This is a genomic window from Asticcacaulis sp. P4_H10 (genome assembly GCF_056400965.1).
The window spans coordinates 52,880-162,330 of the sequence record NZ_JBFUKH010000006.1 but is presented as its reverse complement, the minus strand read 5'-3'; the positions used below and the strand labels follow the sequence as shown (position 1 = coordinate 162,330).

At 61.3% G+C, this 109,451-nt stretch carries 118 protein-coding genes, 1 tRNA gene and 2 riboswitches (2 of these 121 running past the window's edge); of the genes, 69 read left to right on the top strand and 50 right to left on the bottom strand.

The annotated features are described in order from the left end of the window. Positions 1 to 740, top strand: partial view of an MFS transporter gene (locus tag AC1DON_RS12540; RefSeq protein WP_476935136.1) — the 3' portion only. Its footprint begins 640 nt before the window's first position; 740 of the gene's 1,380 nt are visible here — the last part of the coding sequence; its start codon lies beyond the left edge, outside the window; the stop codon is at positions 738 to 740. Then, a complete protein-coding gene (locus AC1DON_RS12535) occupies positions 740 to 3,091 on the top strand; it encodes a GH36-type glycosyl hydrolase domain-containing protein (protein ID WP_476935135.1) in 2,352 nt (783 codons plus the stop codon). The genes AC1DON_RS12540 and AC1DON_RS12535 overlap by 1 nt, the downstream gene beginning before the upstream one ends. On the opposite strand, the gene AC1DON_RS12530 is transcribed toward AC1DON_RS12535, so the two are convergent. Next, positions 3,088 to 4,230: a lactonase family protein gene (locus tag AC1DON_RS12530; protein WP_476935134.1), complete on the bottom strand. Its 1,143-nt coding sequence runs from the start codon at positions 4,228 to 4,230 to the stop codon at positions 3,088 to 3,090. The genes AC1DON_RS12535 and AC1DON_RS12530 overlap by 4 nt on opposite strands. Positions 4,231 to 4,441: 211 nt before the next feature. After that, a complete protein-coding gene (locus AC1DON_RS12525) occupies positions 4,442 to 5,905 on the bottom strand; it encodes a sigma-54-dependent transcriptional regulator (RefSeq protein ID WP_476935133.1) in 1,464 nt (487 codons plus the stop codon). Positions 5,906 to 6,148: 243 nt separating this feature from the next. Between AC1DON_RS12525 and AC1DON_RS12520 the strand changes: the two genes are divergently transcribed. The 7 genes from AC1DON_RS12520 (at position 6,149) to AC1DON_RS12490 (ending at position 13,084) form a co-directional block, all read left to right on the top strand. Beyond that, the gene (locus AC1DON_RS12520; protein WP_476935132.1) at positions 6,149 to 7,945 is read left to right on the top strand and encodes a M3 family oligoendopeptidase; all 1,797 of its coding nucleotides are present in this window, start codon (positions 6,149 to 6,151) and stop codon (positions 7,943 to 7,945) included. Between the two features lie 93 nt (positions 7,946 to 8,038). Next, positions 8,039 to 8,287 (top strand): aa3-type cytochrome c oxidase subunit IV, encoded by a 249-nt coding sequence (locus AC1DON_RS12515; RefSeq protein WP_476935131.1) that lies wholly within the window; start codon positions 8,039 to 8,041, stop codon positions 8,285 to 8,287. A 339-nt stretch (positions 8,288 to 8,626) separates the two neighbouring features. Continuing rightward, positions 8,627 to 9,760, top strand: coding sequence for a Re/Si-specific NAD(P)(+) transhydrogenase subunit alpha (locus AC1DON_RS12510; RefSeq protein ID WP_476935130.1), 1,134 nt, complete (start codon positions 8,627 to 8,629; stop codon positions 9,758 to 9,760). 10 nt (positions 9,761 to 9,770) lie between these two features. After that, positions 9,771 to 10,100, top strand: coding sequence for an NAD(P) transhydrogenase subunit alpha part 2 (locus tag AC1DON_RS12505; RefSeq protein ID WP_476935129.1), 330 nt, complete (start codon positions 9,771 to 9,773; stop codon positions 10,098 to 10,100). Next, a complete protein-coding gene (locus AC1DON_RS12500; RefSeq protein WP_476935128.1) occupies positions 10,100 to 11,515 on the top strand; it encodes an NAD(P)(+) transhydrogenase (Re/Si-specific) subunit beta in 1,416 nt (471 codons plus the stop codon). Before AC1DON_RS12505 ends, AC1DON_RS12500 begins: the two co-directional genes overlap by 1 nt. A gap of 181 nt (positions 11,516 to 11,696) precedes the next feature. Then, positions 11,697 to 12,410, top strand: coding sequence for a hypothetical protein (locus AC1DON_RS12495; RefSeq protein ID WP_476935127.1), 714 nt, complete (start codon positions 11,697 to 11,699; stop codon positions 12,408 to 12,410). A gap of 8 nt (positions 12,411 to 12,418) precedes the next feature. Next, the gene (locus AC1DON_RS12490; protein ID WP_476935126.1) at positions 12,419 to 13,084 is read left to right on the top strand and encodes a hypothetical protein; all 666 of its coding nucleotides are present in this window, start codon (positions 12,419 to 12,421) and stop codon (positions 13,082 to 13,084) included. On the opposite strand, the gene AC1DON_RS12485 is transcribed toward AC1DON_RS12490, so the two are convergent. The 3 genes from AC1DON_RS12485 to rpsU form a co-directional block, all read right to left on the bottom strand. Further along, positions 13,071 to 13,604 (bottom strand): hypothetical protein, encoded by a 534-nt coding sequence (locus AC1DON_RS12485; protein WP_476935125.1) that lies wholly within the window; start codon positions 13,602 to 13,604, stop codon positions 13,071 to 13,073. The two genes, AC1DON_RS12490 and AC1DON_RS12485, sit on opposite strands and share 14 nt — an antisense overlap. Positions 13,605 to 13,705: 101 nt before the next feature. Continuing rightward, on the bottom strand, positions 13,706 to 14,038 hold the full coding sequence (locus tag AC1DON_RS12480) for an acyl-CoA thioesterase (RefSeq protein ID WP_476935331.1): 333 nt from the start codon (positions 14,036 to 14,038) through the stop codon (positions 13,706 to 13,708). A 182-nt stretch (positions 14,039 to 14,220) separates the two neighbouring features. Further along, positions 14,221 to 14,499, bottom strand: a complete 279-nt coding sequence (gene rpsU / locus AC1DON_RS12475; RefSeq protein WP_476935330.1) for a 30S ribosomal protein S21 — start codon at positions 14,497 to 14,499, stop codon at positions 14,221 to 14,223. 238 nt (positions 14,500 to 14,737) lie between these two features. Between rpsU and AC1DON_RS12470 the strand changes: the two genes are divergently transcribed. The 3 genes from AC1DON_RS12470 to AC1DON_RS12460 are packed head-to-tail and all read left to right on the top strand — an operon-like array spanning position 14,738 to position 16,983. Next, positions 14,738 to 15,418 (top strand): COQ9 family protein, encoded by a 681-nt coding sequence (locus tag AC1DON_RS12470; RefSeq protein WP_476935124.1) that lies wholly within the window; start codon positions 14,738 to 14,740, stop codon positions 15,416 to 15,418. Beyond that, positions 15,415 to 15,729 (top strand): hypothetical protein, encoded by a 315-nt coding sequence (locus AC1DON_RS12465; RefSeq protein ID WP_476935123.1) that lies wholly within the window; start codon positions 15,415 to 15,417, stop codon positions 15,727 to 15,729. The genes AC1DON_RS12470 and AC1DON_RS12465 overlap by 4 nt, the downstream gene beginning before the upstream one ends. A 39-nt stretch (positions 15,730 to 15,768) precedes the next feature. Then, positions 15,769 to 16,983 (top strand): hypothetical protein, encoded by a 1,215-nt coding sequence (locus tag AC1DON_RS12460; protein WP_476935122.1) that lies wholly within the window; start codon positions 15,769 to 15,771, stop codon positions 16,981 to 16,983. Here AC1DON_RS12460 and AC1DON_RS12455 read toward each other — a convergent pair. The 3 genes from AC1DON_RS12455 to purE are packed head-to-tail and all read right to left on the bottom strand — an operon-like array spanning position 16,980 to position 18,828. Then, complete coding sequence (locus tag AC1DON_RS12455; protein WP_476935121.1) at positions 16,980 to 17,264, bottom strand: YciI family protein; 285 nt, start codon at positions 17,262 to 17,264, stop codon at positions 16,980 to 16,982. The genes AC1DON_RS12460 and AC1DON_RS12455 overlap by 4 nt on opposite strands. Next, positions 17,264 to 18,337 (bottom strand): 5-(carboxyamino)imidazole ribonucleotide synthase, encoded by a 1,074-nt coding sequence (locus AC1DON_RS12450; RefSeq protein ID WP_476935120.1) that lies wholly within the window; start codon positions 18,335 to 18,337, stop codon positions 17,264 to 17,266. Before AC1DON_RS12450 ends, AC1DON_RS12455 begins: the two co-directional genes overlap by 1 nt. Next, positions 18,337 to 18,828 carry a 5-(carboxyamino)imidazole ribonucleotide mutase gene (gene purE, locus AC1DON_RS12445; RefSeq protein ID WP_476935119.1) on the bottom strand — a complete coding sequence of 164 codons (492 nt, stop codon included), beginning with the start codon at positions 18,826 to 18,828 and terminating at the stop codon, positions 18,337 to 18,339. The genes AC1DON_RS12450 and purE overlap by 1 nt, the downstream gene beginning before the upstream one ends. A 336-nt stretch (positions 18,829 to 19,164) precedes the next feature. On the opposite strand from purE, the gene AC1DON_RS12440 reads away from it, so the two are divergent. Both AC1DON_RS12440 and AC1DON_RS12435 read left to right on the top strand, forming a co-directional pair. After that, the gene (locus AC1DON_RS12440) at positions 19,165 to 19,896 is read left to right on the top strand and encodes a GGDEF domain-containing protein (RefSeq protein ID WP_476935118.1); all 732 of its coding nucleotides are present in this window, start codon (positions 19,165 to 19,167) and stop codon (positions 19,894 to 19,896) included. Further along, a complete protein-coding gene (locus AC1DON_RS12435) occupies positions 19,893 to 20,279 on the top strand; it encodes a VOC family protein (protein WP_476935117.1) in 387 nt (128 codons plus the stop codon). Before AC1DON_RS12440 ends, AC1DON_RS12435 begins: the two co-directional genes overlap by 4 nt. A gap of 105 nt (positions 20,280 to 20,384) precedes the next feature. On the opposite strand, the gene AC1DON_RS12430 is transcribed toward AC1DON_RS12435, so the two are convergent. Together AC1DON_RS12430 and AC1DON_RS12425 are read right to left on the bottom strand one after the other, a co-directional pair. Next, on the bottom strand, positions 20,385 to 20,516 hold the full coding sequence (locus tag AC1DON_RS12430; protein WP_476935116.1) for a hypothetical protein: 132 nt from the start codon (positions 20,514 to 20,516) through the stop codon (positions 20,385 to 20,387). Between the two features lie 152 nt (positions 20,517 to 20,668). After that, positions 20,669 to 21,832, bottom strand: coding sequence for a deoxyguanosinetriphosphate triphosphohydrolase (locus tag AC1DON_RS12425; protein WP_476935115.1), 1,164 nt, complete (start codon positions 21,830 to 21,832; stop codon positions 20,669 to 20,671). A 126-nt stretch (positions 21,833 to 21,958) separates the two neighbouring features. Here AC1DON_RS12425 and AC1DON_RS12420 point away from each other — a divergent pair, with 126 nt between their 5' ends. The 6 genes from AC1DON_RS12420 (at position 21,959) to AC1DON_RS12395 (ending at position 25,801) form a co-directional block, all read left to right on the top strand. Beyond that, positions 21,959 to 22,288, top strand: coding sequence for a HesB/IscA family protein (locus tag AC1DON_RS12420; protein WP_476935114.1), 330 nt, complete (start codon positions 21,959 to 21,961; stop codon positions 22,286 to 22,288). Between the two features lie 39 nt (positions 22,289 to 22,327). Further along, positions 22,328 to 23,125, top strand: a complete 798-nt coding sequence (locus AC1DON_RS12415; protein ID WP_476935113.1) for an exodeoxyribonuclease III — start codon at positions 22,328 to 22,330, stop codon at positions 23,123 to 23,125. 55 nt (positions 23,126 to 23,180) lie between these two features. Further along, positions 23,181 to 23,888: a hypothetical protein gene (locus tag AC1DON_RS12410; RefSeq protein ID WP_476935112.1), complete on the top strand. Its 708-nt coding sequence runs from the start codon at positions 23,181 to 23,183 to the stop codon at positions 23,886 to 23,888. A gap of 179 nt (positions 23,889 to 24,067) precedes the next feature. After that, the gene (locus tag AC1DON_RS12405) at positions 24,068 to 24,793 is read left to right on the top strand and encodes a hypothetical protein (protein ID WP_476935111.1); all 726 of its coding nucleotides are present in this window, start codon (positions 24,068 to 24,070) and stop codon (positions 24,791 to 24,793) included. A 7-nt stretch (positions 24,794 to 24,800) separates the two neighbouring features. Beyond that, positions 24,801 to 25,493 carry an NnrU family protein gene (locus tag AC1DON_RS12400; protein WP_476935110.1) on the top strand — a complete coding sequence of 231 codons (693 nt, stop codon included), beginning with the start codon at positions 24,801 to 24,803 and terminating at the stop codon, positions 25,491 to 25,493. A 131-nt stretch (positions 25,494 to 25,624) separates the two neighbouring features. Then, complete coding sequence (locus tag AC1DON_RS12395; RefSeq protein WP_476935109.1) at positions 25,625 to 25,801, top strand: hypothetical protein; 177 nt, start codon at positions 25,625 to 25,627, stop codon at positions 25,799 to 25,801. A 124-nt stretch (positions 25,802 to 25,925) separates the two neighbouring features. On the opposite strand, the gene AC1DON_RS12390 is transcribed toward AC1DON_RS12395, so the two are convergent. Beyond that, a complete protein-coding gene (locus AC1DON_RS12390) occupies positions 25,926 to 26,891 on the bottom strand; it encodes a Gfo/Idh/MocA family protein (protein ID WP_476935108.1) in 966 nt (321 codons plus the stop codon). 223 nt (positions 26,892 to 27,114) lie between these two features. On the opposite strand from AC1DON_RS12390, the gene AC1DON_RS12385 reads away from it, so the two are divergent. Beyond that, positions 27,115 to 28,023: a cobalamin biosynthesis protein CbiG gene (locus AC1DON_RS12385; protein ID WP_476935107.1), complete on the top strand. Its 909-nt coding sequence runs from the start codon at positions 27,115 to 27,117 to the stop codon at positions 28,021 to 28,023. 18 nt (positions 28,024 to 28,041) lie between these two features. Further along, positions 28,042 to 28,374 carry a YnfA family protein gene (locus AC1DON_RS12380; RefSeq protein WP_476935106.1) on the top strand — a complete coding sequence of 111 codons (333 nt, stop codon included), beginning with the start codon at positions 28,042 to 28,044 and terminating at the stop codon, positions 28,372 to 28,374. A 10-nt stretch (positions 28,375 to 28,384) separates the two neighbouring features. Here the strand turns inward: AC1DON_RS12380 and AC1DON_RS12375 are convergent, their stop codons facing one another. The 6 genes from AC1DON_RS12375 to glmU all read right to left on the bottom strand — a co-directional run bounded on the left by AC1DON_RS12375 (position 28,385) and on the right by glmU (position 36,139). Further along, a complete protein-coding gene (locus AC1DON_RS12375; RefSeq protein WP_476935105.1) occupies positions 28,385 to 29,779 on the bottom strand; it encodes an MATE family efflux transporter in 1,395 nt (464 codons plus the stop codon). 65 nt (positions 29,780 to 29,844) lie between these two features. After that, on the bottom strand, positions 29,845 to 31,215 hold the full coding sequence (locus AC1DON_RS12370; protein ID WP_476935104.1) for a class II 3-deoxy-7-phosphoheptulonate synthase: 1,371 nt from the start codon (positions 31,213 to 31,215) through the stop codon (positions 29,845 to 29,847). Positions 31,216 to 31,307: 92 nt separating this feature from the next. Further along, entirely contained in the window at positions 31,308 to 32,660 is a 1,353-nt protein-coding gene (locus tag AC1DON_RS12365; RefSeq protein WP_476935329.1) for an O-antigen ligase family protein, read from the bottom strand. 2 nt (positions 32,661 to 32,662) lie between these two features. Next, positions 32,663 to 34,036: a glutathione-disulfide reductase gene (gorA, locus tag AC1DON_RS12360; protein WP_476935103.1), complete on the bottom strand. Its 1,374-nt coding sequence runs from the start codon at positions 34,034 to 34,036 to the stop codon at positions 32,663 to 32,665. A gap of 40 nt (positions 34,037 to 34,076) precedes the next feature. Next, the gene (gene rpiA, locus AC1DON_RS12355; protein WP_476935102.1) at positions 34,077 to 34,769 is read right to left on the bottom strand and encodes a ribose-5-phosphate isomerase RpiA; all 693 of its coding nucleotides are present in this window, start codon (positions 34,767 to 34,769) and stop codon (positions 34,077 to 34,079) included. Then, entirely contained in the window at positions 34,766 to 36,139 is a 1,374-nt protein-coding gene (gene glmU / locus AC1DON_RS12350) for a bifunctional UDP-N-acetylglucosamine diphosphorylase/glucosamine-1-phosphate N-acetyltransferase GlmU (protein WP_476935101.1), read from the bottom strand. The genes rpiA and glmU overlap by 4 nt, the downstream gene beginning before the upstream one ends. A gap of 87 nt (positions 36,140 to 36,226) precedes the next feature. Between glmU and gph the strand changes: the two genes are divergently transcribed. The 3 genes from gph to AC1DON_RS12335 all read left to right on the top strand — a co-directional run bounded on the left by gph (position 36,227) and on the right by AC1DON_RS12335 (position 38,068). Continuing rightward, positions 36,227 to 36,901, top strand: a complete 675-nt coding sequence (gph, locus tag AC1DON_RS12345; protein ID WP_476935100.1) for a phosphoglycolate phosphatase — start codon at positions 36,227 to 36,229, stop codon at positions 36,899 to 36,901. Positions 36,902 to 36,960: 59 nt separating this feature from the next. Beyond that, a tRNA-Val gene (locus AC1DON_RS12340) sits at positions 36,961 to 37,035 on the top strand. Positions 37,036 to 37,417: 382 nt separating this feature from the next. Beyond that, positions 37,418 to 38,068: a YoaK family protein gene (locus AC1DON_RS12335; protein ID WP_476935099.1), complete on the top strand. Its 651-nt coding sequence runs from the start codon at positions 37,418 to 37,420 to the stop codon at positions 38,066 to 38,068. A gap of 88 nt (positions 38,069 to 38,156) precedes the next feature. Here AC1DON_RS12335 and AC1DON_RS12330 read toward each other — a convergent pair whose 3' ends face one another. Then, the gene (locus AC1DON_RS12330; RefSeq protein ID WP_476935098.1) at positions 38,157 to 39,980 is read right to left on the bottom strand and encodes a monovalent cation:proton antiporter-2 (CPA2) family protein; all 1,824 of its coding nucleotides are present in this window, start codon (positions 39,978 to 39,980) and stop codon (positions 38,157 to 38,159) included. Between the two features lie 78 nt (positions 39,981 to 40,058). Here AC1DON_RS12330 and AC1DON_RS12325 point away from each other — a divergent pair, with 78 nt between their 5' ends. From AC1DON_RS12325 to AC1DON_RS12300, 6 genes are all read left to right on the top strand, one after another. Then, complete coding sequence (locus AC1DON_RS12325; RefSeq protein ID WP_476935097.1) at positions 40,059 to 40,931, top strand: glycoside hydrolase family 16 protein; 873 nt, start codon at positions 40,059 to 40,061, stop codon at positions 40,929 to 40,931. Positions 40,932 to 40,958: 27 nt separating this feature from the next. Further along, entirely contained in the window at positions 40,959 to 41,789 is an 831-nt protein-coding gene (gene hutG, locus AC1DON_RS12320; protein ID WP_476935096.1) for an N-formylglutamate deformylase, read from the top strand. Between the two features lie 13 nt (positions 41,790 to 41,802). After that, on the top strand, positions 41,803 to 42,738 hold the full coding sequence (locus AC1DON_RS12315) for a bifunctional 5,10-methylenetetrahydrofolate dehydrogenase/5,10-methenyltetrahydrofolate cyclohydrolase (RefSeq protein WP_476935095.1): 936 nt from the start codon (positions 41,803 to 41,805) through the stop codon (positions 42,736 to 42,738). A gap of 1 nt (position 42,739) precedes the next feature. After that, positions 42,740 to 43,963 (top strand): NAD(P)/FAD-dependent oxidoreductase, encoded by a 1,224-nt coding sequence (locus AC1DON_RS12310; RefSeq protein ID WP_476935094.1) that lies wholly within the window; start codon positions 42,740 to 42,742, stop codon positions 43,961 to 43,963. A 183-nt stretch (positions 43,964 to 44,146) separates the two neighbouring features. Further along, positions 44,147 to 44,872 carry a CoA transferase subunit A gene (locus AC1DON_RS12305; protein WP_476935093.1) on the top strand — a complete coding sequence of 242 codons (726 nt, stop codon included), beginning with the start codon at positions 44,147 to 44,149 and terminating at the stop codon, positions 44,870 to 44,872. A 3-nt stretch (positions 44,873 to 44,875) separates the two neighbouring features. Continuing rightward, entirely contained in the window at positions 44,876 to 45,517 is a 642-nt protein-coding gene (locus AC1DON_RS12300) for a 3-oxoacid CoA-transferase subunit B (RefSeq protein ID WP_476935092.1), read from the top strand. On the opposite strand, the gene AC1DON_RS12295 is transcribed toward AC1DON_RS12300, so the two are convergent. The 5 genes from AC1DON_RS12295 to AC1DON_RS12275 all read right to left on the bottom strand — a co-directional run bounded on the left by AC1DON_RS12295 (position 45,507) and on the right by AC1DON_RS12275 (position 49,506). After that, positions 45,507 to 46,169 (bottom strand): ABC-type transport auxiliary lipoprotein family protein, encoded by a 663-nt coding sequence (locus AC1DON_RS12295; protein WP_476935091.1) that lies wholly within the window; start codon positions 46,167 to 46,169, stop codon positions 45,507 to 45,509. The genes AC1DON_RS12300 and AC1DON_RS12295 overlap by 11 nt on opposite strands. Then, the gene (locus AC1DON_RS12290) at positions 46,169 to 47,104 is read right to left on the bottom strand and encodes an MlaD family protein (protein ID WP_476935090.1); all 936 of its coding nucleotides are present in this window, start codon (positions 47,102 to 47,104) and stop codon (positions 46,169 to 46,171) included. The genes AC1DON_RS12295 and AC1DON_RS12290 overlap by 1 nt, the downstream gene beginning before the upstream one ends. A gap of 12 nt (positions 47,105 to 47,116) precedes the next feature. Continuing rightward, positions 47,117 to 47,929 carry an ABC transporter ATP-binding protein gene (locus AC1DON_RS12285; RefSeq protein WP_476935089.1) on the bottom strand — a complete coding sequence of 271 codons (813 nt, stop codon included), beginning with the start codon at positions 47,927 to 47,929 and terminating at the stop codon, positions 47,117 to 47,119. A gap of 13 nt (positions 47,930 to 47,942) precedes the next feature. Continuing rightward, a complete protein-coding gene (locus tag AC1DON_RS12280) occupies positions 47,943 to 49,037 on the bottom strand; it encodes an MlaE family ABC transporter permease (protein ID WP_476935088.1) in 1,095 nt (364 codons plus the stop codon). 220 nt (positions 49,038 to 49,257) lie between these two features. Continuing rightward, positions 49,258 to 49,506 (bottom strand): DUF3253 domain-containing protein, encoded by a 249-nt coding sequence (locus AC1DON_RS12275; protein WP_476935087.1) that lies wholly within the window; start codon positions 49,504 to 49,506, stop codon positions 49,258 to 49,260. 27 nt (positions 49,507 to 49,533) lie between these two features. Between AC1DON_RS12275 and AC1DON_RS12270 the strand changes: the two genes are divergently transcribed. Continuing rightward, positions 49,534 to 49,989, top strand: a complete 456-nt coding sequence (locus AC1DON_RS12270; RefSeq protein ID WP_476935086.1) for a PaaI family thioesterase — start codon at positions 49,534 to 49,536, stop codon at positions 49,987 to 49,989. A gap of 9 nt (positions 49,990 to 49,998) precedes the next feature. On the opposite strand, the gene AC1DON_RS12265 is transcribed toward AC1DON_RS12270, so the two are convergent. Further along, a complete protein-coding gene (locus tag AC1DON_RS12265) occupies positions 49,999 to 51,288 on the bottom strand; it encodes a NupC/NupG family nucleoside CNT transporter (protein ID WP_476935085.1) in 1,290 nt (429 codons plus the stop codon). A 164-nt stretch (positions 51,289 to 51,452) separates the two neighbouring features. Beyond that, positions 51,453 to 53,549: a PAS domain-containing hybrid sensor histidine kinase/response regulator gene (locus AC1DON_RS12260; RefSeq protein ID WP_476935084.1), complete on the bottom strand. Its 2,097-nt coding sequence runs from the start codon at positions 53,547 to 53,549 to the stop codon at positions 51,453 to 51,455. Between the two features lie 205 nt (positions 53,550 to 53,754). On the opposite strand from AC1DON_RS12260, the gene AC1DON_RS12255 reads away from it, so the two are divergent. The 3 genes from AC1DON_RS12255 to AC1DON_RS12245 all read left to right on the top strand — a co-directional run bounded on the left by AC1DON_RS12255 (position 53,755) and on the right by AC1DON_RS12245 (position 56,998). Further along, positions 53,755 to 54,447, top strand: coding sequence for a response regulator (locus AC1DON_RS12255; RefSeq protein WP_476935083.1), 693 nt, complete (start codon positions 53,755 to 53,757; stop codon positions 54,445 to 54,447). Positions 54,448 to 54,533: 86 nt separating this feature from the next. Next, entirely contained in the window at positions 54,534 to 55,829 is a 1,296-nt protein-coding gene (locus AC1DON_RS12250; RefSeq protein ID WP_476935328.1) for an ATP-binding protein, read from the top strand. Between the two features lie 83 nt (positions 55,830 to 55,912). Next, positions 55,913 to 56,998: a phytase gene (locus tag AC1DON_RS12245; protein ID WP_476935082.1), complete on the top strand. Its 1,086-nt coding sequence runs from the start codon at positions 55,913 to 55,915 to the stop codon at positions 56,996 to 56,998. Positions 56,999 to 57,031: 33 nt separating this feature from the next. On the opposite strand, the gene proC is transcribed toward AC1DON_RS12245, so the two are convergent. From proC to AC1DON_RS12230, 3 genes are read right to left on the bottom strand one after another with little or no spacing between them, the layout of a single operon-like run. Beyond that, the gene (proC, locus tag AC1DON_RS12240) at positions 57,032 to 57,832 is read right to left on the bottom strand and encodes a pyrroline-5-carboxylate reductase (RefSeq protein ID WP_476935081.1); all 801 of its coding nucleotides are present in this window, start codon (positions 57,830 to 57,832) and stop codon (positions 57,032 to 57,034) included. Between the two features lie 2 nt (positions 57,833 to 57,834). Next, positions 57,835 to 58,401, bottom strand: coding sequence for a type III secretion system chaperone family protein (locus AC1DON_RS12235; protein WP_476935080.1), 567 nt, complete (start codon positions 58,399 to 58,401; stop codon positions 57,835 to 57,837). 14 nt (positions 58,402 to 58,415) lie between these two features. Then, entirely contained in the window at positions 58,416 to 58,670 is a 255-nt protein-coding gene (locus AC1DON_RS12230; protein ID WP_476935079.1) for an accessory factor UbiK family protein, read from the bottom strand. 171 nt (positions 58,671 to 58,841) lie between these two features. On the opposite strand from AC1DON_RS12230, the gene lgt reads away from it, so the two are divergent. The 8 genes from lgt to ychF all read left to right on the top strand — a co-directional run bounded on the left by lgt (position 58,842) and on the right by ychF (position 66,906). Beyond that, positions 58,842 to 59,762, top strand: a complete 921-nt coding sequence (gene lgt, locus AC1DON_RS12225; RefSeq protein WP_476935327.1) for a prolipoprotein diacylglyceryl transferase — start codon at positions 58,842 to 58,844, stop codon at positions 59,760 to 59,762. A gap of 2 nt (positions 59,763 to 59,764) precedes the next feature. Then, on the top strand, positions 59,765 to 60,817 hold the full coding sequence (locus AC1DON_RS12220; protein WP_476935078.1) for a class I SAM-dependent methyltransferase: 1,053 nt from the start codon (positions 59,765 to 59,767) through the stop codon (positions 60,815 to 60,817). A gap of 45 nt (positions 60,818 to 60,862) precedes the next feature. Next, complete coding sequence (gene pgeF, locus AC1DON_RS12215; protein ID WP_476935077.1) at positions 60,863 to 61,642, top strand: peptidoglycan editing factor PgeF; 780 nt, start codon at positions 60,863 to 60,865, stop codon at positions 61,640 to 61,642. Positions 61,643 to 61,745: 103 nt separating this feature from the next. After that, positions 61,746 to 62,681 (top strand): ribose-phosphate pyrophosphokinase, encoded by a 936-nt coding sequence (locus AC1DON_RS12210; RefSeq protein ID WP_476935076.1) that lies wholly within the window; start codon positions 61,746 to 61,748, stop codon positions 62,679 to 62,681. Positions 62,682 to 62,921: 240 nt separating this feature from the next. After that, positions 62,922 to 64,181 (top strand): hypothetical protein, encoded by a 1,260-nt coding sequence (locus tag AC1DON_RS12205; protein ID WP_476935075.1) that lies wholly within the window; start codon positions 62,922 to 62,924, stop codon positions 64,179 to 64,181. 163 nt (positions 64,182 to 64,344) lie between these two features. After that, positions 64,345 to 64,944: a 50S ribosomal protein L25/general stress protein Ctc gene (locus AC1DON_RS12200; protein ID WP_476935074.1), complete on the top strand. Its 600-nt coding sequence runs from the start codon at positions 64,345 to 64,347 to the stop codon at positions 64,942 to 64,944. A 137-nt stretch (positions 64,945 to 65,081) separates the two neighbouring features. After that, positions 65,082 to 65,720, top strand: coding sequence for an aminoacyl-tRNA hydrolase (gene pth / locus AC1DON_RS12195; RefSeq protein WP_476935073.1), 639 nt, complete (start codon positions 65,082 to 65,084; stop codon positions 65,718 to 65,720). Positions 65,721 to 65,793: 73 nt separating this feature from the next. Then, entirely contained in the window at positions 65,794 to 66,906 is a 1,113-nt protein-coding gene (gene ychF, locus AC1DON_RS12190; RefSeq protein WP_476935072.1) for a redox-regulated ATPase YchF, read from the top strand. Positions 66,907 to 67,156: 250 nt separating this feature from the next. Here ychF and AC1DON_RS12185 read toward each other — a convergent pair whose 3' ends face one another. Genes AC1DON_RS12185 through petA form a run of 3 tightly spaced genes read right to left on the bottom strand, consistent with a single transcriptional unit; the run spans position 67,157 to position 69,872 of the window. Beyond that, a complete protein-coding gene (locus tag AC1DON_RS12185) occupies positions 67,157 to 68,023 on the bottom strand; it encodes a cytochrome c1 (protein WP_476935071.1) in 867 nt (288 codons plus the stop codon). A 5-nt stretch (positions 68,024 to 68,028) separates the two neighbouring features. Further along, positions 68,029 to 69,318, bottom strand: coding sequence for a cytochrome b (locus tag AC1DON_RS12180; RefSeq protein ID WP_476935070.1), 1,290 nt, complete (start codon positions 69,316 to 69,318; stop codon positions 68,029 to 68,031). Positions 69,319 to 69,329: 11 nt separating this feature from the next. Then, entirely contained in the window at positions 69,330 to 69,872 is a 543-nt protein-coding gene (gene petA / locus AC1DON_RS12175) for a ubiquinol-cytochrome c reductase iron-sulfur subunit (protein ID WP_476935069.1), read from the bottom strand. 365 nt (positions 69,873 to 70,237) lie between these two features. Here petA and AC1DON_RS12170 point away from each other — a divergent pair, with 365 nt between their 5' ends. Both AC1DON_RS12170 and hemF read left to right on the top strand, forming a co-directional pair. After that, positions 70,238 to 70,699, top strand: a complete 462-nt coding sequence (locus tag AC1DON_RS12170) for a tRNA (cytidine(34)-2'-O)-methyltransferase (protein ID WP_476935068.1) — start codon at positions 70,238 to 70,240, stop codon at positions 70,697 to 70,699. Positions 70,700 to 70,716: 17 nt separating this feature from the next. Next, complete coding sequence (hemF, locus tag AC1DON_RS12165) at positions 70,717 to 71,595, top strand: oxygen-dependent coproporphyrinogen oxidase (protein ID WP_476935067.1); 879 nt, start codon at positions 70,717 to 70,719, stop codon at positions 71,593 to 71,595. On the opposite strand, the gene AC1DON_RS12160 is transcribed toward hemF, so the two are convergent. The 4 genes from AC1DON_RS12160 to AC1DON_RS12145 all read right to left on the bottom strand — a co-directional run bounded on the left by AC1DON_RS12160 (position 71,596) and on the right by AC1DON_RS12145 (position 74,964). Then, positions 71,596 to 72,321, bottom strand: coding sequence for a type 1 glutamine amidotransferase (locus tag AC1DON_RS12160; RefSeq protein WP_476935066.1), 726 nt, complete (start codon positions 72,319 to 72,321; stop codon positions 71,596 to 71,598). It lies immediately after the preceding gene. A gap of 29 nt (positions 72,322 to 72,350) precedes the next feature. Then, entirely contained in the window at positions 72,351 to 73,574 is a 1,224-nt protein-coding gene (locus AC1DON_RS12155) for a CCA tRNA nucleotidyltransferase (protein WP_476935065.1), read from the bottom strand. A 31-nt stretch (positions 73,575 to 73,605) separates the two neighbouring features. Further along, positions 73,606 to 74,136, bottom strand: a complete 531-nt coding sequence (locus AC1DON_RS12150) for a GNAT family N-acetyltransferase (protein WP_476935064.1) — start codon at positions 74,134 to 74,136, stop codon at positions 73,606 to 73,608. Positions 74,137 to 74,214: 78 nt separating this feature from the next. Beyond that, positions 74,215 to 74,964 (bottom strand): enoyl-CoA hydratase, encoded by a 750-nt coding sequence (locus AC1DON_RS12145; RefSeq protein WP_476935063.1) that lies wholly within the window; start codon positions 74,962 to 74,964, stop codon positions 74,215 to 74,217. A 241-nt stretch (positions 74,965 to 75,205) separates the two neighbouring features. Here AC1DON_RS12145 and AC1DON_RS12140 point away from each other — a divergent pair, with 241 nt between their 5' ends. Next, entirely contained in the window at positions 75,206 to 76,681 is a 1,476-nt protein-coding gene (locus AC1DON_RS12140) for a hypothetical protein (RefSeq protein ID WP_476935062.1), read from the top strand. Between the two features lie 68 nt (positions 76,682 to 76,749). Next, a complete protein-coding gene (locus AC1DON_RS12135; RefSeq protein WP_476935061.1) occupies positions 76,750 to 77,562 on the top strand; it encodes a hypothetical protein in 813 nt (270 codons plus the stop codon). Here the strand turns inward: AC1DON_RS12135 and AC1DON_RS12130 are convergent. Continuing rightward, a complete protein-coding gene (locus AC1DON_RS12130; RefSeq protein ID WP_476935060.1) occupies positions 77,557 to 78,885 on the bottom strand; it encodes a dihydroorotase in 1,329 nt (442 codons plus the stop codon). The genes AC1DON_RS12135 and AC1DON_RS12130 overlap by 6 nt on opposite strands. Positions 78,886 to 78,959: 74 nt before the next feature. Then, a complete protein-coding gene (locus AC1DON_RS12125; protein WP_476935059.1) occupies positions 78,960 to 79,961 on the bottom strand; it encodes a glycosyltransferase family 9 protein in 1,002 nt (333 codons plus the stop codon). Positions 79,962 to 80,034: 73 nt separating this feature from the next. On the opposite strand from AC1DON_RS12125, the gene ygfZ reads away from it, so the two are divergent. The 6 genes from ygfZ (at position 80,035) to AC1DON_RS12095 (ending at position 85,165) form a co-directional block, all read left to right on the top strand. Next, a complete protein-coding gene (ygfZ, locus tag AC1DON_RS12120) occupies positions 80,035 to 80,871 on the top strand; it encodes a CAF17-like 4Fe-4S cluster assembly/insertion protein YgfZ (RefSeq protein WP_476935058.1) in 837 nt (278 codons plus the stop codon). 212 nt (positions 80,872 to 81,083) lie between these two features. Then, entirely contained in the window at positions 81,084 to 81,638 is a 555-nt protein-coding gene (locus tag AC1DON_RS12115) for a DUF805 domain-containing protein (RefSeq protein ID WP_476935057.1), read from the top strand. Between the two features lie 28 nt (positions 81,639 to 81,666). After that, positions 81,667 to 82,257, top strand: a complete 591-nt coding sequence (locus AC1DON_RS12110; protein ID WP_476935056.1) for a DUF805 domain-containing protein — start codon at positions 81,667 to 81,669, stop codon at positions 82,255 to 82,257. Between the two features lie 168 nt (positions 82,258 to 82,425). Further along, entirely contained in the window at positions 82,426 to 83,142 is a 717-nt protein-coding gene (locus AC1DON_RS12105; RefSeq protein ID WP_476935055.1) for a DUF805 domain-containing protein, read from the top strand. A 102-nt stretch (positions 83,143 to 83,244) separates the two neighbouring features. Beyond that, positions 83,245 to 83,841, top strand: a complete 597-nt coding sequence (locus AC1DON_RS12100) for a ribonuclease HII (RefSeq protein ID WP_476935054.1) — start codon at positions 83,245 to 83,247, stop codon at positions 83,839 to 83,841. A 196-nt stretch (positions 83,842 to 84,037) separates the two neighbouring features. Then, positions 84,038 to 85,165 carry a DNA methyltransferase gene (locus tag AC1DON_RS12095; RefSeq protein ID WP_476935053.1) on the top strand — a complete coding sequence of 376 codons (1,128 nt, stop codon included), beginning with the start codon at positions 84,038 to 84,040 and terminating at the stop codon, positions 85,163 to 85,165. Here the strand turns inward: AC1DON_RS12095 and AC1DON_RS12090 are convergent. After that, positions 85,162 to 85,689 (bottom strand): hypothetical protein, encoded by a 528-nt coding sequence (locus AC1DON_RS12090; protein WP_476935052.1) that lies wholly within the window; start codon positions 85,687 to 85,689, stop codon positions 85,162 to 85,164. The two genes, AC1DON_RS12095 and AC1DON_RS12090, sit on opposite strands and share 4 nt — an antisense overlap. Positions 85,690 to 85,816: 127 nt before the next feature. Then, entirely contained in the window at positions 85,817 to 86,887 is a 1,071-nt protein-coding gene (gene mutY / locus AC1DON_RS12085; protein ID WP_476935051.1) for an A/G-specific adenine glycosylase, read from the bottom strand. Between mutY and AC1DON_RS12080 the strand changes: the two genes are divergently transcribed. The 10 genes from AC1DON_RS12080 (at position 86,886) to AC1DON_RS12035 (ending at position 95,993) form a co-directional block, all read left to right on the top strand. Further along, positions 86,886 to 87,458, top strand: coding sequence for a DUF721 domain-containing protein (locus AC1DON_RS12080; protein WP_476935050.1), 573 nt, complete (start codon positions 86,886 to 86,888; stop codon positions 87,456 to 87,458). The genes mutY and AC1DON_RS12080 overlap by 2 nt on opposite strands. Before the next feature lie 71 nt (positions 87,459 to 87,529). Then, complete coding sequence (locus AC1DON_RS12075) at positions 87,530 to 88,183, top strand: thioredoxin domain-containing protein (protein WP_476935049.1); 654 nt, start codon at positions 87,530 to 87,532, stop codon at positions 88,181 to 88,183. 8 nt (positions 88,184 to 88,191) lie between these two features. Further along, entirely contained in the window at positions 88,192 to 88,827 is a 636-nt protein-coding gene (locus tag AC1DON_RS12070; protein ID WP_476935048.1) for a DsbA family protein, read from the top strand. Between the two features lie 88 nt (positions 88,828 to 88,915). Beyond that, positions 88,916 to 89,533, top strand: a complete 618-nt coding sequence (locus AC1DON_RS12065; protein WP_476935047.1) for a thioredoxin domain-containing protein — start codon at positions 88,916 to 88,918, stop codon at positions 89,531 to 89,533. Positions 89,534 to 89,706: 173 nt separating this feature from the next. Continuing rightward, a complete protein-coding gene (gene smc / locus AC1DON_RS12060; RefSeq protein WP_476935046.1) occupies positions 89,707 to 93,183 on the top strand; it encodes a chromosome segregation protein SMC in 3,477 nt (1,158 codons plus the stop codon). Positions 93,184 to 93,357: 174 nt separating this feature from the next. Next, the gene (locus AC1DON_RS12055) at positions 93,358 to 93,654 is read left to right on the top strand and encodes an AtpZ/AtpI family protein (protein ID WP_476935045.1); all 297 of its coding nucleotides are present in this window, start codon (positions 93,358 to 93,360) and stop codon (positions 93,652 to 93,654) included. Positions 93,655 to 93,772: 118 nt separating this feature from the next. Beyond that, entirely contained in the window at positions 93,773 to 94,534 is a 762-nt protein-coding gene (locus AC1DON_RS12050; RefSeq protein WP_476935044.1) for a F0F1 ATP synthase subunit A, read from the top strand. A gap of 32 nt (positions 94,535 to 94,566) precedes the next feature. Then, on the top strand, positions 94,567 to 94,818 hold the full coding sequence (locus AC1DON_RS12045) for a F0F1 ATP synthase subunit C (protein ID WP_209718130.1): 252 nt from the start codon (positions 94,567 to 94,569) through the stop codon (positions 94,816 to 94,818). 25 nt (positions 94,819 to 94,843) lie between these two features. Beyond that, positions 94,844 to 95,497 carry a F0F1 ATP synthase subunit B family protein gene (locus AC1DON_RS12040; protein WP_476935043.1) on the top strand — a complete coding sequence of 218 codons (654 nt, stop codon included), beginning with the start codon at positions 94,844 to 94,846 and terminating at the stop codon, positions 95,495 to 95,497. A gap of 4 nt (positions 95,498 to 95,501) precedes the next feature. Next, on the top strand, positions 95,502 to 95,993 hold the full coding sequence (locus AC1DON_RS12035; protein ID WP_476935042.1) for a F0F1 ATP synthase subunit B family protein: 492 nt from the start codon (positions 95,502 to 95,504) through the stop codon (positions 95,991 to 95,993). Between the two features lie 54 nt (positions 95,994 to 96,047). Here AC1DON_RS12035 and AC1DON_RS12030 read toward each other — a convergent pair whose 3' ends face one another. From AC1DON_RS12030 to AC1DON_RS11995, 8 genes are all read right to left on the bottom strand, one after another. Further along, positions 96,048 to 96,431 carry a hypothetical protein gene (locus AC1DON_RS12030; protein ID WP_476935041.1) on the bottom strand — a complete coding sequence of 128 codons (384 nt, stop codon included), beginning with the start codon at positions 96,429 to 96,431 and terminating at the stop codon, positions 96,048 to 96,050. A 93-nt stretch (positions 96,432 to 96,524) separates the two neighbouring features. After that, positions 96,525 to 96,875, bottom strand: coding sequence for a hypothetical protein (locus AC1DON_RS12025; RefSeq protein WP_476935040.1), 351 nt, complete (start codon positions 96,873 to 96,875; stop codon positions 96,525 to 96,527). Positions 96,876 to 96,953: 78 nt separating this feature from the next. Then, positions 96,954 to 98,498 carry an aminomethyl-transferring glycine dehydrogenase subunit GcvPB gene (gene gcvPB / locus AC1DON_RS12020; protein WP_476935326.1) on the bottom strand — a complete coding sequence of 515 codons (1,545 nt, stop codon included), beginning with the start codon at positions 98,496 to 98,498 and terminating at the stop codon, positions 96,954 to 96,956. Between the two features lie 17 nt (positions 98,499 to 98,515). Continuing rightward, positions 98,516 to 99,853 carry an aminomethyl-transferring glycine dehydrogenase subunit GcvPA gene (gcvPA, locus tag AC1DON_RS12015; RefSeq protein WP_476935039.1) on the bottom strand — a complete coding sequence of 446 codons (1,338 nt, stop codon included), beginning with the start codon at positions 99,851 to 99,853 and terminating at the stop codon, positions 98,516 to 98,518. Positions 99,854 to 99,862: 9 nt separating this feature from the next. Then, entirely contained in the window at positions 99,863 to 100,228 is a 366-nt protein-coding gene (gene gcvH, locus AC1DON_RS12010; RefSeq protein WP_476935038.1) for a glycine cleavage system protein GcvH, read from the bottom strand. A 13-nt stretch (positions 100,229 to 100,241) separates the two neighbouring features. Beyond that, complete coding sequence (gene gcvT / locus AC1DON_RS12005) at positions 100,242 to 101,363, bottom strand: glycine cleavage system aminomethyltransferase GcvT (RefSeq protein ID WP_476935037.1); 1,122 nt, start codon at positions 101,361 to 101,363, stop codon at positions 100,242 to 100,244. 27 nt (positions 101,364 to 101,390) lie between these two features. Further along, positions 101,391 to 101,489, bottom strand: a riboswitch (glycine riboswitch). Position 101,490: 1 nt separating this feature from the next. Further along, a riboswitch (glycine riboswitch) is annotated at positions 101,491 to 101,586 on the bottom strand. 28 nt (positions 101,587 to 101,614) lie between these two features. Next, positions 101,615 to 102,076 carry a hypothetical protein gene (locus AC1DON_RS12000; RefSeq protein ID WP_476935036.1) on the bottom strand — a complete coding sequence of 154 codons (462 nt, stop codon included), beginning with the start codon at positions 102,074 to 102,076 and terminating at the stop codon, positions 101,615 to 101,617. Continuing rightward, entirely contained in the window at positions 102,069 to 102,818 is a 750-nt protein-coding gene (locus tag AC1DON_RS11995; protein WP_476935035.1) for an NYN domain-containing protein, read from the bottom strand. Before AC1DON_RS11995 ends, AC1DON_RS12000 begins: the two co-directional genes overlap by 8 nt. Positions 102,819 to 102,973: 155 nt before the next feature. Here AC1DON_RS11995 and AC1DON_RS11990 point away from each other — a divergent pair, with 155 nt between their 5' ends. Next, on the top strand, positions 102,974 to 103,288 hold the full coding sequence (locus tag AC1DON_RS11990; protein ID WP_476935034.1) for a TFIIB-type zinc ribbon-containing protein: 315 nt from the start codon (positions 102,974 to 102,976) through the stop codon (positions 103,286 to 103,288). A gap of 28 nt (positions 103,289 to 103,316) precedes the next feature. Here AC1DON_RS11990 and argS read toward each other — a convergent pair whose 3' ends face one another. After that, entirely contained in the window at positions 103,317 to 105,140 is a 1,824-nt protein-coding gene (gene argS / locus AC1DON_RS11985) for an arginine--tRNA ligase (RefSeq protein ID WP_476935033.1), read from the bottom strand. A 65-nt stretch (positions 105,141 to 105,205) separates the two neighbouring features. Beyond that, the gene (locus tag AC1DON_RS11980) at positions 105,206 to 105,865 is read right to left on the bottom strand and encodes a Tat pathway signal sequence domain protein (RefSeq protein ID WP_476935032.1); all 660 of its coding nucleotides are present in this window, start codon (positions 105,863 to 105,865) and stop codon (positions 105,206 to 105,208) included. 216 nt (positions 105,866 to 106,081) lie between these two features. Between AC1DON_RS11980 and ispH the strand changes: the two genes are divergently transcribed. The 5 genes from ispH to AC1DON_RS11955 all read left to right on the top strand — a co-directional run bounded on the left by ispH (position 106,082) and on the right by AC1DON_RS11955 (position 109,089). Then, positions 106,082 to 107,026 (top strand): 4-hydroxy-3-methylbut-2-enyl diphosphate reductase, encoded by a 945-nt coding sequence (ispH, locus tag AC1DON_RS11975; protein ID WP_476935031.1) that lies wholly within the window; start codon positions 106,082 to 106,084, stop codon positions 107,024 to 107,026. 2 nt (positions 107,027 to 107,028) lie between these two features. Then, positions 107,029 to 107,472 (top strand): ribonuclease HI, encoded by a 444-nt coding sequence (gene rnhA / locus AC1DON_RS11970; RefSeq protein ID WP_476935030.1) that lies wholly within the window; start codon positions 107,029 to 107,031, stop codon positions 107,470 to 107,472. A gap of 127 nt (positions 107,473 to 107,599) precedes the next feature. Then, positions 107,600 to 107,992, top strand: coding sequence for a hypothetical protein (locus AC1DON_RS11965; protein WP_476935029.1), 393 nt, complete (start codon positions 107,600 to 107,602; stop codon positions 107,990 to 107,992). Beyond that, on the top strand, positions 107,989 to 108,189 hold the full coding sequence (locus AC1DON_RS11960) for a helix-turn-helix transcriptional regulator (RefSeq protein WP_476935028.1): 201 nt from the start codon (positions 107,989 to 107,991) through the stop codon (positions 108,187 to 108,189). The genes AC1DON_RS11965 and AC1DON_RS11960 overlap by 4 nt, the downstream gene beginning before the upstream one ends. Before the next feature lie 24 nt (positions 108,190 to 108,213). Then, positions 108,214 to 109,089: an alpha/beta fold hydrolase gene (locus AC1DON_RS11955; RefSeq protein ID WP_476935027.1), complete on the top strand. Its 876-nt coding sequence runs from the start codon at positions 108,214 to 108,216 to the stop codon at positions 109,087 to 109,089. On the opposite strand, the gene AC1DON_RS11950 is transcribed toward AC1DON_RS11955, so the two are convergent. Beyond that, positions 109,082 to 109,451, bottom strand: the 3' portion of a protein-coding gene (locus AC1DON_RS11950) for a gamma carbonic anhydrase family protein (RefSeq protein WP_476935026.1). It continues 152 nt past the right edge of the window; 370 of the gene's 522 nt are visible here — the last part of the coding sequence; the start codon falls outside the window, past its right edge; its stop codon occupies positions 109,082 to 109,084. The two genes, AC1DON_RS11955 and AC1DON_RS11950, sit on opposite strands and share 8 nt — an antisense overlap.

The following is a 109,451-nucleotide window of genomic DNA, read 5'->3' as shown; positions in this document are numbered from 1 at the left end:
GGGAACGCGTCCTGCCTGTGCAGGAACAGAAGGTCAGCCCGTGGCGCGACATCGCCGACCTGTCGCAGAACCGCCCGTGGATGGTGCTGTTCGTCCTGTCGCTCGTCATCATGGTGACGATTTCAACGCGGATGGGCGCCGCCCCCTACTACATGAAGTACTATATCGGTGAGCCTGAAAAGGTGAAGGAGTTCCTGACCATCTATGGTGTTGCGCTCGCTACCGGCGCCCTGCTCACCCCATTTGTCACGCGCTTTGTCGACAAGAAGTCGCTGCTGATGATCCTGATGGTCCTGGTCGGCGTCTTCTCGATCGGCTTTTACTTCATTCCCAAGGATCAGCTGTGGCTGGCCTACGCCATGCAGGTCGTGATCGGCCTGTGCCTGGGGCCGAAATCCCCCCTCACCTTCTCGATGTACGCCGACACGGCCGACTATACCGAATACAAGACGAACCGCCGCGCCACCGCCATGACCTTCTCGGCAGCCATCTTCGCCCAAAAGCTGGGTGGGGCGCTGGCCTCAGCCGTCATCGGCTGGACGCTCGCCAGCCTCGGCTATGTCGCCAATCAGGCCCAGGGTGGCGCCTCTCAGGAAGGCATATTGCTGCTGATGAGCGTCGTCCCCGGCGCCCTGGCCCTGCTGTCGGCCGTCATTATGGCCGCCTACGACCTCAACGACAAACGCCTCGCCGAAGTGCAGGCCGAACTGACCTCCCGCAAAGCCCAAAAAGACTCCTGATGCCCCTTATAGATTTTGACTCGACCACCTGCCGCCTGCACAGCGCGACAGCCCTTCCCCTTGCCGCCGGCTTCCTGTGGAACCCGCGCATGATGATCCACATGACGGCGCGCGGCTTTGCGACCGCCCAGTTCATGCAGCCCGAGCCGGCCAAATACGCCCGCGCCCAGATCATGGAAGCCAAGCATTTCATGCTGCCGGAACAGGGCACTTACGCGCATCACCCGGGTCGTTTTTTTTACATCAAGAACCGTAACAATAACGGTATCTTTTCAGCGCCTTACGAGCCTGTGCGTAAGCCTGTTGATAAGTTTGAATTCCGCCTGACACCTACAGATATTTCCTGGCAAATTCAGCAGGATAATCTGTGGATAGAGCTTATCCTCACCCTGCCGGTCGATGAGGCCTGCGAGTTGTGGGAAGTGCGTCTGCGCAATGCCAGCGACACGCCGCAGAACATCAGCCTGTATCCTGCCTTCCCGCTTGGCCTGATGAGCTGGATGAACCAGTCGGCCGACTTCCACGCCGGCCTGGGCGGCATTGTCGGCGATTGCGTGACGCCCTACCAGAAGGTCGCCGACTACTTCAAGAACAAGGACCTGAAGGACAAGGTCTTCCTGCTCAGCGAACAGACGCCCGTGGCCTTTGAAACGCGCCAGACGCGCTTCGAAGGTGAAGGCGGCCTGCACAATCCGGACGGCCTGCAAGGCGCGCGTCTGGCCGGTGGCGTGGCGCGCTACGAGAACCCGATCTGCGCCATGCAGTTCGACCACGATCTCGCCCCCGGTGAGACGACGACGCATCACTTCCTCTTTGGTCCGGCTTTCGACGAAGCGGAAATTTCACGCCTCAAATCGCGATTTTTGTCGGCCAAAGGGTTCAAGCAGGCGCGCCAGGACTATGCCCAATACATGGCGCGCGGACGCGGATCAATCAATGTTGATTTCAAAGATCCGCACCTTACGTCCTTCGTCAATTCATGGATGCCGCGCCAGGTCTATTATCACGGCGACACCAACCGCCTTAGCACTGATCCGCAGACGCGTAACTTCCTCCAGGACGCCATGGGCAGCGTTTACGTTCAGCCGCAAACGGCTCGCGCCGTCCTGCTCAAAGCCTTGTCACAACAGGAGGAGAGCGGCGCCATGCCCGATGGCATTACGCTGTATGAAGGCGCCGAACTGAAATATATCAACCAGGTTCCGCATACGGATCACGCCGTCTGGCTGGCCATTTTCCTCGAATCCTACCTGTCGGAGACCGACGATTACTCCCTCCTCGATGTGCCGGTTTTAAATACGCACACCAACGAAACGCTTAGTGTCCGAGAGCGCGTTTCGAAGGCAAATCAATGGTTGATCAAATCTGTCGACCACCGCAATCTGAACTTCATCGAACAGGGCGACTGGAATGACCCGATGAACATGGTCGGCTGGAAAGGCCGCGGCGTTTCGGGTTGGCTGAGCATGGCGACCGCCTATTCGCTGCGCCTGTGGGCGGGCATACTGAGGGCGGACGGCCACGACGGTTCGGCGTTCGCGACAGCCTCTGCCCGCTTCAACGACGCTGTCAACACCCACCTCTGGGATGGCGACTGGTACGGGCGCGGCATCACCGACGACGACGTCGTGTTTGGCATCAAAAAGGACGTCGAGGGCCGCATCTATCTCAATGCGCAAAGCTGGGCCCTTATGTCGGGCGCCGCCGACGCCGCAAAGGCCTCTTTGATGCTAAGAGCCGTCGAGGAACAGCTTGAGACGCCCTACGGCGTTGAAATGATCGGTCCGGCCTACACCCATATGCGCGAGGATGTCGGCCGTCTGACGCAGAAATTTCCCGGCGTGGCCGAAAACGGCTCGGTCTATAACCACGCCGCCGCCTTCTATATCCATAGCCTCTACGAGATTGGCCAGGCTGACAAGGCGTTTGCGCTGCTCCGCCGCATGCTGACCGGGCCTGACGAAGAAGATCTGCTGCGCCGTGGCCAGTTGCCGATCTTCCTGCCCAACTACTACCGTGGCGCCCACAGGCAGTTCCCGGACGCCTCCGGGCGCTCGTCGCACCTGTTCAATACCGGCACGGCGTCGTGGATCTACCGCAGCCTGATCGAGGGCCTGCTGGGCCTCAAGGGCTGCCGTGACGGCCTTGCTATCCAACCGCAACTGCCATCGGACTGGAGCGAAGCCAGGGCCACGCGCTGGTTCCGCGGCGCGGAGTTCCGCGTCCACATTCAACGCGACTCAACGATTGATTCGACCCGGGTGATCTGCAATGAAAAGCCCCTGAACGACAATGTCGTCAGGGGCATAAGTAGCGGATCTGTTTACGAAATTTCCGTAAAAATTCCTTAGGCGACAGGCCCCAGGAAGACCGGCGCCGTCACAGTGAACTTGGCATTGTGGGCGCGCAGGGTGCCATTGGTGTACTGCGCCATGACCGTCACGTCGTTACTCTTCTGGTGGGTGACGATCAGGCGGTCAAAACCTGGAATGATGTAGAAGTAGCGCGGCCAGTCGCCACCGGTCGGGATGATCTGCAGCAGCGCCAGGCGGCCCGTCGTATCGAGGCCAAAGACCGCGATCGAGTTATGGCCACGGTTGGAGACGTACAGGATATTACCCAGGTCGTTCATGGCGATGTGACCGGCGAAGCTGGTGCCAGTAAAGTCGGCCGGCAGGGTCTTGATGTACTGCACGTCCTCGAACGTGCCGTCGCCCTTGGGACGCAGGGTAATCAGGGCGTTTTCCAGCTCACCCAGGATGTGCGCCACCTGCCCCGACGGATGCAGGCTCAGATGACGCGGACCGAAGCCAGGTTCGCACTTGTAAGCGACAAACTTGTCGCCGACGGCGCCCGAAGCTGCGTCGAAGCTGTAGCCAATGACCTCATCAGTGCCCAGGTCGACGCTGTAGATGTACTTCTGATCGACGGAGAACTTGACCCAGTGGGCGTGCGGCCCCTGCTGGCGGTCGGCATTCGGGCCGGAACCCGAATTCTGCTTGACGATCGCGGGTTCGAGCGGCAGGCCGGTCTTCGCATCCAGCTTGTAGACAGCGATATTGCCTGAACCGTAGTTGGCGACTGCCAGATACGACTCGGTGGCATCCAGCGAGATATAACAGGGCGAGCTGCCCTGGCTGGAGACTTCGCCCTTCTTGGTCCACTTGGAGCCATTCGTGGCCACCTGATAGACGCCAATCAGGCCATTCTGCTGTTCATTGACAACATAATGACGCTTCAGCTTCGGGCTGTAGACCCCGTAGGAGGCGTTCGGCACGGTCGGGTCCGGCTTCTTGCCTTCAGTCCATTTGTCGTAGGCGGCCGAATAGGACAGCGTGGTGACGCCAGCGCCACCTTCCGAAGCATAGGTGCCTACGTAATATACCAGGTCTCCAATCGCGGCATTGGCCAGGCTTGGCGCAAATGCTGCAGCGACTGAACCCGCGAGAAAGAGACGGCGGTCAACTCCGCGCGACGAGTTCTTAGACATGAAAATCCCTCTTGCATTTCAATGCAGATGGTAAACTAGCCAATCCCTGCGAGACTGGCCAGTCCTTTATTCTTTTGTGTATGGCTGTTGCCAATGGCGTCTTAATGTCGGCCCACTAATTCGCGTTACAACATTCATATTAACAACGGAAAATATTGTTTTATATAATATTTTCACATTAGCACAATTGTTGAACGCGCTTCGGCGGACATTAGCCGGCTTCCTTGACCAGACCTTCCAGGCCGCAGTCGCGAACCTTTCGGTACAAAGTTGAGCGGCCAATACCAAGACGACGCGCCACTTCCGACATATGACCGGCATAAACGCTGATGGCGTGCTCGATCAGATCGCGCTCGATATCCTCGAGTTTGCGCAGGTGACCGGCTTCGTCGAGGATGCGAACAGGCGCGTCATGCAGCGCATTGACCTCTTCGATCTGTTCGCGAACGGTCTGCGCCAGGCTCACCGAAATCGTCGGCAGCGGCGCAGGCGCCGGCATGTTGACACCGCTGATCGCCGGGAAGTCATAGGCTTGCAGATGCGGACTGTCGGCCAGGACGATAGCCCGGTAGATGGTGTTCTCTAACTGGCGGACATTGCCCGGCCATTCATACGCGCACAGCATCTGCAGCGCTTCAGCCGATACGCCGGTGACGCGCTTGCCCTCTTCGACATTGAAGCGGCGGATAAAGTGCTCGATCAGAGCCGGAATATCGTCGCGGCGTTCGCGCAGTGACGGCGCCTCGACCGGGAAGACATTGAGGCGATAGAACAGGTCTTCACGGAAGGCGCCGGCCTTGACCTGGTCGGCCAGGTTGCGGTTGGTCGCCGAGATGATGCGAACATCCACCTTGACTGGGCGCTTTGAGCCGACCGGATCGATCTCGCCTTCCTGAAGCGCGCGCAGCAACTTGACCTGCATGTCGAGCGGCAGTTCGCCGACTTCGTCGAGGAACAGCGTACCGCCATTGGCTTCCTGAAACTTGCCGAGGTGCTTGTCGGAGGCGCCGGTGAACGAGCCTTTTTCGTGACCGAACAGGATCGATTCCACCAGATTTTCGGGCAGGGCGCCGCAGTTGACGGCGACGAAGGGCTTACCCGAACGCTCGCTCGAGCCCTGGATGGCGCGGGCAATAAGCTCCTTGCCGACGCCGCTTTCACCAAGGATAAGCACGGGAATGGACGACTTGGCGGCGCGTTCGCCCAGACGGCGCACCATGGTCATCGGCACCGATGTACCGATCAGGTCGTCGAACGACGTGCGATTGGTCGTGTGCTTTTTCAGGCGTGTCACTTCGGCCGCCATGTCGCCCATCTGCAGGGCGTTGCGGACCGACACGAGAATGCGTTCCGGCGATGCCGGCTTGATGAAGAAGTCCTGCGCCCCTGCCTGCATGGCCTTGACGACGGTGTCGATCCCGCCCGAAGCCGTCAGCACCACGACCGGCGTACGCAGGCCCGCGGCGCGGATTTCTTTCAGGGTGTCGATGCCCGACTGGCCCGGCATGACCAGGTCGAGAATGACGGCGTCGATGCCCGTAGACGTGGTCAGGCGGTCATAGGCCTGCGCGCCGTTTTCGGCATGCAGGACAGCGAAACCTTCGCGCTCCAGAACGGCCTGAATCAGGCGGCGCTGCGTGGGGTCGTCGTCACAGATCAGGATCGTCTTGGCCATGTCATACCATCTCTATTTCGGACACCGTCGTTTTGACGGCGCGGTTTATTTTGAGACAGTCTTAGCCGAACGGCATAAAAATCAGGTTTAGACACAAGGTTAATGTGTCATACACGGACTACAGCGGCACAGCTTATCCCCACCCAATCCATCCCACCCACAATTGTGGACCATTCCACAATTCGGCTCGATTTTTTGCGAACGCGTGCTTATGTGCCTGCATATATCCGGCGAGATTTTATCATGACTCAACTGCCCGTCGATTCCGCCACCGGCTTACCGGTCTGGGACCTTTCCGATCTTTACAGCGGCCCCGAAGACCCCGCCATTGAAGCGGACCTGAAGGCGGGCGCTGCCTTCGTCAAGGACCTGGCCAAGCTTCAGGGACAGTTTCTGGCTGCACGCGGCAATGCCGAACGCCTGGGCCTGCTGATCGATCAGGCAGCGTCATTATATGAGAAAGCCATGGACCAGATGGGCGGCGCCCTGGCCTACGCCACCCTGGCCTCGACCATAGATCGCGAAAACACCCGCGTCGCCACGCTCGAATCCGACCTGCGCACCCAGGCCGCGATGATCTCGGCCGACAGCCTGTTTCTCAGTCTCGAACTTAATCAGCTCGAAGACTGGGAGATCGAGAATGCGCTCAAGACGATCGACAAGGCTCAGCGCTGGCGCCCGTGGCTGCGCCGGATCCGCGCCTCGCGGCCGCACGAACTGTCGGCCGAGCTGGAGCGACTGATGCTGGAACGCATGCCGGCGGTTGGCCAATGGACGCGCCTGTTCGACGAGACCCTGACTCGACTGCGCGCCAAGGTCGGAAAGGAAAGCCTGACGCTCAACGACGCGCTTACGCGTCTGTCGGCGCCCGAACCCGCCGTCCGCAAGGCCGCGGCCCTGGGCCTGACCGAGGCGCTGAAGGAAAACGCGCCGGTCCTGGCGCTCAGCCTGAACACCCTCGCCTTTGAAAAGCAGGTCGAGGATCGCTGGCGGAAGTACGAAGCGCCGGCGGCATCGCGCCACCTGGCCAACGAAGTCGACAAGGACGCCGTCGATGCCATGGCCGATGCGGTGTCCGAGGCCTATGCCGGCCTGTCCCATCGCTACTATGCCCTGAAGGCCAAAATCATGGGCCGAAAGCAGCTCGACTTCTGGGACCGCAATGCCCCCCTGACGCAGGATGTACAAAAGCGCTATAGCTGGGAAGAGGCTAAAACAATCGTCCTCGACTCGTTCGCCCAGATGGGCCCCGAGTTCGAAGACCGCGCCCGCATTTTTTTCGACAAGCCGTGGATCGATGCCGCGCCGCGGCAGGGCAAGTCGTCCGGCGCCTATGCCCATCCGGTAACCGCCAACCGCCACCCCTATGTAATGCTGAATTTTACAGGTGACCGTCGCGAAGTCCTGACCCTGGCACACGAACTGGGCCACGCGGTGCACCAGACCCTGTGCCAGCCGCTGGGTTCGATCCTGGCCGACACGCCTCTGACACTGGCCGAAACCGCGTCGATCTTCGCCGAAGGCCTGGTCTTCGAACACCTGGTCGCCGACGCCAGCAAGGAAGACAAGAAGGCGCTGCTGGCCGGCAAGATCGAGGATGGCCTGAATTCCGTCATCCGCCAGATCGCCTTCCACCGCTTCGAAGAGCGTTTCCACGCCGCCCGCCAGTCCGGCGAGGTCGCCCTTCCCGAAATCAACGCCATGTGGCTTGAGGTCATGGGCGAATCCCTGGGCCCGGCAATCAAGCTCAATGACGGCTATGAATACTGGTGGGCCTATATCTCCCACTTCGTCCACGCCCCCTTCTACGTCTATGCCTACAGCTTCGGCGACCTGCTGGTCTCGGCTCTGATGGAAAAGCGCCGCGAGGATCCCGCCGCCTTCACGCCGCTGTATCGCAACCTGCTGGCGGGCGGCGGCACGAAAACCTATACCGAGGCACTTGCCCCCTTCGGCATGAATCCGCGCGACAAGAGCTTCTGGAAGATGGGCGTATCGCGTCTTTCGGGTCTTATCGACGGCTTTGAAGCCATTCTCTAGGGTTGGTAAGGTTGACCGGGGCCTCACCCTTTTGTAAGAGCGAACCCAATACTGTTTCGCAGATGCACTCTGCACCCATTCAGGACTGTGCCAATGGCTGACCACCACGATCATCACAACGACTATGTCCACGGTGAAATGGACATTTCTCAGCACAAGCACAGCTATGAACTGTTTGCCGACCTGACCAAGTGGGGCTGCCTGCACCTGGCGGTCCTGCTGGTGTTCATCGTCGTCCTGACCTGCATTCCGGGCGCCGGCCTGATTCCGGCAGCTATCTCGGCTGTCGTCGTCGGCGTGCTGGGTTTCATCCTGTTGAAGAAGAAGCCGGACAGCCACTGATCCGGGCGCGCTCCGGCGCGCTCTTCATAATATTCCAGACGACCTCAGCGTGACGCGCGAATCAATGCGCTCACGCTGACTGCTATTCGGCTGCCCCCTTTTCGATATGCAATCAATTGTGCGTATGACAGCCACCCCGTGGGGGCGCCAAAGCCTTGCTGCGCCTGCCGTTCCTCCCTCTAAAATGTCCTGACATCTGGGAAAAAGTGGTAAAGTGACTTAGCGGCTTTACTTGCCTGCGAATTCCTCATAACAAAACTCAGATAATAAACGGCGACACGAATGTCGTTGCGGGTGCAATTAGACACCCGCCAAAGCCATTGTCAGAGGAACAACAACTTGGCTGTCACTATCGCGGTACTCAAGGAAACCCATGCCAACGAAGCACGGGTTGCGGCAACCCCGGAAACGGTCAAGAAATGGACCGGGGCTGGACTTGCCGTTACAATCGAAACCGGCGCGGGACTGGGCGCCGCCATCACGGATGACGCCTATACGGCTGCTGGCGCGACCATCGCTGCCAGCGCCGTCGAAGCTGCCGGCAAAGGCGACATCGTTTTAAAGGTGCGCGGCCCCTCCGCTGCCGAGATCGCAGCGCTGAAAGCGGGTGCCACCGTCATCGCGTTGCTGGACGCCCACCGCGAAAAAGACACGCTGAAAGCCTTGGCGACTAAGGGCGCCACCGCCTATGCCATGGAATTCGTTCCGCGTATCACCCGCGCACAGGTCATGGATGCCCTGTCGTCCCAGGCCAATCTCGCCGGCTACCGCGCCGTCATCGAAGCCGCGTCTGCCTATGGCAAGGCCTTCCCGATGATGATGACCGCCGCCGGCACGGTTGCCCCGGCCAAGGCGTTCATCATGGGTGTTGGCGTCGCCGGCCTCCAGGCCATCGCCACGGCCCGCCGTCTTGGTGCGGTCGTCACGGCCACCGACGTCCGCCCGGCGACCAAGGAACAGGTCGAGTCACTCGGCGGCAAGTTCCTGGCTGTCGAGGACGAAGAGTTCAAGAACGCCCAGACCGCTGGCGGCTACGCCAAGGAAATGTCGGCGGAATATAAGGCCAAGCAGGCGGCGCTCGTCTCCGCGCACATCGCCAAGCAGGACATCGTCATTACCACCGCCCTGATCCCAGGCCGCGCCGCGCCGATCCTGGTCACCAAGGACCAGGTCGCGAGCATGAAGCCCGGTTCTGTGCTGATCGACCTGGCCGCCCCGCAAGGCGGCAATGTCGAAGGCTGCATCGCCGATGAAATCGTCGACGTCAACGGCGTCAGGATTATCGGTTTTTCGAACATCGTCACACGCATCGCCACGGACGCTTCGGCGCTCTACGCCAAGAACCTCCAGGCCTTTGTCGGCCTGCTGGTCAACAAGGAGGGCCAGCTTGCCCCCGACCTGGAAGACGAGATCCTGAAAGGTTCTCTGGTCACCAGCGGCGGCGCGATCGTCCATCCGGCACTGCAGGGCTAGGGAGAGCAAAATGGAAGTCATCTATCACCTGGCCATCTTCGTCCTGGCCATCTTCGTCGGCTACTACGTTGTGTGGAGCGTCACGCCGGCCCTGCACACGCCGTTGATGGCCGTCACCAACGCCATTTCCTCGGTCATCATCGTCGGCGCGCTGATCGCGGCCGCCGCGAGCGTCACGGGCATGAACGGCGGCGCGGGGGCGTGGGTCGCCAAGGGCGCGGGCGGTATCGCCTCGGCCCTGGCTGCCGTCAACATTTTCGGCGGCTTCATGGTCACACGCCGGATGCTGGCCATGTACAAGAAAAAAGAAAAACCCGCCAAGGTCGAGGGAGGCCACTAATGGAACAATTGACCACCCTCGCCTATCTTGTCTCCGGCGTCCTGTTCATCCTGGCGCTGCGCGGCCTGTCCTCGCCTGAGACTTCGCGTCAGGGCAATCTCTACGGCATGATCGGCATGGCTATCGCCGTCGGCGTGACAATCTATCACCTGCTCAGCAACGGCTCGCTGGATGCGACGACCATCGTCATCATCCTGGCCGGCATCGCCATTGGCGGCATCGCAGGCACGGTCATCGCGCAAAAGGTCTCCATGACATCGATGCCGCAACTGGTCGCGGCCTTCCACAGCCTGGTCGGCATGGCCGCGTGCATGGTCGCCATCGGCGCCCTTTATGCCCCGCGCGCCTTTGGCATCGATAATGGCCTGGACGGTGTCCATACCCAGTCGATCATCGAACTGGCCCTGGGCTGTGCTATCGGCGCCATCACCTTTACCGGGTCGGTCATCGCGTTTGCCAAGCTGAACGGCAATATGTCGGGCGCACCGATCATCCTGCCAGCGCGCCACCTGCTCAATATTGCGCTTGGCGTCGCCATTATCGGCCTGATCGTCTACATGGTCATCAATAACGGCACGCCCGATACGCAATGGGCCTTCTGGGGCATCTTCGGCCTGTCGCTGGTCCTGGGCATCACCCTGATCATCCCGATCGGCGGCGCAGACATGCCCGTCGTCGTGTCGATGCTCAACTCCTATTCTGGCTGGGCCGCAGCAGCACTTGGCTTCACGCTCGAAAACATTGCCCTGATCATCACCGGGGCGCTGGTCGGATCAAGCGGCGCGATCCTCAGCTACATCATGTGCAAGGCCATGAACCGCAGCTTTATCAGCGTCATTCTTGGCGGGTTCGGCGACACAGCGGCAGCAGCCAGTGGCGTGGTCGAAACCCGTCCGGTCAAGCAGGGGTCAGCCGACGACGCTGCCTTCATCATGAAGAATGCGTCCAAGGTCATCATCGTCCCCGGCTACGGCATGGCGGTCGCCCAGGCCCAGCACGCCCTGCGCGAAATGGCTGACAAGCTGAAGGAAGAAGGCGTCGAGGTAAAGTACGCCATCCACCCGGTCGCCGGCCGCATGCCTGGTCATATGAACGTCCTGCTGGCCGAAGCCAATGTGCCCTATGATGAAGTCTTCGAACTGGAAGACATCAATTCGGAGTTTGCCACGGCCGACGTCGCCTTCGTCATCGGCGCCAACGACGTCACCAATCCGGCGGCCAAGACCGACCCGACCTCCGCCATCTACGGCATGCCTATTCTCGACGTCGAAAAGGCGCGCACCGTCCTGTTCGTCAAGCGCGGCATGGCGGCCGGATATGCAGGCGTCGAAAACGAATTGTTCTTCCGCGACAACACCATGATGCTGTTCGCCGACGCCAAAAAAATGGTCGAAGGCATCGTCAAGGGACTGTAACCACGAGCCAAACCAGATCAAGCCGCCCCGTGCCCCAGCACCGGGCGGTTTTTTCATGGTGCAAGTCTGGCTAAATTTACCCACGACTTACGCATTCATGCGTCATTCAGCCTTCATTTGGCACCATTGCGCTCCTATGGTAGGCATTAGTCCTGTTCCGGGGATGATGAAGTCGATGAAAATGAAGAATATTGTCCTTTCGCTTGCGGCCCTTACCGTGCTTGCCGCGGGCACGCCCGCCATGGCGCAGCTTATTAAGGTGCCCCAGGTGTCCACCCAAGGCGGTATCTCGACCTCGACTGCCGCGGCGTCCGACGCCTTTCCGGGCCTGAAGGGCTATCTGGGCCTGCCCGCAGCAGAACGATCACAGTTCAGCGTCTATTATGTCGCCCGGATCAAGCGCGCGGACAAATCCCAGGTGAAGATCACGCTGGTCGACGGCAGCAAGCAAATTCCGCTGACGGTCCAGGCTGACGGCCGCATCACCCCCCTGCCGACGCTTGCGCAGCTCAACAGCGGCGCCAAGGTGACGATCAGCGGGCCGGAATCGGGTTCTTACTCTATGAAGATCAAGGTCCATTCTACCCAGGGCAATGGCCGGACTTACGATGCCGCAGGCCTGGCGCTTGGCGTGAAGCAGGCCAATTCCGCGGTCGGCAAGATTGCCGGCGCGGCGGCCTTCCTGGTCAAGAAGCTTGACCGCGTCTATTTCATCGGGGGTGGCGCCGGTACGGTCGAGGTCAATGGCCAGCAGAAAGCTCTGCCGCGTACCGACGGCGCTGATGAATACCCGGCCGGCACGCCCTACTTCGTGCCGTCACAATTCCCGGGTGCGGCACGAATCACCCTGACCAATACCGCGTCCAACGCGTTGTTCGATAACCCGCCGAAATAGGAAGTGTCATGAAGGGGGTACTGTTTGCGGCCGCAGCCGCTGCATTTATCATGGCTGCGGCGGCTCACGCGCAGACGCCGGTCGAAACCAAGACCTTTCCAGCCGACAAGATGTTTCCGTTCCTGGCGGATTATCTCAAGCTGCCGGTAGCGGAACGCGATCGCTTTCATCCCAACTACCACCTGATGGCGAAGGGCGTGACCATCCGGGCGACCCTGAAACGCAAGTCAGGCGACGTCGCCGTCACTTTCGCGCCGGACGGGTTGATCCAACCCGTGCCGACCCTGGCCGATATTGCGGCGGGCACGCAGATGGAGATGTCGGCACCCAAGGGCAGCAAGATCGGCATCGCCATCAAGCTTGCCTCATCTGTCCCCCCGGGGACGATCATGGATGCCAGGGCACTGAAGGCCAGTATCGACCAGACGCGCATCGGTGCCAGGAAGGCCGCCGGCGCCATGGCCATGATGGTGCCGAACCTTCAGCGTATCTGTTTCGAAGGCGCGACCAGTGGCTCAGCCATCCTGGCCAACGGTAAGGCTGTGGCGTTGAAGACCGAGAGCGACAATAACAGCGTCGACAAGGGCAGCCCCTGCTTCACGCCGAAGGACGCGCCAGACGCGGTCCAGATCAAGCTGGACCACACACCGCGCAGTCTGATTATTCTGAAATAGGGTCTTCGGCGGCGACAACCGCTGGCTCGACCGACGGCGCGTTCGCCTTGTATGACTTCTGCACATTGACATACATGCCAAGCCAGCCGCCGCCCCAGGCGCACAGGCCGACGATTACCGGGCAGACCAGGAAGATCAGTAGGGTATTCGGCTGGACAAACAGGTCGATCAGGTAGAAGGCCGCCAGCAGAATACCTGCGATCCAGCCCGGGAACTGGCCGATCTTGGCCCAGCGCACGGCGCAATAGGCACCTGCCGTCGTTCCGAAGGCCCAGGATACAGCAATCACCCAGAAGGAGCCGATCGGATCGGACTTCAGCAATTCGGACTGGGCGCTGAAGTCGATATCCGGATAGCGCGGTGCGATCGCATAAAAGACGGCCTTGGCGATCGTATAGGTCACCATGCCGATCAGAAGGCCCAGAAGCACGGCCAAAAGCACGACGAGCAGCTGACGCGTCTTGCCGTCATTCCATTCGCCAAGCCAATCCTGGAAACGGCTCATGAAGGTCGATTGCATGGTGGGGCCCTCTTCTTTTTATGTCTTGGTCTTACCGGGGTGTCCCGCACACCCGGCCCGCTTGTCGCATTATTAACACAATCTAAACGCCTGCAAAGCGTTTATCGGTTAACGGGACGGGGGCGTCCGTGATCGTCGATAGCGACAAAGGTAAAGTTGGCTTCGGTAACACGGGTCTTGTCCAGGCTTTCGCGCGGGCGTCGATAGGCGTCGACCTGCAGCTTCATCGAAGTCCGCCCCGTCGATACCAGCCTGGCATAGACGCTGACCTCGTCACCGACGTGGACGGGTGTCAGGAAGATCATGCCATCGACCGCGATGGTGGCCACCCGGCCGCGTGAGACGCGCGACGCGATATTGCCGGCCGCCAGGTCCATCATGGACATCAACCAGCCGCCGAAGATATCCCCCGACGGGTTGGTATCAGCGGGCATAGCCGTGGTCAGAAGCGCCAGGTCGTTGGGATCGGGCAGGCTTGGATCAGTCAGTCGGGTCGCCACGCGAATCTCCGTGCTTAGGTCGAAATGATGCTTACAGTTAAAACTATTCCGATCTAAGTCATGAAAAAAGCGCCGAAGGCCTGGCCTTCAGCGCTTTTATACAGATATCCGTGCAATTAAGCCCTGGCAGGACGGCCGGTGGTCACGCCGCCTTCGCGCTGGATGCGCTTGCGGGCCAGCTTGCGGGCGCGGCGTACGGCTTCAGCCTGCTGGCGAGCGCGCTTTTCCGAGGGCTTTTCGTAATGCACGTGGCGCTTCATTTCACGGAACGAGCCTTCACGTTGCATCTTCTTCTTGAGGGCCTTCAGGGCCTGGTCGACGTTGTTGTCACGGACGAAAATCTGTACCAGAGGTATCTCTCCATTCGGTCTTGTTGGCGGCCCCTTCGAGGACAGGGCCCGCGCCGTAGCCGGTCCTCTCCGCCATGGGATGTAAAAAAAGTTGAGCCCGCAAACGGAGTCTGCGGGACGGTCGCACTGCCCATACAGCACGGCCGCACGCCTGTCCAGCCAAAGCCCGCCTGAAAAAGGGAATTCATGTCACGTTTTTTTGCAGGGACTCGGCGTCCTCTGCGACAATTTGCAGGCAGGCGCCCCCTTGGCGTCCGGTCATTGAGCGCCTATCCTGTATATTATGAGCGAAGCAGAGCCCCTTTCCGATCTGAAGACCGCTGCCACCGAGCTGGCTCAGGCGGTTGCCGGCTTCGTCCCTGAGCTGGGTCTGAACCGCATGAGCTTTCAGGCAGGGGCGAAGGCCGCGGGCCTTAGCGAAGGTGAGCGCGACCTGATCGCGCCGAATGGTGCTTCCGACATCGCGGCCGTCCTGTGGCGCGGCCATGATGCAGCGCTTAATGCGCCAGACGTACTGAACGCCCTGCCTGGCATGAAGATTCGTGAGAAGATCAATCATCTCCTCAACCTGCGCATCGACGCTTTTGCGCGCGACGAGAAGCTGGCACACAGGCTGATCGGGTTTCTCATGCTGCCGTCGCATCTCGACTTGCACCGGCGGCTGATGTGGGCCACGGCCGATCTCATCTGGCGGCTGGCCGGCGACAAGGCGTTGGATGAAAACCACTATTCCAAGCGCGCCATCGTCAGCGGTATCCTGGCCGCGGCCATACTGACGCGGCTGACGCGCGGCGCTGAGGCGCAGTCTGAACAGATATCGCGCAATATCGATGCGGTCATGGAATACGAAAAGTTCAAGGCCAAGATGCCGTTCAAGCCGGAAACGGCCTTTCTGCAACTGGCTGCGGACCTCGGCAAGCTGCGTTTCGGCCGCGCCGACACGCCAGCCGAAGCGCGCCAGTGACGGCCGTTCGTACCCTGCTGGCCTGCCTGTGGCTGCTGTTTGGCCTCACGGCCACTGCTCACGCCGGCATGGCCGTGCCTGTCTCTGATCCGCCGTGCCACGACCAGTCGGCCGACCATCATCCGTCTCCCGCCCCGAAGTCGCAGCCGGCCTTGATGCCCTGCTGCAGCCAGCCAGTCGCCATTGCGCCAGTCGAAGTCTTCGTGCCGTCGATCGCGCACGTCGAATATTTGCGCCTTACGCCTGCACCAACACGGAAACTCTCCAGCCTTGCGCTCGCGTACGAGCCCCCGCCGCCCAAGAGCATGTGACCGCCGCTTCACCGATCACATCTTTCAAGGACGCAAACCATGTCTCATTTTATCCGCGCTGTTTCTACGGCCCTATTGGCGCTTGGCCTGATGCCCGCCGCCGCCTTCGCGCAAGACCACGTGCACGACGCTGCCCAACCTGCGCAAACCGACCATGCCCACATGCATCACGATGCGCCAAGTTCTGAGTGGCGCATCCATAATCACGCCACCCTCACCCTCGCCCATAACCAACAGTCCGGCCCGCGCGGCGACAACAAGGCCTTTGTCGCGGGCATGGTCATGATGATGGCCAGTCGTGACTTCGGCCAGCGCAACACGCTCGAACTCGAAGCCATGCTGTCGCCCGATCCCTTCATGGGCAAGGACGGCTATCCCTTGCTGCTTCAGGCGGGAGAAACAGCGGACGGCGTCACCCATCTGGTCGACCGCCAGCATCCGCACGACCTGTTCATGGGACTGACGGCGAAGCTGACGCATCGCTTCGACGGCGATGTCAGTGTGTTTGGCGAGGTCGGCTATCCGGGTGAGTTCGCCTTCGGTCCGACGGCCTTCATGCACCGGCCATCGGGTGAGAACTTTCCGACAGCGCCCCTCACCCATCATTGGCTCGACAGCGGCCATATCACCTGGGGCGTCGTCACAGCCGGTATCAAAAAGGGACCGTTCGCGCTCGAGGCCTCGCAGTTCACTGGCCGCGAGCCGGACGAAAAGCGCTACGACTTCGAACGCCCGCGCCTCGATTCAACCTCGCTCAGGCTGGGCTGGCAGATGACGCCTGAGCTGAAAGGCCAGGCATCGTGGGCGCGCCAGATCAGCCCGGAAGGCCTGGAGCCCGACAAGGACCAGACCAAACAGTCGCTAAGCGTCGAATATGCGCGTGATTTCGGCAAGCACGGCGGGCTGAACTCTACGCTGTCCTGGGCGCGCCGCGAGAGTGAAAACGGCCATCATGGCGGCGACAAGCCGCTCGACGGCTGGCTGTTCGAAAATACCTGGAAGATAAATCCGCAATGGATGGCGTTGGCGCGTTATGAGCGCATCCGCAGCGACGAGCTGGTGCACGATGCCTACTGGGTCGCCAAGACCGAACTGGGCGGGGTACGAACCTTCCAGATCAATGACATGACCAGCGTCGGTTTTGGAGTCGTCCAGCAGTTCAACACCGTGCCCGACGCGCTGAAACCGCTCTATGGCAACAATCCGAACGGCACAGTTGCCTTCGTGACGCTAAAACTCAACGCTATGCCTTAACCCTTAAGGGCCTCAAGGCCCTCGGCGGTCATGGTCAGGTTGATCTCGGTGACGTCTACGTCGGCGACGCCGTACACCGAAAACGGATCAAGCTTGGCCATGGCTTCCACCTCGTCCCGCGCGCCCTGGGCAAAGATCATACCGCCGGTGCGCGGGACCTTGCGGCCCGACGCCAGGAACATGCCGGTGCGATAGCCTTCGCGGAGCCAGTTCACGTGGGCATCGAGATGCTTGTCGACTTCGGTTTCGGGCACCTTATAGGTCAGGGACAGTACGAACATTACGATTTGATCCGGTTGATATGGCCCATCTTGCGGCCGGGTCTGGGGTCGTCCTTGCCGTAGACATAGAGGCGCGATTGCGGCTCGGCCGCCAGGCTTGGCCATTCAAGAATGTCGGGACCGAGCAGGTTGGTCATTTCGACCGTGCAGCGCGCCGTACTGTCGCCCAGAGGCCAGCCCACCACCGCACGGATATGCTGCTCGAACTGGTCGCAGACGCAGCCGTCCTGGGTCCAGTGGCCCGAATTGTGGACGCGCGGCGCGATCTCGTTGAGCAGAAGCCGGTTGCCCGGCAGGACGAACAGCTCGACCGCCAGCACGCCGACATAGTCGAGGCCATTCAGAACCCTAACGGCGATGTCCTGAGCCTCTTCCTGGACGTTGAACGGCACATCTGCCGGTGCCAGCGTCGTCGACAAGATACCGTGGACGTGATGGTTTTCGCCGATCGGAAACGTCCGGACGCTGCTGTCCCAGCCACGCGCCGCAACGACCGAAATCTCGCGGACAAAGTCGGCCTTGGCCTCCAGGATCGATGGCCGGCCGTTCAGCGAGGCATAGGCCTGTTCGATATCCTGCGGCGAGCGCACCCAGACCTGGCCCTTGCCGTCATAGCCTTCGCGCCGTGTCTTCAGAAGCGCATGGGGCGTCGGGCTATCGCGGTAGGCCGCGGCGAGGTCCTCCACGCTGTTGATCTCAAAGAAATCGACCGTGCCGATCCCGGCTTCGCGAGCGAACTGCTTCTCGAACACGCGGTCCTGGGTGATCCGGAGCGCCTTGGACGACGGTGCGACCACTGCGCCCTGCGCCACCAGGAAATCGAGGCTGGCCGCCGGAACGTTCTCGAACTCGAACGTCACGACATCGCAGCCCTCTGCGAATTTCGCCAGGGCGTCCTCGTCGGAATAGGCGGCGACTTTCGACGTCAGCGACACCTGTGCCGCTGGCGATTGCTTATCGGGCCCGAAGGTCACGACCTTGAAGCCCAGTCGGGACGCGGCCTGCGATAACATGCGGCCGAGCTGCCCGTCGCCCAGGATTCCGATCGTCGCGCCTAACTTCAGGGGTGTCATCAGTCTTCCACCGTCTCAGGCACGCCGTCGGTCTGCGCCTGGCGCAGCGCTTCGACGCGGGCGGCCAGTTCGGCATCATTCAGCGCCAGGATCTGCGCCGCCAGAATGCCGGCATTCTTGGCGCCAGCCTCACCAGTCGCCAGCGTGCCGACGGGAATACCGCCCGGCATCTGCACGATCGACAAAAGCGAATCGATTCCCTTCAGGCCTTCCTTCAGCGGCACGGGTACGCCCAGCACCGGCAGTGTGGTCAGCGACGCCGTCATGCCCGGCAGGTGCGCAGCGCCCCCGGCGCCGGCGATGATCACCTTGTAACCCGCTGCCTTGGCGCCCTTGGCGAATTCATACATGCGGTCGGGCGTACGGTGTGCCGACACGACCTTGGCTTCGTACGGCACGTTAAGGCTGTCGAGAATCGCCGCCGCCGCCTTCATCACGCCCCAGTCGGATCGCGACCCCATGATGATTGCCACAGGAGGGGTTTCAGCCATCGGATATCCTTATAACGACAGGGGTGTTTGGAAAGGCGCGGAGTATAGTCACAAGCCTTCCCACTGCAAGAAATGATTTATCCTCAATTTGTGCACCGCAAAGCTCACAAATTCTTGCCATTAATCGAGGTTAACGCCCGCTCCCGTGCATTGCGCCACAGTTTTGACTATGCTTTGATATAGCGTCGATGCGGTTGGGGATGAGCCGCGTCATATCTATCAGTTCCAGGTTTTATCGTTTTGGACTCGCACCATTTTCCTGTGAGCGCGGCGCAGGCCGCAAGCCATGCCCCTTCCGGCCGCCCCGAAGGTCCAAGACCTGCGACCACGGCGTCGATGCAAAGCCTGCTTGCCCAGTATTTCGAAATCCAGGAAACCGAGGCGGCTGTGCCGGCCTTGCCTTTGGCGGCCGCAGAACCGCCGGTCATGGACATTATTGTCCCTGCCCCGCCGTCGCCCCATCCGCTTAACCCCACGGCCCCGGCTGAAGCGGTTTCGGCGTCCGCGCAGGCACTTATCGAAAATCTCAGGGCCGAAAATGCCCGGCTGAAGGCGCAACTGGAGGCACAGGGCCAGGCGCTCAACGACGCCCAGTCGCTGGCCGATTCCGACGTCCTGACCCCGACCCTGAATCGCCGGGCCTTCCTGCGCGAAATGCACCGCGCCATGGCCGACTGCCGCCGCTATGACGAACAGGCCTGCCTGATCTATCTCGACATGGACGGCTTCAAGAGCATCAACGACGCCTACGGCCACGCGGCCGGCGACGCAGCGCTGATCTATGTTGCCGAAACCCTGACCGGCAGTGTGCGCGAAGGCGACAGCGTCGGGCGCATCGGCGGCGACGAATTCGCCATCCTGCTGCGCCGTGCCGACCTCAATTCGTCGCGCATCAAGGCCCTCAAGCTCGAAGCCGAACTGGCGCTTGGCACCTTCGAATACAAAGGGCTGTTTCTGAAGACCGGCGGCTCATTCGGCGTCCGCGCCTATGCCGGCCAGCCGTCGGCCGAGGTCTGGCTGTCCGAAGCCGACGCCGCCATGTTCCTGGTCAAGAAATCCGCCCGGTGAGCAGCTTTCTCGCCGCCATCAGCCTGCTTGTTCCCGACTATGACGAAGCCATTGCGCACTACTGCGATGGTCTGGGCTTTGCGCTGATAGAGGACAGCGACCTCGGCAGCGGCAAGCGCTGGGTCCTGGTGGCGCCACCGGGATCGAAGGAAACGCGACTGTTGCTGGCGAAGGCTTCGAAGCCGGAGCAGATGGCGCGCATCGGCGACCAGACCGGCGGCCGGGTGTTTCTGATCCTGCATACGGATGATTTTGATCGCGATTATGCGCGCTTCCAGGCGGCGGGCGTCATATTCACCGAAGCGCCGCGTCACGAGGCCTATGGTACCGTCTGCGTTTTCTGCGATCGATTTGGCAATTTGTGGGACTTGCTTCACCCATAAGCTTTTTCTTGGTCGCTATATTTTGCGAAAACCGCTGACACTTTTTGCAATATCGCTTTATAAAAGACCCCGCCGGGGCAGCAGACGCCGCCCCGGCCTTACGGGTCACATCTGCGCCACCACTCCGGGAACGGTGGGGGCGGTGTCGGGTTGGCTCATCCAGGACACGGCGGTCAGCGCGGCAACAAAAGCGATCACCGCAACAATGGCGGGAAGAAGCGGAACGGATCGACGCATGATCAAGGCTCCGGCACGGAAAACGACCTGAAATCAGATCAGACGGGCGCGGAACAGCCTCCGCGAACGCCAGTAGAATGGCGCGGCTCGGATAAATAGGCGCTGCCTTTGCCGCCGCGCGATTGTAAGAATCCTGGAAAGGGAATGCGTTACTAGAACGAGAACAAACGGCGGTGTTCGTCGATGGCAAACGAGTCCGTCATACCGGCGATGTAGTCGCAGATGACCCTTGCCCGCGCCGTTTCCGAGTCCTTTGAACACACCAGTTGGAACCATTCGGTCGGCAGGGTGTCAGGCTCGTCCATGAACAGGTGGAACATGGCGTTCAGCGTCCGCCTGGCATAGGAGCGCGTGCGATTGAGCTTATAGTGCTTGTACATGCGCTCGAACAGGAAGCCACGCAGACGCGACAGGTCGTCGTAGACGCCTTTCGAGAACTGGACCATCTGGCGTTTTGCGCTGCGGGCATCTTCGGCCGTGACGATGCCGTCTTCGGTCATGCGCTTTTCGGTTTCGGCCAGGACGTCGTCGATCATGGTGCCGATCATGCGCCGCACCGCTTCCAGACGCAGCATGCGGTCGTTGAGCGACGGCCAGTCCTTTTGAACAGAACGAATGGCCGGGCCGATCATCGGCACGTCGACCAGGTCGTTGATGGTGAACAGTTCGGCGCGCAGACCGTCGTCAACGTCGTGATTGTTGTAGGCGATGTCGTCGGCGATCGCCGCGACCTGTGCTTCCAGCGAGGCAAAGGTGCCAGGCCGCAAATCCCACATGACGTTGAAATCGGTAATGGACTTCCACGACGGCTCGGACAGGTGATGCGTGACCGGGCCGTTGTGCTTGATAATGCCTTCCAGCGTTTCCCAGGTCAGGTTCAGCCCGTCCCACGCCGGGTAGCGCACTTCCAGCTTGGTGATGATCCGGAAGGTCTGGACGTTGTGGTCGAAGCCGCCCCACGGGGCCATGCACTTGTGCAGTTCGTCCTCGCCGGCGTGGCCGAAGGGCGGATGACCCAGGTCGTGCGACAGGGCGATGGTTTCGGCCAGGTCGACGTCGAGATCGAGCGAGTGGGCCAGCGAGCGCGCAATCTGCGCGACTTCCAGGCTGTGAGTCAGGCGGGTGCGGAAATAGTCGCCCTCATTGGCGACGAAGACCTGCGTCTTGCCCTTCAGGCGGCGGAATGCGGTCGAATGGATGATTCGGTCACGGTCGCGGGCAAAGGCCGTCCGCCGCGAAGCTTCGCCTTCGGCATGAAGACGGCCGAGGCTTTGGGTCACGTCGGAAGCATAGCTTGCCAGGGTCATGAAGGACATCCGCAAAGAAAGATCAGCCGGTCTATACTACAAACCGTAACCACCATCTAAAAAATTGCCGGATTTCAGTCTGTTTTACCGCCAAGGGGGCTGATTTTAGCGACAAATGCCTCCATATTGCCAGGTATGAGCAACAACATCACCCTGACCGCTGCCGCCGCGCGCCATATCAACCGCCTAAGCCAGGATGCCGGCCACGCCGTCATGCTGCGTGTCATCGTCGAAGGTGGCGGCTGTTCCGGCTTTCAGTACAAGCTGGACCTGGTCAGCGAAAAGCAGCCGGACGAGAGTGAGATCAGCTTCGATGGCGCGGTTGCGCTGGTCGATGAAATCTCGGCGCCGCTCATGGCCGGGTCAATGATCGACTATGTCGAGGAACTGGTCGGTTCGCAGTTCAAGATCCTCAATCCGCTGGCAACCGCGTCTTGCGGCTGCGGGACGAGTTTCTCCTTATAGAGCTTGCTCGAATCCAGCCGGCGTTTTACAGATTCCGCCATGAAACTCGCCACCTGGAACGTCAACTCCGTCAATGCCCGGCTGCCGCTGCTGCTGGAATGGTTCCGCGACGCCGCGCCCGATGTCTGCGCTCTGCAGGAACTCAAATGCCTGGAGGAGAAATTCCCCTTCGAGGCCTTTGAATCGCTTGGCTACAACTGCGCCGTCCATGGTCAGAAGACGTGGAACGGCGTCGCCATCCTGTCGAAATTTCCGCTGAGCGACGTCACCAAGGGGCTGGCCGGCGATCCGTCCGACGAACAATCGCGCTATATCGAAGCCGTCATCGAAGCGCCAAAGCCCATCCGGTTTGTCGGCATCTACCTGCCCAACGGCAATCCGCTCGGCACCGACAAATACGCGTATAAGCTGGGCTGGCTCGAACGCCTGCACGCCCGCGCCGCCGAGCTTCTGACCTATGAGGAAGCCACCGTCATCACCGGCGACTTCAACATTATCCCGACCAAGGACGATTGCTGGAAGGAAAGCGTCTGGCTCGACGACGCGCTCTATCAGCCCGCCGTCCGGCAAGCCTATCAGGGCCTGAAGAACCTAGGCTATACCGACGCGTTCGAAGCGATGCCGCCCGAGGGCAACCGGTACACCTTCTGGGACTACCAGGCCGGCGCCTGGCAGAAGAACGAAGGCATCCGCATCGACCACCATCTGTTGTCGCCCCAGGCCGCCGACCGGTTGACGGGATTTGCGATCCACAAGGACACGCGCGGCCGCGTGCATGATGAAGCGAAACCGTCCGATCACGTCCCGGTCGAAATCGAAATAACAACGGAATATTAACTGCTTGCGCGCAAGCTTAAAGCTTTCTTAGCCATAATCAGGCGTAAAAGCTGCCATGGCCCATGCTGCGCGTATCCTTCTCTACTTCCTGTTTGCCGGGATCGGCCTGACCCTGATTGCGTCGGGCCTTCTGTGGTGGTTCGAGGCCTCGCGCAGACTGTCGCGCGCCCTGCACGCCTCTCTCGGCAAGGCCGCCGACGCGGTGATATTTGACCTGAGCGGCAAGAAGGCAGCCGGACTTGACTTCACGGCCGGCGATCTGGCCATCCTGTGGGATACAGGCGCGCACGGACTGGTGTTCGCGTTTGATGAAATCGAAGGCGCCGAGCTGATCGTCGACGAGCGGGTCGTCGCCCGCGCCCAACGCGGCGAGCCGCGCCGGCTGCTGGATGAAAACCACGCCAACGCCTCGCGCGTCATTCTGCGGCTGATGTTCGACCATGTGGAAACACCGGAGATCGAAATCACACTGTACGGCGAAATCACGCAAAACCCGGTCCACGCCAAGACCGCCGCCGAAGCCGTGCGCCTGGGCCGCAAGTGGCTATCGCACGTCGACGCCGTCATCAAACGTATGCCGCAACCGATCGAAGCGGCGCACTCTCCGCCTCCACAGGTCCAGACTGAAAAGCCTCAACCTTCCGCCGCGGCGCCCCGCCCGGTGCCGGAGATGCGGCCGGAGACGTCTCAAGACATTCCGCCTTGGGAAGACGATGACAGCCTGATGGACGAAGACACAGGCTACACCCAACTGCGCGCGTGATGCATTGTCGCGAAAAATTCGCCTGTTGGCGTTGCGGCACTGAAACCACAATCTGCACGAAAATAGGGACTTACCCCCCGTTTTATCGGGCCAGGGCCTAATTTAGGCCATCCCCTCTTAACCTCGCCGGTAATGTGTGGTTAATATGTGGCGGTGCCCTTTGCAGCAGAGTTCGAATCTTGCCGACATTTTTGCCAGCCCTGATTATTCTGTCCGCTGCCGTGCTGGCCATCCTGTTCATTTTGTACAGGATCTACGAAACGCGCGTCGAACAACCGAAGAAGCTTGAGGACGAGGTCAGGGAAGCCCTGGCCGGTGCCCGCCCCGAGGTCGAGTCGATCGAACCCGTGCGCCGCGCCGCCTGCGCCATCTCCTATGCCGCCAACAAGATCGTCATCGTTCGCGACTTTGGCAAGAAGCCGACGCGCATCTACACCATCGGCGACCTGTTCGGCCTGGAAGTCTTCGTTGACGGCAAGGTCTTCGCCCGCGTCGTCCGCGCCGGTTCCAACAAGCCGCTCGATACCGGCTCCTACAAGGCCGTCGATGACATCGATCCGAACGTCCAGACCGTGGTGATGCGCCTTGTCTTCGACGACCCGTCGCATCCGGACTATGAACTGAAGCTGTGGGATCCGAACGACGCCCTGACCGCCCGGGCCGAAGGCCCGCGCGCCGCCCTGGTCACCGCCCGCAAATGGTTCTATCACGTCGAAGCCATCCTGCGCCGCCCGGCCCCCAGTGAACTGCGCGCGCCGGCGCCCTTTGCCCCGGCGCCCGAACCCGCCAAGGTCGCGGCGGTCGCTATCCCGGCGCCACAACCGGCCATCCCTGCGCCGGTGCATTCCGCGCCCCCCAAGTCTGATGGCGACGTCCTGAACGCGCCACTCATTCCGTACATCTAATCATCCGATGTGGACCTTAGCGCTCGCCTGCGCCTTCTTCCTGTGCATCCACCTCATGATCAGCGGCACCACGCTGAAAGAGCAGCTTATTGGCGGCATCGGCAGGATTGCCTATTACGCCCTGTTCAGCCTCTTCTCGGTTGTCGGCGTGATGTGGATGAGCGTGGCCTTCGTCATTGCACTCGGCAATCATGACGGCCTGAACCACACCTTCTGGACCGCGCCGCTGTTCCTGCGCATCCTGGCCCTGGTCGGCAATTTCCTGGCCTTTCTCCTGGTCGTGCTGGGCGTTCTCAGTCCGTCGCCCAGCAACCTGCTGGCCCTGCGGGGACTGCCGGAAAAGCCGGTCTACGGCATTATTCGCGTCTCGCGCCATCCGATCCTGGCTGGCATCGGCCTGTGGGCGCTGATCCACCTGATCTGCAACGGCAATCTTGCCAGCTGGGTCTTTTTCGGCTCGATCCTTGCCGTTTGCGCGTTGGGCGCCAATAATATCGACCGCAAGCGCGAGGCACAGTTCGGCGAGGTCTATCGCCTGATCAAGAAGCGCACCTCGATCGTGCCCTTCGTCGCCATCATCGAAGGCCGGACGGCCTTTGTGCCGGACGAGCTCGGCTACGCGCGCATGTTCCTTGCATCAGCGACCTTCGCCGTATTCGCGGTGCTGCACGAACTGTTGTTCAGTGTCCGCGCTTTGTGACGCATTTACAATAATTTTACCCAAGCCTTGACGGCGCTTCCTGTGTCGGGGATAACTTTCGGGGAAGGCTGTGCACGCATGGCTTCGGAGCATCCGGTAAACCGGACAGGTGGGGTCTAAGAAGCGTCGGCATGAAGCTGTCAGCATTGACATTACTGTTGTTCTTCGTGTCCGTGACGCTGGTCATGGCGAGCGTGGTCGGCTATTTCCGCCCATTGCCCTACGTCACGGAATACCGCTACTGGCTGGCTCTGGGCGGCTATGGCATCCTGGCCTTCGGCATTATCTTCAAAGGCCATTCGCATTAGCGAAATCTAATTCGCTAGAGCATGATGCGTTTAGGTCGAACCGCCATCATGCTCTAGATTTTTGCTTTGACGCGATATTTTGCCAAAAACCGCTGCACACTTTTTGGCGTATCGCTCTGAAGCTCTACTCAGCCTCAACCGGTTCTTCCACCGCTTCATCGATCGCCAAAGCCAGGCTCAATGCAGCCAGTGCCTCCTCGCCCGTGCACAACGGCCGCTCGCGACGCCCCTGCACGGTTTCCAGGAAACGATAGACGCTCGTCCCCAGCGGGTCCTTGGCAATGACGGCTTCAGAGAACTCGGCATTGAGCGCGAACGGTGTCGTGTTTTCGAAGGTCCGGTTGAGGAAGTCGATAGAGACTTCGCCGCTGGGGTAGACGATCCGCATGGTGCGCTCACGCGCTTCAGCCATGCGTGACGCCTTGAACAGCGCCGTCGAACCGTTCTCGAAGGTCAGTTCCGCGGTCACTTCGTCCGCGCCGGCAGCCGTATAACCGTCTTCCTGGCGGCGGCGCGCTGAGGCATCAAGGCCGCCAGGCTCGCTGCCCGACAGGCTGAGCGCCAGGTCAAGATCGTGGATCATAAGGTCGAGCACGACCGAAACATCGAGATTGCGCGTCGAGGCCGTGCCATTGCGCACGGCTTCCAGTCGAGTCGGGCGCTCGCTGACATCATAAAGCCCCATGGCTTCGAACACGCTGCGCTCCTGGTGGCCACAGGCCAGCACCAGCCCGTTGGCTTCGGCCAGTTCGACCATACGGTCACCGTCGTCACCCGAAGTCGCCAACGGCTTTTCACTATAAACGTGGACACCGGCGTTCAACGCCTTCAGCGCAATGCCCGCGTGTGCAAAGGCCGGCGTGGCGACCGTCAGCACATCGAGCCGGCTCAGGAAATCGTCGAACTGGTCGCCGTAAAAGGCCTGGACCCCATAGCCATCGGCCAAAGCTTCGGCGCGATCCTTGTCGAGGTCGTAGATACCTATGAATTCAACGGGGATGCCGGCTTCGGGGGCCTGGCGGTATTTGTTGGCATGGTAGCCACCGAACACACCGGCGCCAGCGACGCCCACTCGCAAAAGCTTCGACACGACCGTCTCCTGTTACCGTTCGACGAGGGGTTGTAAACCGGTTTGCACCGGAACGAAAATGACTTTTTGGAAATTATACCCAGGCGATATCCGGACGATCATGTGCACAGCCGCGTGATCCGCCAATAAAGCGCTTTCGCCGCCGCAACCACCGCGTTAAAAGCGACGCCACCTTGACCGCTCAGGCCTTGCGCCTGAGCGTTACGTTATTTTGGAGACTGCTGTGAAACGTCTTTTCGGCGCCTATGTGATTGTCGACTACAGTGCCGCCGAAGGCAAGAAGACCGGCGAGTCCTCGGTATGGATCGGCGTGATGAAGCGCGACGTGCGCTTCCGCCTGTCCTATGAAACCCACAATCCAGCGACGCGCGCCGAAGCCCTGACCCTGCTGCGCTCGATCCTGGCCGACCTGCATAAACGCGGCGACCGCATCCTGCTGGGCGTCGCTTTCGCGTTGGGCTTTCCGCGCGGCACGGTCGCGCGTCTCGACCTGAAGGGCACGCCATGGCAGGCCATGCGCACATTCCTGGTTCAGAACGTCGTCGACAAGGCTGACAACAGCAATAACCGCTTCCAGGTTGCCGCCAAGATGAACCGGCTGATGACCGACGAAGCCTGGCCGTTCTGGGGCTGCCCCAAGAATGCCGCTCAGAAGTGGCTGTCGACATTGAAGCCCGACTCGTTCGGCGACTTCCCGGAATTCCGCCTGACCGAAGACGCAGCCCGCACGCACGTCAGGAAGGTCGCCCAGCCGAAGAGCCTGTGGCAAATGCACGGCGCCGGCGTGGTCGGCGGTCAGGCCATGCTGGGCATTACCGCGACCAAGTCGGTCATGGATACGCTTGGCGAGACTGCGCGTCTGTGGCCGTTCGAGACCGGCTTCGGTGCGCTTGACGAGACCGCGTTGGAAGGCATCAAGACCGTTGTCGCCGAGATTTACCCGCCACTCTTCGAAGGCGACGCCACATCGGGCGAAGTCAAGGACGCCACGCAGGTGCGCCTGACCGCGACCGCCCTGGCTGACAAGGATGACAAGGGCGAACTGGCCACCCTGTTCGCCGCGCCCAAGGGCCTGAGCGAGACCGACAACGAAACCGCTGCCACTGAAGAAGGCTGGATTCTCGGCGTCTGAACCGGCTAATATCCGGGCATGAACAGTTTCGCCGTCTACGCCCTGGCCGCCACCGCCGAAATCGCCGGCTGCTACAGCCTGTGGGCAGTGCTTAAACTCGGCAAGTCGGCATGGTGGCTGGCGCCCGGCATCCTGGCGCTCTGCCTGTTTGCCTGGCTGCTGACCTTGATCGACAGTGCGGCCGCCGGCCGCGCCTATGCAGCCTATGGCGCCATCTATATCGCAGCCTCTCTAGGCTGGATGTGGTGGGTCGAAAAGCAGCCACCCGACGCCTGGGACGCAGGAGGTCTCACGCTCTGCCTGATCGGTTCGGCCGCCATTCTCTACGGACGAAAGTTCATTCAATTCTAAATTTTTGGAATTAATTTATTTCCGGAATATCAGAATTATTCCGTCGCGCAGCCTTGCGATCCAGCCAGAGAAAGCGCACCGTCAGCAGCGAGGCTGACATCCAGCTGGCGAGCGCGCAGGCGTAGATCAAGCCCGGCACGCCCATATTCAAAGGCAGAGAGAACAGATAGCCCAGCGGCAGCATGATCAGCCCGTAGGCGATGTAGTGCAATACAGGCGCCACCAGCACGTCCTGGCGTGCCCGTAACGCCTGGGCGGCCACGACCTGGATGCCGTCAGGGATGAAGAACAGGCAGGCCAGCAACAGCGCCGCCTGCACACCCGTTCGCAAGGCCGGTTCAGACGTGTATCCGGCGGCAAGCCACTGGGATCCGATCAGCACGGTTATGCATACCGCCGTCATGAAGGCGGCGGCCGAGATGAAACTGACCCGGCCCATGCGCGCGATCCCCGCCGGGTCATCGGCGCCGTAGGCCCGGCCGACCAGAACCGAACAGCCTATGGCCAGTCCCATGGGCACCATGAAGACGATGCTGGCGAAGTTCAGCACGATCGCCCAAACCGCGACGGCTTCTTCCGACATGCGTCCGGCAAAGACGGTCATGCCGGCAAAGGCGGCCACCTCGATAAAGTAGGAGGCGCCGGCAGCATAGCCGACCTGGCGCTGTTCGCGTGCGCCTTGGAGGTCGGGCGCGTGACGGCTCAGCAGCCGCAACGGCTTCACGTCCTTGAGCGTAAACAGGTAAATGACCAGCCCCGTCGTCACCAARCCGCGCGCCACCAGGGTCGAGATCGCCGCCCCCATAGCGCCGTCGTTGTCGATGCCGGGAAGCCGGACAATGCCGGGCACCAGTACCAGCAGCAGGGCGACATTGACGATGTTGCCGCCCCAAGTAAAGACCATGCCAGGACGCGTCCGGCCAAGCCCTTCGAGGAACTCGGATACGGCCACTGCCACCATGTAAAACGGCATGCTGATCGCAAAGACAAGCAGTGGCCCGGCCGCGCCGGCCGCGATCCCAGGCTTGACGGTGGCTTTTAGCATGGCTGGGCCGGCCAGCCATAGCAGCACCATGGCGCCGATCCCGAGGATCAGGGCATAGACCATGCCGCGTTGAAAGGTCCCGCCGATGCGGTGCTGTTCATCACCGCCGACGAAATGAGCCGTCTTGACCTGGATACCGACCAGCAGGCCGATCGAGGTGACGAGAAAGATGCTGGTCGGTGCCCACGCCAGAGAATGAAAGCCCAGTTCCGCCGATGAGAAGTGACCGACGACCAAAGTGTCCATCAGCCCCATCAGCATGAAGCCCAGACGCGACATCACGACCGGCCACGACAGACGGTAAAGGGCGGCAAACGCCGCCCTTGTCTCAGATGTCAATTGTGATCTCAATTGCAACATGGTCACTCCTGTAACGGAGTTCCCGGGTAAGTGCAATCACCGACAGACCGTGTCAGTATACCGTATCAGGCAGCCTTTACAGACCTGTCCTTGAGTGCGTGCAGGCGCTCGGCGACCAGGAAGCTGAGCTCCAGAGCCTGATCGGCATTGAGACGCGGGTCGCAATGCGTGTGGTAACGGTCCTGCAGGTCCTCTTCGGACAGGGCAAAGGCCCCGCCCGTGCATTCCGTGACATTCTGACCTGTCATTTCCAGGTGCATGCCACCCGGATGGACGCCTTCGGACGCCGCGATGTCAACGAAAGATCGGACTTCCGAGAGGATGCGGTCGAAGGGCCGCGTCTTGTAGCCATTGTTCGCCTTGATGACATTGCCGTGCATCGGGTCGATCGACCACACAACGGGTACACCGTGCTTGTGCGTCGCCGCCATCAGCTTCGGCAGACGTTCAGCCACCTTGTCCGAACCGAAGCGGCCGATCAGGGTCAGACGGCCCGGAACAGCATTGGGGTTCAGCGTGTCGATCAGGCGCAGCAGGTCATCGGGTTCCAGCGTCGGGCCGCACTTGACGCCGATCGGGTTGTTGATGCCCTTCATGAAGTCGACATGAGCGCCGTCGAGCTGACGGGTGCGCTCACCGATCCACAGCATGTGCGCCGAGGTGTCGTACCAGTCACCGGTGGTGGAATCGACGCGGGTCATGGCCTGTTCGAAGTTCAGCAACAGAGCTTCATGGCTGGTGAAGACGTCGACCTGGCGGATCTGCGGATGGCTTTCCGGCGTCACGCCGATGGCCGACATGAAGCTCAGCGTCTCGGAGATCTTTTCGGCCAGGGCGCGATAACGCTCGCCTTGCGGCGACGACACAAAGCCCAACGTCCACTTATGGATATTGTACAGGTCGGCATAGCCGCCGTTCGCAAAAGCGCGCAGCAGGTTAAGCGTCGCAGACGACTGATGATAGCCCTTGATCAGGCGCTGCGGGTCCGGCAGCCGCGACTCCGGCGTGAAATCCATGCCATTGATATTGTCGCCACGATAGCTGGGCAGGGTCACGCCATCGATCGTCTCTATGGGCGACGAGCGCGGCTTGCCGAACTGACCGGCGATGCGGCCGACCTTGACGACCGGACGGCCGCCGGCAAAGGTCAGCACGACCGCCATCTGCAGGATCAGACGGAAGGTGTCGCGGATATTGTCGGCCGAAAATTCCTTGAAGCTTTCGGCGCAATCGCCGCCTTGCAGCAGGAAGCCATTGCCGTTGGCAACATTGCCAAGCGCGGCCGTCAGGCGGCGCGCTTCGCCGGCGAAAACCAGAGGCGGCAGGCGCGTCAGTTCGTCTTCGGCATCACTCAGGGCCTGCGCATCCGGGTAATCGTTCGGGATGTGCAGGGCTGGCTTTGAACGCCAGTCTTTGGGGGACCATACTTTGCTCATGGGCGGTATTTAATCGCTTTGGGCGGCGAACTCAACGGTCAAGTCATGCAATATTTTCAGGCTCTACTGAGAAATGCTGCAAAGTCACGGCCTTATAGTTGTAACCGCAACTTTCCATCCTCTTTGACAGCCTTGATCACCAGTATGGCGACGACCAGCATCATGGCTGCGAGATTGATCAGCCATGCCTTCCATAGCCCATAGCTCAAGACATTGAGCGTAAAATACGCCGTTGCAGCGGCTATCATATAGGGACGTGCCTGATGTTCGGAGGTCACCTCCGGCGCAGTCGCGTCGGATGCAGCCAGCTCAACGAGCCCGGTCGATCTGACGACAACTTCGTCGGCGCCCTTAGGCACCATAAACCAGAAGATACTGAACCACATGGCCGCCAGCAGCAGCAACCCGGGTATACCGAGTTCCAGCCAAGCCTGAAGCGACATATTGTGTGTGTGCAACGGGATGATCGGTTCAAAATGGCGAGTGGCTTCATAGCCCCATCCCCACCACGGCTTTTCCAGCGAACGTTCAACCGCATATGTCCAGATTTCGATCCGCTGCGCCCATGACTGAGGGACGTGATCGTGGATCTGCGCAGCAAGCCCGGTCTTCACGAGCCATTGGATCAAAAGCGGGAACCCCAGAACAACACCGGCTGCGATTACAGCCGCAACACGCTCGGGCAGTACGGCCTTGCGCGTCAAGGCTGACGGCCAGTAACGGGCGGCAAAGAAAGCAACGGCGCTGATCGCCAGCACGACAACGTGAGCGTTGCTGTCAACGACGAAACTCCCCAGCGAAATGGTCGCAACAGCCGCGCCAACACCCACCACCCAGCGCCGCTGCATCGCAAAAAAGGCCAGAGGCCAGAACAGCATCAGCAGGATGAGGTTAAGGTTCGAGCTTTCTACGATCAGCATTTCCGGCCGGGCATTGCCAAAGAAACGTTGGTTCATGCCATTGCGCATGGCCAGGTTGCCCAAGCAGTCGAGAAGCTGAATGCCAACCAATCCTATGAATATCCACGACACGAAAACCGTGACGCGCTGGCTGCGCGCTTGGCTTAATCGCCAGGCGACAAAGATCAAAGCCCAGGTCGTGAACCAGGTAATCAGCGGCGCCTGAAAATAGCGCGTAGAGCTCCAGTAGGCGTCGCCCAGGCTTTTGCCGGCCAGTAGCAGGTCGACAAAGTCCGATCGCAGAAAGGCGAAGACCAGTATCGCCAGGGTCAGGCCTGCCACCGGCCAGAAGCTATGGATCGCCGCGCCCTTTTTTAGCGACAGGTAGCCCAGGCTGCACAGGCCGGCGATGAACATCGCGGCGGGAATGACGCCCGAGGGTGCAAAATAGGCGAAGACGACAAACCAGATGAAGAAGTTGACCAGAACGCCTTCTGCATAGCCCGAACGGAATTTCTGCCAGAAGTCAGCCAGTTTAGCAGGCATATTCACAGGCGCTTATCCTTGATGGTCACGAGTTCCTCGGCAGCAGTCGGGTGGACGGCGCAGGTGGCATCCCATTGTGCCTTGGTCAGCTTTGCTTTGACCGCGATGCCAGCAAGCTGGATAATCTCCCCGGCATCGCCGCCGATGATGTGGCAGCCAAGCACGACATCGCTTTGCGCGTCAACGATCAGCTTCATCAGCACGCGACTTTCACCGCCGGTAAAGGCCGTCTTCATCATGCGGAACCTAGTCGCATAGACGTCGTACTGGATGCTTTTCTCCTTCGCCTGGTCTTCGCTGAGACCAACCGTACCGATCTGCGGCTGCGAGAAGACAGCCGTCGGCACATTCTCGTAGTCGTAGCTCGTCGGATTGTCCTTGAAAGCAGTTTCGACGAAAGCGACGGCTTCGCGGATGGCGACGGGCGTCAGGTTCAGCCGGTTGGTAACGTCGCCGATGGCGTAGATGTGTGGATGCTGAGTCCGAGAGAATTCATCGACGGGAATGGCGCCGTGAACGTCGGGCGTGATGCCCAGCGCATCGAGGTTCAGGCCCTCGGTCTTGGGCTTGCGGCCCGACGCGTACATGATCTGCTCGGTGCGGAAGAATTCGCCGTTATTGAGGTGGACGACGATCTCGTCGCCTTCCTTGTGCAGCTTGATCGGATCGACCTGGCACATGATGCTGATGCCACGCAGCCGCATCTCGGCCGTCAGGTGATCGCGGACCTCGCTGTCGAAACCGCGCAGGATCTTCTCGCCGCGGTACATCAGCGTGACCTCGACGCCGAGACCGTGCATGACGCCGGCGAATTCGACAGCGATATAGCCGCCCCCGACGATAACCATGCGCTTGGGCAGGTGCGGCAGCTTGAACATGTCGTTCGACGTCAGGGCGTGTTCCAGCACACCCGGGCAGTGCTGCGGCAGGAAGGGCCACCCACCGACCGCGATCAGGATCGTCTTTGCCGTCACCTCGCGGTACTCACCGGCGTGGGTGTTGAGCGCGATGGTATGTTCGTCCTTGAAGCTGGCGTGGCCTGCGATGATTTCAGCGCCAGCGCGCGCCAGGTTCGAGCCGTAGATGCCCGACAGACGCGTCAGTTCGGCGTCCTGGTGGTTCTTGAACTTCTGCCAGTCAAAAGCGCCCAGTTGAACATCCCAACCGAAGCCACGGGCGTAATCGATCTGCTCGGGCACTTCAGAGGCATAGACCATGAATTTCTTGGGGACGCAGCCGCGCAGGACGCAGGTGCCACCCGGCCGGTCCTCTTCGGCCACGGCGACCTTCAGACCCAGATTGGCCGCCAGCCGGGCAGCGCGCACGCCCCCCGACCCCGCACCGATGACAAACAGATCGTAGTCGTACTCAGCCATTACCTTGGTCCTTTGCGCGTCGGCGCATAATCGCAATCTGTTACGGATATATGGTCTTCACGCCGCTTTCGGTACCCAGAAGGGCGACTTCGGCAAGATCGAGGAAGAAGCCGTGATCGACCACGCCGGTCAGCGACTTCAACGCATTCGCCAGCGCCGCCGGCTCTTCGATCCGCCCACAGGTGATATCGAAAATCAGATTGCTGCCATCGGTCAGGAACGGCTGACCGTCGCGCCTGCGCATTACCGGCATCATGGCGATGTCGAACTCCTGCAGCACGTCGCCAATCCGGTTGACCGTGCCCTTATAGGCAAACGGCTCGACCTCGACCGGCAGCGGAAACTTGCCAAGCGTCGCGACATGCTTGCCGGCGTCGGCAATGACCACGCAGGTCTTCGCCTGCTCCCAGATCAGCTTTTCGCGCAGTAGCGCACCGCCACCGCCCTTGATCAGGGCCAGGCCTTCCCCGATCTCGTCGGCGCCGTCGACGCAGACATCGAGCGTGCCGACATCGTTGATATCATGGATTGTCAGCCCCAGGCTCTGCGCCAGTTGCGTCGTCTGCACCGAGGTCGAGACCAGGGTCAGTTTTTTCCCAGCCTTGACCTCGCGCGCGATTGCCTTGACGAAGAAGGCCGCCGTCGAGCCGGTGCCCAGGCCGACCTTCATGCCGTCCTTGACATACTGGAGGGCGGCTTCGCCCACCGCTTCTTTTTGTTCGCCTGCCGTCATTTTTTGCTCGCTGCCTTTTCGGCTGATTTTGCATCACGGAAAGCCCTGGCCCAGCCCGGCTTGTCCGTCTGTTGTGCACGCCCAAACGCCAGCGCATCGGCCGGCACGTCGCGCGTGATGACCGAGCCCGAAGCCGTCATGGCGCCGTCGCCAATCGTCACGGGCGCGACCAGGGCAGAGTTCGAGCCGATAAAGGCGCGCTCACCGATCGTCGTCTTGTATTTGAAATAGCCGTCATAGTTACAGAAGATCGTGCCCGCGCCGATATTGCTGCCGGCGCCGACACTGCCGTCGCCCAGATAAGACAGGTGGTTGGCCTTGGCGCCCTCGCCGATCGTAACGTTCTTGACCTCGACGAAGTTGCCGATGTGGGCGTCCTTGCCGATGTCCGCGCCTGGCCGCAGGCGGGCATAGGGACCGATCAAGGCGCCCGGTCCAACCTTGGCGCCTTCCAAATGCGAGAACGCCCGGATGACCGCGCCAGAGGCGACCGTTACGCCTTCGGCGAACACGACGTTGGGCTCGATCGTCACGCCCGCTTCGATCTGGGTGTCAAAGCTGAAGAAGACCGTTTCCGGCGCCGGCATATGTACGCCGTTTTCCATGAAGGCCTTGCGCGCTGCGTCCTGCCAGACGCGCTCGATGACCGCCAGTTCCGCCTGGCTGTTGGCGCCCAGAACCTCGGTTTCCATCGCCATGGTCACGCGCGGCTGCAGGTTGCGCGCCCGCGCCAGGCCGACAATATCGGTCAGGTAATATTCGTGCTTGGAATTCTCGTTCTTCACTTCGGACAGCAGCGAGAACAGCAGTTCGCGGTCGCAGGCCAGGACGCCCGAATTGCAGGCCTTGATGGCGAACTGTTCCTTCGACGCCTCACGCGCCTCGACGATCTCATTGAGACGATCGCCATCCAGCACCAGGCGGCCATAGGCGCCGGGGTCTTCGGCGACAAAGCCGAGCACCGCCAGGTCGGCGGCGGCGGCCAGGACCAGTACCGGCTCAAGAACTTTTGCCGCCATCAAAGGACTGTCACCATAGGTGACGATGACCGTGCCGTCGAAATCCTTCAGCGCTTCGCGCGCGCAGTTCACCGCATGGCCGGTGCCTTGCGGCGGGTCCTGGACGACGATATTTTCAGCGCCGACGCGCTTTTCTGCCGTTGCGCGAACTGACGGCGAATGATTGCCGACCACGACAATGACGCGTTCACAGCCAACTTCAAAAGCCGCGTCAATCGCCCGGTCCAGCATGGTGCGGCCACCGATCCTGTGCAGAACCTTGGGCAAGGGCGACTTCATCCGCGTCCCCTGCCCTGCGGCCAGGATGACGGCGGCGCGGCGGGCGTGCGAGGAACCGGTATTTTCAGCCATATCAGCGACTCTTCAATTGCGGATCGCGCCGATTTAGCCCAAAGCGAGGGCGATTTCGACGGCAAACTTCTTAAAGCTAGGATTATTATGGATCTCAACGGCTATATCATCGCGTTCGACCTCGATGGCACGCTGGTTGACACCGCGCCCGACATCATTGGTGCTCTTAACCTGGTCCTCCGCGAAGAGGGCATCAAGCCGTACCATCTTGACGAAGCCCGCCCGCTGATCGGCCGTGGCGCGCTCGAACTGCTGCGCCGTGGCTTCGCCCTGGCCGGCCATCCGCTGACGGCCGAACAGGAACAGCCGCTGCTCGACCGCCTGCTCAAGCACTACGAAACCCACATCGACGCCTTCTCCAAACCGTTCGACGGCGTGGCGGAAGCCATGGACGCCCTGTCGGCGGCCGGAGCGAAATTGGCTGTCTGCACCAACAAACACACCTATCTGTCGGTCGAGCTGATAAAGCGCCTCGGATGGTCGGACCGCTTCGGATCGAACCGCGGCTCGGACAGCGTGCCCAACAAGAAGCCCGACGCCGGCCACCTTCAGGCCTGCGTTGACGATATCGGCGGCGATATCCGCAAAACCATTCTGGTCGGCGATTCCGAGACCGACTTCATGACCGCGCGCAATGCCGGCGTGCCCTCCATCCTCGTCAGCTTCGGCTATAGCGAACGCCCGATCCAGGAACTCGACTGCGACGTCCTGATCGACCACTACGATGCCCTGATCGACGCCATAAAGACGGTGATAAAATAGTCATCTCCCTCTTGCGTAGCTGCCAACCTCAGGCTAATACCGCGCCTCCCCAATGGTTCGGACGCGTAGCTCAGCGGGAGAGCATTCGCTTCACACGCGAAGGGTCACAGGTTCAATCCCTGTCGCGTCCACCATTTCCATATTTCCTTCGAAAATCTGAAAATGATTTTCTTGCTTGGCGCTCAGGGCCAAAGGCCCTTGGCGGCACGCAGCCTGCGCTCCCACTTGGTCGCTAGTCGCTTCGCTCCGGTTCAAGCTTTGTCCGCCTGGGTCCACCGTCTTTCTGCGAAAATGAGTGTGTGTTTTTGCGCTCGGAGCCGCAGGCTCTTGGCGCCCCGCAGCCTGCGCCCCCACTTGGTCGCCAGTCGCCGCGCTTCAAGGATTCTCGAGCTCTGACCAGGCTGACCTATGTGTGCGTCCGCCATACCATTGCGCAAACGCCAAATCCTATGCCAATCATGTATGACTCGCCGCCAACCACCCATGTCGTCATATCAAGGGAGATATGCTTAGTCGATGCACGCCCACGACCGGACATCTCAGACAATAGCCGTCGGACTTGCACTGCTCGCCGGCTATATCGACGCGCTGGGATTTCTGAGCCTCGGCGGCTACTTCGTTTCCTTTATGAGTGGCAATTCAACGCGTTCCGCGGTCGATTTGATGCATGGGGTCTCATGGAAAACCGCATTGATTCCACTGGGGATCATCGCGCTGTTCGTTCTTGGGGTCATGCTGGGCCGCGTCATCCGCCATTACAGCAGCCGTACCCCGTCGACCTCGGTGCTCATTTTCATGTCAACCGCCCTGTTCGCCGCAGCACTGGCCTATGAAATCGGAGCCGACGCCGTTGCGGCGCCACTCATGGCCATCGCCATGGGCGCTGCCAACAATATTTTCGTGCGCGAAGGTGAAGTCTCCATCGGCGTGACCTACATGACCGGCGCTTTGGTGAAGTTGGGACAGCGGCTTGCAGGCTGTCTGCTCGGCGAGAAGGACACGGCGTGGCAGCCTTATTTCTTTCTATGGGCGGGGCTTGTATCAGGCGCCTGTCTTGGCGCTGCCGCGTTCCTTGCCCTGGACCTGCGCAGCCTTTGGGGCGGCACCTTACTATGTCTGGCCCTGACCATGACATTCTGGCGACGGGAACGCGTCTCAACCCAATAGCAAAGTCTCAAGGCCTGGCTTCGCAACTCCCTCAAGACCCTTCTTTTATATCCGGTTCAACGGGATCGTGCGGCGCATCAGGCTTCAATCAGGCGGTCGCCTCGTCCGTATCCTGTTTGTCTTCACGAAGAATGCGTTCCAGTTCCTCGCGGCTCAGCTTGGCGAAATTGATCAGCTCGGGTTCGCTTTCGAAGAACTCGAACGACGTCTTCAGCGTCTGAATATCGTGCGCCAGGAACTTGGCCGCCTTGCGTTCGACCACTGCCGGATCCTTGCCCAGCGCCACCATGGCGTCGCGCGCAAGGGCCAGCGAAGCGTCCAGCAATTCGCGGTGATAGTTGTCGACCCCCGCCTTGTGCAGATCATAGGCGTGACGGCGGTTACGCGCCCGGGCAAAGACCAGCAGTTTCGGATAGTGTTCCTTGGCCTGGCGGACGATATCAACTGCCGCGTCAGCGTCGTCTACCGCCACGATCAGCATCCGCGCCTCCTTGATGCCTGCGCTGTGCAACAAGTCCATGCGCGTCGCGTCGCCGAAATAGGCCTTGAATCCGAAGCGACCGACGGTTTCGACCTGGTCAGGATTCTTTTCCAGAACCGTCACTGCCACGCCTTGCGACAACAGGAAACGGCCGACGACCTGGCCGAATCGGCCGAACCCCGCAAGGATCACCGGGTTGGTTTCGTCGATGACGTCGAACTCGCGTTCCGGCAGTTGGCTGACGAAGCGCGGAATAATAAACCGGCTGTAGAGCGCGACCAGAACAGGCGTAAGTCCGATCGACAGGGCCACCAGCAGGATCAGGAACTTCTGCGCCTCGACATCGATAATGTTCAGCCCGCCGATCAGTTGCAGCAGGACGAAGGCGAACTCGCCGCCCTGCGACAGGCCGATCGCCAGGCCGATGCCCTGCGCACCCGTCACGCCAAACCGGCTGCCGAGAATGTAGAGAATGATCCCCTTGATGGTCATCAAGCCCACCACCGCGCCGATCATAGCCAGCGGATGGCGCATCAGCACGCTGAAGTCCATCCCCATGCCGACGGAAATGAAGAACAGGCCCAGCAGCAGGCCTTTGAACGGTTCGATGTCGGTTTCGATGGTGCGGCGATACTGGGAACTGGCCAAGACCACGCCGGCGATGAAGGCGCCGAGCGCCGGCGACATGCCGACCAACTCCATCAGGATGGTCACGCCGATGACAATGGCCAGCGAGATGGCGGTAAAGACTTCGCGCAGGTTGGCCTTGGCGATCGCCATGAAGACGTAGCGCGACAAATAGTGCCCTGCCAGGATCACGCCGGCTATGACAGCGGCGACTGCGATCGGCCGCGCCCAGACTGGCCAGTGCGCGATCAGGCTGTGGCTTTCGACATGTGCGGCGCCGCCCGTTCCCACCGCCAGCAGCGGAATGATGATCAGGATGGCGATGACGGCGATGTCCTGGAACAACAGGACCGAGAAAGAGGTCTCACCGACAAGGGTATGGGTCAGGTTGCGCTCGTTGAGCATCTGCATGACCAGGGCGGTCGACGACAGCGACAGGGCCATGCCGATCGCCAGAGCGGCCTGCCAGGTCTGGCCCATCATGAAACCCGCCGCCATCAGCGCCGCCGAAGTCAAGGTCACCTGCAATCCGCCAAGGCCGATGATCGATTTCCTCAGGCGCCACAGGACAGCGGGTTCAAGCTCCATGCCGATCAGGAACATCATCATGATCACGCCGATTTCGGCGAAGTGCATGATCCCGTCGGCATCGACCCCGATGAATGTGCGGGCCAGAGGCGCGATGGCAATACCGGCGATCAGGTAGCCCAGCACCGAGCCCAGGCGAAAGCGCTGGGCCAACGGCACGATCAGGCACCCTGCCATCAGGAAGACGAAGGTTATGGTGAGAAGCTTGATATCCATCTACCGATTCCCGATGACCCGGCTTGGCAAGCCGGCGTCTGCGCCCTATGATTCGCCAATCTAAGCAGGGTGACGCACATGACAAGGCATTGGATCATCGCAGGCGCTGCTTTTTTAACGGCTTGCGCGGCCGGCGCGGTATGGTTCGCCCAATCCCAGGTGACCCAGGCGGATACCGTAAAGTCGAGACAGGCATTGGCAGTCGCTCCAAGGGACGGCTACAAACTTGTCTGGTCCGATGAGTTCGATACCGGAACCATGCCCGATCCGGCGAAGTGGGACTACGACATCGATCGCAACGAAGAAGGCTGGTGGAACCACGAGGCGCAGTACTATGCCTTTGCCCGGCCGGAAAACAGCCGCGTCGAGAACGGCAATCTCATCATCGAAGCACGGCGCGACGACGTGTCCGGGTTCGCCGATTTCGGCGGCCAGAAATATTCTTCGGCGCGGCTGATTACGCGCGGAAGGGCCGAATGGACCTACGGCTTTTTCGATATCCGCGCAAAGCTGCCGTGCGGCCGCGGACATTGGCCGGCAATCTGGATGCTGGGGACCGGCCAATGGCCTGACACCGGCGAAATCGACATCATGGAATCGGTCGGGTTTACGCCAAAGACCGTCTACGGCGCCGCCCATACGCGCCACAGCGTCGATACCAAGTCACCAAAGGGCAGCCAGGTCGACGTGCCGACCCTGTGCACGGATTTCCATAACTATCAGCTCGACTGGCGTCCGGATGGGATGACATGGCTGGTCGACGGAAAGCCCTTTTTCCAACTGGATAAGCCTAAGCATACCGATTGGAAGACCTGGCCGTACGACGGTCCCGAATACCTGCTGCTCAATGTGGCGATCGGTGGTGCCTGGGGCGGTCAGGAGGGTATCGACGACACGGCCTTCCCCGCCCGTATGGAAGTCGATTATGTCCGCGTCTACCAAAAGCAGTGATTGACAGACCGACAGGCAATCGTCTCAATGGCAACCATGCAGGCCCACCGTCAGATCACGGATGAAATTAACCTGTTCGACTTTGTCGAAGGGACAGGACCGCTTGTCGTGTCCGCCCCACACGTCGGCACGCACATCCCCTCCTATCTGGCCGGTCAGTTCAACGCCACAGGCCTGGGGGTCCATGAGACGGACTATCATGTCCATCGCCTGTTCGACTTTGCGCATGATCTCGGCGCATCAACCCTGTTCGCCACCCATTCGCGCTATGTCATCGACCTGAACCGCGCGCCGGACAATGCCAGCCTGTATCCCGGCAAGTTCGAGACCGATCTCTGCCCCTTAAGCGACTTTGACCGTCGCCCGATCTACGCAGACACGACACCCGACGCCGGAGAAGTCAGCCGCCGTCGCGACAGCTACTGGCGGCCTTATCATGACCAGTTGCGCGCAACCCTGGACGCGGCCGTCGCCCGCCACGGCTTTGCCCTGCTGATCGATGCCCATTCGATCCGCCCCTCCATACCCGACCTTTTCGAAGGCCGCCTGCCCGATCTCAATTTTGGCATGAATGACGGTCGCTCCGCCGCGCCGGTTCTGGCCGAAGTTGTTCGCCGGTGGGGCGCAGGCGAAAGCCGCTACAGCCACGTCGTCGATGGCCGCTTCAAAGGTGGCTACACCACCCGCCATTACGGTCAGCCGGAGCGCGGCATTCACACGCTGCAGATAGAAATTGTTCAGGATACCTACTTGAACATGGCCACGCCGCACCTGTATGACGCAGGTCTCGCAGCCCCTCTGAGTCATACGCTTCGGCCGCTGGTCGAAGCCCTGCTCGAAGCTCTGCCTCGTACCTGATAACGGAGGACAGATGTCCGCCCTTTCCAACGCTCTCCACAATCGCGGCCATATCATCGACGGCGCCGGTTACGCGGCATCTTTACGCGAACGCCTGGCTCTCCACGTCGCCAGTCTTAAGACGGCGCACCCGACACCGCCTTGCCTCGTCGTCGTCATTGTCGGCGAAGATCCTGCCAGTCAGATCTACGTCAAGAACAAGGGCGAGCAGACCAAGGCGATCGGCATGGAATCGCGCACCATCCGCCTGCCCGACACGACGTCGGAATCGGAACTGCTGACGCTGATTGCCGAACTGAACCATGATCCTGTGGTCAATGGCATTCTGGTCCAGTTGCCCCTCCCAAAGCACATGTCGTCGCTCAAGGTCATCGACGCCATCGACCCGATGAAGGATGTCGACGGCTTCCACGTCTCCAATGCCGGCAAGCTGGCGGTCGGCCTCGACGGCATCGTGCCCTGCACGCCGCTGGGCTCGCTGATGCTGCTGAAGGACGCCGCCGCAAAATATGGTGACGCCCTGGCCGGCAAGAATGCCGTCATCGTCGGCCGCTCGAACATCGTCGGCAAGCCGATGGCGCAACTGCTGCTGGCCCAGGACTGCACCGTCACCATCGCCCATTCAAAGACCAAGCACCTGGCCGATGTCTGCCGCGCGGCAGACATTCTCGTCGCCGCCGTCGGCCGCGCCCACTTCGTCCAGGGCGACTGGGTCAAGGACGGCGCCTATGTGATCGATGTCGGCATCAATCGCATCATTGTCGAGACCCCGGAAGGACCGAAGTCCAAGGTCGTCGGCGATGTCGATTTCGACGCCGCCAAGGGTCGTGCCCTCGCCATCACGCCTGTGCCGAAAGGTGTCGGACCGATGACCATCGCCTGTTTGCTCAACAATACGCTCAAGGCCTTCTGTTTGCAGAACCATCTGCCGGTGCCGGAAGGCGTCTGATATGGCCGGCGTGGTCATTATCGGTGCTGGGCACGCCGGCGGAGCGGCAGCGGGTTTTCTGAGGCAATATGGCTTCGAAGGCGATATTACGCTCGTCGGCGAAGAACCCTATTTGCCCTATCAGCGCCCGCCGCTCTCCAAGGCATGGCTGAAAGGCGAAGCTTCGCTCGAAGACCTCTATCTGCGCAGCGAAAACTTCTATGCCGATCAGCGTGTTACCGCGCGTTTAAACACACGTTGCTACGCGATCGATCGCGCTGCCAAGACGGTCACTGTCGCGTCGGGCGACCATATTTCGTATGACCACCTGATCATCGCTTCGGGTTCGAAGGCGCGTCCCTTTCCGGCCAAGGGCGTCGAACACGTCCCGCACCACCTGCTGCGGACGCTCGACGACGCCGAACGCCTCAAGTCAGTGCTGGCCCCCGACCATCGCATCGGCCTGATCGGCGCAGGCTATGTCGGCCTCGAAGTCGCAGCCTCCGCCCGCTATCTCGGCTGCGACGTCACGGTGTTCGAACGCGAAGCGCGCATCCTGGCGCGCGTCGCTTCGCAACACCTGTCGGATTTCTTCACCGAAACCCACACCGCCCATGGCGTCAAGCTCATCACCGGCGCTCACGTCAGCGAACTCAGCCTGGGTCAGGGCGACAAGAAGGTCGTCCATCTGGCCGACGGCACTCAGCACGCCTTTGACCTGCTGTTGGTCGGCATCGGCGCCCTGCCCGCCGACGATCTTGCAGTCGCGTCAGGTCTCTACACCGGCAACGGCATAGTCGTTGACGAACAGGCGCGCACAAACGATCCGAGTATCTTCGCCATTGGCGATGTGACCTCGCGCACCTTGCCTTTTTACGACGGCCGTTTCCGCCTAGAGAGCGTGCCAAATGCGCTGGAACAGGCCAAGCAGGCCGCAGCCGCCATCACCGGCTTCAAGCCCCCCGTCGTCGAGACGCCGTGGTTCTGGTCCGATCAGTACGACCACAAGCTCCAGATCGCCGGTTTGCTGATGCCAGGGACAACGCCGATCCTGCGCGGTGATCCGGCTTCCGGCGCCTTCAGCGTCTTCCATCTCGATGGCGAAGGCTGCGTGCGCTGCGCCGAATGCGTTACGCGTCCGGCCGATTTCATGGGGGCCAAAATGCTGATTTCCAAGGCAAAGACCGGCCTGGATACCGCTATCCTCGCTGATCCGGACGCGCCTCTGAAACCGCTGCTGCAATAACCGTTTGCAACGCAGCAATTATCGCGTGACAGGGGTATCGGTTTCGGCTTAGATCGGGACGATTTTAGGTAAAAATCATCCCGATCTAAGTTTTTTGCGTTATCGCGATATTCAGCCGAAAACCGCTAGACACTTTTCGGCATATCGCGCGCGGTGCCTGAAATCGTGCATCTGGAGACCAATATGCCCGACACCGATTTCAAACCCATTTCCAAGGTCTGGCCGGACATCAAGACCGCCCTGGAAGGCCTCACCTTCGACGGTATGACCGTTATGTCCGGCGGCTTTGGCCTGTGCGGCATTCCGGAAAACCTGATCGCCGCCCTGCGCGATTCCGGCGTCACCGGCCTGACCGTCATCTCCAACAATGCCGGCGTTGACGGTTTTGGTCTCGGCCAGCTTCTGACCACGCGCCAGATTAAAAAGATGATCAGCTCCTATGTCGGCGAGAACAAGGAATTCGAGCGGCAGTTTCTGGCCGGTGAACTCGAGCTCGAGTTCAATCCGCAAGGCACGCTGGCCGAACGCATCCGTGCCGGTGGCGCGGGCATTCCCGGCTTCTATACTGCAACCGGCGTCGGTACGGTTGTTGCCGATGGCAAGGAAATCAAGCGCTTTGGCGATCGCGACTACGTGCTGGAAACCGGCCTTGTCGCGGACCTGTCGATCATCAAGGCCTGGAAGGGCGATGATCGCGGCAACCTGATCTTCCGCAAGACGGCCCGCAACTTCAACCCGATGATGGCGACGGCCGGCAAGGTCTGCGTCGCCGAGGTCGAAGAGATAGTACCCACGGGTTCGCTTGATCCCGACCATATCCATACGCCGGGCATCTATATCGACCGCATCGTCCAGGGCACGTTCGAAAAACGTATCGAACAACGTACCGTGCGCTCAAAGGAGGCATAAGACATGGCTTGGTCACGTGAACAACTCGCAGAGCGCGCGTCGAAAGAGCTGCAGAACGGCTTCTACGTCAATCTGGGCATCGGCATTCCGACCCTGGTTGCCAACCATATCCCCGAAGGCATGACCGTCACCTTCCAGTCGGAAAACGGCATGCTGGGCATGGGCCCCTTCCCCCATGACGACGAGGTCGATCCCGACCTGATCAATGCCGGTAAGCAGACGGTCACCGCCCTGCCCGAAACGGCCTTCTTCTCGTCGTCGGACAGCTTCGCCATGATCCGCGGCGGCCATATCGACCTGACCATTCTCGGCGCCATGGAAGTCGCCGAAAACGGCGACATCGCCAACTGGATGATCCCGGGCAAGCTGGTCAAGGGCATGGGCGGCGCCATGGACCTGGTCGCCGGCGTCAAGCGCGTCGTCGTCGTCATGGAGCATGCCAACAAGCATGGCGAATCCAAGGTGCTGAAAGCCTGCACCCTGCCGCTGACCGGCACACGCGTCGTCAATCTGATCATCTCGACACTGGGCGTATTTGAGGTCAAGCCGGACGGTTCCGGCCTGATCCTGACCGAACTCGCGCCCGGCGTGACACTCGAAGACGTAGCGGCCGTGACGGAAGCGGCTTACGACGTCAGGGTTTAGCCGGGACTGAAACCTTGCGATCTGGCACCGGATTGGCGGCGACGGTTTCCTGCGTGAAGCCGATCAACGCGGCCACGACCTGCGACGTTGCCTCGTCATAGGACTCCGCCATCAGCGACATGTCGCTGCGGCGCACGCTGACATCGGCAGTCACATAGCGCTGCCCAACGACGACACGATCGGCCAGCCTCGTCAGGCGGGCGTCTAGCGCGACCGACACGGTCGGCCGGCCCTTGCCATAGGCGCTTTCGAAGCGATGGACGGTCAGGTCGAGGCGATACTGCGCCGCCGACGGGCCGCGCGGATCGAGCCTGACCGTCGTCGCCGACCGTGAGAAGCCTTCCTTGACCGCATCCTGGAACAGTTGTCGCACGGGCGCCGCCCAGCGCGAACCACCAGCATAGCTGACCTCGTTGCCCTCGGTCGTCAGGATGCGGTCGCCCTGCGATTCCTGCGGGAAGTCCACCCCGCCCAGGTTAATTGCCACGCGCTCATCGATCGCGGGCGCCAGGGTCAGCTTCTCCACCTTGTCGGCATGATAGCCGAAACGGTAGAGCTGGACCGGCTTGGTCTTGGGCAGGACGTTGATACAGCCTGTCAGCATCAGCGTGGCAACAGCCGCCAAGGCCACTTTTGTAAGGGTCGCGCGCATTATTGACCGACCTTTCTTTCTTTGGATTCGGGCTTGATCAACAGCCCCTTGGGATCGCTGTTGACGTTGTCGACCAGTTGCTTGAGCGAATCCGAGGCCTCGTTCAGGTTACGCATGGTTTCCTGGATCTCGGGCAAGGTCGTCGTCTGCAGCGTGTCCAGCGGTTCCTGGGCCGAAGCCGTGGCCTTGCTGAAATTGTCGGCGGCGACGGCGAAATTGTCGGCGGCGACATCGATCTTGCGCAGGGTCTTTGGCATTTCGGAACCGATCACCGTATTAGTCGAGTTGGCCAGCCGTTCGACGGCGTCGGCCGCCTGACCGGCGCTGACGACCGCTTCGTGAGCATCGTCCATGATCTGTTCGCGGTCCTTGAGGTCCCCCGTCAGATTTTCGAGGTTCTCCAGGCTGCGCGAGAAGCTCTGGATATTGCGGTCCGACAACAGCCGATTGACGCGGTTGAGGCTTTCATAGGTGTTCTCGATCACCGAGCCCGAGCCTGACAAGAGCTTCGACAGGGCGTTTTCCTCCGAATGGATGACTGGCGCCGGTCCATCCGGATTGGGTTTGAGCAACGGCGCCCGCGCCGATCCCGGCGAAATCTGCATGTAGAACAGGCCCGTAATGCCTTGCGGTTCAAGCGTCGCAACCGAGTCTGTCCGCACCGGCGTGCCGGCATCGAGCCGCACCTCGGCGATGACCTGGTGGGTATTGGCCTGGCCCAGGCGCAGGTCGGTCACTTCACCGACCTTGATGCCGTTGAAGTGGACTTCGGCGCCCTTGGTCAGGCCGTCGACCTTGGTGTTGAATTCGACGTTGTAGACGCCGTAGTTGCGGTTGAAGTCGAACTTGATGAACCAGAAGGTAAAGACGACCAGGGCAATGACCAGGACGAAGGTCACCAGTCCGACCACGGCGTAATGCGCTTGACGTTCCATAGTGCGTTCTCCTTACCCGAGCCGTGAAGCGTCGGAATCCTTGATCCGCCCGCGCGGACCATGGAAGTATTCGTGGATCCACGGGTGATCCGATTTTTCCAGTTCTGCGACGCTGTCCTTGGCGACAACCTTGCGGTCGGCGAGGACGGCGACTTCGTCGCAGATAGTATAAAGACTGTCGAGGTCGTGCGTAATCATGAAAACCGTGAGATTGAGGCTTGCCGCCAGTTCCTTGATCAGGTCATCGAAGGCGGCAGCGCCGATAGGATCGAGGCCGGCAGTCGGCTCATCGAGAAAAAGAAGTTCGGCGTCGAGCGCCAATGCACGGGCCAAAGCCGTGCGCTTGATCATGCCGCCGGACAGCTCCGAAGGCATCTTGTCGGCCGAATCCATCGGCAGGCCGGCGAGACGCATCTTGAACATCGCGATGTCGCGCGCATCCTTGCGGCCCATACGCGTATATTCAAGAATCGGCGCCATGACGTTTTCGGCCACGGTCAGTGCGGTAAACAAGGCGCCGCTCTGGAACAGCACGCCCGTCTTGGCCTGGATTTGGCGACGCGTCGTCTCATTGGCCGACGCCAGCTTGTGGCCGAACAGATGTACATCGCCGGCCGACGGCTTGTGCAGGCCGAGTATCGACCGCAGCAACACCGTCTTGCCTGAGCCGGAGCCACCGACAATGCCGAGAATTTCACCGCGATTAACGGTCAGGTCCAGTTTGTCGTGAATGACCCTGTCGCCGAAACGATTGGTCAACCCGGCTATCGTGATGGGATCAGCCTCGGCGGCGCCTTTGAGTTCCGGCAGTTCCTTGATCTTCATTTTGCGCCCCGCATCAGACGTTCCAGTCCTGGAACAGGAGGGCGAACATGGCATTGAGCATGAACACGATGAAAATCGACTGAACGACGGCGGTCGTCACCTGGCGGCCCAGCGAAATGACGTCTTCCTTGACGACCAGGCCGCGGCGGCAACCGACAATGGCGATAACGGCCGCAAAAAAGGGCACCTTGATCATGCCGATGAGGAAGTTGACGAAAGGCACGTAGTCATAGGCGCGTTCGACGAAGAATTCCGGGCTGTAGTGCAGCACGCCCCAGACCACCAGCGCCCCGCCCAAAAGGCCGAATAGCGAACCGATAAAGCTGACCAGCGGCATCATGATGACCAGGGCTAGCACGCGCGGCAAGACCAGCGCTTCATAGGGGTCGATACTCATGACCTCCATGGCGTCGATTTCCTGGTTCATCTTCATGGCACCGATTTCTGCGGCGAAGGCCGAGGCGCTGCGGCCGGACAGAAGGATGGCGGCGATCAACGGCGCGAATTCGCGCAGGACGGCGATGCCGGTCAGTTCGACGGCGAAGACCGAGACGCCGAACTGGCGCAACTGGACGATGCCGAGATAGGCGATGACCGCGCCGACAAACAGGTTGGTCAGGCAGACGATCGGAATGGATTCAAGGCCGGCGCGCTGCATCAGGCTGACCAGCGCGGCCCAGCGGATGCGCGACGGCCGCGCCAGCGAGCGCAGGGTCAGGCTGATCAGGTGGCCGATAAATACCGCCTGGGCTATGAATTCGCGCCAGAAGGTGATGACCATTCGGCCAAGCCAGTTCAGCAGCGGGAAAAACGCAGGCTCTGCAGCGACGGGCTTTTTTTCAGGTTTATCTGCGGCTTCGCTCTCAGATTCGCGCACGCGAACCAGTTCGTAGAGCCCGGCGTATTTTTCCTGGTCGGCGAATATCTCGCCGTCCACCTTGCCGTCCAGAGCGGTGTGCAGCAGATAGGCGCCCGCCGTATCGAGGCTTTCCAATTCGGCGGAGACAATGCGGATGCGCTCATGGGCCTTGACCGAAGCGCGCAGGCGGTCGGCTACACCGGGCAGCCGCGAAATGACCCACTGCCCTTTCAGGCTGAGCGTGGCCATGCCGGTCCCCTCAGACGTAGCGTCTAAGGTATAGTCAGCCTTGGACATCAGGGGCGGCGATCATGGTTAAAAAAGAGCCTTAAGTCGGGTACGGCGCTCTTTATACATGATGGAGATTGATAAATTCGCAAGATTGCCCTGGCTTGTTTACATCGCATCCGTATGCATCTGGCGTTTAGCATATAAAAAAGCTGTGGGATTCGCCATGCGCGCGAAGGATTTACGCCTGTTTGACCAGACGCAGGCGGTAGATTCCCTTCAGCCCTTCCGGCGGCACCGGCTTGCCCTTGCGCACATATTCCAGCCGCCCCTGCCGCGCCAGGCCCAGGGCAACCGCCCTGACCTTGGGCAGTTCGCGCTGCCAGTTTACCGCGTCCAGCGCCTTGGCGACCTGGTTCGGGCTTATGGACTCGCCGTCTCGCACCTGCGATAAGAGCTCCAGCAGAGTCTCCTCGACTTGTGAGGACATGATTTTTTCCTTCCGGAGTAATAGCTTATGGCCAGCGAACCCAAACTTCAGACCATCACCGAGGGTGAGTTTGCCGGCTGGACCGTGGCCGAGATCAATGAGAACTTCAACGCCCTCGTCGGCCCCTACTACTACCAGAGCGACGATGCAGGAAAGGTCAAAGTGGCCTTCAAGGCGGAAAAGCGCCATCTCAATGGCGGCGGGACCGTCCACGGTGGCTGCCTGTTGACACTGGCCGACACCTCACTGTTCATCTTCGCCCTGCCGCACCTCGAAGGCGGCGGCGCTGTGACGGTACAGCTCGATTCGCAGTTTCAGGTGCCAGGTCGGCTCGATGACATCATCGTCGCCACCGGCGAGATCACCCGCGCCGGCAAGACTTTGGTCTTCGGACGCGGCGAACTGCACGCCAACGGCAAGCTGTTAATGAGCTTCACCGGTATTCTGGCGCGCAAGTCACCGCAGGGCAGCCGCGACGGCTGATCCTCGATATTACTGTAAGCCGTATATGGCGTTCGGCAGGGCCCCGACGATCGCCGCGGACAGGCAAGTCGCCAGAAAACCAGCCACCAGCGCCTTCCAGATCAGCTCCAGAAGTTCCGGACGACGGTCAGGCATCATGGCGCCATAACCGGCGACCGTAATACCGACCGAGCCGATATTGGCGAAGCCGCAGACCGCATAGGTCATCAGGATGCGCGTACGCTCCGACATGGCGCCTTCGGGAATGGCCGCCAGCTTCAGGAAGGCGACGAACTCGGTCAGCACCATCTTGACGCCCAGGATCCAGCCGGCTGTCTGGGCCTCTTTCCACGGCACGCCCATCAGCCAGGCCAGCGGCGAGAACAGAACCCCCAGCAGGCGATCGACCGTCACCGGCTGACCGTCCCACAGCGGCAGGCCGCCCAGCATCAGGTTGACCAGGGCCACCAGCGCGACCATGACGATCAGGATGGCAGCGATGCTCATGGCAACCGTCATGCCGTCGGCAGTGCCCTTGGAGATGGCGTCGATGGCGCTGTCGTATTTCAACGAGCTGCCGTAATCGACCTTTTCGTGCTCGTGGCCTTCGCGTTCCGGCACGATAATCCGCGACAACAGAACGGCCGCCGGCGCCGATACGATCGACGCGGCCAGGATGTGACCGGCGGCATTGGGCAGGACGCCCGTCAGGATCTGGACGTAGGCGACCATAGTCGAACCCGACACATTGGCCATGCCGACGACGACCAGGATAAACAATTCCGACCGAGTCAGCTTGTCGAGATAGGCGCGGATGATGATCAGGCTCTCGACATTGCCGACGAATATGCCCGACGCCACACCCAGAGCAGACGCGCCACCGAGGCCGATCGTCTTCTCGAAGATGACTCCGAAGAAGCGGATGATGACTTTCAACACGCCGATATGCCACAGCAGCGCCGACAGCGCGCCAATGACGATGATCAGCGGCAGGACCCGCAGGGCGAAGACGAAGAGGGCGCCCTGGTTGACGACTGCATAGGGCTGATCACCGCCGCCCATATAGCCGAAGACGAACTGCATGCCCTGCATGGTGGCGTCCGACAGGGCCTGCATACCGGCGCCCACGCTATCGAGTACAGCGTGCGATTGCGGCAGCGCAAACAGGAGGACGATCAGCCCGACCTGGACCAGTATGGCGCCGATCGCAAGCTTGACCGGAAAACGCTTCTTGTTTTCGGAAAGCAGCCAACACGCGGCCAGCATGACGACGATGCCCAGGAGGCTTTGCAGGTTTTCCGGGCCGTAGGTAAATGACATGAACCACTCTGGTTATTTGCTTTGAAGCGATATTACACCGAAAACCGCTCCACACTTTTCGGTATATCGCTTCGGCACGCCGATACGCGCGTGCGGCTGCACTTTTCGATAACAGGCGTAACGATTGCAAGCGATTTTTGCGCGCCGGCTTTACGCGGGCTGCTTTAGGCCGGTTGTCTGGCGCCCGTGCCACGGACGCGCTGGATAACGTCCGACAACTTGGCCGCCAGGGTCGTCGGCGCGAACGGCTTGGGGATATAGTCGTCCATGCCCGCATCAAGGCAGCGTTCGCGGTCTCCCATCAGGGCATGGGCTGTCATGCCGATAATGGCGATATCGCCGCCAGCCGCGCCGCCCAGCGCCCGCACCCGCCGCGTCGCCTCCAGCCCGTCCATGCCGGGCATCTGCACATCCATCAACACAACGGCATAGTCCTGCCGTTTCGCCAGCCTTTCCAGCGCCTCGATGCCCGTTTCGGCGACATCGCATTCATAGCCCATGGCTTCCAGCAGGCTTGTCGCGACAAGCACATTGGCCGGATGATCTTCGACCAGCAGGATACGGTGCGGCGTCGTGGCCGCGTCGATGACCGGCGCTGCGAGGGGGACGGGAATCGCCGCATCACACTTTTCCATCGTCAGATTGACGGTGAAGGTCGACCCGTGCCCTTCCCGGCTCTCGACGGTTAGCCTGCCACCCATCAGTTCGGTGAGCGTGCGGGAGATGGCAAGCCCCAGGCCTGTGCCGCCATATTTGCGGCTGATCGACGAGTCCGCCTGGCTGAACTTGTCGAAAATGGTCGCCAGCTTGGCCTCTGGAATGCCGATCCCGGTATCAGCGACCGCCAGCGTAACCGCATCGCGGCCGTCACCCGCCCGCGCGTCGCCGACAATAATGCGCACGCCACCGCTTTCGGTGAACTTGACGGCATTGCTACACAGGTTGACCAGTATCTGCTTGAGCTTGCCAGGATCCCCAAGGAAGGGTCGATGGTCGCTTAAGCCGCCCTCGACGGCAAACGACAGGCCCTTTTCCTCGCAGGCAACCTCCATCATCTGTACAACCTCCTGGACCAGGGGGCACAGGGTAAAGGGTATGGCCTCCAGCGTGACCGCGCCGGCTTCCAGGCGCGATACGTCGAGCAGGTCGTTGATCAGTTCCAGCAGCGACGCTGCGCTCTTACCCAGCGTATCGATATATTCGCGCTGCTGATCGCTCAGAGGCTCGCTGCGCTCCAGCAGGTGCGACAGGCCGATGACGGCATTCATCGGCGTGCGGATTTCGTGGCTCATATTGGCCAGGAATTCGCTCTTGGCGCGACTGGCCGCCTCGGCCTCATCGCGGGCGGCGATCAGGTCGTGCGTCTGCTCGATGATCAGTTCCTGCAGATTGTCGCGGTGGCGGCGCAACTCGTCCTTGGCGGCGCGCGTTGCGGCCTCGCCTTCGGCCAGTTCGCGCGTCCGGTCCTCGACCTTGTGTTCAAGCGTCTCGTTGAGCAGGCGCAATTCAGCCTCGGCCGCCTTGCGATCAGTGATGTCGACCGCCGCGCCATAGATCAACTTGCCTTCGGCGTCCGGCCGCGCTCGCCAGGTCAGCCAGCGATAACCGCCGTTCTTGTGGCGATAGCGGTTTTCAAAATCGATCAGTTCGCCGCCGTTCAGCACATAGGGGCCGGTGGCCCGCGTCGCTTCCAGGTCATCGGGGTGCAGCAGTTCGGACAAAGGAATCTTCACGATTTCCTCGGCCGTCCAGCCCAGCGTCCGTTCGCACGCCGGATTGACGCTTGATACATAGCCATCGACCTTGAAGGTCATCAGAATGTCGGTTGCCACGTCGAAGAAGCGCGCCCGTTCGGCCTCGGCCTGCTTGCGGTCCTCGATGTCCATGCAAGCGCCGGTAAAGCCGATAAAGGCGCCGCCTGCGTCGAAGCGCGGCCCGCCTCGGTCCAGAATCCAGCGATAGCCGCCCGAATGGTGACGCAGGCGGTATTCGACTTGAGAGGGCTGACGGGCCGACAGGTTGCGGTGATAGGTCTCGACGCAGATTTGCCGGTCATCGGGATGGACGCTGTCCACCCAGCCGTCACCCATCTCCTGCTCCAGCGTCCGGCCGGTAAAGTCCAGCCACTGCTGATTGAACCAGACGCAGTCACCCGACGCATCCGCTACCCACACCAAGGCCGGCAGGGAATTGGCCAGCGTTTCAAACAGGCCCGTATCCTGCGCCGACTTGATCTCGCTGAACACCCGCTCCCTGGTCATGACGCTTTATAACGCGCAATCGACGAAAATGAAAAGTGGCACACCCCGGCTGATTGTCGCTGCGCCGGCAGAATCCGCGATTCGCTGAAAATCCTTGGCTTTGCCGGACGTAATAGATGTGACAATCGGCATAAGTGGTCTTAGAGTGCTGAAAAATACGCCGAATCCGTCCGTTCGGCGCAACACCATCATGCCGCGAGCAGACATGACGACTCTGAACGACGCCACAGTCCGCCACCTCCTGGTCGTCGACGACGACGACCGCATCCGCACCCTGCTCAAGGAGTTTCTGTCGCGGCACGGTTTCCGTGTTACGGCCGCGGCGCACGCCGACGCCGCCAAACGCATGCTGCAACTGCTCGACTTCGACCTGCTGATCCTCGATGTCATGATGCCGGGCGAAGACGGTTTCTCGCTGTCGAAATGGGTGCGCGCCAACTCGACCGTCCCCATCCTGATCCTGACGGCGCGAGGCGATTCCGACGACCGCATCACGGGCCTGAGCCTCGGCGCCGACGATTATCTCGCCAAGCCGTTCGAGCCGCAGGAACTGCTGCTGCGCATCGAAGCCATCCTCAGGCGCACAGGCGTCAAGTCGGCCCTGCCCAAATCTATTGCCATGGGCCCCTTCACCTTTGACCTGGAACGCGCCGAACTCAGCAAGGGCGGCAGCCCGATCCGCCTGACCGAGGCCGAATCGCAATTGCTGAAATACCTGGCCGAACGCGCCAATGTGCCAGTCGACCGCATGGACCTGGCCAAGGACAGCGTCGACACCACCGGCCGCGCCGTCGATGTCCAGGTCACCCGCCTGCGCCGCAAGATCGAGCAGGACCCCAAGAACCCGCGCTACCTGCAAACCGTACGTGGCAAGGGCTATATGCTGGCGCCGGATTAGTGGAGCCCCCACGCGCAAATCCCTTCAAGCTGCCTCGTTTTCGCTTCTGGTCGCGCTTCCTGAAGCGCAATTTCCCGCGCACCCTGATGGCACGGGTGCTCCTGATCATTGTCCTGCCCATTATCGTCATGCAGGTCCTGATCACCTGGATGTTCTTCGACATGCACTGGGAGGCGGTTACCGCCAAGCTCTCCGAAGCCATGGCCGGCGATGTCGCCTGGGCCGTCAGCGCCTATGAGGAAAACCCGACCCCTGCCAATCTGGAGCACATCCAGAAACAGGCGAGCGTCCCCATGCAGTTGTCGATCGTTCTGCAAAAAAATGCCGCCCTGCCCGAAAGCCAGCGCCAGTCGATCTTCGTGCCGCTGGACCGCGCCATCGACCGCGCCCTGCGTAGCAGGCTCGACAACCCCTACTGGTTTGATACCACGCGCTATCCCGGCCACCTCGATATTCGCGTCAAGGTGAAAGGCGGCACGCTGCGCATTATCACCCCCAAGGACCGGGCGTTCGCCACCACCGGCTATATCTTCATCTTCTGGATGGTCGGCGCCACCTTTGTGCTCACCACCGTCGCCACCCTCTTCATCCGCAACCAGGTCCGCGCCATCGAGCGGCTGGCCGAAGCCGCTGCGAAGTTCGGCCGCGGCGAGGACGATCCGGCCTTCAAGCCCTATGGCGCCACCGAGGTCCGCTCGGCCGCCAACGCCTTCTTGGAGATGAAGGAGCGCATCCAGCGCCAGATCGAACAGCGCACCACCCTGCTCGCCTCAGTCAGCCACGACCTGCGCACGCCGCTAACGCGCCTTAAGCTCGAACTGGCCATGACGGAGCAGGACGCCGCCGCCCAGCGCATGAAGCAGGACGTGTCGGAAATGGCCTATATGATCGACGAATACCTGGCCTTCGCACGCGGTGAAATCAACGAGGACACCGACACCGTCACCGTGCACGGCCTCGTCGACGGCATCCGCGACAGCACCCGCCGCGCCGGCCATGCCCTCGATGTCGACCTGCCGGCCGAACAGATTTCCGTCCGCATCCGCACCCTGTCGATTCAGCGCGCCCTGACCAATCTGGTCATGAACGGATTTCACTACGGCAAGCACGTCCGGCTGTCGGCCGAACTGACGACGACAAAGGACAGCCGTATCCTGGCCATGCACGTCGATGACGACGGCCCAGGCATCGCGCCCGAAAAGCGCGAGGACGCCTTCAAGCCGTTTTCGCGTCTCGACGATTCCCGCAACCAGAACATCCAGGGCGTGGGCTTAGGCTTGGCGATCGCGCGCGACATCGTGCGCGGCCACGGCGGCGACCTGACGCTCGACACGTCTCCCATGGGTGGCTTGCGCGCCACGATCACCCTGCCGGCGGAATAAAGTCGCCCTATCCTGCGACGGCGTTCGCGAAACTGTCACAAAAACCGACTACGCAACCCGGCAACACAGACACGAGTTTTGCCATGACACTTCGCCGCCTGCTGGTCGCTGCCTCGGCGCTTGCCCTCACCGCTGCTTTAAGCGCCTGCGCACCGCTTCACTCAGAACTGACCTCGGATTCAAAGCTGGTCGCCAACGGCACCGGTACGCCCGTCCGGGCCAGCGCAGAGACCGCCGCCGTCGGCAGCAAGAACCTCGACAGCGCCGACGATCCGGAAGTGTGGGTCAATCCGGCCAACGCCTCCGACTCCCTGATCATCGCCACCGACAAGAAGGCCGGCCTATATCTCTACAATATCGACGGCTCGGTCGCCGATTTCGTCGCCCACGGCCCGCTCAACAATGTCGATCTGCGCAATACGCCGGAAGGCCCGCTGGTCGCCGCCTCCGATCGCGTCAATAACGGCGTCGCCCTGTTCCGCCTAAGCCCTGCGCACAAGCTCGAAACCCTGGCCTTCCTGCCGCTCAAGACCTCCGAGGCCTATGGCTTCTGCATGGGCGTCGTCAATGGCGCGACCGTCGTCGCCGTCGTTGGCATCAATGGCGACGTCGCCATCGCCAGGCTCAACACCACCGGTGGCTACACCCTGTCGGACGAAAAGCGCTTCGCCGTCGGCACCCAGTCCGAAGGCTGTGTCATCGACGACCAGACCGGCCAATTCTATGTGGCCGAGGAAAATGTCGGCATCTGGCAATACAGCCTGGAAGACTGGGCCGCAGTCGGCACTGGCCGCAAGCAACTGGCCGCCGCCCCTTCGGACACGCTCAAGCCCGATGTCGAAGGCCTGACCATCCTGCGCGAAGGCTCCAAAACCTATCTGATCGCTTCGTCCCAGGGCGACAGCGCCTTTGCCGTCTGGCGCATTGATGGCACTGCCCCCATCGCGTCCGGTCGCTTCTCGATCTTCCCCGGTAACGGCATCGATGCCGTCACCGGCACCGATGGCGTCGCGGCACTGGGCGGCCCCGTAGGCCCCTATCCGAATGGTGTTGTGGTGATGCAGGACGATTCAGACACGGACGGCGAAGCCCCGACGTCAATGCGCGTGAAGCAGAACTTCAAAATCGTCGATTGGAACAATATCAAGCAGGCCTTGAAGCTTAACTAAAGGCAAGGGTCCGAAGGACCCTTGACCCGTAACTTAGCCGAGTTCCTTGGAACGCTTGTGCGCAGCCTGGACGGCTTCGAGGATCAGTTCGTCGAGGCCATCGCCCGGCGCGCAGAGCACGTTCAACGCAGCTTCCGTCGTACCGCCCGGAGATGCGACCTTCCTGATCAGGTCGTCGGGTTCTTCACCGGTGGTGTCCAACAAGCGCGCCGCCGAAATCAGCGTGCCGCGCGCCAGATCGCGCGCATGGCCGTACGACAGGCCGGTTGCACGCCCAGCTTTTTCGAGCGCGCGGACAAACGCGTAGACATAGGCAGGCCCCGAGCCTGACACCGCCGTCGCGGAGTCCATCAGGCCTTCTTCTTTCAGCACAACGGTGGACGCCATCGGCTGGAACAGCCCGCACGCGGCATCGAGCGCGCTCGGCCCCTCGGCAAAGATGCTGGCCACGCCCTTGCCGGTCGCAACCCCGGTCGTCGGCATTACCCGCGCGACCGCATGGCCTTCAAACGCCTGCTGCAACGACGGGGTCTGCACCCCAGCCATGACCGATACCAGCACGGCTTCGGCGTTCAAATTGCCACGGAGAATCTGCGCCACCGCATGCCAACCCTGCGGCTTGACCGCCAGGATAACCGTGCCGGCGGCCTTCCACTCTTCCGGCTGCGGGTTCAGCTTGGCGCCATCCGCAGCCCAGGCCTGCGCTTCCTCGCCCGGCTTAAGATCGAGGATCATCATATCCGCAGGCTGGACGTGCCCACCGATGCGCATGCCCTTGAGCATGGAAGACCCCAGCGCGCCAGCGCCGATCAGAAGAATAGGTTTGGGCAACATGCTCAGGCCTCGCCCCGCGTTTCGAACAGGCAGGCGGCAAAAGCGTCCCGGGCCGTTTCCACGCCCTTGAACCAGAAGTCGAATGCTGGATAGAAGCGGTCGACCGCCTCAGCGGCGCTGTTGATCATGTGCGCGCTGGATGTCACCGAAGCGCGCTCGATAGGATTGATCGCCACTGTATGGCGGAAGACAATATCATAGGCGCCCATGCCCATCTTGTCCGCGCCGGCCTGCATTTCGGCTTCGGCGTCGCGGAAGACCTCGAAATGGCCGAACCAGACATGCTGGTTGACGAGGGCCAGCAGCTCATAGAGTCCCGGCAGGCGCTCCGGCGTCAGCGGCCGCCCCGCACCGGTTTCAACATCCAGCGAGCAGCACAGTTGCAGGCACTCGCCTTCCGGCCGCCACGAAAACCACATTTCGTAGGTGCGCCAGTCGCCGCTCAGGGCGAAACCAAGATCGCCTTCCGGCGTACGTTCGAATTCAAGGCCTTCCTCGGCGAGGATCGATTCCACCATGTCGAGCGGATCGAAGGCGGCATCGCTGTCATAGGCCTGGGGGGTGTTCATATGTATCTCTGAGCTTAAATAGACGGGTCGGATGCGGCCTTCTTTGCCGTCTTCGTGCCCTTGAGTGTCGCGATTTCCTCGCGCAGTGCAGCGATTTCCGCCTTCAGCACGTCCAACTCGTCGCGGCGCACAAGGTCCATATCCGCCACGAAACGGTCGGCCTGGGCCCGGAAGGCCGCCTTGGCTTCGTCACCCGCGGCCTGGGCCAGGCCCATCGCGGACGTGGTCAGCTTGGCCATTTCGTCAAAGAACGGATGCTGGCTCTGCATGGGGAGGTCTCCTGCCAAACGCTTTTAATATAGAGTCTTATAGGCCATATCGCGCTTGCAACAAAGTTTTTCATGATTCTTGCCGTCGTCAGCGCGAATTTGTCGCGACGCCGACAAATGAAGTTGATAAAAAACGCCGCAGCCATTCCAGGAGACCGGGGCATCATGACACTGCGCTTGCCGGACATCGATCCGGTCATCTTCCATGTCGGCCCGCTGGCCATCCGCTGGTACGCCCTCGCCTATGTCGCGGGTATCGTGCTCGGCTGGCTCTACGCCGGCAAGCTGTTGCGCAAACTCGAACTGTGGCCGAACGGCAAGGCGCCGGTTACGGCCGACCAGATCGATGACCTGATCCTGTGGCTGACCGGCGGCGTCATCCTGGGCGGCCGGATCGGCTACGTCCTGGCCTACGATGCCTCGATCATCTGGAAAGACCCGATACAGGTACTGCAGATCTGGAACGGCGGCATGGCCTTCCATGGCGGCTTCCTGGGCGTCGTCGTCGCGACCATCCTGTGGGCGCGCTCCAACCGCTTCACCCTGCCCCAGATGCTCAATCTCGGCGACCTGATGGCCATGGCCGCGCCGATCGGCCTGTTCCTGGGCCGCATCGCCAACTTTATCAATGGCGAACTGTGGGGACGTCCGACCGACCTGCCGTGGGGCATGGTGTTCTGTAACAAGTATGTCAACCTCCAGTATGGTGGCGCCTGTCCGGCCGGCGAAGTCGCCCGCCATCCCAGCCAGCTCTACGAAGCCTTTGGCGAAGGCCTGCTGTTGTTCGCCCTCGTCTGGTTCCTGGCTTTCCGCCTTAAGAAGCTGCACAAGCCCGGCATGATCATGGGCGTCTTTATCGCCGGCTATGGTATTATCCGCATCCTGCTGGAAAGCGTCCGCAATCCCGATGCGCAAATGCTGCCCTTCTTCAGGGAAGTCCTCACCATGGGCACTCTCCTGTCCCTGCCCATGGTCGCGACCGGCGCCTGGCTGATCTGGCGTGCCCACAAGACGCCGACGCCCGAACCGGAGCCTGTCAAGGTGACGGATGAGGAAGTCCCCACGCCTGCGGATAACGGCACGGCGGCCTGATCTTGAGTCTGAAACAGAGGCTGATCGAGGAGATCATACTGGACGGACCTATCAGCGTTGCCGACTATATGGCGCGCTGCCTGCTCGATCCCATAGATGGCTATTACACCCAGCGTCCTGCCCTGGGCGCCGACGGCGACTTCATCACCGCCCCCATGGTGTCACAGATGTTCGGCGAGATGATCGGCGTCTGGGTCGCTGAAACATGGATGGCGATGGGCGCGCCCAAATTCCGGCTGGTCGAAATCGGTGGTGGCGACGGCACGCTCATGAGCGACATCCTGCGCGTCGCGGCACGCGTGCCGGGCCTCAAAGACGCGGCCCGGATCACCATGATAGAGCCCTCACCCGTCCTGCGCGAGCGGCAGGCAACAGTCGTGCCCGATGCGGAGCTAATGCCGGCCGTCGAAGCCATGCCGGATGACCTGCCTCTGATTATCGTCGCCAATGAGGTTTTGGATTGCCTGCCCGCGCGCCAGTATGTGCGCGTCGATGGCAACTGGCACGAACGGCTGGTCGGCGTACGTGACGACGCGCTCGCTTTCGGCCTGGCGCCTGAAAATTCACAATTTCCGGAAATTTCGAATTGCAATAACGGCGATCTTTTTGAATATAGCCCCGAGCAGGTTCGCTTCACGCGCGCCCTAGGCGAAAAGCTTAAAGTCGCGAGCGGTGCTGCTCTGCTGATCGACTACGGTCGCGACCGTCCTGAGCCCGGAGATACGCTGCAAGCGCTCTGCCGTCATCAGAAGCGCGATCCGTTGGAAGCTCCCGGCGAACACGACCTGACCGTCTGGGCGGACTTTCCGGTTGTCGCGTCTACAGCCACTCAAGCCGGCCTGGCGACGTCCGGCATCACGACCCAGGCCGCGTTCCTGCAACGCATGGGTATCGACGCAAGGCTAGACGCATTGAAAGCTTCCAACCCGTCGCAAACAGACAAACTCCAGCGCCAGTTCGACCGCCTTGTGGCTCAGGACCAGATGGGCGAACTGTTCAAGGCGATTGCGTTCGCTTCTTCGCCATCAATTCCCCTGATCGGGCTTGAAGGTTAAGGGACGCGCTCGTAAGTAGGCCTACCGCTGCTCATAGGTACCGTCATGTCTCCCCTGCCCCCGCGCATTATTCACCCCCTGCTCGACCTGCCGGGCATTCAGCACGGCTTCTTCACGCGCCGCGGCGGCGTCTCGGAAGGCATCTATGACAGTCTGAATATTGGCCTCGGTTCAAAGGACGACCAAGCGGCCGTCACCGAAAACCGCAAGCTGGTAGCCGCCGCTTTCGACCGCCCGTCCGACCATCTCCTCAGCCTCTACCAGGTCCATTCCAACGTAGCGCGCGACGTTAATGGTCCGTGGACCGAGGACCGCCCCGAAGCCGACGGTTTGGTCACCACCACGCCCGGTCTGATCCTGTCAGCCCTGTCCGCTGACTGCTCGCCACTACTGTTCGCTGATCCGGTCAACCGCGTTATCGGCTCGTGCCACGCCGGCTGGAAAGGCGCGCTGCACGGCATGATCGAAGCCACACTCGACCTGATGCTGTCCAAGGGCGCCAGGCTCAATGAAATCCGCTGCGTCATTGGTCCGTGCATAGCCCAGGCCTCCTACGAGGTCGGCGCCGACTATGCCGAAACCTTCGCCAACGCCGATCCTGACAGCCCGGCCTTCTTCATTCCGGGCGCATCACCTGACAAGCGCATGTTCGATCTGCCAGGCTACTGCCTGATGCGGGTCAAGCGCGCCGGCGTGCTTCTGGCGGCCACAACCGGCCACGATACACGCGCCGATGAATCGCTTTTCTTTTCAAACCGCCGTGCGTTTCTCAATGGTGAACCGGACTATGGCCGCCTGATCTCGTGCATCATGCTGCGGGCATGATTTTCTCAGTGATATGACAATTTAACCTTGAACCTGTAGCTTCGCCTGCTAAAAGCCCGGCATCTGCGCCGCCCCTCTCGCAGACGTTTCCAGGAATGTGTACATGAAGCTGCTCGCCGCCAATTCCAACCGCACACTCGGTCAGGCCATAGGCGACTATCTCGACATGCCGCTGACCAAGGCGCGCGTGCAACGCTTCCTCGACAACGAGATCTTTGTCACGATCGATGAAAACGTCCGCGGTGAAGACGTCTTCGTCATCCAGTCGACCAGCTTCCCGGCCAACGACAACCTGATGGAACTGCTGATCTGCATCGACGCGCTGACCCGCGCCTCGGCCAAGCGGATCACAGCCGTCATCCCCTATTTCGGCTATGCCCGCCAGGACCGCAAGACCGGCGGCCGCACGCCCATCTCTGCCAAGCTGGTCGCTAACCTGATCACCCGCGCCGGCGCCCACCGCGTCCTGACGATGGACCTGCACGCCGGCCAGATCCAGGGCTTCTTCGATATCCCGACCGACAACCTGGTCGCCATTCCCTTCATGGCCAAGGATATCAAGTCGAACTATTCCGATCCGCACGAACTGATGATCGTGTCACCCGACGTCGGCGGCGTGGTCCGCGCCCGCGCCCTGGCCGACCGTCTGAATGTCGATCTGGCCATCGTCGACAAGCGCCGTCCGCGCCCAGGCGAATCCGAGGTCATGAACATCATTGGTGACGTCACCGACCGCCGCTGCATCTTGTTCGACGACATCGTCGATTCCGCCGGCACGCTGTGCCACGCCGCCCAGGCTTTGATGGAGCGCGGTGCGCGCTCGGTTTCGGCCTATGTCAGCCACGGCGTCCTGTCGGGCCCGGCCCTGGAACGCGTCGCCAACTCCGTCCTGACCGAACTGGTCATCACGGACTCGATCGAGGCGACCGAAGCCATCCGCCAGAACCCGAAAATCCGTCTGGTCGGCGTCGCGCCCCTGATTGGCGAAGCCATCCGCCGCATCGCTAACGAAGAATCCGTATCAAAACTTTTTGATTGATGCAGCACAATAAGGCGCTTGTAAAAATAGCGTCTTTTCCATCTTGTAAACTTATTGCGTGTTCGGTCTGAACGTGCTGATTAAAGACGTCGGAACCGGCCAGGAGCCATAATTTCGGCGCTTTGTCACGTTTCAGTCTGCCACAATTTCCACGGCGCGATCGCGCTGCCCAGCAGGGTGCCTGTGTGCGCCTTGCCTCATCCGGTCCCCATCTCGATAAAGTTTCAGGGAGTTGCGTATATGAAGTTCACGGTTGCGAAGGGTCTTGCCATCAGCCTGCTCGCCCTCAGCCTGGCGAGTTGCGCGACGGACGCACCGCCGCCCCCTCCGCCCCCGCCGCCCGCGCCCGCAGGTCCTCCGGTCGCCTTGGCATCTGGTGTCTCGGACGCCGCGGCTGCCTATGTCGACTACATCCAGCAAGCCCGCACCGTCAGCGCCGTTTTTCCCGACGGGAATGACGTGCAGGCCAAGCTGAAGGTTGCGTCGGCATACGAGCCGGAACAGCTTGCGCGCGGTGCCGTGGCCTACGGCGCCATCGCCGCCATGCAGGAGCCGAGCTTCCGCGCCGCACTGCGTGCCTATGCCGCCGACGCCAATGCCCGCGCCGAGATGACCTCGAAGCTGCTCAGCGACACCAACTACGCCGCCGGCCTGCCTGCGGCCGACGTGGCCGCGCGCCGCGTCATCCTCGCCCTGTCCAGCGACGGCCAGTCGGTCTACAAGGCCGGTTCTGGCGTCAAACAGGCCGCCTACGACATCCAGCGCCAGAAGTGGTCGAAGGAATTCGTCACCGGCCGCGATGAACGCCTGGCCATGGCCAAGCAGAACTCGGTTACGCTCAAAAGCGTCCGCAGTGACGAAAGCTCGCGCCTGCTGGCCGCCGCCCTTAGCGGAAGCGGCCTGACGACGCGTGCAACGACAGGTGCCGCCACCGGCGACGCCACGCTCAACGCCTCACCGGCGCCTGCCGACAGCGCCGGTAACCCGGCGGCGACGCAGGTCGGCCAATCGCTGATGCCGGCGACGCCGTCGATGGAACCGGCGGTCGATTTCGGTCGTCCGGACCTGTTCAACACGCCCTACACCAACGCAGTCAACCGCTCGCTGACCATCGCCGCCCTGGCTATCCTGGGCGAAGGCGGCGAAGCACGCTCCGATGCCGTGGTTAGTCTGCTTGACGACGACATTGGCGAAAAGTGCTTCGGCATGTCGAAACTCAACCTCTATCAGTGTCTGGCCGTGGCCAAGCCCTATTACGAAGATATCTTCTGCATGGGTCAGCACATCCTGATGGATACCGGCCAGTGCCTTGGCAAGATGTCCAGCAATGCGCTGAGCTTCGCGCCGGTCAAGCGCATCGGCTTCAACGACGACGGCACCGTATCGGCGTCGCACGCCAACGCCGTGTCCTACAGCGATATGAACAAGAAGCCGGTCAAGAAGAGCAGCAAGAAGTCCACCGGCAAGGCGTCGGCGGCCAAGAAGAAAAAGTCGACCTGATCGGAAGACTTACACTAAGAAAAGACGGGCCGGAGCGATCTCCGGCCCGTTTTTCGTTGTCCCGCTTGCGTCTCATGAGTTTGTCGTGTACGGAGACCGCCTCCAGAAATTCGGACCGCCGGGCCAATTGTGGTACCGGCGTATTTCTATTGAGGTTTAAGTTATGGTCGATATCGTATTGGACGTCGAGGTGCGTGAGCGCACCGGTACCGGCGGCGCTCGTGAAGTTCGTAATGCCGGCAAGATCCCGGGCATTCTCTATGGTGGCAATCTCGGTCCCGTGCCGATCGCAACCAGCCTGAACGAATTCAAGAAGTCGCTGTACACCGGCAAGCTAGCTGGTCACCTGGTCACGCTGAAGTACGGCACCGAGACTCAAAAGGTCATCGTGAAGTCGATCGACTTCCACCCGGTCACGGACGTGCCGACGCACTTCGACCTGCTGCGCGTTGACGAACACGCCAAGATCAAGATCGCCGTGCCGGTGCACTTCAAGAACCACGAAGCGTCGCCAGGCCTGAAAAAGGGCGGCGCGCTGAACGTTGCCATCCACGACCTGGAAATTCAGGTTCCCGCCGACCACATCCCGGAAGACATCATTGTCGACCTGACCGGCTACGAAATCGGCCAGTCGATCCACATTTCCGACCTGAAGCTGCCGTCCGACGTGACGTCGGTCCTCAAGGGCGAAGCGGTTGTGGCTTCGGTCACCGCTTCGGGCGCCAGCAAGAGCGGCGACGCCGAAGAAGCTTCGGAAGCTTAAGGGGTTTGGGGGCTGTGCCCCCAAAGACTTCCTTTTTAATAAAAAGCCTCGCCTTCTTGGCGGGGCTTTTTTATTGAAAGAACAAGATTTATGGGGTCCCAGGCCCCCAAACCCCATTCGTTTTGCGAGCGCGCTTCATGCATCTCATCGTCGGCCTCGGCAATCCCGGTGCGCAATATGCGAAGAACCGACACAATATCGGCTTCATGATGATCGATGAGCTGATCCGCGGTCCATCCTTCGGGCCGGAGAAGAAGCAGTTCGACGGCATCACCTCCGAAGGCACTGTCGAAACCGCCAAAGGGCCACTCAAGGTCCTCGCGCTCAAGCCGCAGACCTTCATGAACGTCTCGGGCCTAAGCGTCGCCAAGGCCCTGCAGTTCTACAAGCTCAAGCCCGAACAGATTACCGTCTTTCACGACGAGCTCGATCTTGCACCAGGACGCTTCCGGCTGAAGATGGGCGGCGGCCACGCCGGACACAACGGCCTGCGGTCGATCATGCAGCACCTGGGGCCAAACTTCCTGCGCGGCCGCATGGGCATCGGCCACCCCGGCGCCAAGGAGATGGTCCACGGCTGGGTGCTGTCCGATTTCGCCAAGGCCGACCAGGCGTGGCTGACCGCGCTCAACGAGGCCTGCGTGCGCACCCTGCCCATGCTCTATTCCGGCGCACCGGACGCCGCCGACCGGTACCAGGCCGAAGTCATGCGCCTGGCCCCTGCCCCCAAGCTCGACACGCGCCAGATCGCCGCCAAGGGTCTCGACGGCGTCTGATAAAAACGTTTCCTTTGTGCGGTCCGGGTGTTAGGGAGACGCCAACTGTTTTCCCTCTCAGGACCGCTCTTTCATGGCCCTTAAAGTCGCTATCGTCGGCCTGCCCAATGTCGGCAAGTCCACCCTGTTCAACGCGCTTACACAGACAGCCGCCGCTCAGGCCGCCAACTATCCGTTCTGCACCATAGAGCCGAACACCGGCGACGTCGCCGTGCCGGAGCCGCGCCTCGACGTCCTGGCCAAGATCGTCGGTTCAAAGGAAATAATCCCGGCCCGGATCAACTTCGTCGACATCGCCGGACTGGTGCGCGGTGCGTCCAAGGGTGAGGGCCTGGGCAACCAGTTCCTGGCCAATATCCGCGACTGCGACGCCATCACCTATGTCGCGCGCTGCTTCGTTGACACCGACATCACCCACGTCGAAGGCCGCATCGACCCGATCTCGGATCTCGAAATCATCGAAACCGAGCTGATGCTCGCCGACTTAGAATCGCTGGAAAAGCGCCTGCCGCAGCTCGAAAAGCGCGCCAAGACCGGCGGCGACAAGGAAGCTGGCATTACAGTCGGCCTGATCAACGCGGCTCTGGAAGAACTGCGTAACGGCAGACCGGCACGCATCGCCTATGAAAAGGGCAAGGTCTCCAAGGAAGACAGCAAGGCATGGGACATGCTGCAACTGCTGACTTCGAAGCCTGCCCTCTACGTCTGTAACGTCGACGAAGGCGCGGCCGACAAGGGCAACGAGCTGTCGGACAAGGTCGCCGCGCGCGCCAAGGCCGACCACGCCAACTCAGTCGTCATCTCGGCGCAGATCGAGTCGGAAATCGCCCTGCTCGATCCGGAAGAGCGCAAGGAGTTCCTGGAGACGCTGGGTCTCGAAGAACCCGGCCTGAACCGCCTTATCCGCGAAGCTTACAAACTGCTGGGCCTGGCTTCGTACTTCACCGTAGGCCCCAAGGAAGCACGCGCCTGGACGATCCACGTCGGTGACACAGCGCCTCAGGCGGCCGGCGTCATTCACACGGACTTCGAGAAGGGCTTCATCCGCGCCGAGACCATGGCCTATGACGACTTCGTCAAGTTTAACGGTGAAGCCGGCTGCAAGGAAAACGGCAAGTTCCGCCAGGAAGGCAAGGAATACACCGTCAAGGACGGCGACATCCTGAACTTCCGCTTCAACGTGTAAGGCAGCAGGCGCACAGCCCCTGCACCCGGACTCGCTACGTCAGTAACCCTGCCGTCTCAGGCTCCAAACCAACAAAGAAGCCCGCCGGAACGATCCGGCGGGCTTTCTTATTGTTTCAGCGCGGCGTGGCCGCGGCCTGGTGAGTCGAAAATGGCTAGCTGTCGAGAACCGGAGCGGAGCGTACTTGAGTACGTGAGCACCGGCTCGCAGACAGATGGCCATTTGCAGACCACCGGAGCGTGGCCACCAATTAGTGGTGGCCTTTCCAGGTTTGGCGATACGCCAGATAGACGATACCACCCAGCAAGATCAGGAACAGGATCACGGCAAAGCCGGTCTGCTTGCGCGCCACGGCATGGGGGTCGCCCGCCCACTCCAGGAAGGTCGCGACGTCCTTGGCCTGCTGCTTCAGCGTCGAAGGCGTGCCGTCGTCGAAGGTCACGCGACCGTCGCTGAGCGGCGGGGCCATGGCTAGAACGCCACCGGCCGGAACGTGGTGGTGGTCGCCCTTCCATTGCGTCGCCAGGTTACCGCGGACATAGGCATTGTAGTGCTGCGTGTCCGGGATTTCGAGGCCGACGGGCTTGGGTTCAAAGCCGATCAGGATCGAATAAACGTACTGCGCACCGCCATTGCGGCCCTTGTTGATGACCGAGAAGTCCGGCGGAATAGCGCCGCCGTTGGAGGCCTTGGCCGCTTCGTCGTTCTTGAACGGCGAAGGGAAACGGTCCGACGGCGTCGACTTGCGCATCACGTCGTCGCCGGTATCCGGATCGATTTCAGCCGTTTCGAATTCCGAAGCGATCTGCTTCACGACGGGGTTGTCGTTCGGGTTCTTGTACTTCGGATCGTAGAAGGGGCCGCCCTTTTGACCGAGGTTACGGAACGACACCAGCTTCATGCTGTGGCAGGCCGAACAGACTTCGCGATAGACCTTGTAACCGCGTTGCAGCGCGCCCTGGTCGAAGGTGCCGAACGGACCTTCGAACGAGAAGCCCGGATCGGCGAGCGGGCGGCCGTGACCACCCGAGGCCAGAGCCGGTGCGCCGGCCACCAGAGCGACCGCAACGATCGCTCCGGACAGAAGTTTCAGGCTGTTTGTCAAAAACGAAGACATATGACTTAGCCCTTTTTCTTGTTGTGGGCGGCCAGGACGGCTTCGGAGATCGAAGCCGGCAGCGGCAGAGGCTCTTCCTTCAGGCCGATCCACGGCATGATGATCAGGAAGAAGGCGAAGTAGTAGGCGGTCAGGAACTGCGACAGGGTCGTCACGGTCAGGCCGATCGGCGTACCGGCCTTGTCGGCGCCGAAGGAGATGACCAGGTCGGTCGGCAGTTGGCCACCACACCAGCCCAGCGCCACACAGGTGATGACGAACAGGACGAAGAACCAGCGCATCACCGGGCGGTAACGCATGGAGCGGACCTTGGAGGTATCCAGCCACGGCAGGGCGAAGATGACGGCGATGGCTGCGAACATGGCGATGACGCCCAGCAGCTTGTCCGGAATGGCGCGCAGGATGGCGTAGAACGGCAGCATGTACCATTCGGGCACGATATGCGCCGGAGTCTGCAGCGGGTTGGCCGGCACGTAGTTGTCTGCGTGGCCCAGGGCTTCCGGGAAGAAGAAGACGAAGACCGAGAACATGATCAGGAACAGGATGATGCCCATGGCGTCCTTGATCGTGGCGAACGGCGTGAACGGAACCGTGTCTTCCTTGGACTTAATCTCGACGCCGGTCGGGTTGTTCTGGCCGGTGACGTGCAGCGCCCAGATGTGCAGGACGGTGACGCCGGCAATGACGAACGGCAACAGGTAGTGCAGCGAGAAGAAGCGGTTCAGCGTCGGCTGGTCGACCGAGAAGCCGCCCTGCAGCCAGACCAGGATCGAAGGGCCGACCACGGGGATCGCGCCGATCAGGTTGGTGATGACGACGGCGCCGTAGTAGGACATCTGGCCCCACGGCAGAACGTAGCCCATGAAGGCGGTGGCGATCATCAGGAAGTAGATGATGCAGCCCAGGAGCCACAGGACTTCGCGCGGCGCCTTGTACGATCCGTAGTAGAGACCACGGAACATGTGGATATAGACGGCGAAGAAGAACATCGACGCGCCGTTCGAGTGAATATAGCGGATAAGCCAGCCATAGTTCACGTCGCGCATGATGCGCTCGATCGAGTTGAAGGCGTGGTCGGTACTGGCGATGTAGTGCATGGCCAAGACGACGCCGGTGATGATCTGGATACCCAGGCACAGCGACAGGATGGCGCCGAAGGTCCACCAGTAGTTCAGGTTTTTCGGCGTCGGATAGTCGACAAAGCTGTCATAGGCCAGACGGACGATGGGCAGACGCGAGTCCAGCCACTTTTCGATGCCCGTCTTGGGCTGGTAGGTCGATTGATGGTCACTCATGTGGCTCTCCCTTAACCGACCTTGATCTTGGCGTCGCTGAGGAACTCGTACACGGGTACCTCGAGGTTTTTCGGTGCGGGGCCACCGCGGATCCGGCCCGACGTATCGTAGTCCGAACCGTGGCACGGGCAGAACCAGCCATTGTACTCACCGCCGCCGAAGTTCGGCACGCAGCCCAGGTGGGTGCAGACGCCGATGACGACGAGGTACTGTTCCTTGCCGGCCTTGACGCGCTCGGCGTCGGTCTGCGGATCGCGCATGCCTTTGACGTCGGCGCTCTGCGCAGCCTTGATCTCGGCCGGCGTGCGGTGTCGGACGAACAAAGGCTTGCCGCGCCACTTGACGACGGCCTGCATGCCTTCGGTAACCTTGGACAGGTCGTATTCAATGGAGGCCAAAGCCAGGGTGTCGGCAGCCGGATTCATCTGGCCGATCAGCGGGATGGCGGCCATGGCCGCTGCCCCCGCGGCGCCGGCGCCGGCCGCGATGTAGATAAAGTCACGACGGCTGGGGTCTTCCCCGGTCGTGACGGAATTGTGCGATGCCTCGCTCACCTTTGCCACCTCATTCAATACCAAAACGCCCCATGAAGACGACCTCCCATAAAGGAAGCTCTCCAGAAGCGCCGATTCCGCGAGTCGCTGCCGCTCCGGATGCCGAAGCTACATAGACGAATTTTAAAAAAGCTCAAATGCTCCCTTAACCTCTCCGACAGCAGCCGAACGGCGCACCCGGAAACGGAAAAGGACACCGCCCTGAGGCAGCAAATCCGTCTATAACCACAATTGCGTCATAGATACAAACCGCCTTTTGCCATTTTTCGCATCGAATTGCGGCGATGGCCCCCGGCTGTGCTAAAGGCCGTGTGTAGCGTACGCGAACGCCGTGCGATAAAATCCTCGTCTCAAGTGTGGTTTTCATGCGTCTTGCGCTCTTTCAACCCGATATTCCCCAGAATTTGGGCGCGGCCATCCGTCTGTGCGCGGCGCTCGAGGTCGAACTGGACGTGATCGAGCCCTGCGGTTTTCCGTTGAGCGACAAGGCGATAAAGCGCGCCGCCATGGACTATGGATCGTGCGCTAAAGTGTCGCACCACTCGGGTTGGGAAGCATTCCGTGCCTCCCTGCCCTCCACGGCGCGACTGATTCTGTTCACGACGCGCGCCGCCGCCCCCTATACCGGCTTCGCGTTCGCCAGTGACGACGTCCTGCTCATGGGGCGCGAAAGCGCCGGCGTTCCCGACGAGGTCCACGCGGCAGCCGACCATCGCCTCTTCATTCCCATAAGTGCACAGGCGCGGTCGATCAATGTCATTACGGCGGCGGCCATGGCCATGGGCGAAGCCCTGCGGCAAACCGAGGGCTTTCCGGTCCGGCCATGACGCAGTATAGCCAGTCCATGACCGATACAGCCCTCTCCGATCTCGACACGAAGCGCCAGCAGGCCGCAACCTGGTTCCGCACCTTGCGTGATTCCATCTGCGCGGCTTTTGAAAAGCTCGAAGACGAAGCGCCGCCCGAGCTCTACGGCGAAACCGCCGGCCGATTCGTGCGTACGCCGTGGGACCGCCCGGAAGGTGGTGGTGGCGAAATGTCGATCATGAAGGGCCGGCTGTTCGAGAAGGTCGGCGTCCATATCTCGACCGTCCACGGCACCTTCTCACCAGACTTCGCCAAGACGGTTCCTGGCGCCGCTGAAGATCCGCGCTTTCACGCCACCGGCATCTCGCTGATCGCGCACATGACCAATCCGCACGTGCCGGCCGTGCACATGAATACCCGCTTCATCTCGACGACCCAGAGCTGGTTCGGCGGCGGCGGCGACCTGACGCCTTTGATGGCCGCCGACCGCCATCAAGATGCCCCGGACGCGGTGACGTTCCATGCGGCTTTCAAGGACGCCTGCGATCGCTTCGATCCTGCCTATTACGATAAGTTCAAGGCGTGGTGCGACGACTACTTCTTCCTGCCCCACCGCAAGGAGCCACGCGGCGTCGGCGGCATCTTCTACGATCACCTGAACAGCGGCGACCACGATACCGACTTTGCCTTCACCCAGGCCGTTGGCCAGGCCTTCCTGAACATCTATCCGGAGATTGTTCGCGGCCGGGTCAACCAACCGTGGACCGAAGACGACCGCGAAGCGCAACTGGTCCAGCGCGGCCGCTATGTCGAGTTCAACCTGCTCTATGATCGCGGCACAATTTTTGGCCTCAAGACCGGCGGCTATGTACCGTCGATCATGTCGTCCATGCCGCCCGTGGTCAAATGGCCCTAGTTACGATTCCAAAAATCTGGAAATAGCCCCCAGGACGTCGGAACGATGGTTCCGGCCCTTCAGCGTTTCCACGGCGTGATCGACCAGAGCGGCATCGATACGGATGCCACGGCGGCTGAGCAGCAGGTCGCTGGCAAAGCCTTCGCAGAACTCGGGATGGCACTGGAAGGACAGCGCCTTGCGGTCGGTATAATAGAGCGCGCCGTTGGGTGTGAATTCTGAACCGGCAAGGACGATCGCGCAATCAGGTGTCTTCACCACCTGATCCTGATGGGTGACGGCGATGCGAATGGCTGTGTGCTCCGCAGAAGCGCCCAGCAACTGATTCCAGACATCGTGCGCCTGGATTTCATACTCGTGCAGACCGACGCCCCAACCCTTGTGCGACTTTTCGACATGGCCGCCCCAGGCCTGGGCCATGATCTGGTGACCGAAGCAAATACCAACCACCGGCACGTCGCGATTGAGCGTCTTCAGCCAGTCGATCAAGCTGACAATCCACGGATCGCCTTCGTAGACGCCGGCCGGAGAGCCGGTGATCACCACGCCCTTCAAATCGCTATCTAACTCAGGCAATTCGCCTTCCAGCGCCTTAAAAGCGCGAAAAGTCCGTCCCTCTCGGGCCAGCGTTCCTGAGAACATATCGACATAGGTGCCGTAGGTCTTGTCGAGGTCCGCCGGCGGGACGCCGGTCTCCAAAATGGCGATGTAGCTCGAATTACGCATGATACAATCTACTTGGCTGGAATACCGGATTACATCGGCTTTTTGCCAATCGCGTCAAGAGCGTGGTCAATCACGCTTTGTGAGAAATCATGATTGAGCCATTCGGTTTCGATTTGCTTAAGACGCTGGCCCAGTTCCGGCCCGGGCGTCAGGCCCCGCGCGATCAGGTCGGCACCTTTCAGCGGGAAGTCCGGCACATTCAGGCGCCCCAGGTGGCCCAGCATGGCGTCTGGCGACCGGCCCAGATGCGCGGCGATCAGACAGACGGCGTCTTCGACGGCCTCACGGCCCATGCCATAGATCAGGCGTTTGATCAGCCCTTCGTCAGCATCCGCCAGGCGGGCCGTTGCCACGCCGGCGGCGTACAGCCGATCGAAGGTCGCATTGGAGAATTTCAGCCGTTCACGCAGCGGTGTCAGATGTGTCAGGTCAAGCCCCAGCCCCCCATCGAGCAGCGCCATGAAGCGGCGAACGATATCGGTCGATACCGTCACCATGGCCGACAGCTCCGGCAGCTTGCCGGCCGTGTGCTGCCATCCCGGCAGGACGTGCAGCAGGACGCCTTCATGCGACATTGCCTCGAATGCTGGCAGAGGATTGGTCACTGCCAGCGTCTTGCACAGCTCCTGCCAGATGCGTTCCCCGGAGAGACCGTCTATGCCGCCTTTCAGAGCTGCACAGGCAGCCAGCGACACATCATCGATCGCTACGGCATAGCCCGCCGTAAAACGGAAGAAGCGCAATATTCGCAGATAATCCTCGCGGATACGCTGTTCGGGCTCGCCGATAAAGCGCACTCTGCCCGCCTGTGCGTCCGCGACACCCAGACCGGTCGGATCGTATATCGTCCCTTCGATATCGGCGTAGAGCGCGTTGAGATAGAAATCGCGACGCTCCGCGTCCTTGCCCCAGTCGGTCGTGTACTTGACCGTCGCCCGGCGCCCGTCGGTTTCGACGTCTTCGCGCAGGGAGGTGATTTCATACGGCTCGCCATCGACGATGGCCGTTATGGTGCCGAAAGCCTTACCCGTCGGCACGCTGCGGATGGCGGCAGCTTCCAGCGCGGCTTCGGTTTCATCGGGCAGCAGTTGCGTCGACAGGTCGAGGTCGGTGATGGGCCGGCCCATAAGCGAGTTACGCACGCAACCGCCGACAAAGCGAACGCAGCCCTTCCCGCCTTTGGCTTCCAGAGCTTCGAAAACGGCATGGGTGGCGGGCGCCTGCATGGCGCCGGTAAGAGAGATACGAGTCATGACGGCAAACTAGGCGCTCAGGCGCGCAAGATCAAACGGCGTCGGCGCGCAAAACCTGTCCGGTCAGGGCATCGCCCGCCGTCGTGTAGTGGATCAGCACGCGGCGTGGATCGACAGGGCCGGGCATAAAGATCCCTTTGGCGCGCTCAAAACCCAGCGGCGCGAAATAGTCCGCGTCGCCAATCAGCAATACGGCGGGCAGACCGGCCGCCCTGGCCGCGTCGAGCGATAGGCTGATCAGCCGCTTGCCCAAGCCGCCGCTGCGAAAAGCGCTGTCGACAACGATGGGCCCCAGGAAAGCGATCGTTTCGGATTGCTCAGCCTCTTCGTCGCGCAAGACGATCGACCAAAGTCGTACCGATGCGATGACCTGCTCGCCCTTGAGCGCGACAAAGCTCATAGTGTCGAGCGGCTTGCAGCCCTCCCGCAGGCGTTCGGCGGTCTTGACGTAGCGGCCCGGCCCGAAGGCACGGTCCGTCAAGGCCAGGATCTGATCATCCAGACCTGCCGGTTCTAAACCTACCACATACAGGTCGTGCGCGCTGACGCTGTCCAAGGGCATATCCGTACGCCTTACCAAAGAGGACGCGCAGATAGGCGCAATTGTCCCCAGCGTCAAATCACATCCGATCGCCGAATGTTAGCGGTTAAGAAAGGCCATGAAGGCGGCCGCCGCTTCCGGGCTCTGCAACTGCTCGCGGAAAATCTCGCCCTCGGCCCTGACGACCTGCCACAGCGCTTCGGGGTCGCGCATCAGGCGTTTGGTGTGCGACAGCGACGACGGCGACAGGCGAACGAGTTTTGCCGCCAGCTCATCGGCGGTCTGCGAGAGCACGCTGGCATCGACCACCGCATTCACGAGCCCCAACCGATGCGCCTCATCACCGCCCATGGCCTCGCCCAAAGCCATCCAGGCAAATGCCCGGGCATGGCCGATACGTTGCGGCAGCAGCAGGGTCGAACCGGCCTCCGGCACCAGGCCGAGCTTAAGGAACGGCAGACTGAGCCGCACGCCATCGGCGGCAACGGCCAGATCACAATGCAGCAGCAGGGTCACGCCTATCCCGACCGCCTGCCCCTGTACGCCGGCAATCAGCGGCTTGTCGAAAAAGGTCAGCGCGCGCAAAAACCGAAAAACCGGCAGGTCATCCAGAGGCACGGACTGGAAGTCGCCTATGCCTTGTGCGAAATCCATAATGTCATTGCCGGCGCAGAAATCGCTGCCTTCCGCCGTGATGACGACCGCGCGAACGTCGCCATCGGCACTTGCCTGATCCAGTGCCACCGTCAGGTCTTCGTACATGGCGCGCGTAATGGCGTTCTTCTTGGCCGGCCGGTTCAGCCGCAGGCGCATAATGCCTTCATCCACCGTGCTGATGATATCGCCCATGTCTCGCTCCTGCTTTATCCTTGAGGGCTAGCCTAAATCCTTGAGGGCTAGCCTAAATTGACGTGCGCAGCAACCCAGACCTAACGGCATGCCGCTAGGTCAACCCAGTCACGTCCCAACCCGTGACATCTTGCCTTGTGCTTGCCACATCCTGTAGATATGGGATGTTTACAATAATAACCGCCCGTACCCGAACGCGGCGGGACATACAGGTTTCGCGCAACTTTATGAAAGTCGCCTCATGAACATCGCAAAATTCGCCGCCAAGCTGCGCATTCTGGCCTTGAGCCTGGGTGTCATCGCCGCTACGGCGGGCCTTGGCGCCACAGCGTCCTACGCTCAAAATTCCGACGAAGCCCGGCCGAACTCTCAGCCCAAGGCCAAGGCCGGCGACACCAAGCCCGGCGAGCCTCTGAAGATCGATCCGGCGGTTCAAGCCAAGGCCATGGCCGACGCCCCGACCATTATTGCCACTGCCAAGATCGCCTGTGAGCCGGTCAATGCCTATCCGCGCGGAGCGCACGACTACGAAAAGGCTGACAAGTCCAAGGTCAAGACGACCCTGTACGAAATCGCCTGTAAGACGGGTCCGGGCTTCATCGTCATTGCGGCGTCGCCGACCGAAGTCTACATTCCCTTCACCTGCACCCGGGCGTGGCTGCAACAGCAAAAAGACCCCAAGAACATCGGCTGTGAACTGCCGGAGAACCAGCCGCACTACAAGTGGCTGAAGCCGGTCATCCAACCCTACCTGCCAGGCTGCGAAATCGGCGGGGTCCGTTTGGTCGGTTCGAGCACGGAGGCCCCGTTCTTCGACCGTTATGAAATCGGCTGCAGCAACAAGGTTGGCGGTTTCATCGACTACCCGCAACTGACCTCCGATGCCCCGGTCGGCTTCCGGACCTGCATTGGCCAGGAAGGCACCAACGTCACCTGTACCCTCAGCACCCACGCACAGATCGTCGACTCCTTGAAGCCGCTGGCCGCCACGGCCGATAGCAAGTGCCAGGTCTCGGACGTCCGCTTCGTCGGCGTTACGACCGAAGGCAATGGCGTCTACTATGAATTCGGCTGCTCCAACCAGCCAGGTTTCATCGTCCGCGCCAAGCTTAGCGACAACAGCTTCGACCGGCTCGTCACCTGCAGCGCATCGGCGTCCCTGGGAGGCTGCAAGCTGACCAAGGCTGAAGATGCCGCGGCTGGCGCCAGCGGCGACTATAGCTCCATCCTGAAGAAGGCCGGCTACACCTGCACCGTATCCGACTTCAACGTGATCGGCTCGCAGGAAACGACCAAGCGCGACTATGTCGAATTCAAGTGCCCGGAACAGCCCTGGGGCCTCATCGGCTTTGTGCCTCAGTCGGGCAGCACTGCCGGCGTGTCCGTCACCGACTGCTACCTGGTCAAGATGCGCAACCGCACCTGCTCGCTGACGACCGACGATATGCTGAAGGCCCAGCTCGACAAGCTCATCAAGATCGCTGAGCCGAAAAAGGGCTGCGACATCAAGGACGTCAAGTATCTCGGCGAATCCGCCGGCGTCGAAGGCGGCCTGATCGCGGAAATCGCCTGCGTCAACAAACGCGGCTATATCATCGTGGTCGAAAAGGATCGCAACAGCATTTCGGTTGCCACCCCCTGCCACATTGCAAAGGCACACAAAGAGCCGCAGCAATGCACCATCGCCGGCAACGGCACCTACCTGGCCAACGACTAATCTGTCTAAGGTAACGTTTAAGGCCCGCAGGCACAGCTTGCGGGCCTTTTTCTTGGGAAGTTAAGACCATGGTCCGATTTCGTACGGCCTGCGTGGCGGCTATGATGGTGACGCTGGGCGGCTGTGACCTTGTGACGCCGAAACCTGCAGACACGGCGGCGCAGGCAGTTCCGCCTCCGCCGTCCGGCACCGCCCTGCTGTTCGCCGATGGCGATACGGTCAGTCTGCAGGTCCGCCCTGGAGACTGTGCCAGGTTGGACTGCCTGACGTTCAAGGATGGGCGTTGGCAGCCCATGGCCAAGGCGTCCATCCGCACCCTGCCGCTTCTGGCGGTCAGCGAAGCCACGGGATCCGACTACAGCGAAGGTTTGTGGCGGACGGTCGCGCCCGGCCGCGCGATCCTGCTTAACGCCAGCGCCGCGCATCAGACGATGGCTGCGGGCCATCTCGACGGCCTGCGGATCGGCCTGATGGACGGCGCCCGCCGCACCTATGTCACCGCCTACACCATCGAAGACGCCAAGGGCGCCGTATTCAGCGAGGGCCATCCCTTGGGTGACGGCCGCGTCTTCCTGCCCGTCAATGCCGAAATCACCGTGCACGGCGGCAAGGCCTGGCTGCTGCAACGACGCCCCGGCCGTTCTGCAAACCTGGTCGATCTGTTCGCGGTCGCGGCGCGCCCCGGCCCGATCCATTGCCTGCCCGGGCTGGCGCTCGATACCACGGCGTGGGCCGGGCCAATCGAGCAGGCCCTGTCACCGAACCTCTTTGTGTCGCGCGCCATCGATACCGCGAAGGACGCCAGCCGTCGTCAGGCGGTCATCGCCGCCTGCCCGCCAAAGCCGCCGGCGCCTACGCTCAAGGCGCGTTTTGGGCTATAGCGATTCCATGAAGCGGCAGGCCTCGCCCAGCGACGGCCGGATGATCTCGTCGTCGCGCATGACGACCGTGCCGCGGATGATGGTCGCCTTGGGCCAGCCGGTGACTTCCATGCCGTCGAAGGGCGTCCAGCCGCAACGCGAGCGCATGTCCTTGTGCTGCAGAACACGCTTGGCTTTCAAATCGACCAGGGTGACGTCACCATCATAGCCTTCTGCCATCCGCCCCTTGCCGGCAACGCCGAAGACTCGCTGCGCGCCACCGGAGGTCAGGTCCACGAGCCGCTCCAGGCTCAGGCGGCCATTGGCGACATGGTTGAGCATGACCGGCAGCAAAGTCTGCACGCCCGGCATGCCCGACGGCGACTGCGGATAGGGCTTGGCCTTTTCTTCCAGGGTATGCGGTGCGTGGTCCGAGCCCAGCACGTCGGCGATACCGCCCGAAATGCCGCGCCACAGGCCATCGACATGGTACTGGTCACGAATCGGCGGGTTCATCTGCGCCAGCCCCTTAAGACGTTCATAGGCCTCAGGCGCGACCAGGGTCAGGTGCTGCGGCGTAAGCTCGACCGTGGCGATATCCTTGTGCCCGGCCAGGAACTCGATCTCCTCGCGCGTCGTGACATGCAGGACGTGAATGCGCTTGCCGGCCTCGCGCGCCAGGCGGACCAGGCGCTGGGTCGACTGGATGGCGGACTGGGCATCGCGGACGAAGTCATGGCTGGTCCAGTCGCCTTCTCGCGCCAGCGGGCGGCGCTCAGCCAGGCGGTATTCGTCTTCCGAGTGGAAGGTGGCGCGGCGATTGACGGCGCCAAGCACGGCCGCAACGCCAGCATCGTCGGCAATCAGAAGCGTGCCGGTCGAAGCGCCCATGAACACCTTGACGCCGCAGCAACCCTTGATGCGCTCGAGTTCAGCCAGCATGTGGATATTTTCGTGCGTGCCACCGACATAGAAGGCGTGGTCGCAATGCATGCGGTGGTGGGCACGCTTCAGCTTGTCAGCAAAGGCGTCGGCATCGGTGGTGGTGGGATTGGTGTTCGGCATTTCGAACACGGCGACAACGCCGCCCAGCACAGCCGCCTGGCTACCGGTCTCCAAATCTTCCTTCCACTCCAGGCCTGGCTCGCGGAAGTGGACCTGGGTATCAATGACACCTGGCATGGCCAGGAGGCCGGTGGCGTCGAAGATTTCCGCGGCGCCGTCCTGGGACAGGTCGCCGAAGGCCGTGAACTTGCCGCCGGAAATACCGATGTCGCCACGGCCGCGACCGGCGTGGTTGATGATGTCGGCATTGCGGATGATCAGGTCGAAAGTACGGGGCATGGCGCCCTCCAAGGCAAGCGCTTTCCAAAAGTGTCATGCGTTTTTGGACTAGAAGCGCGTCAAAGGTAAAAAAGCTATTCGGCGACGGCTTCGGTCTGCGCTTTACGCGCGCGGCCTGTTGATTCCATCACCCGGACGATGCCCTCATAAACCCTGTCGATCGATAAATCGAGCATATGACAGATATCCAGCTTCAACTTTGGGTCAGCGGCCTGAATGGTCGCAAAACTGCGCGGCCCACGAATGATGTGGACATTTTCGCCGATCGGCGCCACCGCATCGTCCGATGGCCCCAACAGCGCGAAAGTTTCAATGCCTGACGCCGCCGCCAGATGCAGCCAGATCTCGTCATTGCCGACGAAAACAGAACCGTGCCTGAGCGCGGCATAGGCGCTGAGCAGGTCCAACTTGCCGGTCAGTTCCAGCACGCGGGCGCGCGGCGTGGCCATGCGCAGGGCCACGGCCGTCTCATAATCGTCCTGAGAGCCGAGGATAAGCAGGCTGTGATTGGCAAAAGGGCCATCATTGCGCATCAGCCGAGTCGCCAGAACGGCGAACCTTTCGGTCGGCCACCGGCGTCCCAGCCAGCCAGCACCGGGGGCCATGACGATCAGCGGGGCGATGCCGCGTCCACTGTCGAGGAAGGTCCGCACGCCGGCCTGGCGCGCTGGAGACACACGCAGGTGTGGCGCCACCTCGGCCTCATCCAGCCGAAGTGCGCGACAAATCTGGGTCAATGGCCCCGCCGGATCGTTTGGGTTCAGCGTGAAGCGTGTCTTGGCCGGGATCAGCCGGGAAATCATCGTCGGGCCAATGTCGACGCACAAACCCCAAGACCGGCGGCTGAGGTCGGTCAGCACCCCCAATGTCTTGAGCTGAAAAATCGCCCCGTCGATCGCTTGCAACTCATCGATCAGGTCATCATCTTGGAACAGTTCCGCCGACAGCCGGGTCGTAACCAGGGTGATGCGGGCATTCGGGATTTCCCGGTGCAGGCGACGCACCACGCCGCTCAGCGCCAGCACTTTGGCAGGCTCTGCAATCGCCAGGAGAAGGATCGGAAATGCCGTTTTCATTCACCCTACTCATTAAGGTATCGGCGTTAAATCGCAAGCGTCTGCTATATATGCGCCATAAAAGCACCATCACATGACAGCTATCGCCGAACTGCCCCACCGCGCCCTGGTGCGCCTGACCGGTCCCGACTGGGCCGGTTTTCTCAAAGGCCTGTGCACGGCGCATATCGATCGAATCGTCAGCTCCGCCTCGTCGGGGCAACAGATCCTTCACTACGGCGCCTTCCTGCGCCCGCAGGGAAAGATGTATGCCGACTGCATCCACAAGGCCGTGGGGCCGGAAGAGGTCTGGCTAGACGTGCCCTTGTCGGCGCGCGACGAACTGCTGGCCAAGCTCAACATGTACAAGCTGCGCGCCAAGGTGACGATCGAACCGCTGGAACGCCCGGTCTACGTAGCGTTCGGCGGCGACCTGCCCGAAGGATTTTCGCCTGATGCCCGGAGCAAGATCATCGGGTCCGAGTTTGGCTTTGCCTATGGGGAACACCACGCCACTGTTGACGCTTCGGCCTGGACCGAATTCCGCATGGCGCGCTGTCTCAGCGATCCGGGCTATGACTTCGGCAAGGACGAGCTTTACGCCATCGACGCCAATCTGGACGTGCTCGACGCGATCGATTTTCATAAGGGCTGCTATGTGGGTCAGGAACTGACGTCGCGTATGAAGCGGCGCGGGCAGATCAAGAACCGCATACTGGGCTATGTGTCCTCGCTACCCCATCCAGCTGGCGCCGAGGTGCTGAAGGGCGAGTTGCGCGCCGGAGAAACCCTGGGCCAGGCCGGTGCCTTTGGCCTGGGCCTTATGCGCCTCGACCGTATCGATGACGACCTGACGACGGAGGCTGGCAGCCTGAAGCTGAATATCGCGCCATGGCTGACACACGTATCACACGCCCCGAACGCAGCGTAATACGTACGTTTTACGCTCAATTTCATCGTTAATTCATATGGTTAACAATTGAAATAACAATGCAGTCACGTACGGTATCGACTGTTTAGCTTTTTATTCCACCGTCGAGCGTTTACAGCACGCCGAGGTTGCCGAACGCGTGAAAACGGCATACCCTCTCGAAAGGCTCGGGGGACGTCTGGCATTATCTCCCTGGCATACGGGAGAGAAGAATGGCCAAGAACGCTACGCCGCTGATGTTTCAGCCGCTGACGAAATTCGTGCAACTTGATGGCCGCGCCCGCCGCAGCGAGTACTGGCTCTTCTTCCTCTTCCAGCTCCTTATCGGTTTCGCGCTGGCGATCATTGGGGCTATCGCGGGCCTGAAGGGACCGATGGAGGCCGTCAGCAACCTGTTCTCGCTAGCCATGCTTCTGCCCACCATTGCCGTCAGCGTTCGCCGTTTCCACGACATCAACCGCACCGGCTGGTGGCTGGTTTTCCCGCTGGCCGTCCTTATCGTCGCCCTGATCGTCTATCTGTTCACCAACGGCGCGGCCCTGGGCGAGACTCTGAAGAGCCTCGACATGGAGGCTGTAAAGGCTGAGGACGAACAGGCCATCATGGACATGTTTACCGGTCTGGCGCCAATGTTCCTGTGGATTGGCCTGCCGTGGTGGCTGGCAAGCCTCGTGACCTTCGTGTTCCACGTCACGGACGGCACGCGCGGCAAGAACCGCTTCGGCCCGGATCCCAAGGGCGCGCAGGCCGACACCAACGTTTTCTAAACCACCAGACCTGTCCAAGGGGGACGCCATGACCAATGTACCACTGATGTTTCAACCGCTGGTGAAATACGCCGATTTCAATGGCCGCTCGCGGCGCAGTGAATTCTGGCTCTGGGTGCTGTTCCGCATCCTGGTTGGCATGGTGCTGGGGACCGCGACGATAATCGCGCTGGGCAGCGCGATCCCCCTGATGGAAAATCATCCCGAACAGTTCATGCAGCGCTACTTCACGGCGATGCCGATCGTCCAGCTTATCAACCTGGCCCTTCTCGTGCCGTCCCTGGCCGTCGGTGTGCGCCGGCTGCATGATATCAACCGGTCGGGCTGGTGGCTCATCATGCCGGTCGTCGTAATGATCGTGGGCTTCATCCTGTTCTTCATCGTCTTTGGCACCAGCCTGTTCCAGGCGATCAGCGCCGGCAACGGCGGCAGCACCATGACGGAGGCGCAAGGAATGGAGTTCGCCATGAAGATGTTCGGATCCCTGGCCCTGTGCATCGTGCTTCCGCTCCTGATCTCGCAGATCGTCATGCTCGTCTTCTACGCGACGGACGGGACGGCGGGGCCCAATCGATTCGGCCCTGACCCCAAGGGACGCGGCAATACCGCCGTCTTCTAGATCATTTGACTTGGCGCGATATTTAAGGCGAAAACCGCTTCACACTTTTCGCCATATCGCTCCAGGCGCGCCCAGCCCACCACCTGACGTTGCGTTAACCGAACCCGTTTGCGGTAAATTCAGACCTTTGTGCCAGGGTGTCACTGCTCCACGCAGAAGGACACCCGTATGTTGATGCTCCAGCCGTTGCGTAAGTATGCCGATTTCAAGGGCCGCGCCCGTCGGGCGGAATACTGGCAATTTATCCTGTTTCAGTTCCTTGTCGGCTTTGTTCTGAGTTTCGTCGCGACACTCAGCGGCAAGGGCTCACCCCTGAATATCCTGTCGATTATCTTTTCGCTGGCCATGCTCGTTCCGACCTACGCAGTCAGCGTGCGCCGTCTTCACGACATCAATCGCACCGGCTGGTGGCTTCTGCTTCCCTCCGCGGTGTTTGCCGTCACCCTCCTGATCTTTGTATTTACCCAGGGAATGGCCATGGCCGAATCCCTGAGCGGCATGCCCTCCTCGCAGCTTAGCCCGGCGGACATGATGCGTGGTTCCGTAAGCGCCGTCGGCAGCTTTATGGCCTGGGTCGTCCTGCCGACCTTTCTCGCCTGCGTCGTCACCTTTATCTTCCACGTCACCCCGGGCACGGAGGGTTCCAACCGTTTCGGCCCCGATCCCAAGGGCGGCAGTACGGCGGATATCAGCGTCTTCGACGACGAGCGCATCGATGCGGCCATAGCTGAGGCCAAGACCGGCAAGCGCGAGCGTGACCCGGACTACAAGCCGGTGTTCGATTTTACCTCGCCCCTGCCGACCACAACGGTCGCTGCCGCACCGCCGCCCCCCATATCGACGGCTCAGGCACGCACCACGCCGACCTTCGGCAAGCGGCGCTAGGTTCTGTTTTGTCGCGATATTCAGCCAAAAACCACTACACACTTTTTGGCATATCGCTCTGACCGTCTGGCCTTGCCGTGTTGAATCGGCTAAGGCTGACGCATGGTTGATTACTCCCACGAAGCGTTTTTTGACGGTCTGGTCTGCGGTGTCGACGAAGCCGGGCGCGGCCCGTGCGCCGGGCCCCTGTGTGTCGCCGCCGTCATCCTCGACCCGGCACGCCTGCCGGCCGGCATCGACGATTCCAAGGCCCTGACCGAGGCGCGACGCTTCGCACTGGAACCCGAAATCAAGGCGGCAGCCATCGCCTGGTCCGTGGTGACGGTGACGGTCGAGGAAATCGATACAATGAACATCCTGGCGGCGACCATGGCCGGCATGGCGCGTGCAGTCGAAAGCCTGGCCCCGGCCGCTCACCACGCCCTGATCGACGGCAACCGCTGCCCGAAACTGGCTATTCCGTCGACGGCCCTGGTCGGTGGCGACGCGCGCTCATTGTCGATCGCGGCGGCCTCCATCCTTGCCAAGACCGCCCGCGACCGCATCATGATCGAACTGGACGGCGTTTATCCCGTCTATGGCTTCAAGAAGCACAAGGGCTATCAGGCCGAAGCGCATCTCGAGGCCCTGCGCCTGCACGGCGCGTCGCCGGTCCACCGCCGCAGTTGGGCGACCATCCGCGACCTGGTCGTCGCCTGATCAACTGGCCCTATTGCGGAACAAAACGAATCCAAAAGTGAGTCCGAAAAGACTCACCCACAACAAAAGCGAATCGATCGATTCGCGACGAGTCAAGCTTAACCTTTCGTTAAGCGGTAACGGAGTCTAGTCGTCGGCTTCAAAGCCTTGCCCCCGCGCGGCAAAACGCCCGCCCGGACAGACGAAAGACCGTCATATGCCGAAGCTCAAAGCCGCCCTCGCGCCCGCAGCCATTCCTGCCCTCTCTTCACCTCTCAAGTTCGACACCATCCATGTCGGCGAGTGCGTCGAGGTGCTGAAGACCCTGCCCGACGCCAGTGTGGACCTGATCTTCGCCGACCCGCCCTACAACCTGCAACTGGGCGGGGACCTGCTGCGTCCCGACAATTCCAAGGTCGACGCCGTCGACGACGAATGGGACCAGTTCGCCAGCTTCGAAGCCTATGACGCTTTCACGCGCGACTGGATGCGCGAATGCCGCCGCGTCCTGAAAGATGACGGCGCCATGTGGGTCATTGGCTCGTACCACAACGTTTTCCGCCTGGGCGTGTCGCTCCAGGACCTCGGCTTCTGGGTGATGAACGACGTCATCTGGCGCAAGTCGAACCCGATGCCGAACTTCAAGGGCACGCGCTTCACCAATGCGCACGAGACCCTGATCTGGGCCACAAAAGGCAAGGGCCAGAAGCGCTACACTTTCAATTACGACGCCCTGAAGGCTTTCAACGAAGACACGCAGATGCGTTCGGACTGGACCATTCCGCTGTGCACCGGCGACGAGCGCCTGAAGGATGAAAACGGCGACAAGGCACATCCGACGCAAAAGCCGGAAGCCCTGCTCTATCGCGTCCTGCTGGCCTGCTCGAAGCCCGGTCACGTCATACTCGACCCCTTCTTCGGCACCGGCACCACCGGGGCTGCCGCCAAGCGCCTCGGCCGTCACTATATCGGCATCGAACGCGACATCCGTTACGCCATGCACGCTCGTGAGCGCATCGCCAAGGTTCAGCCGGCGACCGCCGAGGATCTCAAGATCATGGGCTCAAAGAAGGCCGAACCGCGCATACCTTTCGGCGCCCTGGTCGAAGCCGGTCTGCTGCAACCGGGCGATATGCTTTATACGCCGAAGGGCGACCGCACGGCGCGGATCCGCGCTGATGGCTCGCTGGTCCACGGCCAGTTGTCGGGTTCGATTCACAAGATGGGCGCGATGATGGAACAGAGCCCGGCGTGTAACGGCTGGACCTACTGGCGCTTCAAAACTGATGCCGGCCTCAAGCCTATCGACGACCTGCGCTCGCGTATCCGCGCGGATATGAATTAATCCGAGCCATTCATAGCGAGATCGCTTGAAGCGGGCTGCTTGTCGGCCCGTTCGAAGTGCGCTGTCACCAGCAGCACGCGGCCCTCGGTCGGCTGACCATCATCAGCCACTGGGCCGACAACGGTCTGGCTGACATTGTTGAGCGCAATCTCGACAAAGTTCGGGTCGCGAATATCGTTCGGGGCGGCTTCGCAGTCAGTCATTCCGCCATTCTTGCCAATCACGCAGGTGATGTCGAAGCTCTTGCCCTGATCCAGCAGGTCGAGATTGCTGTTTTCCGGCTGATACTGCGATTGCGCCGGGCCTTCGATGACCTGGACATCCGACAACTCGATTGTATCGGCGATTGGCGCCTCTGGCACAGCAAACTTTACGGGCTCCGGTATTGACGGCAAGGCAAAGGTGAAGGGTTGCGGCATGGGCTGCAGGCCTTCAACGGATGCAGGTGCATCCTGGGCAACCGCGATACCCGGCACCGAGAGGGCCAGGGCAGCAACGGCAGAAAGGGTCTTGGCCAAACACATCTCGGCCTCCTGTTTTCACAGATTCGGGAGATCAGCCTAGGCCGCCACGGTGAGCTGTCCAATAGGGTTTATTTCGCTAAAGATCAGGACAGCATTAAGATTTTACAAGGATTTTACAATCCGCGAATCAGTTGAGGAAGGCCAGCGCCTTGCGGAAAACGGTCGGCAACTGGCGCCCCTGCGTGAGCGGAATGAACTGCCAATCATTGCGTTGCCTGAGCATTTGAGACGCCTCAACAGTATCGACCTGACGCACGAGGACGGTCTGCGTCAGGGCGAAATGCGTGAAGACATGGTCGAAGCTGCCCTTGCGCACAAACGGTCCCGGCATAGGCGGTTCAGCCGACGCCTCTCCTTCGCGCCACGGACTGTGCGGAAAGCCCAGCATTCCCCCAAGCAGGCCCTTGTCGGCCCGACGCTCGACAAGGACTGTGTCGCGGTTGACGATCAGATAGAGATCTCCCTGACGCCGTGGCTTGGCCGCCTTGGCGTGCTTGACTGGGAACACTTCCTGCCGGCCCTGCTGAAACGCCGTACAGCCCTCGCGCAACGGACACAGCATGCATGTCGGTGACTTCGGCCGGCAGATCGCCTGGGCCAGATCCATCAGGGCCTGCGGCCAATCGCCTGGCCGCGCATCCGTCACCCATTGCGCCGCGGCTTGGCGAACCTGCGGGCGGCCTTCCGGCAAGGGCATCTCGATGGCATAGAGCCGCGTTATGATCCGTTCGATATTGCCGTCAATGACATTTGCGGGTTCATCAAACGCGATCGCCGCCACTGCCGCCGCCGTATAGGGCCCGAATCCCGGCAGCTTGAGCAATTCAACTTCGGAACTGGGAAACCGCCCACCGTGCTCCGTCACCACGGCGCGGGCGCATTTGATCAGGTTGCGCGCACGCGAATAGTAGCCGAGGCCCGCCCACTCGGCCATGACCTGCTCGTCCGGCGCGGCGGCCAGATCGGCCACGGTCGGCCATAAACTCAGGAAACGCTCGTAATAGGGTGTGGCGTGTGGCGTCGTCGTCTGCTGCAACATGACTTCGGACAACCAGACGCGGTACGGGTCTCGCGCCCCACGCCGCCACACAAGGTCGCGGCCGTGGCTGTCATACCAATCGAGAAGTTGTTGTCTAAGGCGCAAAACCTGCGCCTTGTCCTTTTCCAAAACGACTTCCTTCACTATACTCGCCGCCATGAAACGGTCCCTGCCCACTGTCGAAGAAGCGGTACGCATCCTGCGCACCACACATACGCGCCGCGCCCCCAAGGCACCGCCGACCGTAAAGAAGCAGGTTCAGCCCTTGCTGAAAAGCCTGGAAGCGAAATTCGCGGCCAGCGACGACGGCTCAACCAAGCTGCGCGCGCGCTGGCCGGAAATCGCCGGAGAGCAACTGGCCCGGATCTGTGAACCGGTCAAGATCATCAAGGTCAAATCGACCGCCGCGAACCCCAAGGCAGGTACACTCGAGGTCCGCGTGTCGGGTTCTTTCGCACCGCTCATCCAGCACCAGGCGCCAACCCTGATCGATCGCGTCAACCTTTATCTCGGCGGTCGCCTCATTGATCGCCTGAGAATCGTCCAGGGACCGCTGACGGAAACCAAGCGAACGGCACCAAAACCACGGCCGCGTCCGCTCAATGCCTCTGAGGAGGTGCGCCTGCGCGATATGGTCGCGGATGTGTCGGATGACAAGCTACGCAACGACCTGCTCAGGCTGGGGCGCGCGATACTGATGCGCGGCGCACAAGGGTCTGGCCACAAATAAGGCAAAAACACAGTTGACAAACAGGGTCACCTCCTGTTCCCAAAAGCAATCAAACCGTCACGGGGAAACCGATGCTTCTTTCCAATCATTCTGCGCGCGCAATTGCCCTCGGCGCCTTTGCAGGCGTCGCCCTGCTGGTCGCAAGCTGTGGCAAAAGCGGCGGCTCGACCGACACGGTCACCTCGGACGACATGGTGCTCGGGAATGCCGACGCCCCCGTGACCGTCGTGGAATATGCTTCGGTGGCCTGCCCGATCTGCGCCGTCGTCAACCAGAACGTCATGCCTGAGTTTAAGGCCAAGTATGTCGAAACGGGCAAGGTCAAGCTGGTCTACCGTCCGATGCTGACCGGTAACCCCCAGGTCGCCGCCGCCGGCCACATGCTGGCCAAGTGCGTGACCAAGGACAAGCAGTTCAAGGTCATCGACGCGATCATGCGCGCCCAGCGCCGCATGGACGAAGGCGGCGCGCCCGAGCAGTATGTCAATGCCCGCCCGGTCCTGATCAGCATCGCCCAGTCCGCCGGCCTCAGCGAAGAGCAGTTCAACACCTGCATCACCGACAAAAAGTCGCTGGAAAAGCAGAACGAACTGAACGAGACCTATGGCCGCGAGCATGACATCTCAGGGACCCCGACCTTCTTCGTCAATGGCAAGAAGATGACCCTGGTCAAGGGCGATATCTCCGATTTCGACGCTGTCCTCCAGCCGCTGCTGAAGAAGTAAGGATCACTATGAAAACCGCTCTGCGCGCTCTCATGCTCGGCAGCCTCGCCGCTGCCGCCCTCACCTTCGCCAGCTGCTCCAAGGGGCCGTCCGCCGCTGCCATCGGCGAGGAAATGACGCTTGGCGAAGCCAAGGCGCCGGTGACCATCATCGAATACGCGTCGGTGACCTGCGCCCATTGCGCCGAGTTCCACAAGGACGTCATGCCGCAGTTGATGTCGAAATACGTCGCGACGGGCAAGGTGCGCATTGTCTACCGCGAATTCCTCACCCCGCCGCAGGACGTCTCCGCCGCCGGCACCCTGACGGCGCGCTGCGCCGGCAAGGACAAGTATTTCAAGGTCGTCGACGCCATCATGCGCGCCCAGCCGGAAATGTTCGCCGGTGGATCGACCGACAATGCCCGTCCGGTGCTGCAACGCATCGCCAAGGACGTCGGCGGCCTGAATGCCGACCAGTTCGCCAAGTGCGTCACCGATCCGGAAAGCCTGGCCACGCTTCAGGCCAATGTCGAAAAGTTCCGCGAGCAGGACAAGATCACTGGCACGCCGACCTTCTTCATCAATGGCAAGCAATTGCACCGGACGTCGGGCGATATCGCTGATTTCGATCGCGCCCTGGCACCTCTTCTGGCCGGAAAGTAGGACCGACGTGCGGGGGCTTGCAGGCATTTTGATTGCCATGACCATGCTCTTGGGGAGCAACGCTTTTGCTGTTGCTCCCAAGAAACCCTTGGCAAAGCCTGCTGCCGCGAAAGTGGTCAGGGCGCCCGTCCTGCCCGCTCACGTCGTGCCGGCCGAACCCGGCATGCTGCCCGATATGAGCCTGGGTAACCCCAAGGCGCCGATTACGGTCATCGAATACGCCTCGGCTGCCTGCCCGCACTGCGCCCACTGGAACAAGGACATCTGGCCCGCCTTCCAGGCCAAGTACGTCGCCACCGGCAAGGTCCGTTACATCTTCCGTGAGATCGTGACCTCGCCTGCGGAATACGCCCTGTCGGCCTTCATGATCGGCCGCTGCGCTGTCGCCAGAAGCAAGACGCCGGCCAATTCTGCGCCCTATTTCGCCGTGCTGGAAACCTTCTTCACCGGCCAGGAAGCCTATTTCGAGTCTGGCGACCTCAGCCCACTGACCCAGGGCGTACAGAAGAAGACCGGGCTCGATCCAATGGCGCAACTGGATTGCGTGACGGATGAAAAGCAGCTCGACGCCTTCTACAAGACGATGAGAGCCCACGCCGAGCAGCACAATATCCGCATGACGCCAAGTTTTGTCGTCAACGGCAAGCTGATCGACGGGCACGAGATGGCCGAACTCGACGCCGCCATCGCCGCAGCCCAGAAATAACCCCTGAAGAAATAATCCCCTGAAAAGCGAATAGCGCTTGGCAATTGTCTTGTCAGGCGATTTGCGCTGATATAGGCGCGATAGAGATGATTCTTGCCGCCCATAACGGGTGTGCAATCGCACTGCCGAATTCCGAAAGAATTCGGGACATTAATGCCTAAAAAGGCCCTTCGTTGCAGTTCCAGAAGCTCAAACTGTCAGGATTTAAGTCCTTCGTCGATGCGACCGAGTTCCGCATCGATCCGGGCCTGACCGGCATTGTCGGGCCGAACGGCTGCGGCAAGTCGAACCTGCTGGAAGCCCTGCGCTGGGTCATGGGCGCGACTTCGGCCAAGGCGATGCGCGGCGCCGGCATGGACGACGTCATCTTCGCCGGATCGGACAAGCGCCCGTCGCGCAACTGGGCCGAAGTCACCCTGACCATCGACAATGCCGAGCGTCTGGCGCCCCAGCCTTTTACCGATCAGCCGGTGCTGGACGTCGCCCGTCGTATCGATCGCGGCGCGGGCTCCAGCTATCGCATCAACGGCAAGGAGGTGCGCGCCCGCGACGTGCAACTGCTGTTCGCCGACGCCTCGACTGGCGCCAACTCGCCCGCCCTCGTCCGCCAGGGCCAGATATCGGAACTGATCGGCGCCAAACCGCAGAACCGCCGCCGCGTCCTCGAAGAAGCCGCCGGCGTCTCGGGCCTGCACACCCGCCGTCACGAGGCCGAACTGCGCCTGACGGCTGCCGAAGCCAATCTGGCGCGCCTGGAAGACATCGCCCGCGAACTGGACACCGCTCTGTCGCGCCTGAAGCGCGAATCGCGCCAGGCCGAAAAGTACCGCAAGATCTCGGCGGAAATCCGCGCCCTGCAGAAATCCATCCTGCACGCAAAATGGCTTGAGGTCCGCAGCCTGCTGGAAGGCACGGTCAGCGAAATGCAGACCCTGTCGCTACGTGTCGAAGAGACTGCCAAAGCGGCCGCTATCGCCCAGACCGAACAGATCAACGCTACCGAGGCTGTGCCGCCCCTGCGCGAAGAAGAGGCCGTCGCCGCCACGGTCATGCACCGCCTCAACATCGAGAAAGAGCGGCTCGACCTCGAAGAAAAGCAGATTATCACCGAGATCGAACGGCTCAAGGGCGAACTGAGCCGCATCAAGGCCGACCAGCAGCGCGAACTCGACCTGTCGTCAGACGGCTCGGTCCAGATGGAGCGCCTGCAATCGCTGCTGGCCCGCGTCCGTCAGGAAATTGCCGACGCCCCATCGCGCGAACCCGAACTGAAACGCGCGGTCGATGAAGCCGAGGAAAAGCGCGTCAATGCCGACAAGGCGATCGAAGTCCTGGCGGCGCAACAGGCTGCGCTTCAGGAGCGCCAGAAGCTCGAGGCCTCGCGCCTGCAGGAGGCCAAGTCGCGCTACGATCGCCTGAGTGCGCAGCTGACCCAGGCGATGAATGAGCGCAAGGCGCTCGGCAATTTCGACTATGATGCGCTGGAGTCCTTACGCAACGACGCGGCCAACGCGCTGGCCCAGCTTGAAGCCGCCCGCAAGGACGCCGAAGTGCTGGAAGGCGGCCGGGTCGAACTGGTCAATGCCGAGGCTCAAGCACGCAAATTATCGCGCGAACTGGAAGACCAGTTGGGCCGCCTGACCGCTGAAGCGCGCGGCCTGAGCCAGATCCTGAGCGGTCCGCAAAAAATGACCGGCCAGCCGGTGCTCGACCAGGTCCGCCCCGACAAGGGCTTTGAGCTGGCGCTGGCGGCGGCGCTTGGCGACGACCTAAATCTCACCCTCTCCAAGGCCGGCGCGCTGGATAAGCTCGCCTTCTGGACCGAAGATTTTGAGAGCCGCGCAGCCAAGATGGACCTGTCTGCGTTAGGCGTTGCGCCGTTGAGCCAGCATGTCCGCGCGCCTGACGCCCTGTCTTTACGTCTGTCGACCATCGGTGTCGTCGCGCAAGGCGACGGCGACCGCTTGCAGGGGCAACTGCCGGTCGGCGCGCGCCTGGTCTCCAAGGAAGGCGACCTATGGCGCTGGGACGGCATGATTGTGCGCGCCAAGGCACCCAAGCCTGCCGCCGTCCGGCTGGCGCAACGCAACCGCCTGGAAGAGCTGGAAAGCGAGATCGACGGCCTCAAGCCGCGCCAGGCCGCAGCCCAGAAGGCGCAGACCGAAGCCGCCGATACCCAGCGCAGACACGAGGACGCCCTGCGCCAGGCGCGCCAGAAGCTGCCTGACCTGGAACGCACCGCCCGTGCGCGTCAGCAGGGCCACGACGACCGCCTGCGCGCCCAGACCCAGTACGAGGCACGGCGCGAGCACCTCGACGCCAGCCTGACGCGCCTGGAATCCGACCACAAGGAAATCGAGCATCTCTACAAGGCCGCGATGGCCAGCCAGTCGCAGTCCGGCCAGGCCGAGGCTATGAACGACATGCTGGTCCAGGCGCGCCGCCTGGCCGACACGCACCGCCAGGCCGTCATGACCGCGCGCGCGCAGCTCGATCAGGAAGCCCGCGACCGCCAGGCCCGCGAGGGCCGCGAACGCAATCTCAGCCGCGAACTGACCGACTGGACCCGCCGCACCGGTGATTCGGGTAACCGCCTGGCTGAGCTGGAAGAGAGCGAAAACAAGAGCCGCGAGGCGCTCAGCAAGGCACAGGCGGCGCCGGCCGAGTTCGAAACCCGCCGCGTCGCCCTGGTCGATCAGCTCGAGATCGCCCAGAAACGCCTCAGTGAAGCCCGCGACCAGTTGAATGCGGCGGAGAGCGCCCGGAGAGACGCCGATATCAATGTCCGCGGCGCTGAAACAACCGCCGCCGCCGCCCGCGAAGAACGTGCCGGCACAGCCGCCCGCCTCGAAGCCATCCAGCAGCGTACCGCCGAGATCGAGGCCACCATCCTCGACCAGACCGGCGGTACGCCCGACGATCTGGGCAAGCGCCTCAAGGAAGAAGCCATCGCGACGCCAGCCGATGCGTCGGGCGCGGAATCGCTGCTGTCGGGTCTTGAGAAGGAGCGCGATGCACTCGGCGCCGTCAACCTGCGCGCCGAAGAAGAAGCGTCCGAATACGAATCACGCCTCGACACCCTGTCGAAAGAGCGCTCGGACCTGATTACCGCCATCGCCAAGCTGCGCGACGGTATTGACGAACTCAACGCCGAAGGCCGCGAACGCCTGCTGGCGGCCTTCGAGATCATCCACGAGCATTTCAAGACCCTGTTTGTCACTCTGTTCGGTGGCGGGTCTGCCGAGCTGCGCCTGGTCGAATCAGACGATCCGCTGGAAGCCGGCCTCGAAATCTATGCCTGCCCGCCGGGTAAGCGCCTGTCGACCATGAGCCTGATGTCGGGCGGCGAGCAGGCCCTCACGGCGACCGCGTTGATCTTCGGCGTCTTCCTGGCCAATCCGGCGCCGGTATGCGTTCTCGACGAAGTCGATGCGCCGTTGGACGACGCCAATGTCGATCGCTATTGCCGCCTGCTGGCCGAGATGCGCAGCCGCACCAAGACGCGCTTCATCGCCATCACCCACAACCCCGTCACCATGTCGCGCATGGACCGCCTGTTTGGCGTCACCATGTCCGAACGCGGCGTGTCGCAGCTGGTCAGCGTCGATCTGTCGCAGGCCGAAGCCCTGGTTGCGGAGGACGTCGCCTAGGCGTTTTTCCTATATTATTCCGATAATTCCGCCGCTTTCTGCGACCCTTCACCGTCAATTGTGACAATCGGTGAGAATTGCGCCGCAATTGCTTGACCTTTCAGCCCCGCTTGAGTAGTTTCCGCGCCGTTCTAAGACGGCTAACATCTGTTATCCGCCTGTTAGGTGCTGAACGTGACAGATGAACCCCCCGATGGGTCGAAGACGGACAATTTGGACGATCTCGACCGGCGCCTGAAGGCGATCGAAGCGCGCAGACGCAAGACGGTCGACACGAAGGCGGAAGTCGGCGCCAACAAGGGCTTCCAGGTCCTTGGCGAACTGCTGGGGGGCATTCTGGGAGGTTTGGGACTGGGTTGGCTTGCCGACACCTATGTTTTTCACGCGCAACCGTGGGGCATGATTGTCGGGACCATTCTGGGGATGATCGTGGCGATGTACGCGATCATCAAGTCCAGCCAGTCACGCTGATCCGCGCGGCCGGCATCTGAGATAGGAACACCAAGCCGGCCATTCCAGCCGCATTGCTGAATTATTCGCGTTCGCGCAGTCTTCGCGCCGGACCGCATCCAAGAGGTTTAAGAGGCTCATGGCCGATCCAATGCACCAGTTCCAGATCCAGAAGGTCGTCGACCTTCCGGCTGTGGAAGTCTTCGGCCTTTCGATCGACATGTCGATCACCAACTCGGTGCTGGCGATGCTGATCGCTGTTGGCTCGATGATCGCCTTCTTTGCCGTCACGACAGCGCGTGCCGCGATTGTTCCCGGCCGTGGCCAGGTCATGGCCGAAGGCCTGTTCAACACCATCGATGGCATGGTGGAATCGATCATCGGCCACGATGGCCGCAAGTTCCTGCCCTACGTCCTGACCCTGTTCCTGTTCATCCTGGGCTGTAACCTGGTCGGCATGTTCACATACTTCACGGCGACGTCGCAGCTGGCGGTGACTATCACCCTGGCCCTCATGACGATCGGCCTGGTCATCGTGGTCGGTCTGGTCAGCCATGGCCTCGGCTTCTTCAAGCTGTTCCTGCCGTCGGGCGTGCCCTGGTACCTGGTGCCGCTGATCATTCCGATCGAAATCATCTCCTTCTTCGTTCGCCCGATCACCCTGGCGCTTCGTCTGTTCGGCAACATGGTCGGCGGTCACATCGTGCTCAAGGTGTTTGCCGGCTTCGTTATCTCGCTGGCAGCGCTGGGCATGGGCGGCGTCCTGGGCGCCATCATCCCTGTGACGGCAATCGTTGCCCTCACGACCCTCGAATTCCTGGTCGCATATCTGCAAGCCTTCGTGTTTGCGGTTCTGGCCTGCGTCTATCTCGGTGACGTGGTCAATATCGGCCACCACTAATCTTCATCCTTTTTGACTAACGGAGTTTTTCCATGGCTTTGGACCTTCAATCCGCTCAGGCGATCGCTAGCGGCCTGCAATTCATCGGCGCTGGTATCGCGACCTTCGGCATGATCGGCGCCGGTATCGGCCTCGGCATCCTGTTCGGTAACTTCTTCAACGGCGCCCTGCGCAACCCTTCGGCCGCCAAGGAACAGCAAACCAACCTGTTCATCGGCATGGCGCTGACCGAAGCGCTCGGCATCTTCGCGTTCGTTGTCGCCCTTCTGATCCTCTTCGGTTGAGCCGATAAAGGCTCAGGAACACGACATGTACGCCGCAACCTCACCCGAAGCCGCGCCACTCGCTGCCGCCGACACACCTGTGTCCGCGCAAGCGGTAGCCGGGGATTCGACGGTGCCTTTTGCTGAAACCGAGCCGCACGGTGCTGCGTCGGACCATGTTACGGAAACGACCGAACATGGCGCCGAGCATGGGTCGGGCGGTCTTCCCCAGCTGGATACCCAGCACTGGGGCGGACAGATCGTCTGGCTGCTGATCGTTTTCGTCGTGCTTTATGTGATGGTCGGCCGCGTCTTCGCGCCGCGCCTGCGTAAAGCCATCGATACGCGCGGCGCCACGATTGCCGAGGACCTGGCCAATGCACGCGCCAACCGCGATGAAGCTGAAGCTCAGGCCAAGGAAGCCGCGGCAGAAACCGCCGCGGCCCAAGCCCTGTCCAAGAAGCTGGCGGCGGAAGCCGTGGCCAAGTCGAACGCGGAGATCGCGGCGGCCCAGGCTACGGAAGACGTCAAGCTGAACGCCCGTCTGTCGGAAGCCGAAGCTCGCATCAAGGCCGCTCGTGACGAAGCCATGAGCCACGTCCGTGACATCGCCTCGGAAACAGCCTCGGCCGTTGTGCAGAAGCTGACCGGCAAGGCGGCAACGCAGGCAGCCCTGCGCGCCGCCCAGCAGAAGGTATAAGATCATGTTCAATTTCGCAGAACCGGAATTCTGGGTCCGCGTTGGCCTGCTGATCTTCTTCCTGATCCTGGTCATTGCCGGCGTTCCGGGTGCCATCTGGAAAAGCCTTGGCGACACCGGTAAGGCCGTTCGCGCCGAACTGGATGAAGCCGTGCGCATCCGCCAGGAAGCGACCGACCTGCTCAACAGCATCAAGACCCAGCGTCAGGAAGCTGAACTGAAGGCCAAGGAGATCATCGCCCTGGCCGAAGAGCAGGCACAACGCCTGACCGAAGACGCCCGCGTCAAGCTGGCCGAGACGATCAAGCGTCGCGAAGAACAGGCAGAGCGCAAGATTGCGCAAGCCGAAGCCCGCGCCGCTGCCGACGTCAAGGCCGCTGCCGCCGACCTGGCGACGCAACTGGCTGAGACCATCCTGACTGAACGTACGGCCGGCCTCGGCGCCGACCCTGCGGTCGACAAGGCTATCGGACAGCTGGAAGGCCGCTTCTCGTAAGCAGCACCGTCTATCGAAAAAGACAAAGGCCCGGAGTTCGCTCCGGGCCTTTTCTTATGCGTTACGCCTGAGCAGGCGACTTCCCACCATACCGACGAGAGCTGTGAGCACACCAGCTTCCACTGCAACAAGTGCGTCACCGGCAGAGACAAGCCATTGCAAAGGCTCACTGCGCATTTCAGCATCGATAATCCAGAAGTAGACATAGGCCACATAGGCAATGCCGAGCGCGCTCACCGCCGGTCCCATCCAAGCCAAGGCGGCCAGAAAACCATAAGACTGTGCAGGTTTCCTTTGCAGTAACCGGGTCAGGACGATCACCGCTCCCGACGCCGCCAGGACGAGGTTGGCAAGCACCGAGAATTTTACGATCAGGCTGGCTGCACTGAACAAAAACAGCGGATTTAGAAATAACAGAATCTTGTCTGCCATAGTCATGTGCCCCTCCCCGGACAATTTCCACGAGAGGCTAACACGGTTCGGCGGCAATACAAAAAGCCCTCCGGAATGATCCGAAGGGCTTTGAAACTCTTAGCCGAAGGCCGGTCTACGCGGACGGAACACGCCACGGCGGAAGCGGAACAGGAAGCGGTCCTTGCGGCGCAGGAAGTGGCGTTCGGTGCGCAGCATGTTCAGCCACATCAGGGCGACAACCTTGGCGCCCGGGCGCAGGAGGGCACGGACAGGACCGAAAATCTTGGGGTAACGGCGGCGCATCTGGATAAAGCTGCGCTTGGCCCAGGTCGAGTTGCGCAGGACGAGAATCAGGCCGCCGATAAAGAAGGGCACGCCCAGCGGCCCTGGCAATGGCGCAATCAGGACGCCAAATGCCATGAGCACGAAGCCCACCAGCATCAATGACATCTTGACCAACAGTTTCATCTCGTCGCGTTCCCGTATGATGATCCCGATATAGGGACACCACACGGGTAATGCTAGCAGTATAAGGTTACAAATTCGTCAGCTATGCGTAAGTTTTGGCTGACGCGCTGCACGGGTCTCATCCAGACGCTTGGCGGGCGCCAGGTAGGGCGCGCCTTTGAAGCGTTTGACGTCGCCATCGAGCGCCGCTGCGGCCAAAGCGCGCAGCACGGCAATGAAGCCATCGAGCTCGGCCTTCGACTCGGTCTCGGTTGGTTCGATCAGCATGGCGCCATGGACGACCAGCGGGAAGTACATGGTCATCGGGTGGAAGCCTTCGTCGATCATCGCCTTGGCGAAGTCGAGAGTAGTCACGCCGGTGCCTTCCAGCCAGCTGTCGTCGAACAGGGCTTCGTGCATGCAAGGGCCGTCCGGGAACGGCACACTCATGACATCACCCAGTGCTGCCTTGATGTAGTTGGCGTTCAGCACGGCGTCTTCAGCGACTTGCTTGAGGCCATCCGAACCGTGGCTCAGCATATAGGTCAGGGCGCGGATATACATGCCCATCTGGCCGTGGAAGGCGCACATGCGGCCGAAATTGGCCTTGGAGGCGTCTTCGCCGTGCTCTTCAAGCGTAAACCCCTCACCTGCGGACACGACCCACGGACGCGGCGCAAAGGCCGCCAGGGCGTCCGACAGCACCACTGGGCCTGCGCCGGGCCCGCCGCCGCCATGGGGCGTCGAGAAGGTCTTGTGCAGGTTGATATGCATAGCGTCGACGCCCAGGTCGCCCGGGCGAACGCGGCCGACAATGGCGTTGAAGTTGGCGCCGTCGCAGTAGAAGTAGCCGCCGGCGCCGTGGATCAGCTCGGCGATGGTGACGATGTCGCGCTCAAACAAACCGCAGGTGTTCGGGTTGGTCAGCATGATCGCCGCCAGTTGATCACCGGTCGCAGCAATCTTGGCCTTCAGGTCTTCGATATCGACGCGGCCGTCACTGGTCTGGCCGATCTCACGCACCGTATAGCCGACGAAAGCCGCCGTGGCGGGGTTGGTGCCGTGGGCCGACGACGGCACCAGGACCGTGCGGCGCTGCCCCTGCCCCTTGGCTTCGTGGGCCGCCTTGATGGCCAGCAGGCCGCACAGCTCGCCATTGGCGCCCGCCTTGGGTGTCAGGGCGACGGCCGGCATGCCGGTAAGCGTCGTCAGCCAGTGGGCCAGGCTGTCCATCAGCGCCAAAGCGCCCTGGACGGTCGAGACCGGTTGGAGCGGGTGGATGTCGCCCAAGCCCTGGACGCGCGCCATCTTCTCGTTGAGGCGCGGATTGTGCTTCATCGTGCACGAGCCCAGCGGATAGAGCGCCAGGTCAATGGCGTGGTTCTTCTGGCTGAGGCGGACATAGTGGCGCACGGCCTCAGGCTCGGTCAGGCCCGGCAGGTTGAGCGTGTCACCGCGCACCAGATCGCCCAGGTCGGACGTATCGATGGCGACGTCTGCGAAATCGACGCCGGTGCGGTGATAGTCGTCCCATTCGAAGATCAGCTTTTCCGACTGGAGCAGGCCGCGGCCGCCCAGCAGAGTCTTGAACGAGGTGTTCTCGACTTCGAAGTCAGGCGCGGACGGGCGGCCGACAGTGTTCATTTTCGGCGTATCGGCCATCACAGCACCTCCTTCAGGCCAGCGACAAGCGCCGACATATCCGCGTCCGTCACCGTTTCGGTGGCAGCAATGATCAGATGATTGGCAAGGGCAGGATCGGCATCAAGGCGCGATACCGGCACACCGGCCAGGATCCCCTTGGCGGCCAGGGCCTCGACCACTTCGGCGGCGGGCTTGGGCAGCTTCACGGTAAACTCGTTGAAGAAGCGCGGCGTGACGACGTCAATGCCTGCGGCAACCAACTGGTCCTTCAGCGCATGCGCCTTGGCGTAGTTGATCTTGGCGACACGCTTCAGACCTTCCTGGCCGAGCAGGCTCATATGGATCGAGAAGGCCAGGGCACATAGACCGGAATTGGTGCAGATGTTCGACGTCGCCTTATCGCGGCGGATGTGCTGCTCGCGCGTGGAAAGCGTCAGCACGAAGCCGCGCTCGCCGTCGGCGTCGACCGTCTCACCGCACAGGCGGCCCGGCATGTTGCGCAGGTACTTTTCCTTGGCGGCGAACAGGCCGACATAGGGGCCGCCGAACGACAAAGGCACGCCAATCGACTGGCCTTCGACGGCGACGATGTCGGCACCCATTTCACCGGGCGATTTCAAGAGGCCCAGCGACATCACTTCGGTAACGACGACGATGAGCAACGCACCGGCGGCCTGGGCGGCCTCGGCGATCTTGGTCAGGTCGGTGGCGGTACCGAAGACGTTCGGCGTCTGGACGACGACGCACGCCGTGCCGGCGTCGATATGGCTGAGCACTTCGGCTTCGCCATCGACCACCATCGGGCAGGCTTCGGTTTCGATGCCGACGGCGTGCGCCAGGGTCTCAATCGTTTCGCGGTAATGCGGGTGCAGGCCGCCCGACAGGACCGCCTTGTTGCGCTTGGTGATGCGCTGCGCCATCAGCACGCCCTCACCCGCCGCGGTCGAACCGTCATAGAGCGAGGCATTGGCGACCGGCATGCCGGTCAGGCGCGCGACCTGGGTCTGGAACTCGAACAGCACCTGAAGCGTGCCTTGCGCGATCTCGGGCTGGTACGGCGTATAGCTGGTCAGGAACTCCGAACGCTGGATGATGTGATCGACGGTCGCCGGAATGTGGTGGCGGTAGGCGCCCGCACCGACAAAGAACGGCGCCTTGGCCGGGCTCAGGTTCTGAGCGGCAAAGGCATTCAGTTGCGCCTCGACCTCCAGTTCGCCGGCGAATGTCGGCAGGTCGACCGTGCCGCTGCGGCGAGCGGATTGCGGGACATCGACGAACAGGTCGTCGACGGATTTGACACCAATGGTGTCGAGCATCGAAGCCCGGTCGGCCTCGCTCAGCGGCAGGTAACGCATGGGTATTCCTTACAGGGTATCCAGATAGGCTTCGTAGGCGTCGCGATCCATCAGCTCATCCAGCTCGGACGGGTTGGAGAGCTTGACCTTGGCGATCCAGCCGGCGCTTTCCGGCGCGGCATTGACCGTGTCGGGGCTGTTCGGCAGGTCGTCATTGGCAGCGACGACTTCGCCCGAAACCGGCGCATAGACGTCCGACGCGGCCTTGACGCTTTCGACGACGGCAAAGCTGTCGCCCTTGGTCAGGCTCTTGCCGACTTCGGGGATTTCAACAAACACGACGTCGCCCAGGGCATTGGCGGCATAGGCGGTGATGCCGACGAGCGCGGTGTCACCCGTTACTTCGACCCATTCGTGGTCCTTGGTGAACTTCATGAGGCTCTCCTGTCTAGGCTTTGGGTTTGCGGTGATAGCCGTTCGCGACGAACGGCAAAGATACGATTTCTGCGGGGTACGGCTTGCCGCGCACCTCGACATCCAGCTGGGTGCCAATGGCGGCTTCGGCCGGCGGGACATAGCCCATGGCGATGGAATAGCCGAGCGACGGCGACGGCCCGCCCGAGGTGACGACGCCCAAGACGCCGCCATCCTTGGCAACGATCTTTGCGCCTTCGCGTGCCGGCGGACCGGAAAGGATCTTCAGAGCGACGCGGACACGATCGAGTTGGCCGTCGAGCTGCGGCCTCAGACGGTCAAATCCCTTGATATCGCCGCGTGTGACACGCGACTTCGACATGGCAAAGCCCAGATTTGCTTCGGCCAGGCTGTAGCTGGCGTCCATCTCGTGGCCGTAGAGCGGCATACCGGCTTCCATGCGCAGGCTGTCGCGGGCACCGAGACCGATCGGCTTGACAGTCGGATGGGTCAGAAGCTGGTCCCACAGTTCGGCGACCTTGGCGGCCGGGAAGCTGATTTCGAAGCCGTCCTCGCCGGTATAGCCCGAGCGCGAAATGAAGGCTGTTTCGCCCAGCAGATCGAAGGTTCCACATTCCATGAAATATAAATCGCAAGCTGCCGGGCAGAAAGCCTGCATGACATGATTGGCTTTCGGTCCCTGCAGCGCCAGCAGCGCGCGGTCGGTCAGGACTTCAAAGTTGGCTTCCGGCTTCAGGTTTCCGGCGATGATGGCGAAGTCCTGATCCTTGCAGGCGGCGTTGACGACCAGGAAGAAGCCATCGTCCTCCGGACGCGACACCATCCAATCATCGAGAATTCCGGAATTGTCATCCAGCAGCAGTGAATATTTCTGCTTTCCTGGATTTAACACGGCAAAGTCCGTGGGCGTCAGCGCTTCGAGCGTGGCTATGGCGCCCTCACCGGTAAGGCGCGCCTGCCCCATGTGCGAGACATCGAACAGGCCGCAGCTTTCGCGCGTCCATTTGTGCTCGCCCAGCACGCCTTCATACTGAACGGGCATATTGTAACCGGCAAACGGCACAATGCGGCCACCCAAGGCGACGTGGCGGTCATACAGCGGCGTGAATTTTAGAATGTCTTGAGTATCGGGCATGGGGGCTCGCAGATCGACTGAACATCATCTGCCCCCGCTGTCCTTTTAGCCTGAGAGATTTCGGCCTGTTTTGCAACAGCCTTTGCTCCGTCGGCGGATGGCAAGCCATCACTTTCCAGCGTTCTGGTGTCTCTGCGCGGTCCTTTGTGCCTGAGCGTTTCCGGGGCGGTTGCGCCTTCGGCGGCGTGACAAACCGAGTCACGCTCTCTCCCGCGAGAGTCGGTTCCTTGTGCGACGCGAAAGATTAAGAGTCAAGCGGCCTTGCGGAAAACGAGATCTTTCAACCACAACACACCGACAATCACAAAGCCGATCGGGGCAGCGATAATCGCTATCGCCAGGAGAAAAGGCAACGCAATGGCAGTGCGTATATGATCCCACGTTGTGTTCTTGTGATAGTACCAGACGCCTTCAGGCCAGCCGCCGGACTCTATGGCCTCTTTTAACTGGCCAACGGTAACGCTCTGAAGCGCCCAGTAATCCTTGCAGAAAAGCGTGTTCTGCGGAAACGGCCCCTCGCCCCAAGGCATGGACACGCCGAACTCACGCATCAATGCGACGAGTTCTTCGTCAAGATCCTCAGGCTCTACGGCTAGGTCAGCATACAAAACCGCTGCATCGCCTTTGGCTTTAAAACGTTCGATATATGTCGGATCATCTGCCTCCATATCCGTAAGGAGCGCATAGAGGCGGTCCTCAAAAGCCTCAGCCATTATTGACGATGAGGCGCAGGTGGGCCTTCTGGCGAACCTGCGGCGGATCATACTGTTCCGGCCGATTGATGATGTCGGGCCGTTGCAGCAGGCGTTTGCGCACCTTGGTCATCTCGGGCAGCAGCGAGGCTTCGAGGTGGTGGGTCTCGATCTCGATGCATTCATCGGCAATGCGCTCGATATGGCGGTTGTGAAAGCGGCCGGGCGGCGTCACCAGAACCAGCTTCTTCTTCGGGAAGCGTTCCTTCAGGTAACGCGCCGTCGCTGCGTGATCGCCGTCGGCCGTCACCAGATAGCAGACGTCGAACAGATCGTCCTCGGCATCCGCCGCGATCGACAGGGCCAGGTTCACATCGCCCTGCTTTTCGACCGAAAGCTGCCATTTGTGGCCGCACGAATTACAGCCGTCCGTCGCATGGACGAAATGGCCCATGCGGCAGATGACGCCCTGGGACTTCAGCACCTTCATATAGTCTTCGTGGCGCTTGATCTTGCTCTTGGACTGCTGACGGATGGCCGAGCACCAGACCACGCGCTTGACGGCCTCGGATTTTGGCGCGATGGCCCGGCCCAACGCCTTGAGATTCAACCATTTCAGATAGGGACGCTTATAGGCGTCGACGGCGTGATAAAGGTTGAACCCATCGATGTAGAAGGCAGCGCGTTTGCGGAACAGCGGGAACAACCAGCCGCCCGATTTCGGCGGCGTCTTACCGGTCCCCTTGCCTTCACGCCCCGCCATGACAACCCGCCCGTTAATCTTCCGGTAACAGTTAAACCCAACTTCACGGCTTTGTCAGCAGCTTTCGGATTCTAAGCTTATTTTCCGCACCGGACAGGCTTGAACCCGGCAGTTAAATGCCAATGTCTTATAGATAAGTCATTGAAGGAAAAGCCATGTCCGCCATCACCTGCCCCGTCTGCCAGGGTGCGTTCCGCGAAGTCTTGCGCGAAGGCATCCTCATCGATGTTTGCTCGCAATGCAGGGGTGTCTGGCTTGACCGTGGCGAACTGGAAAAGCTCCTGGGCCTCGCGCAGGGGCACGCCCCCATGCCGAACTCTCCGCCGCCGCAATATCAGCCTCCACAACAACCCCAGTATCAGAAGCCGTACAAGCGCGATGACGACGATGATGACGATCGCCGGCGATACGGCGATCAGTACAAGAAGAAGAAAAGAGGTTTCGACCTCGGCGACATATTCGACTTTTGAAAAAGGCAGGGCAAATGCCCTGCCTTTATTACATCTGGTCGGGGGCCGACATGCCCATCAGGTCCAGCCCCAGTTCGAGTTGGCGCAGAGTCAGGGCGACCAGCCCCAGGCGCGAAGCCTTCAGCGCCGTGTCCTCACCCAGCAGGACGGGGCACGCGGCGTAGAATTTCGAAAATGCCTGGGCCAACCGGTAGGTGTGGTCGGCCAGCAAGTTCGGCGCGCGCTTGGTGTATGTTTCCTTCAGCGCTGCATCGAAGGCGTCGAGCAGCAGCACCAGTTCGCGTTCCGCCGACTCGGTTACGGTGATCGTACCAGCGGCCAGGCCCTGCTCCCGTGCTTTGCGCAGGATCGATTTGATCCGCACGGCCTGATAGAGCAGATACGGTCCGGTCTTGCCTTCGAAGCTGGTAAAGCGATCGAGGTCGAAGATGTAGTTGGTCAGGCGGTGATTGGACAGTTCTGCGAACTTCAAGGCCGCCACCGCCACCTTATGGGCCGTATCGGCGAACTCAGCCTCGGACAGTCCCTCGCCCAGCCCGGCCTCCTTCAGCCGCTCTGTCGCCTTTTCGACCGCCTGCCCGATCAGTTCGCCTAATTTAAGCGTCCCGCCGTCGCGCGTCTTGAATGGCGTGCCGTCGGGTCCATTGACCGTGCCATTGGCGGCGTGTTCGAGTTCTCCCTCTTTCGCGAACCCAGCCAGATAGGCGGTGCGGAAGACCTGCTCGAAATGCTCGGCCTGGCGCTGGTCGACAATGTAGAGGCTGAGGTCCGGTCCGTATTCCTTCTGGCGCTGGACGATGGTCGCAACGTCGGTCGTGCCATACATAGCCGAGCCTTCCGACGAGACAACCAGCAGCGGCGGCGGGCTTGGCACCTCGATCACGGAGCCGTCGTCGAGCTTCTTTTTGCGCGTCTCGCCCGACCGCGCAACGTGCACGACCTGGGCGCCCGCGTCTTCGACAAGCAGCCCCTTGGCCTTTAACGCCTCAACCATGCCTTCGATATAGGGATCGGCATCCGATTCGCCCTTCCACCAGTCAAAGGACACGCCCAAAGCGCCATAGTCGCGGATCAGGGCTTCGCGGCTGACGGTGACGAAGTGCTGCCACAGGGCGCGATAGCCTTTACGTCCGGCCTGAAGCTCCTTGGTCGCCTTGCGCGCCCGATCGCGATAGTCTGGATCAGACTTGCCCTTGTTGGACGCCAGCGGATACAGGCGCCCCAGATCGGCCAGCGACACTGGCGGTTCGGACGGATAGTCGCCCGCATAGGCGTCGTCAAAATACGGCAGGCCTGGTTGCTCATCGCTAAGGGCCAGGATCAGCAGGCCCATCTGATAGCCCCAATCGCCGAAGTGGGCGTCGCCCATGACTTCGTCACCCATGTAGCGCATGACACGCTTCAGGCTCTCGCCGATGACGGCAGTGCGCAGGTGGCCGATGTGCATTTCCTTGGCAACGTTGGGGCCGCCGTAGTCGATGATGACCTTGCGCCTGGTTGCCACATTGGGCGCTCCGACGCGCGGGTCGGCCGCCAGCACATTGGCGCGGTCGCTCAAGGCGCCTTCCGACAGGACGAAATTGAGGAAGCCAGGACCGGCGATGTCGGTGCTCTTCAGGCGGGCGTCATCGGCAAAGTGCGCGACGATGCGGCCCGCCACGTCGCGCGGATTGGCCTTGGCCTGCTTGGCGACGGCGAGTGCGCCATTGCACTGAAAATCGGCCAGGTCCGGGCGGTCGGACGCATTGACCCGGCCGGCGGAGGCATCAAAGCCCTCAGCGGTAAAGGCCGCCGCAGCCGCCGTCGTCAGTTGCGTTTTGAAGTCGTTGGATTGGGCGAAAGCGTCGGACATGCAAGATCCAAAGAAGGCTTGAGAAATCTCCGCCCTCTTACGCACCTAGGCTTTCAGATACAAGCCTATTGCTGACCAGCGCCCGAAACGTAGCGGAAGTGCTTGCCGTCGCGGTTGAAGGTCGCCATTTGCGGCGTGACTTCGAAACCGACCAGCACTTCGAAGTTCGAGCCCGACACCGATACGTCGGCGCGCGGAATGACGATACCGTCGAGGCGCGTATTGACGTCGGCGCGCTGCTGGCCCGGCGCGAAGGTCACAGGCAGTTCGAACCACTGCTTGGCCAGGACGGTCGCGTCCTTCTCGGTCACGGCTACCCAGTAGCGATAAGTCTTGCTCTGGCCGTCGGCCTGCGGGCCACGGCCCAGCGAGAAGCCGACATCGATAGCGACCTGAATCGGATCGGCACCCTTGTAGGCGCAGTCCGCGGTTACGCCATTGATTTCGCCGGTCCACATGGCGGCGCTGGTGGCCTCCTTGTTGTCCTTGAACTCATGGTAGCGCGCGGCGTCATACAGCACCTTGACGTACGGGCACGGACCTTCGGCCTTTTGCTTCTTGAGGTTCAGCGTGCGCTCGCCCCACTCGTCTTCCTTCTTGGCCTTGTCCTCGGCGGTTTCTTCCTCGCCCTTGCCACGGCTCTGGGCCAGGACCGGCGAAGCCACAGCGCCCAGCGCAACGGCAAGACACAGGCCGGTAAGAAGACTGCGGGACAAAGAGATCATGAAGAAGCCTATCCTGGACATTCAGCGTTGCCGGGGTAACTGCCGGCCAGCCCTTCCCCCGTAGAAGCGGCGCCGTTAGGCGATGTGTAGCGCCTGTGTGGGCAATTTCAAAGGGTTTTATCGGCTGACTGCGGCCAAATCACGGCGGATCAACTTCGAAGCCGACACCGTCTGTTTGCAGTGGCGAACGACGCGAAAACGCCTTATGTGAGAGACATGTCCGCTTCGTTGAAAGTCTATCTCGCCACGCCGCGCGGTTTTTGCGCCGGTGTCGACCGTGCCATCCAGATCGTCGAACGCGCCCTGGAGCTTTACGGCGCGCCCGTCTATGTGCGCCATGAGATCGTCCACAACCGCCACGTCGTCGACCGGCTGAAGGCGTTGGGCGCCGTGTTCGTCAAGGAACTGGAGCAGTGCCCGCCCGACCGGCCTGTCGTCTTTTCCGCCCACGGCGTGCCCAAATCGGTGCCGGCCGAGGCCGAAACGCGCAAGATGTTCTATCTCGACGCCACCTGCCCATTGGTCTCAAAAGTCCACGTCGAGGCGGAGCGTCACTTTACTGAAGGCCGCGAGATCGTTCTGATCGGCCACGCCGGCCACCCCGAAGTCATCGGCACCATGGGGCAACTGCCCGAAGGCGTCGTCAAGCTGATCGAGACGGTTGAGGACGCGCGCGCCTTTACGCCGATCGACGCGGCGAATCTCGCCTTCGTCACCCAGACGACCCTGTCGGTCGACGACACGTCGGAAATCGTCGGCGTCCTCAAGGCACGCTTCCCGCAGATCGCCGTGCCGCACAAGGAAGACATCTGCTACGCCACGACCAATCGCCAGGACGCCGTCAAGGACATCAGCGCCGAGTGCGACCTGGTGCTGGTCATCGGCTCGGCCAAGTCGTCGAACTCCCAGCGCCTGGTCGAAGTTGCCATGCGCGCCGGCGCGCGCGCGGCCTACCTGGTTGACGACGCGTCGCACGTCGACTGGTCGTGGTTCGATGGCGTCAAGGTACTGGGCATTTCCGCCGGCGCATCGGCGCCCGAAAACCTGATCAGCGACCTGGTCAATGCGGTAACCGCGCGCTTCGAAGCCGAGGTGATCGAGAATGCCGGCGTCCAGGAAACCGTGACCTTCAAACTGCCGCGCGTGCTGACCCAGGTATAACGATGAGCAAGGTCACAATCTACACCGACGGCGCCTGCAAGGGTAATCCCGGCCCGGGCGGCTGGGGCGCCATCCTCATGGCCAATGGTCATGAGAAGGAACTCTATGGCTATGAGGCCAATACGACCAATAACCGCATGGAGCTGATGGCGGTCATTGCCGCGCTCGAAGCGCTGAAAAAGCCGTGCGAAGTCGAGCTGCACGCCGACAGCCAGTATGTCCTCAAGGGCATCAAGGAGTGGATCCACGGCTGGAAGGCGCGCGGCTGGAAGACCGCCGACAAGAAGCCGGTGAAGAATGACGACCTGTGGATGCGCCTCGATGCGGCCACGAAAGCCCACAAGATCAAGTGGCACTGGGTCAAGGGCCACGCCGGCCACGAACTCAACGAACGCGCCGATCAGTTGGCCAATAAAGGCATTACCGAAGCGCGCCTGGCGTCCTGACCCGCTTCCACCCTGCACGTTTGTGAGATTTGCCAGCTTAATGTTGTGAGTTCACAACATTATCGTTGACGCACCACACCACCCGATGTAAGGAATACACAACATTTTACAAGGGATACACAACACAATGTTTGGCTGGCCTAACTCACCTCGATACGTCCTGACGTCGATTGTCCTGTGGCTGATCTTCCTGGCCGCAATTTTCGGTGTGACCTGGGGCAAGTACAATGGATGGCCCGACTCGGCCCTTTGGGCGTTGGCCCTCGTGCCGGCCGCGACCGTCCTCATCCAGACCTTCATGGCCTACAACCTGATTTCCAAGCAGGACGAATTCGTTCGCGCCCTCATCGCCAAGCGCATGCTGGCGGCGACCGGCGCAACCATAACCGTCGTAGTCGCCTATGGCCCCTTCCAGCAGTTGCTGAACGCACCCGAGGTTCCCGCCTGGGTCGTCTATCCCCTGTTCTGGGGCTTGTTCGGGATGCTGAGCGGTGTCATCCGCGACGGAGGGCGGGCATGAAAAGCCGCCTGAAAGTCCTGCGCGCCGAACGCGACCTGACGCAGGAACAGCTTGCTACCCTGATCGGCGTGTCACGGTACGCAATCAATGCGCTCGAAACCGAACGTCACGACCCGTCGCTGGATCTGGCCTATCGCATCTCCAGCGCGCTCTCGCTCACTGTCGAGCAGGTCTTCCCTAATCCGTACGCGCCCTAATCCTTAGCTGAAAGACTAAGTCCCATGAAAAAGCTCATCTCCACACTGGCCGCGCTCGCGGCCGGTATCGCCCTCGCCTTGCCTGCATTTGCCGGAGATTTCAAAAGCGACCGCATTGTCGTCACCACAACGGGTGAAGGCGCCGACGTCATTCTGATACCCGGCCTGTCATCCTCAGCTTCGGTGTGGGACACAACCGTCCAGGCCGTGCCCGGCTATCGCTATCACGTCGTCCAGGTCAAAGGCTTCGCTGGTTTTCCCGCTGAAGCCAATGCGACCGGTCCGGTCATAGCCCCGCTCGCGGAGGAAATAGCCCGCTACATCGTGTCGGAAAAGCTCGATCGCCCGGCCGTGACAGGCCATTCGATGGGCGGCTCGGTCGGCATGATGGTGGCCGCGCGCCACCCCGGCCTGGTCTCCCGGCTGATGGTCGTCGACATGATCCCGTTCATGGGGGCAATGTTCCTGCCCAATGCAACACCCCAGTCCGTAGCCCCTGTCGCCGCCCAGATTCGCGACGGCATTGCCAATGCATCGGCGGACACGCGTCTGGCGACGATGAAGCAAACCATAGCCGGAATGATAAAAACCGAATCCTTCCACACCGCGGCCATAAAACAAAGCGTAGAAAGCGATCCCGTGACTTCGGGCCAGGTCATGTATGACCTGATCACCACGGATCTTCGCCCCGAACTGGTCAATATCAAGGTGCCTCTGCGTGTCCTGTGGGTGCTGCCGCCAAGCGCACCGCTTACGGCCGAGCAGATGTCAGGCTACTACCAGATGTCCTATGCCACTGCGCCCAACGTGTCGCTGAGGCAGATCACCGACAGCTATCATTTCATCATGTACGACCAGCCCGAAGTCTTTCAGGCCGAACTGAAAGCGTTTCTTAAGTGAGAGAAAGGTCGCGGGCGAACCTCTGGGCATTGGCGACGTAGTGATCTGCCGAACGCCTGAGGCCCGCGACCTGTTCCGGCGTCAGTTCACGCACCACCCGCGCTGGCGAGCCCAGAATCAGCACGCCATCAGGATAGGTCTTTCCCTCAGGTACCAGCGATCCCGCGCCGACAATGCTGTCGCGGCCTATGACCGCGCGGTTAAGAATGATCGAACCGATGCCAATCAAGGCATTATCGCCGATGGTGCAGCCGTGCAGCGTCACATTATGGCCGACGGTGACGCCCTCGCCTATGGTCAGCGGGGATCCGGGATCGGAATGCAGGACCGAGCCATCCTGGATATTGCTGCGGGCCCCGATG

What these genes read in the sequence shown, in the direction of transcription:
- AC1DON_RS12535 (WP_476935135.1), top strand. Translation starts at nt 740, where the DNA reads ATGCCCCTTATAGATTTTGACTCGACCACCTGCCGCCTGCACAGCGCG.
- AC1DON_RS12530 (WP_476935134.1), bottom strand. Translation starts at nt 4,230, where the DNA reads ATGTCTAAGAACTCGTCGCGCGGAGTTGACCGCCGTCTCTTTCTCGCG.
- AC1DON_RS12525 (WP_476935133.1), bottom strand. Translation starts at nt 5,905, where the DNA reads ATGGCCAAGACGATCCTGATCTGTGACGACGACCCCACGCAGCGCCGC.
- AC1DON_RS12520 (WP_476935132.1), top strand. Translation starts at nt 6,149, where the DNA reads ATGACTCAACTGCCCGTCGATTCCGCCACCGGCTTACCGGTCTGGGAC.
- AC1DON_RS12515 (WP_476935131.1), top strand. Translation starts at nt 8,039, where the DNA reads ATGGCTGACCACCACGATCATCACAACGACTATGTCCACGGTGAAATG.
- AC1DON_RS12505 (WP_476935129.1), top strand. Translation starts at nt 9,771, where the DNA reads ATGGAAGTCATCTATCACCTGGCCATCTTCGTCCTGGCCATCTTCGTC.
- AC1DON_RS12500 (WP_476935128.1), top strand. Translation starts at nt 10,100, where the DNA reads ATGGAACAATTGACCACCCTCGCCTATCTTGTCTCCGGCGTCCTGTTC.
- AC1DON_RS12495 (WP_476935127.1), top strand. Translation starts at nt 11,697, where the DNA reads ATGAAGAATATTGTCCTTTCGCTTGCGGCCCTTACCGTGCTTGCCGCG.
- AC1DON_RS12490 (WP_476935126.1), top strand. Translation starts at nt 12,419, where the DNA reads ATGAAGGGGGTACTGTTTGCGGCCGCAGCCGCTGCATTTATCATGGCT.
- AC1DON_RS12485 (WP_476935125.1), bottom strand. Translation starts at nt 13,604, where the DNA reads ATGCAATCGACCTTCATGAGCCGTTTCCAGGATTGGCTTGGCGAATGG.
- AC1DON_RS12480 (WP_476935331.1), bottom strand. Translation starts at nt 14,038, where the DNA reads ATGCCCGCTGATACCAACCCGTCGGGGGATATCTTCGGCGGCTGGTTG.
- AC1DON_RS12470 (WP_476935124.1), top strand. Translation starts at nt 14,738, where the DNA reads ATGAGCGAAGCAGAGCCCCTTTCCGATCTGAAGACCGCTGCCACCGAG.
- AC1DON_RS12460 (WP_476935122.1), top strand. Translation starts at nt 15,769, where the DNA reads ATGTCTCATTTTATCCGCGCTGTTTCTACGGCCCTATTGGCGCTTGGC.
- AC1DON_RS12455 (WP_476935121.1), bottom strand. Translation starts at nt 17,264, where the DNA reads ATGTTCGTACTGTCCCTGACCTATAAGGTGCCCGAAACCGAAGTCGAC.
- AC1DON_RS12450 (WP_476935120.1), bottom strand. Translation starts at nt 18,337, where the DNA reads ATGACACCCCTGAAGTTAGGCGCGACGATCGGAATCCTGGGCGACGGG.
- purE (WP_476935119.1), bottom strand. Translation starts at nt 18,828, where the DNA reads ATGGCTGAAACCCCTCCTGTGGCAATCATCATGGGGTCGCGATCCGAC.
- AC1DON_RS12440 (WP_476935118.1), top strand. Translation starts at nt 19,165, where the DNA reads ATGCAAAGCCTGCTTGCCCAGTATTTCGAAATCCAGGAAACCGAGGCG.
- AC1DON_RS12430 (WP_476935116.1), bottom strand. Translation starts at nt 20,516, where the DNA reads ATGCGTCGATCCGTTCCGCTTCTTCCCGCCATTGTTGCGGTGATCGCT.
- AC1DON_RS12425 (WP_476935115.1), bottom strand. Translation starts at nt 21,832, where the DNA reads ATGTCCTTCATGACCCTGGCAAGCTATGCTTCCGACGTGACCCAAAGC.
- AC1DON_RS12420 (WP_476935114.1), top strand. Translation starts at nt 21,959, where the DNA reads ATGAGCAACAACATCACCCTGACCGCTGCCGCCGCGCGCCATATCAAC.
- AC1DON_RS12415 (WP_476935113.1), top strand. Translation starts at nt 22,328, where the DNA reads ATGAAACTCGCCACCTGGAACGTCAACTCCGTCAATGCCCGGCTGCCG.
- AC1DON_RS12410 (WP_476935112.1), top strand. Translation starts at nt 23,181, where the DNA reads ATGGCCCATGCTGCGCGTATCCTTCTCTACTTCCTGTTTGCCGGGATC.
- AC1DON_RS12400 (WP_476935110.1), top strand. Translation starts at nt 24,801, where the DNA reads ATGTGGACCTTAGCGCTCGCCTGCGCCTTCTTCCTGTGCATCCACCTC.
- AC1DON_RS12395 (WP_476935109.1), top strand. Translation starts at nt 25,625, where the DNA reads ATGAAGCTGTCAGCATTGACATTACTGTTGTTCTTCGTGTCCGTGACG.
- AC1DON_RS12380 (WP_476935106.1), top strand. Translation starts at nt 28,042, where the DNA reads ATGAACAGTTTCGCCGTCTACGCCCTGGCCGCCACCGCCGAAATCGCC.
- AC1DON_RS12370 (WP_476935104.1), bottom strand. Translation starts at nt 31,215, where the DNA reads ATGAGCAAAGTATGGTCCCCCAAAGACTGGCGTTCAAAGCCAGCCCTG.
- AC1DON_RS12365 (WP_476935329.1), bottom strand. Translation starts at nt 32,660, where the DNA reads ATGCCTGCTAAACTGGCTGACTTCTGGCAGAAATTCCGTTCGGGCTAT.
- gorA (WP_476935103.1), bottom strand. Translation starts at nt 34,036, where the DNA reads ATGGCTGAGTACGACTACGATCTGTTTGTCATCGGTGCGGGGTCGGGG.
- rpiA (WP_476935102.1), bottom strand. Translation starts at nt 34,769, where the DNA reads ATGACGGCAGGCGAACAAAAAGAAGCGGTGGGCGAAGCCGCCCTCCAG.
- glmU (WP_476935101.1), bottom strand. Translation starts at nt 36,139, where the DNA reads ATGGCTGAAAATACCGGTTCCTCGCACGCCCGCCGCGCCGCCGTCATC.
- gph (WP_476935100.1), top strand. Translation starts at nt 36,227, where the DNA reads ATGGATCTCAACGGCTATATCATCGCGTTCGACCTCGATGGCACGCTG.
- AC1DON_RS12335 (WP_476935099.1), top strand. Translation starts at nt 37,418, where the DNA reads ATGCACGCCCACGACCGGACATCTCAGACAATAGCCGTCGGACTTGCA.
- AC1DON_RS12330 (WP_476935098.1), bottom strand. Translation starts at nt 39,980, where the DNA reads ATGGATATCAAGCTTCTCACCATAACCTTCGTCTTCCTGATGGCAGGG.
- AC1DON_RS12325 (WP_476935097.1), top strand. Translation starts at nt 40,059, where the DNA reads ATGACAAGGCATTGGATCATCGCAGGCGCTGCTTTTTTAACGGCTTGC.
- hutG (WP_476935096.1), top strand. Translation starts at nt 40,959, where the DNA reads ATGGCAACCATGCAGGCCCACCGTCAGATCACGGATGAAATTAACCTG.
- AC1DON_RS12315 (WP_476935095.1), top strand. Translation starts at nt 41,803, where the DNA reads ATGTCCGCCCTTTCCAACGCTCTCCACAATCGCGGCCATATCATCGAC.
- AC1DON_RS12310 (WP_476935094.1), top strand. Translation starts at nt 42,740, where the DNA reads ATGGCCGGCGTGGTCATTATCGGTGCTGGGCACGCCGGCGGAGCGGCA.
- AC1DON_RS12305 (WP_476935093.1), top strand. Translation starts at nt 44,147, where the DNA reads ATGCCCGACACCGATTTCAAACCCATTTCCAAGGTCTGGCCGGACATC.
- AC1DON_RS12300 (WP_476935092.1), top strand. Translation starts at nt 44,876, where the DNA reads ATGGCTTGGTCACGTGAACAACTCGCAGAGCGCGCGTCGAAAGAGCTG.
- AC1DON_RS12295 (WP_476935091.1), bottom strand. Translation starts at nt 46,169, where the DNA reads ATGCGCGCGACCCTTACAAAAGTGGCCTTGGCGGCTGTTGCCACGCTG.
- AC1DON_RS12290 (WP_476935090.1), bottom strand. Translation starts at nt 47,104, where the DNA reads ATGGAACGTCAAGCGCATTACGCCGTGGTCGGACTGGTGACCTTCGTC.
- AC1DON_RS12285 (WP_476935089.1), bottom strand. Translation starts at nt 47,929, where the DNA reads ATGAAGATCAAGGAACTGCCGGAACTCAAAGGCGCCGCCGAGGCTGAT.
- AC1DON_RS12280 (WP_476935088.1), bottom strand. Translation starts at nt 49,037, where the DNA reads ATGGCCACGCTCAGCCTGAAAGGGCAGTGGGTCATTTCGCGGCTGCCC.
- AC1DON_RS12275 (WP_476935087.1), bottom strand. Translation starts at nt 49,506, where the DNA reads ATGTCCTCACAAGTCGAGGAGACTCTGCTGGAGCTCTTATCGCAGGTG.
- AC1DON_RS12270 (WP_476935086.1), top strand. Translation starts at nt 49,534, where the DNA reads ATGGCCAGCGAACCCAAACTTCAGACCATCACCGAGGGTGAGTTTGCC.
- AC1DON_RS12265 (WP_476935085.1), bottom strand. Translation starts at nt 51,288, where the DNA reads ATGTCATTTACCTACGGCCCGGAAAACCTGCAAAGCCTCCTGGGCATC.
- AC1DON_RS12260 (WP_476935084.1), bottom strand. Translation starts at nt 53,549, where the DNA reads ATGACCAGGGAGCGGGTGTTCAGCGAGATCAAGTCGGCGCAGGATACG.
- AC1DON_RS12255 (WP_476935083.1), top strand. Translation starts at nt 53,755, where the DNA reads ATGACGACTCTGAACGACGCCACAGTCCGCCACCTCCTGGTCGTCGAC.
- AC1DON_RS12250 (WP_476935328.1), top strand. Translation starts at nt 54,534, where the DNA reads ATGGCACGGGTGCTCCTGATCATTGTCCTGCCCATTATCGTCATGCAG.
- AC1DON_RS12245 (WP_476935082.1), top strand. Translation starts at nt 55,913, where the DNA reads ATGACACTTCGCCGCCTGCTGGTCGCTGCCTCGGCGCTTGCCCTCACC.
- proC (WP_476935081.1), bottom strand. Translation starts at nt 57,832, where the DNA reads ATGTTGCCCAAACCTATTCTTCTGATCGGCGCTGGCGCGCTGGGGTCT.
- AC1DON_RS12235 (WP_476935080.1), bottom strand. Translation starts at nt 58,401, where the DNA reads ATGAACACCCCCCAGGCCTATGACAGCGATGCCGCCTTCGATCCGCTC.
- AC1DON_RS12230 (WP_476935079.1), bottom strand. Translation starts at nt 58,670, where the DNA reads ATGCAGAGCCAGCATCCGTTCTTTGACGAAATGGCCAAGCTGACCACG.
- pgeF (WP_476935077.1), top strand. Translation starts at nt 60,863, where the DNA reads ATGTCTCCCCTGCCCCCGCGCATTATTCACCCCCTGCTCGACCTGCCG.
- AC1DON_RS12210 (WP_476935076.1), top strand. Translation starts at nt 61,746, where the DNA reads ATGAAGCTGCTCGCCGCCAATTCCAACCGCACACTCGGTCAGGCCATA.
- AC1DON_RS12205 (WP_476935075.1), top strand. Translation starts at nt 62,922, where the DNA reads ATGAAGTTCACGGTTGCGAAGGGTCTTGCCATCAGCCTGCTCGCCCTC.
- AC1DON_RS12200 (WP_476935074.1), top strand. Translation starts at nt 64,345, where the DNA reads ATGGTCGATATCGTATTGGACGTCGAGGTGCGTGAGCGCACCGGTACC.
- pth (WP_476935073.1), top strand. Translation starts at nt 65,082, where the DNA reads ATGCATCTCATCGTCGGCCTCGGCAATCCCGGTGCGCAATATGCGAAG.
- ychF (WP_476935072.1), top strand. Translation starts at nt 65,794, where the DNA reads ATGGCCCTTAAAGTCGCTATCGTCGGCCTGCCCAATGTCGGCAAGTCC.
- AC1DON_RS12185 (WP_476935071.1), bottom strand. Translation starts at nt 68,023, where the DNA reads ATGTCTTCGTTTTTGACAAACAGCCTGAAACTTCTGTCCGGAGCGATC.
- AC1DON_RS12180 (WP_476935070.1), bottom strand. Translation starts at nt 69,318, where the DNA reads ATGAGTGACCATCAATCGACCTACCAGCCCAAGACGGGCATCGAAAAG.
- AC1DON_RS12170 (WP_476935068.1), top strand. Translation starts at nt 70,238, where the DNA reads ATGCGTCTTGCGCTCTTTCAACCCGATATTCCCCAGAATTTGGGCGCG.
- hemF (WP_476935067.1), top strand. Translation starts at nt 70,717, where the DNA reads ATGACCGATACAGCCCTCTCCGATCTCGACACGAAGCGCCAGCAGGCC.
- AC1DON_RS12160 (WP_476935066.1), bottom strand. Translation starts at nt 72,321, where the DNA reads ATGCGTAATTCGAGCTACATCGCCATTTTGGAGACCGGCGTCCCGCCG.
- AC1DON_RS12155 (WP_476935065.1), bottom strand. Translation starts at nt 73,574, where the DNA reads ATGACTCGTATCTCTCTTACCGGCGCCATGCAGGCGCCCGCCACCCAT.
- AC1DON_RS12150 (WP_476935064.1), bottom strand. Translation starts at nt 74,136, where the DNA reads ATGCCCTTGGACAGCGTCAGCGCGCACGACCTGTATGTGGTAGGTTTA.
- AC1DON_RS12145 (WP_476935063.1), bottom strand. Translation starts at nt 74,964, where the DNA reads ATGGGCGATATCATCAGCACGGTGGATGAAGGCATTATGCGCCTGCGG.
- AC1DON_RS12140 (WP_476935062.1), top strand. Translation starts at nt 75,206, where the DNA reads ATGAACATCGCAAAATTCGCCGCCAAGCTGCGCATTCTGGCCTTGAGC.
- AC1DON_RS12135 (WP_476935061.1), top strand. Translation starts at nt 76,750, where the DNA reads ATGGTCCGATTTCGTACGGCCTGCGTGGCGGCTATGATGGTGACGCTG.
- AC1DON_RS12130 (WP_476935060.1), bottom strand. Translation starts at nt 78,885, where the DNA reads ATGCCCCGTACTTTCGACCTGATCATCCGCAATGCCGACATCATCAAC.
- AC1DON_RS12125 (WP_476935059.1), bottom strand. Translation starts at nt 79,961, where the DNA reads ATGAAAACGGCATTTCCGATCCTTCTCCTGGCGATTGCAGAGCCTGCC.
- ygfZ (WP_476935058.1), top strand. Translation starts at nt 80,035, where the DNA reads ATGACAGCTATCGCCGAACTGCCCCACCGCGCCCTGGTGCGCCTGACC.
- AC1DON_RS12115 (WP_476935057.1), top strand. Translation starts at nt 81,084, where the DNA reads ATGGCCAAGAACGCTACGCCGCTGATGTTTCAGCCGCTGACGAAATTC.
- AC1DON_RS12110 (WP_476935056.1), top strand. Translation starts at nt 81,667, where the DNA reads ATGACCAATGTACCACTGATGTTTCAACCGCTGGTGAAATACGCCGAT.
- AC1DON_RS12105 (WP_476935055.1), top strand. Translation starts at nt 82,426, where the DNA reads ATGTTGATGCTCCAGCCGTTGCGTAAGTATGCCGATTTCAAGGGCCGC.
- AC1DON_RS12100 (WP_476935054.1), top strand. Translation starts at nt 83,245, where the DNA reads ATGGTTGATTACTCCCACGAAGCGTTTTTTGACGGTCTGGTCTGCGGT.
- AC1DON_RS12095 (WP_476935053.1), top strand. Translation starts at nt 84,038, where the DNA reads ATGCCGAAGCTCAAAGCCGCCCTCGCGCCCGCAGCCATTCCTGCCCTC.
- AC1DON_RS12090 (WP_476935052.1), bottom strand. Translation starts at nt 85,689, where the DNA reads ATGTGTTTGGCCAAGACCCTTTCTGCCGTTGCTGCCCTGGCCCTCTCG.
- AC1DON_RS12080 (WP_476935050.1), top strand. Translation starts at nt 86,886, where the DNA reads ATGAAACGGTCCCTGCCCACTGTCGAAGAAGCGGTACGCATCCTGCGC.
- mutY (WP_476935051.1), bottom strand. Translation starts at nt 86,887, where the DNA reads ATGGCGGCGAGTATAGTGAAGGAAGTCGTTTTGGAAAAGGACAAGGCG.
- AC1DON_RS12075 (WP_476935049.1), top strand. Translation starts at nt 87,530, where the DNA reads ATGCTTCTTTCCAATCATTCTGCGCGCGCAATTGCCCTCGGCGCCTTT.
- AC1DON_RS12070 (WP_476935048.1), top strand. Translation starts at nt 88,192, where the DNA reads ATGAAAACCGCTCTGCGCGCTCTCATGCTCGGCAGCCTCGCCGCTGCC.
- AC1DON_RS12050 (WP_476935044.1), top strand. Translation starts at nt 93,773, where the DNA reads ATGGCCGATCCAATGCACCAGTTCCAGATCCAGAAGGTCGTCGACCTT.
- AC1DON_RS12045 (WP_209718130.1), top strand. Translation starts at nt 94,567, where the DNA reads ATGGCTTTGGACCTTCAATCCGCTCAGGCGATCGCTAGCGGCCTGCAA.
- AC1DON_RS12040 (WP_476935043.1), top strand. Translation starts at nt 94,844, where the DNA reads ATGTACGCCGCAACCTCACCCGAAGCCGCGCCACTCGCTGCCGCCGAC.
- AC1DON_RS12035 (WP_476935042.1), top strand. Translation starts at nt 95,502, where the DNA reads ATGTTCAATTTCGCAGAACCGGAATTCTGGGTCCGCGTTGGCCTGCTG.
- AC1DON_RS12030 (WP_476935041.1), bottom strand. Translation starts at nt 96,431, where the DNA reads ATGACTATGGCAGACAAGATTCTGTTATTTCTAAATCCGCTGTTTTTG.
- AC1DON_RS12025 (WP_476935040.1), bottom strand. Translation starts at nt 96,875, where the DNA reads ATGAAACTGTTGGTCAAGATGTCATTGATGCTGGTGGGCTTCGTGCTC.
- gcvPB (WP_476935326.1), bottom strand. Translation starts at nt 98,498, where the DNA reads ATGAACACTGTCGGCCGCCCGTCCGCGCCTGACTTCGAAGTCGAGAAC.
- gcvPA (WP_476935039.1), bottom strand. Translation starts at nt 99,853, where the DNA reads ATGCGTTACCTGCCGCTGAGCGAGGCCGACCGGGCTTCGATGCTCGAC.
- gcvH (WP_476935038.1), bottom strand. Translation starts at nt 100,228, where the DNA reads ATGAAGTTCACCAAGGACCACGAATGGGTCGAAGTAACGGGTGACACC.
- gcvT (WP_476935037.1), bottom strand. Translation starts at nt 101,363, where the DNA reads ATGCCCGATACTCAAGACATTCTAAAATTCACGCCGCTGTATGACCGC.
- AC1DON_RS12000 (WP_476935036.1), bottom strand. Translation starts at nt 102,076, where the DNA reads ATGGCTGAGGCTTTTGAGGACCGCCTCTATGCGCTCCTTACGGATATG.
- AC1DON_RS11995 (WP_476935035.1), bottom strand. Translation starts at nt 102,818, where the DNA reads ATGGCGGGGCGTGAAGGCAAGGGGACCGGTAAGACGCCGCCGAAATCG.
- AC1DON_RS11990 (WP_476935034.1), top strand. Translation starts at nt 102,974, where the DNA reads ATGTCCGCCATCACCTGCCCCGTCTGCCAGGGTGCGTTCCGCGAAGTC.
- argS (WP_476935033.1), bottom strand. Translation starts at nt 105,140, where the DNA reads ATGTCCGACGCTTTCGCCCAATCCAACGACTTCAAAACGCAACTGACG.
- AC1DON_RS11980 (WP_476935032.1), bottom strand. Translation starts at nt 105,865, where the DNA reads ATGATCTCTTTGTCCCGCAGTCTTCTTACCGGCCTGTGTCTTGCCGTT.
- ispH (WP_476935031.1), top strand. Translation starts at nt 106,082, where the DNA reads ATGTCCGCTTCGTTGAAAGTCTATCTCGCCACGCCGCGCGGTTTTTGC.
- rnhA (WP_476935030.1), top strand. Translation starts at nt 107,029, where the DNA reads ATGAGCAAGGTCACAATCTACACCGACGGCGCCTGCAAGGGTAATCCC.
- AC1DON_RS11965 (WP_476935029.1), top strand. Translation starts at nt 107,600, where the DNA reads ATGTTTGGCTGGCCTAACTCACCTCGATACGTCCTGACGTCGATTGTC.
- AC1DON_RS11960 (WP_476935028.1), top strand. Translation starts at nt 107,989, where the DNA reads ATGAAAAGCCGCCTGAAAGTCCTGCGCGCCGAACGCGACCTGACGCAG.
- AC1DON_RS11955 (WP_476935027.1), top strand. Translation starts at nt 108,214, where the DNA reads ATGAAAAAGCTCATCTCCACACTGGCCGCGCTCGCGGCCGGTATCGCC.